Origin of the sequence: Sphaerospermopsis sp. LEGE 00249, assembly GCF_014299995.1 — a bacterium.
GTDB lineage: Bacteria > Cyanobacteriota > Cyanobacteriia > Cyanobacteriales > Nostocaceae > Sphaerospermopsis > Sphaerospermopsis kisseleviana.
The window spans coordinates 1-91,594 of record NZ_JACJUZ010000011.1 but is presented as its reverse complement, the minus strand read 5'-3'; the positions used below and the strand labels follow the sequence as shown (position 1 = coordinate 91,594).

General features: G+C 38.3%; 95 protein-coding genes. 42 read left to right on the top strand and 53 right to left on the bottom strand.

From position 1 onward, the window contains the following. A partial coding sequence (locus H5968_RS06280; protein WP_187039227.1) for a helix-turn-helix domain-containing protein occupies positions 1–105 on the bottom strand: 105 nt, incomplete at its 3' end. A 151-nt stretch (positions 106–256) separates the two neighbouring features. Between H5968_RS06280 and H5968_RS06275 the strand changes: the two genes are divergently transcribed. From H5968_RS06275 to moaA, 3 genes are all read left to right on the top strand, one after another. After that, positions 257–460 (top strand): BrnT family toxin, encoded by a 204-nt coding sequence (locus H5968_RS06275; protein WP_187039233.1) that lies wholly within the window; start codon positions 257–259, stop codon positions 458–460. Next, positions 426–680 (top strand): CopG family antitoxin, encoded by a 255-nt coding sequence (locus tag H5968_RS06270; RefSeq protein ID WP_096567279.1) that lies wholly within the window; start codon positions 426–428, stop codon positions 678–680. The genes H5968_RS06275 and H5968_RS06270 overlap by 35 nt, the downstream gene beginning before the upstream one ends. A gap of 197 nt (positions 681–877) precedes the next feature. Then, positions 878–1,864: a GTP 3',8-cyclase MoaA gene (gene moaA / locus H5968_RS06265; RefSeq protein WP_187039226.1), complete on the top strand. Its 987-nt coding sequence runs from the start codon at positions 878–880 to the stop codon at positions 1,862–1,864. A gap of 90 nt (positions 1,865–1,954) precedes the next feature. Here moaA and rpsD read toward each other — a convergent pair whose 3' ends face one another. Beyond that, complete coding sequence (gene rpsD, locus H5968_RS06260; protein ID WP_096567275.1) at positions 1,955–2,563, bottom strand: 30S ribosomal protein S4; 609 nt, start codon at positions 2,561–2,563, stop codon at positions 1,955–1,957. 293 nt (positions 2,564–2,856) lie between these two features. Here rpsD and H5968_RS06255 point away from each other — a divergent pair, with 293 nt between their 5' ends. Further along, positions 2,857–3,468 carry a hypothetical protein gene (locus H5968_RS06255; protein ID WP_187039225.1) on the top strand — a complete coding sequence of 204 codons (612 nt, stop codon included), beginning with the start codon at positions 2,857–2,859 and terminating at the stop codon, positions 3,466–3,468. A gap of 150 nt (positions 3,469–3,618) precedes the next feature. Here H5968_RS06255 and hetR read toward each other — a convergent pair whose 3' ends face one another. The 6 genes from hetR to H5968_RS06225 form a co-directional block, all read right to left on the bottom strand. Next, positions 3,619–4,518: a heterocyst differentiation master regulator HetR gene (gene hetR, locus H5968_RS06250; protein ID WP_187039224.1), complete on the bottom strand. Its 900-nt coding sequence runs from the start codon at positions 4,516–4,518 to the stop codon at positions 3,619–3,621. Between the two features lie 567 nt (positions 4,519–5,085). Then, positions 5,086–7,341, bottom strand: a complete 2,256-nt coding sequence (locus H5968_RS06245; RefSeq protein WP_187039223.1) for an EamA family transporter — start codon at positions 7,339–7,341, stop codon at positions 5,086–5,088. 490 nt (positions 7,342–7,831) lie between these two features. Continuing rightward, the gene (locus H5968_RS06240; RefSeq protein WP_187039222.1) at positions 7,832–9,076 is read right to left on the bottom strand and encodes an inorganic phosphate transporter; all 1,245 of its coding nucleotides are present in this window, start codon (positions 9,074–9,076) and stop codon (positions 7,832–7,834) included. Between the two features lie 213 nt (positions 9,077–9,289). Continuing rightward, positions 9,290–9,463: a hypothetical protein gene (locus H5968_RS06235; RefSeq protein WP_255427062.1), complete on the bottom strand. Its 174-nt coding sequence runs from the start codon at positions 9,461–9,463 to the stop codon at positions 9,290–9,292. 199 nt (positions 9,464–9,662) lie between these two features. Continuing rightward, entirely contained in the window at positions 9,663–10,508 is an 846-nt protein-coding gene (locus tag H5968_RS06230; RefSeq protein WP_187039221.1) for a DUF2887 domain-containing protein, read from the bottom strand. 18 nt (positions 10,509–10,526) lie between these two features. After that, the gene (locus tag H5968_RS06225; RefSeq protein WP_187039234.1) at positions 10,527–10,817 is read right to left on the bottom strand and encodes a hypothetical protein; all 291 of its coding nucleotides are present in this window, start codon (positions 10,815–10,817) and stop codon (positions 10,527–10,529) included. 163 nt (positions 10,818–10,980) lie between these two features. Here H5968_RS06225 and H5968_RS06220 point away from each other — a divergent pair, with 163 nt between their 5' ends. Next, positions 10,981–12,729 carry an FAD-dependent oxidoreductase gene (locus tag H5968_RS06220; protein ID WP_187039220.1) on the top strand — a complete coding sequence of 583 codons (1,749 nt, stop codon included), beginning with the start codon at positions 10,981–10,983 and terminating at the stop codon, positions 12,727–12,729. A 101-nt stretch (positions 12,730–12,830) separates the two neighbouring features. Further along, positions 12,831–13,067 (top strand): heterocyst-inhibiting protein PatX, encoded by a 237-nt coding sequence (gene patX / locus H5968_RS06215; protein ID WP_137668657.1) that lies wholly within the window; start codon positions 12,831–12,833, stop codon positions 13,065–13,067. Between the two features lie 707 nt (positions 13,068–13,774). On the opposite strand, the gene H5968_RS06210 is transcribed toward patX, so the two are convergent. Continuing rightward, on the bottom strand, positions 13,775–14,830 hold the full coding sequence (locus H5968_RS06210; RefSeq protein ID WP_187039219.1) for a class I SAM-dependent methyltransferase: 1,056 nt from the start codon (positions 14,828–14,830) through the stop codon (positions 13,775–13,777). Between the two features lie 734 nt (positions 14,831–15,564). Between H5968_RS06210 and H5968_RS06205 the strand changes: the two genes are divergently transcribed. Continuing rightward, positions 15,565–15,765: a hypothetical protein gene (locus H5968_RS06205; protein ID WP_187039218.1), complete on the top strand. Its 201-nt coding sequence runs from the start codon at positions 15,565–15,567 to the stop codon at positions 15,763–15,765. Between the two features lie 491 nt (positions 15,766–16,256). Here the strand turns inward: H5968_RS06205 and glnA are convergent, their stop codons facing one another. Then, on the bottom strand, positions 16,257–17,690 hold the full coding sequence (glnA, locus tag H5968_RS06200) for a type I glutamate--ammonia ligase (protein ID WP_187039217.1): 1,434 nt from the start codon (positions 17,688–17,690) through the stop codon (positions 16,257–16,259). A gap of 622 nt (positions 17,691–18,312) precedes the next feature. Between glnA and apcB the strand changes: the two genes are divergently transcribed. From apcB to H5968_RS26075, 4 genes are all read left to right on the top strand, one after another. Beyond that, positions 18,313–18,822 (top strand): allophycocyanin subunit beta, encoded by a 510-nt coding sequence (apcB, locus tag H5968_RS06195; protein ID WP_096567250.1) that lies wholly within the window; start codon positions 18,313–18,315, stop codon positions 18,820–18,822. Positions 18,823–19,119: 297 nt separating this feature from the next. Then, positions 19,120–19,953 carry an Rpn family recombination-promoting nuclease/putative transposase gene (locus tag H5968_RS06190; protein WP_187039216.1) on the top strand — a complete coding sequence of 278 codons (834 nt, stop codon included), beginning with the start codon at positions 19,120–19,122 and terminating at the stop codon, positions 19,951–19,953. 265 nt (positions 19,954–20,218) lie between these two features. Further along, complete coding sequence (locus tag H5968_RS26080) at positions 20,219–20,452, top strand: hypothetical protein (RefSeq protein WP_370569752.1); 234 nt, start codon at positions 20,219–20,221, stop codon at positions 20,450–20,452. A 27-nt stretch (positions 20,453–20,479) separates the two neighbouring features. Then, a complete protein-coding gene (locus tag H5968_RS26075; protein WP_370569751.1) occupies positions 20,480–20,860 on the top strand; it encodes a Uma2 family endonuclease in 381 nt (126 codons plus the stop codon). Between the two features lie 269 nt (positions 20,861–21,129). Here H5968_RS26075 and H5968_RS06180 read toward each other — a convergent pair whose 3' ends face one another. Next, positions 21,130–21,651, bottom strand: coding sequence for a cupredoxin domain-containing protein (locus tag H5968_RS06180; protein ID WP_187039215.1), 522 nt, complete (start codon positions 21,649–21,651; stop codon positions 21,130–21,132). Between the two features lie 80 nt (positions 21,652–21,731). After that, complete coding sequence (locus H5968_RS06175; protein WP_187039214.1) at positions 21,732–24,548, bottom strand: pitrilysin family protein; 2,817 nt, start codon at positions 24,546–24,548, stop codon at positions 21,732–21,734. Positions 24,549–24,623: 75 nt separating this feature from the next. Between H5968_RS06175 and H5968_RS06170 the strand changes: the two genes are divergently transcribed. Further along, on the top strand, positions 24,624–24,776 hold the full coding sequence (locus H5968_RS06170; RefSeq protein WP_187039213.1) for a hypothetical protein: 153 nt from the start codon (positions 24,624–24,626) through the stop codon (positions 24,774–24,776). On the opposite strand, the gene H5968_RS06165 is transcribed toward H5968_RS06170, so the two are convergent. Next, the gene (locus H5968_RS06165; RefSeq protein ID WP_187039212.1) at positions 24,738–25,163 is read right to left on the bottom strand and encodes a VOC family protein; all 426 of its coding nucleotides are present in this window, start codon (positions 25,161–25,163) and stop codon (positions 24,738–24,740) included. The two genes, H5968_RS06170 and H5968_RS06165, sit on opposite strands and share 39 nt — an antisense overlap. A gap of 176 nt (positions 25,164–25,339) precedes the next feature. Further along, a complete protein-coding gene (locus H5968_RS06160) occupies positions 25,340–25,852 on the bottom strand; it encodes a TIGR02652 family protein (RefSeq protein WP_096572284.1) in 513 nt (170 codons plus the stop codon). A 214-nt stretch (positions 25,853–26,066) separates the two neighbouring features. Between H5968_RS06160 and H5968_RS06155 the strand changes: the two genes are divergently transcribed. The 3 genes from H5968_RS06155 to H5968_RS06145 all read left to right on the top strand — a co-directional run bounded on the left by H5968_RS06155 (position 26,067) and on the right by H5968_RS06145 (position 28,258). Further along, a complete protein-coding gene (locus H5968_RS06155; RefSeq protein ID WP_187039211.1) occupies positions 26,067–26,588 on the top strand; it encodes a gamma carbonic anhydrase family protein in 522 nt (173 codons plus the stop codon). A gap of 157 nt (positions 26,589–26,745) precedes the next feature. Then, entirely contained in the window at positions 26,746–26,871 is a 126-nt protein-coding gene (locus H5968_RS06150) for a photosystem II protein Y (protein ID WP_096572282.1), read from the top strand. 94 nt (positions 26,872–26,965) lie between these two features. Then, positions 26,966–28,258 carry a folylpolyglutamate synthase/dihydrofolate synthase family protein gene (locus tag H5968_RS06145; RefSeq protein ID WP_187039210.1) on the top strand — a complete coding sequence of 431 codons (1,293 nt, stop codon included), beginning with the start codon at positions 26,966–26,968 and terminating at the stop codon, positions 28,256–28,258. A gap of 28 nt (positions 28,259–28,286) precedes the next feature. Here the strand turns inward: H5968_RS06145 and H5968_RS06140 are convergent, their stop codons facing one another. Further along, positions 28,287–29,585: a sugar ABC transporter substrate-binding protein gene (locus H5968_RS06140; protein ID WP_187039209.1), complete on the bottom strand. Its 1,299-nt coding sequence runs from the start codon at positions 29,583–29,585 to the stop codon at positions 28,287–28,289. 211 nt (positions 29,586–29,796) lie between these two features. Here H5968_RS06140 and H5968_RS25525 point away from each other — a divergent pair, with 211 nt between their 5' ends. The 5 genes from H5968_RS25525 to H5968_RS06120 all read left to right on the top strand — a co-directional run bounded on the left by H5968_RS25525 (position 29,797) and on the right by H5968_RS06120 (position 35,245). Beyond that, positions 29,797–29,922: a hypothetical protein gene (locus tag H5968_RS25525; protein WP_255427061.1), complete on the top strand. Its 126-nt coding sequence runs from the start codon at positions 29,797–29,799 to the stop codon at positions 29,920–29,922. A gap of 28 nt (positions 29,923–29,950) precedes the next feature. Further along, a complete protein-coding gene (gene pilM / locus H5968_RS06135; protein ID WP_187039232.1) occupies positions 29,951–31,057 on the top strand; it encodes a type IV pilus biogenesis protein PilM in 1,107 nt (368 codons plus the stop codon). Between the two features lie 4 nt (positions 31,058–31,061). Further along, on the top strand, positions 31,062–31,838 hold the full coding sequence (locus H5968_RS06130) for a PilN domain-containing protein (protein ID WP_187039208.1): 777 nt from the start codon (positions 31,062–31,064) through the stop codon (positions 31,836–31,838). Further along, positions 31,835–32,611, top strand: a complete 777-nt coding sequence (locus H5968_RS06125) for a pilus assembly protein PilO (protein WP_187039207.1) — start codon at positions 31,835–31,837, stop codon at positions 32,609–32,611. The genes H5968_RS06130 and H5968_RS06125 overlap by 4 nt, the downstream gene beginning before the upstream one ends. 126 nt (positions 32,612–32,737) lie before the next feature. Beyond that, positions 32,738–35,245 carry a type IV pilus secretin family protein gene (locus tag H5968_RS06120; protein ID WP_187039206.1) on the top strand — a complete coding sequence of 836 codons (2,508 nt, stop codon included), beginning with the start codon at positions 32,738–32,740 and terminating at the stop codon, positions 35,243–35,245. A gap of 49 nt (positions 35,246–35,294) precedes the next feature. On the opposite strand, the gene H5968_RS06115 is transcribed toward H5968_RS06120, so the two are convergent. The 3 genes from H5968_RS06115 to H5968_RS06105 are packed head-to-tail and all read right to left on the bottom strand — an operon-like array spanning position 35,295 to position 35,978. Beyond that, on the bottom strand, positions 35,295–35,627 hold the full coding sequence (locus tag H5968_RS06115; protein ID WP_187039205.1) for a XisI protein: 333 nt from the start codon (positions 35,625–35,627) through the stop codon (positions 35,295–35,297). Beyond that, the gene (locus H5968_RS26070) at positions 35,618–35,779 is read right to left on the bottom strand and encodes an element excision factor XisH family protein (RefSeq protein ID WP_187039204.1); all 162 of its coding nucleotides are present in this window, start codon (positions 35,777–35,779) and stop codon (positions 35,618–35,620) included. The genes H5968_RS06115 and H5968_RS26070 overlap by 10 nt, the downstream gene beginning before the upstream one ends. Next, the gene (locus tag H5968_RS06105; protein WP_187039231.1) at positions 35,721–35,978 is read right to left on the bottom strand and encodes a DUF2281 domain-containing protein; all 258 of its coding nucleotides are present in this window, start codon (positions 35,976–35,978) and stop codon (positions 35,721–35,723) included. The genes H5968_RS26070 and H5968_RS06105 overlap by 59 nt, the downstream gene beginning before the upstream one ends. 346 nt (positions 35,979–36,324) lie before the next feature. Here H5968_RS06105 and H5968_RS06100 point away from each other — a divergent pair, with 346 nt between their 5' ends. From H5968_RS06100 to H5968_RS06075, 6 genes are all read left to right on the top strand, one after another. Beyond that, on the top strand, positions 36,325–36,615 hold the full coding sequence (locus tag H5968_RS06100) for a DUF1778 domain-containing protein (protein WP_222620581.1): 291 nt from the start codon (positions 36,325–36,327) through the stop codon (positions 36,613–36,615). A 2-nt stretch (positions 36,616–36,617) separates the two neighbouring features. Further along, the gene (locus H5968_RS06095; protein ID WP_187039203.1) at positions 36,618–37,118 is read left to right on the top strand and encodes a GNAT family N-acetyltransferase; all 501 of its coding nucleotides are present in this window, start codon (positions 36,618–36,620) and stop codon (positions 37,116–37,118) included. Between the two features lie 542 nt (positions 37,119–37,660). Next, the gene (locus tag H5968_RS06090; protein ID WP_096572272.1) at positions 37,661–37,945 is read left to right on the top strand and encodes an HU family DNA-binding protein; all 285 of its coding nucleotides are present in this window, start codon (positions 37,661–37,663) and stop codon (positions 37,943–37,945) included. 26 nt (positions 37,946–37,971) lie between these two features. After that, entirely contained in the window at positions 37,972–39,087 is a 1,116-nt protein-coding gene (cobD, locus tag H5968_RS06085; protein WP_187039202.1) for a threonine-phosphate decarboxylase CobD, read from the top strand. 139 nt (positions 39,088–39,226) lie between these two features. Continuing rightward, on the top strand, positions 39,227–40,747 hold the full coding sequence (locus H5968_RS06080; protein ID WP_187039201.1) for an NAD(P)/FAD-dependent oxidoreductase: 1,521 nt from the start codon (positions 39,227–39,229) through the stop codon (positions 40,745–40,747). A gap of 276 nt (positions 40,748–41,023) precedes the next feature. Then, a complete protein-coding gene (locus tag H5968_RS06075) occupies positions 41,024–41,599 on the top strand; it encodes a Uma2 family endonuclease (RefSeq protein WP_187039200.1) in 576 nt (191 codons plus the stop codon). A gap of 231 nt (positions 41,600–41,830) precedes the next feature. Here H5968_RS06075 and H5968_RS06070 read toward each other — a convergent pair whose 3' ends face one another. From H5968_RS06070 to H5968_RS06045, 6 genes are all read right to left on the bottom strand, one after another. Next, positions 41,831–44,044 carry a glycoside hydrolase gene (locus H5968_RS06070; RefSeq protein WP_187039199.1) on the bottom strand — a complete coding sequence of 738 codons (2,214 nt, stop codon included), beginning with the start codon at positions 44,042–44,044 and terminating at the stop codon, positions 41,831–41,833. A 200-nt stretch (positions 44,045–44,244) separates the two neighbouring features. Further along, positions 44,245–44,475, bottom strand: coding sequence for a NifU family protein (locus tag H5968_RS06065; protein WP_187039198.1), 231 nt, complete (start codon positions 44,473–44,475; stop codon positions 44,245–44,247). Positions 44,476–44,525: 50 nt separating this feature from the next. Beyond that, positions 44,526–44,810: a hypothetical protein gene (locus H5968_RS06060; protein WP_187039197.1), complete on the bottom strand. Its 285-nt coding sequence runs from the start codon at positions 44,808–44,810 to the stop codon at positions 44,526–44,528. 198 nt (positions 44,811–45,008) lie between these two features. Next, positions 45,009–46,790 carry a cell wall metabolism sensor histidine kinase WalK gene (locus tag H5968_RS06055; protein ID WP_187039196.1) on the bottom strand — a complete coding sequence of 594 codons (1,782 nt, stop codon included), beginning with the start codon at positions 46,788–46,790 and terminating at the stop codon, positions 45,009–45,011. Positions 46,791–46,917: 127 nt separating this feature from the next. After that, on the bottom strand, positions 46,918–47,055 hold the full coding sequence (locus H5968_RS06050) for a hypothetical protein (RefSeq protein WP_187039195.1): 138 nt from the start codon (positions 47,053–47,055) through the stop codon (positions 46,918–46,920). Next, the gene (locus tag H5968_RS06045; RefSeq protein ID WP_096572265.1) at positions 47,048–47,284 is read right to left on the bottom strand and encodes a hypothetical protein; all 237 of its coding nucleotides are present in this window, start codon (positions 47,282–47,284) and stop codon (positions 47,048–47,050) included. The genes H5968_RS06050 and H5968_RS06045 overlap by 8 nt, the downstream gene beginning before the upstream one ends. Before the next feature lie 271 nt (positions 47,285–47,555). On the opposite strand from H5968_RS06045, the gene lepA reads away from it, so the two are divergent. From lepA to H5968_RS06030, 3 genes are all read left to right on the top strand, one after another. Next, the gene (lepA, locus tag H5968_RS06040) at positions 47,556–49,367 is read left to right on the top strand and encodes a translation elongation factor 4 (RefSeq protein ID WP_187039194.1); all 1,812 of its coding nucleotides are present in this window, start codon (positions 47,556–47,558) and stop codon (positions 49,365–49,367) included. 354 nt (positions 49,368–49,721) lie between these two features. Further along, complete coding sequence (locus tag H5968_RS06035; protein WP_187039193.1) at positions 49,722–50,909, top strand: glycosyltransferase family 4 protein; 1,188 nt, start codon at positions 49,722–49,724, stop codon at positions 50,907–50,909. A 164-nt stretch (positions 50,910–51,073) separates the two neighbouring features. Beyond that, the gene (locus H5968_RS06030; protein WP_187039229.1) at positions 51,074–52,132 is read left to right on the top strand and encodes a cyanophycinase; all 1,059 of its coding nucleotides are present in this window, start codon (positions 51,074–51,076) and stop codon (positions 52,130–52,132) included. Positions 52,133–52,319: 187 nt separating this feature from the next. On the opposite strand, the gene H5968_RS06025 is transcribed toward H5968_RS06030, so the two are convergent. The 4 genes from H5968_RS06025 to H5968_RS06010 form a co-directional block, all read right to left on the bottom strand. After that, positions 52,320–53,483, bottom strand: a complete 1,164-nt coding sequence (locus tag H5968_RS06025; RefSeq protein ID WP_187039192.1) for an IscS subfamily cysteine desulfurase — start codon at positions 53,481–53,483, stop codon at positions 52,320–52,322. A gap of 15 nt (positions 53,484–53,498) precedes the next feature. Then, positions 53,499–54,125, bottom strand: a complete 627-nt coding sequence (locus H5968_RS06020; protein ID WP_187039191.1) for a restriction endonuclease subunit R — start codon at positions 54,123–54,125, stop codon at positions 53,499–53,501. An 88-nt stretch (positions 54,126–54,213) separates the two neighbouring features. After that, entirely contained in the window at positions 54,214–54,690 is a 477-nt protein-coding gene (gene bcp / locus H5968_RS06015) for a thioredoxin-dependent thiol peroxidase (RefSeq protein ID WP_187039190.1), read from the bottom strand. Between the two features lie 74 nt (positions 54,691–54,764). After that, on the bottom strand, positions 54,765–56,687 hold the full coding sequence (locus tag H5968_RS06010; RefSeq protein WP_187039189.1) for a lipoxygenase family protein: 1,923 nt from the start codon (positions 56,685–56,687) through the stop codon (positions 54,765–54,767). Between the two features lie 103 nt (positions 56,688–56,790). On the opposite strand from H5968_RS06010, the gene H5968_RS06005 reads away from it, so the two are divergent. From H5968_RS06005 to H5968_RS05990, 4 genes are all read left to right on the top strand, one after another. Beyond that, positions 56,791–57,630 (top strand): FAD-binding domain-containing protein, encoded by an 840-nt coding sequence (locus tag H5968_RS06005; RefSeq protein WP_187039188.1) that lies wholly within the window; start codon positions 56,791–56,793, stop codon positions 57,628–57,630. A gap of 319 nt (positions 57,631–57,949) precedes the next feature. After that, a complete protein-coding gene (locus tag H5968_RS06000; RefSeq protein ID WP_187039187.1) occupies positions 57,950–58,213 on the top strand; it encodes a hypothetical protein in 264 nt (87 codons plus the stop codon). A gap of 238 nt (positions 58,214–58,451) precedes the next feature. After that, positions 58,452–58,868 carry a hypothetical protein gene (locus tag H5968_RS05995; RefSeq protein WP_187039186.1) on the top strand — a complete coding sequence of 139 codons (417 nt, stop codon included), beginning with the start codon at positions 58,452–58,454 and terminating at the stop codon, positions 58,866–58,868. A gap of 95 nt (positions 58,869–58,963) precedes the next feature. Then, a complete protein-coding gene (locus H5968_RS05990; RefSeq protein WP_187039185.1) occupies positions 58,964–60,358 on the top strand; it encodes a TldD/PmbA family protein in 1,395 nt (464 codons plus the stop codon). 153 nt (positions 60,359–60,511) lie between these two features. On the opposite strand, the gene coaE is transcribed toward H5968_RS05990, so the two are convergent. The 6 genes from coaE to H5968_RS05960 all read right to left on the bottom strand — a co-directional run bounded on the left by coaE (position 60,512) and on the right by H5968_RS05960 (position 65,324). After that, entirely contained in the window at positions 60,512–61,099 is a 588-nt protein-coding gene (gene coaE / locus H5968_RS05985) for a dephospho-CoA kinase (RefSeq protein ID WP_187039184.1), read from the bottom strand. A 171-nt stretch (positions 61,100–61,270) separates the two neighbouring features. Then, positions 61,271–62,131 (bottom strand): uroporphyrinogen-III synthase, encoded by an 861-nt coding sequence (locus H5968_RS26065; RefSeq protein ID WP_222620578.1) that lies wholly within the window; start codon positions 62,129–62,131, stop codon positions 61,271–61,273. A gap of 40 nt (positions 62,132–62,171) precedes the next feature. Then, entirely contained in the window at positions 62,172–62,885 is a 714-nt protein-coding gene (gene cobA, locus H5968_RS26060; protein WP_187039182.1) for a uroporphyrinogen-III C-methyltransferase, read from the bottom strand. Between the two features lie 62 nt (positions 62,886–62,947). Further along, positions 62,948–63,409, bottom strand: a complete 462-nt coding sequence (locus H5968_RS05970; RefSeq protein ID WP_187039228.1) for a M48 family metallopeptidase — start codon at positions 63,407–63,409, stop codon at positions 62,948–62,950. Positions 63,410–63,440: 31 nt separating this feature from the next. After that, on the bottom strand, positions 63,441–64,382 hold the full coding sequence (locus tag H5968_RS05965; RefSeq protein WP_096572251.1) for a homogentisate phytyltransferase: 942 nt from the start codon (positions 64,380–64,382) through the stop codon (positions 63,441–63,443). 99 nt (positions 64,383–64,481) lie between these two features. After that, positions 64,482–65,324, bottom strand: coding sequence for a methyltransferase domain-containing protein (locus H5968_RS05960; RefSeq protein ID WP_187039181.1), 843 nt, complete (start codon positions 65,322–65,324; stop codon positions 64,482–64,484). Between the two features lie 265 nt (positions 65,325–65,589). Here H5968_RS05960 and H5968_RS05955 point away from each other — a divergent pair, with 265 nt between their 5' ends. Continuing rightward, positions 65,590–66,924: a TrkH family potassium uptake protein gene (locus H5968_RS05955; RefSeq protein WP_096572249.1), complete on the top strand. Its 1,335-nt coding sequence runs from the start codon at positions 65,590–65,592 to the stop codon at positions 66,922–66,924. Positions 66,925–67,019: 95 nt separating this feature from the next. Next, on the top strand, positions 67,020–67,715 hold the full coding sequence (locus H5968_RS05950) for a TrkA family potassium uptake protein (RefSeq protein WP_187039180.1): 696 nt from the start codon (positions 67,020–67,022) through the stop codon (positions 67,713–67,715). A 125-nt stretch (positions 67,716–67,840) separates the two neighbouring features. On the opposite strand, the gene H5968_RS05945 is transcribed toward H5968_RS05950, so the two are convergent. Both H5968_RS05945 and queA read right to left on the bottom strand, forming a co-directional pair. Further along, positions 67,841–68,992 carry a tetratricopeptide repeat protein gene (locus tag H5968_RS05945; protein WP_187039179.1) on the bottom strand — a complete coding sequence of 384 codons (1,152 nt, stop codon included), beginning with the start codon at positions 68,990–68,992 and terminating at the stop codon, positions 67,841–67,843. A 214-nt stretch (positions 68,993–69,206) separates the two neighbouring features. Then, on the bottom strand, positions 69,207–70,331 hold the full coding sequence (gene queA, locus H5968_RS05940) for a tRNA preQ1(34) S-adenosylmethionine ribosyltransferase-isomerase QueA (RefSeq protein ID WP_187039178.1): 1,125 nt from the start codon (positions 70,329–70,331) through the stop codon (positions 69,207–69,209). 50 nt (positions 70,332–70,381) lie between these two features. Here queA and H5968_RS05935 point away from each other — a divergent pair, with 50 nt between their 5' ends. Together H5968_RS05935 and H5968_RS05930 are read left to right on the top strand one after the other, a co-directional pair. Next, positions 70,382–70,654: a hypothetical protein gene (locus tag H5968_RS05935; RefSeq protein ID WP_187039177.1), complete on the top strand. Its 273-nt coding sequence runs from the start codon at positions 70,382–70,384 to the stop codon at positions 70,652–70,654. Further along, positions 70,623–71,012: a hypothetical protein gene (locus H5968_RS05930; RefSeq protein WP_187039176.1), complete on the top strand. Its 390-nt coding sequence runs from the start codon at positions 70,623–70,625 to the stop codon at positions 71,010–71,012. The genes H5968_RS05935 and H5968_RS05930 overlap by 32 nt, the downstream gene beginning before the upstream one ends. Positions 71,013–71,078: 66 nt before the next feature. On the opposite strand, the gene H5968_RS05925 is transcribed toward H5968_RS05930, so the two are convergent. Further along, positions 71,079–71,585, bottom strand: a complete 507-nt coding sequence (locus tag H5968_RS05925; protein ID WP_187039175.1) for a YraN family protein — start codon at positions 71,583–71,585, stop codon at positions 71,079–71,081. 29 nt (positions 71,586–71,614) lie between these two features. On the opposite strand from H5968_RS05925, the gene H5968_RS05920 reads away from it, so the two are divergent. Continuing rightward, positions 71,615–72,118 (top strand): pentapeptide repeat-containing protein, encoded by a 504-nt coding sequence (locus H5968_RS05920; protein WP_187039174.1) that lies wholly within the window; start codon positions 71,615–71,617, stop codon positions 72,116–72,118. A gap of 311 nt (positions 72,119–72,429) precedes the next feature. On the opposite strand, the gene H5968_RS05915 is transcribed toward H5968_RS05920, so the two are convergent. Further along, positions 72,430–73,365 carry a DMT family transporter gene (locus H5968_RS05915; protein ID WP_096565084.1) on the bottom strand — a complete coding sequence of 312 codons (936 nt, stop codon included), beginning with the start codon at positions 73,363–73,365 and terminating at the stop codon, positions 72,430–72,432. Between the two features lie 303 nt (positions 73,366–73,668). On the opposite strand from H5968_RS05915, the gene H5968_RS05910 reads away from it, so the two are divergent. Then, positions 73,669–74,019 carry a hypothetical protein gene (locus H5968_RS05910; protein WP_096565082.1) on the top strand — a complete coding sequence of 117 codons (351 nt, stop codon included), beginning with the start codon at positions 73,669–73,671 and terminating at the stop codon, positions 74,017–74,019. An 87-nt stretch (positions 74,020–74,106) separates the two neighbouring features. Here H5968_RS05910 and H5968_RS05905 read toward each other — a convergent pair whose 3' ends face one another. After that, positions 74,107–75,105, bottom strand: coding sequence for a cyanophycin synthetase (locus tag H5968_RS05905; RefSeq protein ID WP_187039173.1), 999 nt, complete (start codon positions 75,103–75,105; stop codon positions 74,107–74,109). A 394-nt stretch (positions 75,106–75,499) separates the two neighbouring features. Here H5968_RS05905 and H5968_RS05900 point away from each other — a divergent pair, with 394 nt between their 5' ends. Further along, positions 75,500–75,736 carry a hypothetical protein gene (locus H5968_RS05900; protein ID WP_137668380.1) on the top strand — a complete coding sequence of 79 codons (237 nt, stop codon included), beginning with the start codon at positions 75,500–75,502 and terminating at the stop codon, positions 75,734–75,736. Between the two features lie 211 nt (positions 75,737–75,947). Here the strand turns inward: H5968_RS05900 and H5968_RS05895 are convergent, their stop codons facing one another. Further along, positions 75,948–76,628, bottom strand: a complete 681-nt coding sequence (locus tag H5968_RS05895; RefSeq protein WP_187039172.1) for a phosphorylase — start codon at positions 76,626–76,628, stop codon at positions 75,948–75,950. A gap of 77 nt (positions 76,629–76,705) precedes the next feature. Here H5968_RS05895 and H5968_RS05890 point away from each other — a divergent pair, with 77 nt between their 5' ends. Together H5968_RS05890 and H5968_RS05885 are read left to right on the top strand one after the other, a co-directional pair. Further along, entirely contained in the window at positions 76,706–76,843 is a 138-nt protein-coding gene (locus H5968_RS05890; RefSeq protein WP_187039171.1) for a hypothetical protein, read from the top strand. Between the two features lie 64 nt (positions 76,844–76,907). Further along, entirely contained in the window at positions 76,908–78,647 is a 1,740-nt protein-coding gene (locus H5968_RS05885) for an asparagine synthetase B (RefSeq protein ID WP_187039170.1), read from the top strand. Here the strand turns inward: H5968_RS05885 and H5968_RS05880 are convergent. The 13 genes from H5968_RS05880 to H5968_RS05820 form a co-directional block, all read right to left on the bottom strand. Then, a complete protein-coding gene (locus tag H5968_RS05880) occupies positions 78,644–79,942 on the bottom strand; it encodes a hypothetical protein (protein WP_187039169.1) in 1,299 nt (432 codons plus the stop codon). The two genes, H5968_RS05885 and H5968_RS05880, sit on opposite strands and share 4 nt — an antisense overlap. Before the next feature lie 40 nt (positions 79,943–79,982). Continuing rightward, on the bottom strand, positions 79,983–81,218 hold the full coding sequence (locus H5968_RS05875) for a decarboxylase (RefSeq protein WP_187039168.1): 1,236 nt from the start codon (positions 81,216–81,218) through the stop codon (positions 79,983–79,985). Continuing rightward, positions 81,185–82,900 (bottom strand): asparagine synthetase B, encoded by a 1,716-nt coding sequence (locus tag H5968_RS05870; protein WP_187039167.1) that lies wholly within the window; start codon positions 82,898–82,900, stop codon positions 81,185–81,187. Before H5968_RS05870 ends, H5968_RS05875 begins: the two co-directional genes overlap by 34 nt. 2 nt (positions 82,901–82,902) lie before the next feature. After that, on the bottom strand, positions 82,903–83,520 hold the full coding sequence (locus tag H5968_RS05865; RefSeq protein ID WP_187039166.1) for a DUF3859 domain-containing protein: 618 nt from the start codon (positions 83,518–83,520) through the stop codon (positions 82,903–82,905). Positions 83,521–83,984: 464 nt separating this feature from the next. Beyond that, on the bottom strand, positions 83,985–84,746 hold the full coding sequence (locus H5968_RS05860; protein ID WP_096565065.1) for a phycobilisome rod-core linker polypeptide: 762 nt from the start codon (positions 84,744–84,746) through the stop codon (positions 83,985–83,987). 147 nt (positions 84,747–84,893) lie between these two features. Then, on the bottom strand, positions 84,894–85,637 hold the full coding sequence (locus tag H5968_RS05855; protein WP_137666390.1) for a phycobilisome rod-core linker polypeptide: 744 nt from the start codon (positions 85,635–85,637) through the stop codon (positions 84,894–84,896). Between the two features lie 151 nt (positions 85,638–85,788). After that, the gene (locus tag H5968_RS05850; RefSeq protein ID WP_096565061.1) at positions 85,789–86,628 is read right to left on the bottom strand and encodes a phycobilisome rod-core linker polypeptide; all 840 of its coding nucleotides are present in this window, start codon (positions 86,626–86,628) and stop codon (positions 85,789–85,791) included. Between the two features lie 187 nt (positions 86,629–86,815). Then, the gene (locus H5968_RS05845; protein ID WP_096565059.1) at positions 86,816–87,424 is read right to left on the bottom strand and encodes a HEAT repeat domain-containing protein; all 609 of its coding nucleotides are present in this window, start codon (positions 87,422–87,424) and stop codon (positions 86,816–86,818) included. Between the two features lie 109 nt (positions 87,425–87,533). Next, the gene (locus tag H5968_RS05840; protein ID WP_187039165.1) at positions 87,534–88,358 is read right to left on the bottom strand and encodes a HEAT repeat domain-containing protein; all 825 of its coding nucleotides are present in this window, start codon (positions 88,356–88,358) and stop codon (positions 87,534–87,536) included. A 10-nt stretch (positions 88,359–88,368) separates the two neighbouring features. Next, positions 88,369–88,611: a phycobilisome linker polypeptide gene (locus tag H5968_RS05835; protein WP_096565055.1), complete on the bottom strand. Its 243-nt coding sequence runs from the start codon at positions 88,609–88,611 to the stop codon at positions 88,369–88,371. A gap of 50 nt (positions 88,612–88,661) precedes the next feature. Next, positions 88,662–89,522: a phycobilisome linker polypeptide gene (locus H5968_RS05830; protein WP_096565053.1), complete on the bottom strand. Its 861-nt coding sequence runs from the start codon at positions 89,520–89,522 to the stop codon at positions 88,662–88,664. 356 nt (positions 89,523–89,878) lie between these two features. Then, complete coding sequence (gene cpcA / locus H5968_RS05825) at positions 89,879–90,367, bottom strand: phycocyanin subunit alpha (RefSeq protein WP_096565051.1); 489 nt, start codon at positions 90,365–90,367, stop codon at positions 89,879–89,881. A gap of 103 nt (positions 90,368–90,470) precedes the next feature. Next, positions 90,471–90,992 (bottom strand): phycocyanin subunit beta, encoded by a 522-nt coding sequence (locus tag H5968_RS05820; protein WP_096565049.1) that lies wholly within the window; start codon positions 90,990–90,992, stop codon positions 90,471–90,473. Positions 90,993–91,594: the final 602 nt, after the last annotated feature.

The following is a 91,594-nucleotide window of genomic DNA, read 5'->3' as shown; positions in this document are numbered from 1 at the left end:
CCCTAAACCCCAATTATAGGTAAACCTTGCTATACCAGCGTGTTTAGCCATTAACATTTCTTGAGTTTTATTTAACTTGAGTTGTGTTTTGATGGATAAAAGCATTTGCTGATGTCAACACTATACTTTATTATTTAATTCTGACACATTTTGCCTAATTTTTTAGTCAACTTATTCCATGTATACGTCAAATACTTGTAGTTTTGTATGTACTTGTATAGGTTTGTCTAGTAAATTGTCAACTTAGGACAAGCTCATTACTCCAGATATCAAACACTCTGAAAATGAGGACAGGTATCTGGCTGTAGGGATTTCAAGTCAGAAAAGATATATTTTTGTGGCTTTTACATTCCGAAGTAAACAAGACAAAATACTCATTAGACCAATCAGCGCCAGATATATGCACGACAAAGAGGTACGCTCCTATGAAGAAAATTTTCCCAAGAGTAAAAACGGATGAGGAAATCGAAGCATTATTAGAAGGTGATTTATCAGAGTATCTTCATCCTGAAAACTTTAAGCCTGTAACTTTTGAATTTAAACCTAAAGACAAAAGTGTTAGTGTAAGAATGTCTGAAGAGATGTTAGAGGCTGTTAAATCTGTTTCAAAAAAAGAAGGTATTCCTTATCAACGCTACATTAGACGCGCAATAGAAAGGTCGTTAGGTGCAGAATACTAAAATTTACTTAGGAGAGGTTTTCAACAACTCTCCTTATTTAATATCGAAAAACAGTATTTTGGCAATGACTAATCAACTAGATTTTTACCTATACAGCGATCGCATCACTGCTGTTTTGAAACATCTCAGCGCATAAAAAATATATTCTCTATTCCTTTGGGTTTCTACACTAGAAATTAGACTTCAACTTAACAAACATGAACCCAGTAGACTATCTTCGCATTAGTTTAATTGATCGCTGTAATTTCCGTTGTCTGTATTGTATGCCGGAAGGTGCAGAATTAGACTATATCCTCAAACAACAATTATTAACTGATGAGGAACTACTAACGCTAGTTAAAGATGTGTTTATTCCCGTTGGTTTTACTCGCTTTCGCTTGACTGGTGGTGAACCTCTACTCCGTCCTGGTGTGGTGGAGTTGGTAAAAAAAATTGCCCATCTTCCCCAAACTCAAGATTTGGCAATGACTACCAATGGGTTTTTATTAGCTCCTATAGCTAAAAGTCTTTATGATGCAGGTTTAAGAAGAATTAATATTAGTTTAGATTCTCTTGATTCAGATACTTTTGAGCAAATTATCGGTAATCATGGCCGTGGACGTTGGCAGCAAGTCTGGGACGGGATTCAAACTGCTTATTATGTGGGGTTTGATCCGTTAAAGTTAAATGTGGTGGTAATACCTGGCGTTAATGACCATGAAGTTTTGGATTTAGCTGCTTTAACGATTGATAAAAATTGGCACGTCCGATTTATTGAATTTATGCCTATTGGTAATAGTGACTTGTTTGGCGATCGCGGTTGGGTATCTTCTGCTGAGTTACGCGATCGCATTCGTCAACGTTGGGGCTTGACAGAATCTCAAGTTCGTGGTAGTGGTCCAGCCGATGTATTTCAAATTCCCGGAGCAAAGGGAACACTGGGTTTTATTAGTCAAATGTCAGAGTGTTTTTGCGATCGCTGTAACCGAGTGCGTCTTTCTGCTGATGGTTGGTTACGTCCCTGCTTACTCAATGAAACTGGGCAAATTGATTTAAAATCTTCTTTACGTGCTGGTATTAGCACCCAACAATTACAATCACAAGTCAGAGAACTATTAGCAATCAAATCAGAAATTAACTTTAAACAACGCGACTCAGGTACTGTCGGCACTTACACCCGTACCATGTCGCAAATAGGAGGTTAACCTAATTTTAGATTTTAGATTTTGGATTGTGGATTCAAAGAACAACAACTATTCCAATCCAAAATCGTAAATCCAAAATCCAAAATTGAATTATGCTTGACGTGAGTAATATTCCACAACCAGCAGTTCATTAACTTGGAGTGCTACCCATTCTCTTTCAATCACACTATTGACTTTACCAGTCAATTTGTTTTTATCAAATTCCAGGTGATTGGGAAGGTTAGCTAAACCGGGATACTGTAAGTTAGCTTCTACCAATTTTTTGGATGCTTCTTTATCTCTCACACCAATTGCTTCACCGGGACGGCACTGATAGCTGGCGATATTCACTACACGACCATTAACGGTAACGTGACCGTGATTCACCAGTTGACGTGCTGCGGGAATAGTGGGAGCCATACCCATGCGAAAAACTGTATTATCTAAACGCATTTCCAGCAATTGCAGCAATACTTGTCCCGTAGAACCAGTCACTCTTCTGGCTTTACGAACATAGCGGAGCATTTGCTTTTCTGTTAAACCGTAGTTTAAGCGAAGTTTTTGCTTTTCTTCTAGACGGATAGCATACTCAGACCGTTTTTTGCGGTTTTGACCATGTTGACCTGGTGCATAGGCACGTCTAGCACTTTTGCGAGTTAATCCTGGTAATTCGCCCAAGCGGCGGACAATTCTGAGGCGCGGACCTCTATATCGGGACATGAGTTTCCTTATTTAATCCTGTTTAAACTTTACCCAAATATTCTATTATCACATAACTCTTAGCAATTAGCTAGAGTATTTTTGGTTAAATAATAAATACAGCAGATGGCAGATCAATGAGGTACAGAATCAAAATTGAAACCTAGACACCACGAGAGTTTTACTCCTGACTCTTGACTCCTGCTGTATCAGACTGTTGGAAGTATTTGGGTACTGACAATGAAATTCCTTGATAATAGAGGAGTTTCAGCAAATTCTAAGTTAGCATAACTTTGGGTGTTTGGAGAATAGCAATGTTAAAACGCAAAAAAGAAATTAGCAGTTTTCATAACTACAAAAGTAGTCATGTCTGGAAAATGTTCACAATTCCAGTGATGGCGATCGCCGGACTATGGACAAATATCTTGCCAAGTCAAGCTGTGATAAGTTCTTATAGAAATGATTACCGTGCTTGTGCGGCTCAATTATTAAGTGCAGGAGTTACAGCACAAGCAGCATCTCAAGGTTGTGCTACAACTATGCGACCAAGAGAGTTATCTACTTGTGTAGCTAAAATTACCAAACAAACAGAAATTACCCCAACTGATGCCCTTTATTCCTGTAGTCTATCCCGTCGTAGTGAAGATTTTGCTACCTGTGTAGTTGGCATTAGCAAGAGTACCCAACAGGCAATTAACCAAGCTGTTTTAAGCTACTGTGGACGCAGTTTATTACCTGTTACCTTTGCTGAGTGTGTGGTTGGTTTACGCAAAGAAATTAATTTAACCCCGATTGAGTCTTTAGATCGGTGTATTGATGCCAGTTACCGTTCTATTAATATTGGGGCTGGATCTACAACACGGCCGGGATTAATACCACCTTTTCAGACACTGCCTATCCCATCAACTCCTGAAGGTAGCATTTAAGTAGGGTTTGCTGAAAAAGTCCTTTCGTTGAGGCAGGGAACATTTGACTTTTGACTTTTGACTTTTGACTTTTGACTTCCGCGAAGCGGTAATAGTTGGCTCAAGGTAATATCAGCAAAAATTAGAAGATAACTTCTAACTTTTGTTGATTTAGTCATCTTGATTACCAAAAGCCATTTGTAAAATCATGGGTGTACCGCCATCGCAGTGATATTTATCTGCCCAAGCGCGGATAATTTCATCCAATTCTTCCATCGCTTCCTGCATTTTTTCCAGAGGAATATCCAGTTCTTCTACAGCACGCATAGAATTGGCCTTCCTTTCTGCCCAGTCTTTCATCATCCGAAAATAACGAGCAGTATCTTCGACCATTGTATAAGTACGTTCTTGGTCGTCTGCTGGGGCGTAAAATGGACGAGTTAGGGCATAAAAGGGCATTCCCCAAGGTGAATCAATGCGTGTCACAGTGCCTGAGTAGAGTAGACGACGTTTGATATGTTCTGCCAAGGCTTCACTCAGAGGCATTTGATGATGGTGGGGTAACTCTTCTTGCGATCGCTTGTGTAGAAATTCAATTAGCTCTAAAAATTCAAAGGAAGTAACTAACTGAGCATCAGGCAGATTTTTAGGCAGCTTGCGCTCGATTTGTTTTTTCTCCTCACTGGTGAGACTTGTACCAGGAACACGAGACCTTCCTGGTTGCCAAGGATATTTTTCCATCCACACATAAGGCAATTGAATCAAATAGCGAGGTTCTTGGGAACCCAGCATTTTTAGCAATTTACCCTCAGTCAGAGCTTGTCTTACTTCCTCAACAATAATTTTGACTCGCTTCGGCTCCAGGTGGTGCAAATGCCCTGTCATTCGCAGGTTTTGTCCCTGTTCTAGATAGGTCATATAAATTGCACACTTAGCTGCTGTTGCGGCTGCATCTAAAAATGCTCCATGCCTATGGCCACTTGTACGCATGGCACTAAAAGCTAGATAAAGCATGATCTGATCCATCGCACTTGGACCAAGACGTTTGATCAGATCTATGTCGTTAGTCATATTCACAGACAGATGAATGGCACGTTTACGAAAAAATAGTAGTCAAATTTAAACTACCTATTATACACCAAATTGTAATTTTTGTCTTCACTCTCAATGGAGATTTGTTATGGTTTCACCATAAAATAGCTATGGTGCTAAATTACCTTGGGTGTAATCATTAATTTTGAACAGTAAAAGAAAGGCTCACCAATAATAACATCAGGTTAACAAAATTGATGGCGTAGCGTGCTGGAGGCATAGCTTTCAGACATAACATAATGTTTAGGGTTTCAGCGATAGGTTATCACCCAAATGCTTCGCCCCTACAAGGTAAAAACAGATTACCTAGCATTACTGAATCTACGCTCTAGGCTGTTGACTTAATCAAACCAACCCTTAGTCTAGCATCAACTTGATCTAAATTGAAGAATATGCACATTACTGGAGGTTTAACTCATACCAATTCTTAATTTTACATTAAGACATTCAGACTTAATTGGGTATTTCCTGGTTAAATCTGTGGAAATATAAAATTATGGTATAAATTTTCAAGTATTTGTACATAGTTTAATTGTTTTTAATCATTTAATTTTTGGCACTGGAAGATTTAACCTTTTGCATTTTTTCCCAGCTGATAGCAACTGCGCCACCAGTTACCAATAAAACTCCCAGAATTTGCAGAAGATCCAATTTTTCTTGAATCATTAATCCAGCGAAAATTACTGTGAAAACTGGGACAAAAGCACCAATGATAGCGGAGCGTTGTCCTCCTAATTTGCGAATGCCAAAATTGTTGAATAAATAGCCGCAAAGAGTGAGGACACCTAACATAAAAGCACTTAAAATCACTTCCAATAAATTGGATGATCTAATGGCTAAACTCCAATCACTTGGTAAAGGTACTAATAAGCAAACAAAGCTGAATAACAACATGGTTGCGAAATTAATTAAAGCAAAAGAAACTGGATGCAGTTTCGGAGCAGATAACCTAGTAAGAATTACGTATACAGAAAAAGCTATTCCGGACATAATTCCAGAAATAATTCCTAAAGAGGTATTATTAATACCAGTTGAATAACTACCCAAGATTAATAATTGACCACAAAAAATGCTAGAAATCGCACTAAAACTTAATAAGCCAGGACGCTCACGAAAGAGAAACCAAGCCAAGAGTACAGTAATCATGGGATAGATAAAAAACAGAGCGATCGCTACTCCAGTTGTTACTTGACCAATAGCAATGTAAATCAAAACTTGGGACAAAAATAAAAAGCCACCACTCACAACCGACAACAGTAATACCTGTTTTGTGTTTGTTTTCTTAGCAGCATTTCTGCTAACTGAATCAAATAGACTTTGTAAGTCTTGCCAAACTGGAGGGTGCAAAATAGGAGCTAAAAGTAACATTAAAGGTACAACCACCAATAATCTCAGCATCAAGATTAAGAAAATATTTCCCAATGTTGGTGACATTAACTGTTGTGTCTGGAAGTTTCCTAACAGATCAGAACCTTGATAGAACAGCGCCTTGACAACAACGTTGTAAAGGGATGACATCACCATTGACAACACAACCAACAGGAAACCTGTCTGAACTGAAGATGAGTTTGGGGAACTGGGAGGTTTTTGTTGTCGGGGTGTTACTTCCTGCTGTATTTGTTGGGGAGAGTATGGGTTTAATTTTGCTGGGGAAGAGTCAGGAACAAGGACTGAAACTGGTTCTGGTGGATTTTCTGGAGTTGGATTTTCTGATGTTTCCAAAGTTGAAGACTCAGGAACAAGCACAGAAACTGGTTCTGGTGGATGTTCTGGAGTTGGATTTTCTGATGTTTCCAAAGTTGAAGACTCAGGAACAAGCACAGAAACTGGTTCTGGTGGATGTTCTGAAGTTGGATTTTCTGGTGTGTCTGAAGTTAAAGACTCAGGAACAAGCACAGAAACTGGTTCTGGTGGATGTTCTGAAGTTGGGGTTTCTGGTGTGTCTGAAGTTAAAGACTCAGGAACAGGGACAGAAACTGGTTCTGGTGGATGTTCTGAAGTTAGATTTTCTGGAGGTGGTGGTAATACAACCACAGCATCTGAGGATGAATTTTCGCTTTTTGGCAAATCCTGAGTTAGTAAAGAAACTCGTTCAGCAACTATTCTCTCTGAGGATTTTTCCGAGAAACCATTTTTGTAGGGTTCGGACAGTTGCAATACTGTTGGCGCTCCTCCTGTCAAAATTTTCAGAGAATTTGCATCTTTGATGTTCTCTAGTTCCTCTCGTAAACGCTTGACAAATTCTGCTAAGATTTCTTCCCCTTGCTGCTGTTGATCGTACATTCGTAACAACTGCTGGGAAAGATGACTTTGATAATTTGTTAATTCTTTTTGGATGGAGCTAAAAGCAATTGTGACGGTATCATCCAGATTGTTCAACATCTGGCTGACATTTTCACTAATTTCACTAGCTACTGTAGAATTGACTTCAGCCGATCTGAGGGTGGACTGATGGGAAGGTTCTCCGGTTATTGATTGATCAGCTAAACTTTTGAGTGAAGATTGCAGTTGGGAAGATATATGTTTTGCCAAAACTTCCGCCAACTGACGAATCAAAACTTGCTGTTCAGTAATTTGTCGAGCTTGCTGTAATTTTTCTTTTTCTTCTATTAATCGTTGAATGTCATTGGCTAAACGGTTTTTTTCAGTTTCGAGCCGCTTTACATCGTCTTGTAAAGTTCTAATAACATTTTGTTGGAGTTGTTCTAAGTCTTCAACTACATCCCAAAGGGCATTTTCTGCAGCTCTGGATAAGTCGCTTCTGTTTCGTGAGTTTTCTGGTCGCTTTTCAAATCGCCCCATTAGTTTCTAACCTCTAACACCTTGACGATAAATCAGTTATCAGTTATCAGTTATCAGTTGTCAGTCTGTTCACGGTTCACGGTTTACTGTTCACTGATAAATGTTTCACAGCCTTGCAGATTGGTAGGTTGTTAAAAACCAAAATTTGTGCGAAGTGTAAATTGCGTGACAGTTTCCGTTGCTTTGAGAAATTAAAATATTGTTCTGGATTGTTCTGGGAATTGTTCTGAGAAAAGTAGAAGATTTTTTTATCTCCTATTCAATATTTTAATAAATTGCCCACAATTATGCAAAAATATACTATTTATAGATAATTGCATAAGATGGCAGTTTTTAATTGTCGATGATTTGCATTTGCTGTGAGAGTACATCACCTCAAGAAGTTTTTTGCAAAAAAAACAGTAATCTTACTTAATTTTTGCAGTCGAGAATGTATTGCATTCAAATAATAAGCATTAAGCAAGAATCTTCACAAATTTCAGTTGCATTTTCAGATGATCCGGATAATACTGAAGATTATGGCGCTGATTACAGCACTGATGGGGACTGTAATTACCCAGGCTGCGGCGATCCCCTGGATGGTTTGAAATTTAATTGATTTGAGGTTTTGTACAAGTCCAATACCCACTACACCACCAACAAGCGCATGAGAAGTGGATACAGGTAAACCTAACCGAGAAGCTAGTAAGATGGTGGTGGCGGTCGCTAGTTCGGCACAAAATCCGCTACTGGGTTGTAGGGAAATGATATTTTCGCCGATGGTAGCGATGACTTTTTTACCCCAAATTGCTAAACCTGCAACAATTCCCGCACCTCCAAGGATCATAATCCAGATAGGGATAATTATCCCATTGTTGGGGACGGTATTTGTCTGGTTGATGTAGGAAATTACTGCTAAAGGCGCGATCGCATTTCCGACATCGTTTGCACCATGTGCGAAAGCGACGAAGCAAGCACTTAATAGCTGGAAGCGTGCAAATAGTTGTTCAATGGGGTTGGTGATTGGTGATTGGTGATTGGTGATTGGGGAGTTAAGTTTTTTCCAACTATATAATGTAAGTCCTATTACGCCTATTGCACCAGTAAATATGAGGATGTCGTGGGAGGGGATGTTTAAACCGATTTTCTCACTTAAAAAGTTTGTCAGTGGTTGGGTTAAGGTGGGGAGAACTATTACACCAAATATACTTAGTAAAATTGCACTTAACCAGGGAATCCATTCTTGTAGTTGTAAGCGGGAATCAGGTTGGGATAAGATCCATTTTTGAATAAGACTGTAAAAAAAAGCTGCGATTGTGGCGCTGATGACTGGTGTTAATATCCAACCAATGGTAATTAAACCAATAGATGACCAGTCTATAGCGTTTTTTCCTAATGCTACCCAGGTAAAACCAGCGATCGCACCGACGACTGCATGAGATGAGGAAACGGGTAAACTGAGTGAGGTGGCTATTTGTAGCCATACCCCTACTGATATGAGGACTGTTATCATCCCTAATGCTAGGGTTTGGGGTGTGGTGATGAATAAGTCGGGGTTGGCAATTTTTGTCCCTAGTGTTTCTGTTACACCATGTCCGAATAATACTGCACCTGTAAATTCTAAGATGCCGGCGATGATGATGGCTTGTGTCAGGGTGACAGCTTTTGATCCTACGGATGTTCCCATTGCGTTTGCTACGTCGTTTGCACCCAGGTTAAAGGCGACGTATAAGGCTAAAAAAGCGATTATAATCATTAAACTCTTGATTATGGTACTTTATGTATTTTATTCTCATTATTCTCATTATTCTCATGTACCATAAAATCTATACTGATAGCATTATTAAATAAGGCGATCGCTCTTTTTTGTTATTTCGATAAATCAATATTTTTACTATCTTCATTCAACCCTAAATGTAGGGGTTTAGCATTGCTAACCTCCTACATTTTAATTAGATTTTAGATACTTTTATTGACAAACCCGCCAATTCTCTATTTGTAAATTAGGTACTCTTTGAAATTCTCTAACATTGGAAGTGACAACAATATGATGATGACTTAATGCGGTTGCTGCAATGAGTACATCATAAGCACCAATAGGAGAACCTGCTATTTTAAGAATACTTCTAATGTCTTTTGTCATAATGATCACATTAGCTATTTTGGCAGCTTCAAAAATGTCAATATCTTTATTTTACTGTTTTCCTGTCCCCTCTCCTCTTAGGAGATGGTTAGGGAGAGGTCATTTAGATGTAGGTTGGGTTGAGGAACGAAACCCAACATTTTCAACATTATGAAGGTTTTTGTTGGGTTGCGCTGTCGCTTAACCCAACCTACAGTTTTTATTGATTAGGTTGATGTTGTTGCAACCAATTTTCCAAATCTTCTACAACAGAAAAATCTAACAAATCTTCAGCTAATGTTTCTATTTGTTCTCTAGTTAACCCTTCAATTTTTAGTAATAACTCTTGAGGAACTGTACCAAAGCGACGGTTTAATTGTCGCATAACAAGGTTTCTCTCTCCTGTTTCTAATCCTTGCTCTTTCCATTCTCTAACTGCTCTAGGTTCTTCGGTTGGTATTAACATAGCTTCTATTTCCTCTCGACTGAATTTGAATTTGTAAGCAATGATCTTTGTGACTAAATCTATTATCGCTTCTTGCTCAAAAATGTCCACCTCAGTATTTTTTGTCTTTCTGAGTAAAAATTGAGCCGCTTCTATTGCTTTATCTTCAGGAGTCGTAGTTAACAACATTAACCCTATTCCTAAAGGTTGGTTTTCTAAATCTCCTAATTCATCCAAATAGATTCTTTTAACTTTGTAACTGTCTACCAATACATCATGAATCTGGTAATTAGATGGTTCTAAACTCCGGGATGGGAAAATTATCACACCATACCAGTTATCATACCTCACTTGATGACGATAGAGAAATATCATTAGTTCAGTAAAGAACCGATGATACAAATCTTGATCATCTTGAAATTGCACTTCGGCGAAAAATGCTATTTTGGGATTAGCATGATCTGGAGGTAAAAATACTCCATCAATTCTAAATGCTGTTTCTTTGACTTCAATAGAATCAAATTGATATTCTGCTGCTGTGGGTGGTTTCTCGTCTACCAGTTCAAATATTAAACTGGGAAATTGTTTGAATAATTGATAAAAAATTGTATCCCGTCTCATGGTAAATGCTATTTATCCCTATTTATTAAACACCTTGAAAATATCCACAGTACAAGTTAAATTAGCACCTGTTTGTTTTGGTAATGCACAGGAAGAATTTTGATATGCACTGGAAGCATCTGGTAAATGTTCAATTTTCAATTTTTCAGCTGTGGGTTTTTTCAGTTGTTTGATAACTAAAATTCTTTGGTGGGGATGATTTCGATCTCTAACTTCATAGGTAATACCAAATCCGGTTTTAGTAGATAAAATTTCTAGGATTTGATAACGTTCTCGGAGAATAGCACCAATAGGTAAAATGTTATTCATATTGATGTGTAATTTTGTAAATTTTTATGCCAATCTAGAATTTTTAAAACAAGAGCAATTTTACTGTAAAATAAACCTGTCAAATAAATGTTACATCACAAATACTCAGATCCCCGACTTCTTCAAGAAGTCCGGGATCTATATCTCGTAAACACTAAATCCTATGAATGAAATTTATACAACTGATGTCTTAGTAGTCGGTGGGGGAACAGGTGGAACTGCGGCCGCTATTCAAGCAGCACGCAGAGGTGCTAAAACTATTCTTGTCAGTGAGTTTTCCTGGTTAGGTGGAATGTTAACCTCTGCGGGCGTATCTGCTCCTGATGGTAATGAATTAAAATCTTTTAAAACTGGTTTATGGGGATCATTCCTTAAAGAATTACGCAAAAGACAACCCGGAAGTTTAGATAATAGTTGGGTGAGTTTTTTTAGTTATCAACCCCATATAGGTGCAGAAATTTTTGCAGACTGGGTGAGAGAATTACCGAATCTGCAATGGATTTCCGGGAAAGTACCGTTAGAAGTTTTACGCAACGCAGATTGTATTGCAGGTATCCGCTTTGCAGATTTCACAGTTTACGCCCAAGTCATCCTTGATGGTACAGAATTAGGAGATGTATTAGCTTTAGGAGATGTTCCTCACCGTTGGGGATGGGAACTTAAATCAGAGTATGGAGAACCTAGCGCCCCAGAAAATTTTAATGATCTGACTGCAAAATACTCTGTACAATCACCGACATGGATAGTAGTCATGCAAGATTTTGGGGAATGTATCGCCCCGGAAATTCCCAAAGCGCCTAATTATGATCCATCTTTGTTTACAGGTGCTTGGGATGATTATGGATCAGAAAAATTTTTAAACTATGGACGATTGCCCGCCAATTGGTTTATGATCAATTGGCCGATTTGTGGCAATGACTACGGCCAAAAAGCCAACCGTTTGCTAGAGTCAAAGACAGCAAGACGTGAGTTTGATCAAGAATGTTTCTGGCATAGTCAAAACTTTGCCCATTATATTCAAACTCACCTTGGTAGACGCTACGGTTTAGCCGAAGGAGTTTTTCCTAGTCTCTCTCCAGCTTTTGCACTTCATCCCTATTTTCGGGAAAGTCGCCGCTTAGAGGGACTTGTTACTGTCTCTGAGCAAGATATTCTGCCCATTGCAGACGGTCGAGTTACAGCTAAGTTTGATGATGCGGTTGCTATTGGAAACTACGCCAATGATCACCATTATCCGGGTGTTAAGTTCTCACTACAACCTAAATCTATTCGCTGGGGTGGACGTTGGACAGGAACACCTTTTACTATTCCCTACCGTTGTTTAGTTCCCAAATCTACGGATGGTTTGCTGGTGTGTGAGAAGAATATTTCTGTCTCTCACATTGCTAATGGAGCAACTAGACTACAACCTGTAGTTATGGGTATTGGTCAAGCCGCAGGGATGGCCGCTGCTCTCTGTTGTGAGCTAAATTGTCAGCCCAGAAATTTACCAGTAAGGATGCTGCAAACAGCTTTATTGACAGATGAGCGATCGCCAACAGCAATTATTCCCTTGTTCAATTTACCAATCTATCATCCAGAATGGTTAAACTGGCAAATTCATTATTTGAATCACCCAGAAACCTATCCTATCGATGGTAATTGTCCTACCCTATCGGTTGATCAGTGTGATTTCTTAGATCTTGATTGTTTCATAGGAATTTTTAATTGCTTAGGGCAACAAGATTACAGATTTACTATCACAAACCCAACAGAATTATTACCTAAGACTTGGCAGATTGTAACTTTGGAATCATCTGTAGACGAGCAATTGCAAGTCTTGCGCCAAAATCAAAAGCTCAAAGTTTGGGGTCGTGCAAATTCATCTGGAAACTGGCTACTTGTCGAATATATCGACGAAGTATTAAATTGATTTTTTTACAGTTACATACAATACTTTTTTTCAAATTGTCCGGATCTTTAGATCAAAGTTAAGTATCAGTGAAGTAGAGAGTTCTAAAATAGACATCTACTATGCGTGCTGCCATTTCACTTTTAGTATCGAGTCTGGTATTCGGCTCCTTAGCTTTTAATTACGAAGCAAAGTTCACTAGCCTTTCCTGTTTGCTGATTGCTAATTTTGGTTCAGAAAAGCTATTTGCGGACAATTCTAAACCCGGTCCCAACCAACCAGAACAGCCAGCACCCCATCGCGGTAGTGGACGCAAAGAGTCAATGGAATTTTTTAGCAATATCCATTCCTTTGTTTAACCCTCATAGCTTCAGACTGCTTGTAGGAGAATTCGTTATCAGCACAGCAATCAAGTTAGGGAATGACTGGGTGTTTATCGTTCTTGACACAAGTGATAGAACAAAGACATAGACAGTTAAAGCACTACATCGCTCATTCAAAGTTCCAGATTTTATTTTCTTTGACAGAGATATAAACAGTTACAGCACTACATAACTCAGTCATTGTTCCAGATTTTATCTTCTCTGGCAGAGACTTAAACAGTTACAGCACTACACAAATGCACAAATAATCAACAGTTGAGTATTTCCTAAAAACATCCGGTAATTGTCCTAAACCTGGCTTAGATTCGGACTTAGTGCATCATAAGTGCATCATATAGGTACTCATCCGCTTTTCTTCAACCGCTTCTGTGTTCCTTATAGTATCTACAAGTTGAAGAGGCAAGGGAGAAAACCACGGTGAAAATAGGATTGTTCTTGCTGTGATGAACCCGTCAAATTTGGTGTGATACCAAGCCAGTTGGAATATTGAGTATTGTTGGAAATTCATGGAACAGCCGATTAGTTTAGAGGCAGGTTCACACATCTATTAAGAGTAGTGAATAAGATTTGTGACTCTGCCTCTACTATTAATTCAAAATCTCAAATTCCAAATTGGTGTGATGGACTGTTAGCAGTTATTTTCCTAATATTATCCTGAACAAAATGAGTATTTCGGCTTTGCTTTAAGCTGGTTTATAAGCAATAAAATATTTGCTCAAAAAGTGAATTTGTGTCTCTATATTCTCAAAACCGGCTTTCTCTAACCGTTCTACTAAATCATCAGTAGTGTAATGTTTGTAGTATGGTTCATGGAACATTTTTGAAAAACCATTCATCATCTCAGCAAATTCTGGTGAATCACTCATTTGAATTGAATCACAGATAATAAAAACTCCTCCTGGTTTGGTGACTCGAAAGCATTGCTCAATCACTGTTTGACGCACTGCTGCTGGTAACTCATGGCAGAGGAAAACAGACGTTACAGCATGAAAATAATTATCTAGATAAGGTAATTCTTCGGCATTTGCTTGCAAAAGCTGAGGCAATTCGCCGGGATTTTCAGATAAGATTTGATTAGCCTTCCGCAGATAAGCTGGTGATAAATCTGTACCGAATAAAGATGCTTCAGGCATAGCTGATCTCATCAACTTCAGAGTTCGCCCCGTGCCGCAAGCTACATCTAAAATGCGGATTTGTTTTTGAGAAATTCCCTGAAATTTTTGCAGTCCACGTTTCAGGGGTGCTAAAATACGTCGTCTCATCGGATCAGCTGCACCACCAAAAAGAAGCTCTACCTGTAAATCATATAAGTTGGCAGAGGATTCGCTTAAATAACCATCGGTTTGGTGATGGAAGTTTTGCAAATAATAACTAGGGTATCCTTCTTGATCTGTTGTTGAAGAGAAATCTTGATATCTACCTTGTGTGATGCGTTCCCATACCTGGGGTAAATCTAGCCAAAGCAGTGGATAGTTAACAAAAAAGTCTGCCCACTGATGATCAAACAACACACTTTCAGGATATATCCCTTTTTGGCTATCTTGCCAATCTGCTTCTAGTAGCTGGTTTAACCTGTTTTGTAATTTGGCGATCGCCTCTGGAGATGCTGGTTTCACCCGTCCTACTGTGGGGTAAACTACATTTTTTAATTGTGTACTTAGGAGTTTATGACCCAAGCTAAAGTAGTTTTTGCTGTGTTGCAGACTCTCATAAGTTAGCTTTGTCAAGTTTTTATACATAAATAATCCATTAAGTTTTGTGGACTTTAATTATTTTATGTAAAGAAATGTGAAAAATAAAGTCTTTTTTCTCATGGAGGTAGGTTGATGGCAACAAGTAGACAGAATTTAAACAGAACCTAAATTGTCTGTTATTGTCTGTTCTCAATTGCCAGTTTTCCCACTGAACCTAGCATAAATACTCATTTTCTGCTGATCAAAATGTTCAGAGGCATTTATCAAATTAAAGGCTTAAACATCTTGCTAGGGAATGATTACAGCCTTTGGTTTTATTAATTTTCCGCAACAGTGATCGCCTCATTTATAAATTTTTGTAACAAAAACTTGATTCAGTATTGTAAGTTACAGAATTTTTGGTACTATAAATATGTGAGGCAAAAAAAGAGCTAGTCCTAAGCTGACTATTTTATAGACAAAACTATACTTATGTTGACAAGCATTGACATAAGTGAGTTAAAAAAATCGCCCACTTGATACTTGATATATAATCCTGCGATATCAAGTATTGAATTAAGACTATTGCCAATGCGAAAACCAAGCAATGATAGCGGTAGTCTTTCTTGTAAATCTCAACTTGAGAAATATCGCGTCTGGCTAAGGCGTGCAAGTCTACTGAGGGATAACTGCTCCCATGCTCCCGTTGAAGTAGAAAGTAAAGTCTAGCTTTGTCTAGGTTTTATATAGCAGTTAATCATCTAAAACATCTATTACTAAAAACTAGAGAGGACAAAAATATGTCTATTCAAGAGAAATCCCGCGCGTTAATGGTACGTCAACATCAGCAAGTTAAGAACCGTCAACAATCCATGCTGATGCGTGCTACCCAAGAACTCGGTCTTCCTGAAGAACTATGTCATTATTGGAATCCCATTCAAGGGAAGGTAGATCCTACTACACAAACACTTTATAGCCGGAGTAATGCAGCGATGAGCTAGTCCTAAGCTGACTATTTTATAGACAAAACTATACTTATGTTGACAAGCATTGACATAAGTGAGTTAAAAAAACGCCCACTTGATATATAATCCTGCGATATCAAGTATTGAATTAAGACTATTGCCAATGCGAAAACCAAGCAATGATAGCGGTAGTCTTTCTTGTAAATCTTAACTTGAGAAATATCGCGTCTGGCTAAGGCGTGCAAGTCTACTGAGGGATAACTGCTCCCCCGTTGAAGTAGAAAGTAAAGTCTAGCTTTGTCTAGGTTTTATATAGCAGCTAACAGTCTTGATTTGAGTAGATAGGTGTTGAAAATTGTCGTGACGCTGCAATCAATATTTTGGCGAAGGCACTAAAACAGACAGGCTATGAAATTGAAGAATAAAAAAGCCACCCTCAGAGGTGGCTAAAAATTGATAAGGGGTACAAGTAGGTTGTACTCCTTTTGCGTTTGATATCACAACGAAAACCGCTATACGGCTTGCAATTAGCAATCGTAATATAAGAAGAATTCGTAGGGATGAGGACGCAACTGCATTTGCTTAACTTCGTTAGCAAGCTTGTAGTCAATCCAGTTTTGGATGAAGTCTTCTGAGAATACACCAGTTTCAGTTAAGAAAGCGTGGTCATTTTCCAATGCTTCCAAAGCTAATTCCAAAGAACCAGGAGTAGAAGGAATCTTAGCTAGTTCTTCAGGAGACAGTTCATAGATATTTCTGTCTAAAGGTTCACCGGGATGGATTTTGTTCTTAATACCATCAATACCAGCGCAAAGCATAGCTGCAAAAGCTAAGTATGGGTTAGAAGTAGCATCAGGACAGCGGAACTCTAACCGTTTAGCTTTGGGGTTATTACCAGTTAAAGGAATACGTACAGAAGCAGAACGGTTTCCTTGGGAGTAAGCCAAGTTAACAGGTGCTTCATAACCAGGTACAAGACGTTTGTAAGAGTTTGTAGTGGGGTTAGTAATAGCCAATAAAGCAGGAGCGTGCTTGAGGATACCACCGATGTAGTAAAGACCCATTTCGCTCATACCTGCGTACTTGTCACCAGCAAAGAGGGGTTGACCATTATTCCAAATGGACTGGTGACAGTGCATACCAGAACCGTTATCACCAAAAATAGGTTTAGGCATGAAGGTAACGGTTTTACCGTATTTTCTCGCCACGTTTTTGATGACGTATTTGTAAGTCATTAACCAGTCAGCAGCTTCGATCAGCTTACCGAAGCGGAAACCAAGTTCACACTGACCACCAGTAGCTACTTCATGGTGTTGTTTTTCAATGGGTACGCCACATTTAGCCATTGTCAACAACATTTCTGTTCTGATGTCTTGGAAGGTGTCTGTGGGGGGAACTGGGAAATAACCTTCTTTGAAACGGGTTTTGTAACCCAGGTTAGGACCATCTACTTCACCATTTTTACCCTTTCTACCTGTGTTCCAACGACCTTCTACAGAATCTACATGATAGTAGCCTTCGTTAGCGGTTTGGTCATAGCGGACATCATCAAAGATGAAAAATTCCGCTTCTGGACCGAAAAAGGCAGTGTCACCAAGACCTGTAGAAGCAAGATAGTCTACTGCTTTCTGGGCAATCACACGGGGACAACGGTTATACCATTCCCCTGTGCGTGGTTCTTTAATGCTACAAATAATACTTAGAGTTGGTTCTGCCATGAAAGGGTCGATCCAAGCTGTGTTGGGATCTAACACCATTGTCATGTCAGATTCTTCGATACCCTTCCAACCCCGGATACTAGAACCATCGAAAGGTACACCGTCAGTAAATGAACTTTCGTCAATTTGGTTATGGTAAACCGTGAGATGCTGCCAAGTTCCTGGTGTATCAATAAACTTCAGATCGATCATCTGAATGTTTTGGTCCCGAATCATTTTCAAGACTTCTTGTGGCGTTGTCATTGTTACTCCTTCTGTAGCCAATTGTCTAAAATAAAATCAGTTTCTGCCAAAGCATCTTAACTGATATAAAAAAGCTAACTATTACTAACGAAAGCCAGCTTTTTCTTCCTGTTTCATCCTAAAAGTGTTGGAACTATTTAGTCCACAGGTGAACACGGTCAATTTAACCGCTTTTTTCTGAAATTAGTTGTAGCCAGACCATGACAGTCATAATTTTTGCTTACTACAACTAAGTGTATAGACGTTATGTATCACGTCTTTACTGGGATAAAATATATCCATAGTAACCAATTTACTACCATAATTGGCTAGTAGACCGGGTGAATTAACCCAAGTTTTGACACACCACCTTAGATATCGTAAAGAGTAGAGATAAGATAATTATGTATTTTTTGTTACAGATTGTCTAGTTTATAGGTTATGTTAACCTTTCTTGCTAAATCTGCACAAAACAAGAAACTTCATCTTATCGGGGTCAACTTTGGCTTAAAATTCTTATGTAATGGATGAATACTTTTGTGCCACAACTATTTTATGGCTATGGCACAAAATTTTACAGGTACAAGAGTGCAACCAAATTAATATCAAACCATAGCATAGTCACGATTGGGAGAAATACAGAATGCGCGATGCAGTTACAACTTTAATTAAGAATTATGACGTAGCCGGAAAATATTTTGACCGGAATGCGATTGATAGTCTTACGTCTTATTTTGCAACTGGTACAGCTAGAGTACAAGCAGCAGCAGCGATTAATGCTAATGCAGCAGCTATTGTGAAACAAGCTGGTTCTAAGTTGTTTGAGGAATTACCCGAATTAATTCGTCCTGGTGGTAATGCTTATACAACTCGCCGTTATGCTGCTTGTTTGCGTGATATGGATTATTACCTACGTTATGCTACTTACGCGCTGGTGGCTGCTAACATGAATGTGTTGGATGAGCGTGTTTTGCAAGGTTTACGGGAAACTTATAATTCTTTGGGTGTTCCTATTGCTCCCACAGTGCGCGGTGTGCAAATTATGAAGGATATTGTTAAGGAGCAGGTAGCGGCTGCTGGTGTGCCTAATACTGCTTTTGTGGATGAACCTTTTGATCACATCACTCGTGAGTTGAGTGAACAGGATGTGTAATGGCATGAGGCAGGAGGTAGAAGGCAGGAGGCAGGAGGCGTTAATGTCTTTTTCGTCATTTTGTTTTCATTGTCTGTTGATGTCTGCCATTTTGCGTTGATTAATTTTAGATATCAAAAGATTTTTGCGATCGCACTTTGGCTATTTAGGCAAGGTGCGTTTATTTTTTTTGATAATTGTCTGAATCAGGATGTCCAGGATTTAAGGATGTTCACGATGTTTATTCAGTATATTTAATCATGATAAAATAAAAAAAAGGGCGGTAAAATACCGACCAGGAGTATTAATATTAAATTAATGAAAACAGATACTATATTCTACCGCTTATTTCAAGAAATACCAAGTATTTTTTTTGAACTTATAGGTCAATCTCCCGAACTAGCCGAAAGTTATGAGTTTTCATCTATTGAAGTCAAGCAAACAGCTTTTAGAATAGATGGAGTCTTCCTACCTCAAGAAACTACAGCAAATCCCATCTACTTCCTAGAAGTGCAATTTCAGCCAGATGAAGACCTGTACAATAGGTTATTTGCAGAAATATGTTTATATGTACGCCAAAATAAACCTAATTGCGGCTGGAAAGGAGTAGTAATATATCCTAGTCGTGCTATAGATGAAGGTAATATTCAGGACTATGAAGAATTTTTCCTGAGTCAAAGAGTGAGAGTAATTTATTTAGATGAAATAGAAGAAACAACATCATTACCCATTGGGATTGCTACAATTAAACTAATCATTACCAATGAAGAAAAAGCTATCACCCAAGCTAGGGAGTTAATTAACCGTACCAAACAAGAAGTAAAGTCTCAAACACAACAACAACAAATATTAGACATCATCGAGACAATTCTAATCTACAAACTGCCAAGAATGAATAGGGAGGAAATAGAATCAATGTTTGGACTCAGTGATTTAAAACAAACTAGATTTTATCAAGAAGCACGTGAGGAAGGTTTAGAGGAAGGTTTAGAACAAGGTTTAGAACAAGGTTTAGAACAAGGAAAACTCGAAGCTAAATTAGAAGCTGTTCCTGGTTTGGTAGGATTAGGTTTAAGTCAGGAAGAAATTGCTCAGGTTTTGAATTTAAGTATTGATGAAGTGAGGAAAATTGTAGAGAAAATGTCAAGGTGATAGGTGATAGTTGATTGATGGAATTTGTCAGAATCAGGATATCCAGGATTTGAGGATTTTCAGGATTTTGATTTTTCTGGTAATAGCGATCGCACTTTGGCTTTTTTAGCAAGGTGCGTTTTTTATTGTCTGAATCAGGATGTCCAGGATTTGCGGATGTACAGGATGTTGATAAACTATTACAATTACAAGCTTGTTGCTAATATTCTCTAAAATAAAACTATAAAATAAAACTATAATTATTTACTGATGTATAAGTTAAGTTATGTTTGCGCTGATATCACCAGAAAAAACCCAAATTCCTGCCGGTGCTGTGGTGCGGATACCTGGAACATGGGAAGAGTATCAAACTTTATGTCAACAACGGGGCGATCGCACAATTCCACGACTAAAATATCGAAATGGGGAAGTAATAATCATGTCACCTTTGCCAAAACATGGACAAGATGCTCATATTATCACCAGTATAATTACTACTCTACTCGATTATGTTCAGTGAGAATTTGATGCTTTTACCCCCATAACGATGGAACTTCCCGAAGAAAGTGGAATAGAACCAGATTATTGTTTTTATATTGATAACTGGCAGGCTATATCTGGCAAAAATCGGATTATTTGGACAGTTGATCCACCACCTGATTTAGTTCTAGAAATTGACGTTACCAGTTATACTGATATCAACGATTATCTACCTTATCAAGTTCCAGAAATTTGGCTGTATAAACAAAAGCAACTGTTAATTTATCAACTTCAGCAAAACAGCTATTTACTTCAAAGCTACAGCCACTATTTCCCTAATTTTGATATACATGAGATTGTTGAACAGAGTTTACAAACTGCCTATAACCGCAATACAAGTGCAGCTATACGAGAATTGAGGAAATTTCTGAACTCTGCTGAGATGTAAAAAAAATCGTTTTTTGACCCTGAAACGAGACGCAAGCCCCAGGCTTTTAGACATGGGGATAAGTCGATAGGGACTTTAGTCGCATTAAAGCGATTGATTGGCTTTAGCCACATTCAAAATTGTATAGAATAATTCATCCAATATTTTATTAAATGCTGATGCTAGCGGAGCAGCTAATATTTTAGTTAAAGTAGCGATAAAACTAGGTCTAGACCTCAGTGGAATCAGTAGGGTGTCTTTGATAGCACCGTTGAAGGTTCGTTTGTGGACTATTCAAGAATCCCCCGGCTTTTAGCCGTGGGGAGTATCAATATTTCTCCTTTCATACCTGCTTCTAAATGTCCGGGGATGGTACAACGTAAATTATATTTTCCGGTTTTGAGAGGAACAAACACCCATTCTGCTTCTGCACCGGGTTTGAGTTCTAATTCGTGGATGTTACCTTTAATTTCCACATTTCCCGCTTCTACCTTTTGGGTCCAAATAGCATCAGCGAAATCTTTACTTGTAAAATAATGCTTGACGGGGCTAGGGTTAGTTAAAACTAGCTTGTACCGTTTTCCTGATTGAAATTCTAAAAAATTAGGTTCAAATTTCAACTCACCCGCAGCATTTCCCAGGCTGACAGTAATTTCGGACGGTGGTTGTTTGAGTATATCAACAGAGGAATTGTTTAAGTTTTCTGCGATCGCTAAATTTGTATTTGTGAAACTCAGACAAATCAGAAGTGTCAATAAACAAAAGACTGAATATAGACGTTTAGTAATTTGCTTTACAAAATAGGTATACATAATCAAAGTTCCTAGTGAGCGATAAGTCGCTCAAAATCTAAATTAGCATGAGGACTAAAGTCCTGACTACATACGTTTTGTCACTTAATAGAATTATCTGCTATTATTGCAGGTCCAGCAGTAACTACTACCAATTTATCAGGATCGAGTTGCTGACGCGCAAATTGATCAACTTCGTTTTTGGTGACTTTTTGGATTTTTTCTGCAAAACCCTGTAATTCTATCCCATCCAGTCCAAAAACCTCGTTCATTAAAATTCTAGCGGTTAACTGCTCTGGTTTAGACAGTGAAATATTATAGTTACTAATCAAAGTGCGTTTTGCGGTTTCTACTTCTTCTGGGGTGACACCTTGCTGATTTATTTGTTGTAAGATTTTGCGAGTAGTTGCGATCGCCTTATTTGTATCTTCAGGACTTGTTTGCATTTCAATTAAAAATGTTCCAGCATTTTTTCCCCCTTGGAAATTACTATAAATTCCATAAGTCAAACCTAAGCGATCGCGCACTTCTGAACCAAGTCTACCAGATACGCTGTTTCCTGCCAAAATTTCATTCAAAACCAAAGCTGAATAAAATCTCGGATCTTGACGTTTGACACCCAGATCCCCCATATAGGTGATAGTTTGCGACTTTCCGGGTAACACTGAATTAATCTGTAAACCACGTTCCGTTTTTACCACCAGGGGATATTCTACCATCGGTGGTTTTCCCTGAACTCGCCAATTACCAAATTGAGTTTCTAAGAGCGATCGCACTTTTTCAATTTCAAAATCACCCACCAATACTAAAATCATCGTATCTGGGCGATAATGTTTTTGTCGAAACGCCATCACATCTTTCCGGGAAATTTTTTGTATACTTTCTAAAGTTGGGAAAATGTGTAATGGATGATTTTGCGGATATAATGCTTGCATAAATTTCCGGTTTGCTATTTCATAAGCATCATCCAGTTCTAACTTTAAGTCATTTACAGCTTGTTGACGACTAATTTCTAACTCTTTTTCAGGAAAAGTGCTATTTTTAACGACATCAGCTAAAGTCTCCAGCAAAACTGGTAAGTCTTCCTGTAAACTTTTACCCTGAATCCGCACACCTTCCCGCAATGTGGTAAAATCTAAACTCGCTCCCCTACGATCTAAAATATCTGCAATAGTTAATGTATCTTTGGTTTTCGTCCCATTTAACAAATTATCCGCCACTAAAGACGCTAAACCGGCTAGATCAGCTTGTTCAAATTCCTTTCCTGCTTTAATATATCCACCTAACGTCACTGTCGGACTACTCTTGTCTGGTAATAACAACACCCGCAACCCATTGACAAACGTTAAGCGTTGTGGTATGTGTGGAATTGAATGATTAAAATTATCAATCTTTTCATCTGTAGCTGGTAAATACTTCATCACCTCAGATGCAGTTATTTTCACACCAGTAGTTAAATTTTCTGCTGTGGAAAATTCAGAAGTTTGATAATTTTCATCTTGGGCATTTTGCACAGGTACAAAAAAACCAACTGCTGCTGCTTCTGGTTTGAGATACTTATTAATTACAGCTATCACATCCGCTGGTTTGACTTTGCGGACATTTTCTATATATCGTTCTGTATATCTATAATCATTAGCAATAAGCAGATCGTTAGCAAACTGCTTTCCTTGACTGGTGATATCACGTCTGTTTAAAATTACATTTGCTATAAGTTGATTTTTAGCGCGTTCAACTTCCTCTAATGTTACACCAGTTTTGACAAGTTTCGTTATTGCGTTTTTATTAGCTGCATCAATTTTTTGTAAATTTTGGTTAGGTGCAACAGTAACAGATAAATCATACCAGCCAATTGCTCGCAAACTGACAACATGAGCAGAAATATCAGTTGCTAAACCAGATTTTACCAAAGCCTGATACAAATAAGAATTTTTTCCCCCCGTCAAAATATAATCCATTACTCCCAAAACTGGAATATCGGGATCATTTAAATGGGGAAGTGGATAAATTATCTGTAAAAACTTTCCCGCACCAGGTTCTTGTAAAACTATAGGAGAAGTTGGTACTTGGGGAGTTGGGGGTTTAGGGAGTTGGGGAAGTCGTTGACTTTTGGGAATTTTTCCAAATATTTCCTTAACTGTTTCCAAAACCCTTGCAGTTGGGAAATCGCCCACAATTACTAAGATAGCATTATTTGGGTGATAGTATTTATCATAATAATCCCTCACCTGCTCAACTGTCAACCTTTCCACATCAGCCACAGTACCCGCAGGAGGTAAACCATAACCATGATCAGGAAATACAGACTGTATCACAGCACGCTTGAGGCGGTATTTAGGACTATTTTCATCACCTTGTAACTCAGAAATAACAACCCGCTTTTCACTTTCTAGGTGTTGGTTATCAATGAGTAAATTTTCCATTCTGTCTGCTTCCAGTTCCAGCAGTGCTTTCAGCTTATCGCGTTCCGCAGTATGGTAATATGCTGTTTGCTCAAAACTGGTAAAAGCATTAGAGTCACTACCCAAAGCACTAAATAACTGTCCAAACTGCACCGGACGGTTTTTTGTGCCTTTAAACATTATGTGTTCTAACTGGTGAGCAATACCATTGATGCCAGGAGCTTCCTTAGCCGAACCTATATTGTACCACATTTGCACCGTAACAACTGGTGCATTATGAACTTCTTTAGTGAGAACAGTTAAACCATTATCCAGAACAGTCTTTTGAACATTGTTTGTCACTGTCAGATTATTTTTGTTTGCGTCTACGGATATTTGCTGATAATGTTCCCAGTTGAGTTGAATAAAATTGAGATTTCCAGAAAACAAGTATCTCAGCAAAAAGGCTGATATCAAGGATAAAAGGAATAATAGTAGCGGTACACGATAGCGATGGAAGCTAGAAATTACAAGCATAGATTTTTTGAATATAAGTAAATAAGACTACATCTTTTTACCTATACAGTTCGAGTTGAAAGTTTCTGGAAAATTTTGGGAAGGAGTTCAGGAGGCAGGAAAAAGATAAATATTACCTGTTCCCTATTGCCTTCTTACTGTCACCAGTCACCAGTCACCAGTCACCAGTCACCAGTCCCCAGTCCCCAGTCACCTATTCCCCAAAAACCGAATAAACTCCAAAGGTAAACCGTCAGTGTCAGCAATGAAAGTGACTTCTAAAATGAGATCGCCTATTTGCTGCTGAGTTGGTTCTAAAAGAACTTGGAGAGGCGACAACTCAGATACAGCAGAGATTTTCGCTTTTAAGTCTAACAACCAAGTATATAAATCTGGTACGGTTTGGGTTAAATCAAAAGAAAGATGATAATAACCCACATAATGCTCATCTGCAAAAGCATCAGGGGCGGGTTTCGGCTGCGGGATCTGGATCAGTTCAATGCGGCTATCTAATCCTTCCATCCAGCAAGCTAAAGTATAACCGGTAGTAAAGCGATCAGCAACCGTAAATCCTAACTGTTCATAAAATGCGATCGCCCGGTGAATATTCGCAGTTCTAATAGAAGCATGGTGCATGGAATTTTAGATTTTAGATTTTAGATTTTAGATTTTAGATTTTATATAAATATAAATAAATCTGCTGGTAAAAGCTTAGTAGCAAAGCAAAGGGCAAAAGGCAAAAGGCAAGAGATAATAAGAAGATAAATATGCTTACCAATTACCAATTACCAATTACCAATTACCACTAATATCTACTCAAACAACCGGAAATAAGGATAGCGCACAGGTACACCAGGTTCTTTATCCAGATCAAAATTAATCACATCCCAAGATGGATCTTCAGCGGGATCAGGTCCAAACTCCACTGGTAAACCATATAAACGAGCAGTACCAGCTTCCGGTTGTCCAGAACGCCAAGGACTGCTGCGTTCTAAATAACCACTCATTAACTCTTGATAGCGACGGGCAATAATTACCCTTGTAGCCCGATAACCTTGAGTATATAGCTTATCTAAAGCCTCGTGAATTTCAAAGCGAATGCCATCAGGATGAGTATGTTGTCGATACCATTCATTATTCCACCTCCGCCAATGACGACCCGACTGGAGATGTACCAACTCTTCCGTTTTCGGGTTCGCTTCAAAAGCGCCATGACGCGTACATAAATAAGTATCAGTCAACGTCAGCGCCGGAATAGTCTGGCGACAGTGTGGACACTGTATTTCAGGTCCAAATATTGGGTACTGTAAGCCTGGATTCATCATGAAGTGTGTACAAGCATAGTTTTCTTTTTACCAGCACCAATAGGTTGGATTTAACACTTCGGCTCTACTACTTTGAGTGAGTTGCCGCAAAAGCAAATCTCAGCAGTTTTTTCCTTAGCGTACAGACCAAACGGCTGTGGTATCCTGGTTGTGCAACCAGCCTCAAAGGTTGGAGTTTTTCCAGTGTTCCTGGGTACCATATCAATATTCTATCGTGTCTACTGTTTCCTATTGGACATCTCCCGATTTTTCTCAAGCTGCCTTTATCGCAACCAACGCCGTTGTTGTCGGATCAGTCAAGATCGCAGCAGGGGCAAGCATCTGGTATGGTGCAGTAGTGAGGGGGGATGTAGAACGCATTGAAATCGGCGAATGCACAAACATACAGGATGGAGCCATTTTACATGGTGATCCTGGTCTGCCCACCATCTTAGAAGATCATGTTACTATAGGACATCGTGCCGTGGTACATTCTGCCCATATTGAACGGGGGAGTTTAATTGGCATCGGCGCGATAATTTTAAATGGAGTCCGCGTTGGCCATAGTAGCATCATTGGCGCTGGTGCAGTTGTTACCAAAGACATACCCCCATTTTCCCTAGTAGTTGGCATCCCCGCTAAAGTCGTCCGTCAACTCACAGAAACCGAAGCTGCCGAACTCATAGAACACACCCAAAAGTACCACAAATTAGCCCTCGTTCACGCCGGTAAGGGGGATGATATTGGTTTTAGGTAATATTATTCCCAATCACCAGTCCCCAGTCCCCAGTCCCCAGTCACCAACTTCAACATTCTTGACAATGCCCCTTGGAAAAATACCCGACTTCAGATAAAAATAAAAATTGATATCTGTTGACAAAACTTTAATTTCTAGATAACAGAGGTTTCTAAATATGGACATTGATACCCGTGTAGTCATCGTTTTAGCACCATTAGCCATTGCAGCAGGTTGGGCTGCTTTTAATATCGGTGCTGCTGCAATCAGACAAGTGCAAAACTTTTTAAATAAAGAAGCATAATTTAGGTAATGGGTAATGGGTAATAGGTAATGGGTGATAGTTCTCCAATTACCAATTACCAATTACCAATCACCAATTACCAATTACCAATTCTGTGAACATCAACTCCCTACTGCAACCCTTTCAACACTTTGGCGTTAACCTGGGACTCTCCCGCATTGTCAAATTATTGGCAAATCTTGACAATCCCCATCAAAAAGTACCAGTGATTCATGTTGCTGGAACTAATGGTAAAGGTTCTGTTTGCGCTTATCTATCATCTGTTCTCACTGAAGCAGGTTATCGCACAGGAAGATATACTTCACCTCATTTAATAGATTGGCATGAGCGCATTTGTATTAATGAACAACCCATCACTTCAGAAAATCTGTTTCAATTAATACAGCAAGTTCAAGAAGCAATAGATAAAAATGGAGAATCACCGACCCAATTTGAAGTAATTACCGCAGCCGCTTGGTTATATTTTGCACAGCAAAAAGTTGATATAGCCGTGGTAGAAGTGGGATTAGGTGGTCGTTTAGATGCGACTAATGTTTGCGAAAAGCCTTTAGTAACAGTAATAACTTCTATTAGTAGAGAACATTGGCAACAATTAGGACCCACAATATCTGATATTGCCAGAGAGAAAGCGGGGATAATTAAAGCTGGATGTCCTGTAATTATGGGACCTTTACCAGAAGATGCCGAAAAAGTAGTAATATCCCGCAGTTTAGAATTACGAAGTCCGATTTTTACCCCGCAACCAGCAGTAGAAATTAATCCTGGATGGGCAGAATATCAGACAATTGAAAATTCAGGATCAATTAAATATAAATTACCATTAAAAGGGCAAATTCAATTAACAAATTCTGCCTTAGCATTAGCCGCTTTAGAAATATTACAACAACAAGGATGGGAGATTTCTGAACAAGCAATTATTAATGGGATAGAAAAAACCAAATGGCCAGGAAGAATGCAATGGTTTACCTGGAAGAATAAACAGAATAATCACGATTATCAATTATTAATAGATGGCGCACATAACCCAGGATCAGCAGCAGTTTTGAGAAATTATGTAGATAGTCTTACCCCACCCCGCAAGCAGGGAGGGGAGTATAATTCTATAACTTGGGTAATGGGAATGTTAGCGACAAAAGATCATGGTGATATTTTTCAAGAGTTGTTAAAAACAGGAGATAAATTATATTTAGTACCTGTGCCTGATAGTAATTATGCAAATTTAGAAGATTTAAAAAAATTAGCTTTAGAAATTTGTCCAGATTTAGGTTTTTGCAGCATCTATGAAGATGTATTTTTGGCTTTAGATGCTGCTTTCACCTCTTCAGAAAACCTGGTTATTTTATGTGGTTCTCTTTATCTCATCGGCTATTTTCTAGGTAATTCATAATTATCAATTGTCAATTGTCAATTGTCAATTACCTATTATCCCATTGTTGTGCTGCATCTGTGACAGCTTGATCAACTGTTTTTTGTTTTAACATTGCCGCTTGGAGATTTTCATAAATTGCCTTTTGCAACAATTTAAAATCCTTCATTTTGGGAGTTAAAACTTCTGCTTTTTGCATTTGTTCAGCACTGATAATTCTGGCTTTTTCCACAGTAGAAGCATTAGCCGGAACTTCCTGAAAATAACTATCTGATAAAGCTTTGACTGTTGATGGTAAAACATTTGCAGCTTTAGCAAAAGCTAATTGATTTTCGTCATTGGTGACAAATAAAGCAAATTTCACTGCTGCATCAGGATTTTTGGTAGCACGGGGGATGACAATATTCATTACAGCCACATTTTTCTTACCTGTATCACCGGTTATTTGAGGTGCGATCGCCGAAGCTTTAGCAATTTCTGGGGCATTATTAGAAATAGTCTTCAAAAACTCAGGACCAGAAGCTAAAAACGCCGTTTCTCCAGATTGGTATAAATCAATAGCATGACGATGGCCTTGAGTCAATGATTCTTTAGGTAGTAATCCTTTCTGATATAAATCTACCCAATACTGAAAAGCTGCTTTTCCTTGTGGTGTGTTAAAAGCCGCCTTACCCTCAGCATTTACCAAAGTCACACCCATTTGCACAAAAGATTCCAAAACCTCACCAGAATCTTGAGGTACAAAAGTAGCAAAAAAGGCGTATTTACCAGTTTTATCTTTAATTTGTTGCGCCGCTTGTGCTAATTCTGTATAAGTTGCAGGTGGTTTTGTGATACCTGCTTGTTTGAGCAAATCAGTGTTATAAATAGTTAACCTCGTAGTCAGATACCAGGGAATCCCAAAACTTTTACCATTGAGGGTACTAGCTTGCCAAATATTGGGCAAATAGGAAGAACGGACTTCACTAGGGATCTTTGCATCCAAATCTAACCAGGCATTTCTTCCTGCTAGTTGGGAAGCAAAATCTGGGTTAAGGTTAACAACATCTGGGGGCGTTTTTGCGGAGACAGATGTTAAAATCTTGTTCTCCATTGCAGCCCAAGGAACATCCACCCATTTGACTTTGATACTGGGGTTTTGGGATTCAAAAGTCGAAATCAGACTTTGGAAGTAGTTGGTAAATTGGGGTTGGAGTTGCATCGTCCAAAACTCAATGGTGGCGACTCCTGAAGCAGCAGGTTTTGTAGTTGTACTCACATTACCCGTGCTGCAACTGACCACCCAACTAGCTAATAAGCCAAACAAAACCCAAACAGTTAGTTTTTGTAATTTTTGCAATCTGATCATCGTGGTAATATTTTTACGATTAACGAGGGTGATTGGTGATTGGTGATTGGGGACTGGGAAAGAAAATTTTAGATTTTAGATTTTAGATTTTAGATTGGAGTTAACAAAAACAATCCAAAATTCTTGCATCCAAAATCCAAAATAAATAACTCCTGACTCCTGTACGGGCGAAGTAGGGGCGAAGCATTCGGAAAATAACCTGTGATCAAAATTGATAATTTATCGCCCGAATGCTTCGCCCTTACAGGAAAATAGCCTTTTCATAAAATTGATAATTGGTCGCCCGAATGCTTCGCCCCTACGACTCCTGACTCCTTATCATAAATTTTCCATCTAGCAATCTAGCAGGTAAAACTGTGGTTAGCATCTTGAGTAATCTTGGTAATCTCCTTGGTAAATCCAACAAAGGTGTTGGTATTGAACTAGCACCAGATCGAATGAACATAGTTCAAATGCGTAAGCAGCGCCAAGGCTTAAAAATAGAATCTTTGTCAACTTACCCTGTCCCAGAAGGAGTAATTATAGATGGTAAGATTAACGATTCTCCCCGGATGGCGGAAATTATCCAACAGGCAATAGCTGAAAGCAAAATCCAAGCTTCCCGTGTTGCTACTTGTATTCCCGGAAAAGATGCTATTGTGCGTGTGATTCCTGTACCAGCCGAGTTGGATGATAAAGAGTTGCGGGAAATGGTGCTTAACCATGAAGCAGCATTGTATTTACCCTATCCACGAGAAGAAGCTGATGTAGATTATCAAAAATTGGGGTATGTTGTAGACGAGGATGGCATTGAAAAAGTACAAGTGCTTTTGGTTGCCACTCGTAAAGAAGTGACAGATACCTATATTAATACTTTTGCCGAAGCTGGATTAGCAGTTGATGTTTTAGAGATTAACAGTTTTGCTCTGATTAGAACTATTCGGGATCAGTTGCGACTATTCGGACCCCAAGAAGCAGCAGTTTTAGTTGATATTGAATTTGATAGTACAGAAATTGCCATCATTATCAATGGAGTACCACAATTTTCTCGTACTGTGCCTATAGGTACATATCAACTGCAAGCGGCTTTATCTAGGGCAATGAATTTGCCGATATCACGGGAGATGGATATGTTGATGGATATGACTATTCCCGCAAATCCTTTGGATGTAGCTAGAACCGGGCTGACTGGTGCTAATCCTGGTATGAGTCCGATGTTAAAAATACTAGGAGAATTAGCTGATGAATTACGTCGTTCTATAGATTTTTATATCAATCAGAGTGAGGGTTTAGAAGTTGCACAGATTTTACTAGCTGGTATGGGAGGAGGATTGCAACAACTGGATGAATTTTTTACTCAAAGATTAGGTTTTCCTACTACTCAAATAGATCCGATCAGAGATTTATCTTTGGAAGTAGAAGAAGATAAATATCCCCCAGTGCAACGCCCTGGTTTGGGGATAGTTCTTGGTTTAGGAATGCGGGAGGCATAAAAAAATGTACAGCCTAGATATTAATTTTCTCAAAGATCGCTCACCTGCTGAGTTGGATAATAATAAACCTGTTAGACCAAAAGCTGATATCACCGAATATACACCAGCTTTATTGGGAGTCGGTGTGGGTTTGTCTATTCCAGCTTTGGTGTTTGGTGTTTTGTTGTTTTTACAAGCCCAAAATGCAGGATTAGGACAACAAATTGTCAAACTAGAGGAGGAAAGCAAAAACCTAGATGTAAAATTAGCCGATATTCAGAAAATTAAGGAGGAAACAAAAGGCATACAAGAACAAACACAAGCTTTAGTCACAGTATTTGATCAGATTCGTCCTTGGTCAGCAATGTTACAGGATTTACGCGATCGCATTCCCGCCAATGTACAGTTGGAAACCATTAAACAAATTCCACCTGTGATCAAAGCCAAGAACAGTGAAGACGACAGTAACAATGCCGGAGAATTAGAAATTACAGGTTATGCCCGTTCTTTTGCTGATGTCAATGACTTTCTGTTAATTATGGGCAAATCCAAGTTATTTAACCCCGAAGAAAGCAAAATTAGTACAGCGGAATTAGTTGATGCACCTGAGATCACTGGTGCTGTTCCACCTGAGACGAAAACCGAAACGAAATTTAAACCTCCTCAAGTAGTTAAATACACTATTAAAGCTAGTTTAAGTGCTGTACCTGCATCACAATTAATCCGTGATTTAGAACAAAAAGGTACAGTCGGATTAGTTGAAAGAATCCGTAACTTGCAAAAAACAGGAGCCATTAAATGACAGTCAGTGATGATTTAAATTTTTCTAAAAACGCCAATTTTGATGAGGCTGGATCTTCCTATCCTGTTGCCTTTGGTGTTACTTTTACACCCAAAGTAACTGGTGGGGTAGTTGGTGCTATGGGCTTGCTAGGCGCTGTTTATATGATACTAAACATGGTTATGCCAGAGTTTACCAACTTCCAAGACTTGCAAACCAAAAGTAAGGACTTACAAGGACAAGTTGAGCAAAAAAATCTCCAAGCTAAACAAGCAGATAAGTTACTAGGAGAATTAGCTCAGTCTAAGCAACAACAAACCCAAGTTTTAGCTTTATTTGCTAATGAAAAGAGTTTGGATACATTACTTTTGGATACCAGTCGTTTGGTAGATTCCAGTAATGCTACAGCTATGGGCAGTAATGCCATTAAAGCCCAACTCAAAAAGTTTGCACCAGCAGGAGAAAAACCAGAAATAATTATTGATAACAGTTTGGGAGAAAAAGTTAACAACAAACTCAAACGGCAAATTATCAAAGTAGAAATAGAAGGCAATTTTGAACAAACTCAGGCAATCATTCGTAATATTGAGCGATTACAGCCTTTATTACTCGTGCAAAATTATGATTCTAAATTAGTACCACCAGAAAAAGAAGATACAGATGATAAGCAAAAAGGAGTGCGAACAGGAGTCGGCAAAATTTCTACTTCCTTTGACTTAGTGGTATTAATGCCATTAACTGCTGAAGAACAGGCAAAAGCAGCAGCAAAAGCCGCACCACCACCCCAGAAGTAACCCGCAAAAGTCCTGAGTGCTGAGTTGTAACTTGAATGCCAATTCAATGTACAATGGGTTACTTTAAGATAGCCGATTAACAAGTAGATATACAGACTGGTTTTTATTTAAGGTGAGGAATGAACTGTGAAACAAGTTCATAGTAATGTTTTAATTTCTAGCGCGGCTGCTTGTGTGGTTTTAGCAGCACAACCTGTTTTGGCACAGACCACTCAAATTACAGAAGTGAAACTCAATCCCGTTGATGGGGGAATTAGTGTCATTTTAAAGACTTCTTCTGGAAATAAACCCCAGATTTTCACCACTAAAAGAGATAAAGCCTTAGTTGCAGATATTATTAATACGCAACTGCGTTTACCGCAAGGCAAGAGTTTCCGTCAAGAAAACCCAGCACCGGGAATAGCATCTGTAGAAGTTAATCAGTTAGATGCTAATAGTGTCCGTGTTACCGTCATGGGTATTAATAATGCTCCTGCTGGTAAACCAGTAGTCCGTGAAAATAACAATCTAACTCTTGGTTTTACTACCACAGGAGACGCGACAGCAGCAGCACCCACACCAAACACAACCCCAACCACACCGAATACAAACACCACAGCATCAGCACCTCCAACTCCCCCTGGTGGTGCTGTAGAGTTTAGTAAACAGCCTGATGTGTTAGTACCTAACCCAGAAATAACAATTGATGGTAAAAAGGCACAACCAGCAGGACCAAATCAACCTTATAACCTAGCACCTCCCTTTTTACCTAGAGCCGTTGCCCCACCAGTAGGTGATATTACAGTATCTAATATTGATACATCTCCTACTGTGATTGATTTAGGAACACAGGAACGAGTACCGCGTTTGGTGTTGCGAGATGCACCAGTGAGGGAAGTTTTATCACTATTGGCTCGTGCTGCTGGACTTAACCTGGCTTATGTGGGAGCAGAAGGATCAGCACCCACCGAAGGCCAAACCATTAGCCAAACAATTTCTTTAGATATAGAAAATGAACCGGTGCAGGATGTATTTAATTACGTTTTGCGCTTGAGTGGTTTAGAAGCTAATCGCAGTGGGAGGACAATTTTTGTCGGGGCTAAATTGCCTAATTCTACCCGTGATACAGTGATGCGGAGTTTGCGACTCAATCAGGTAACTGTGGGTGTGGCTTTAAACTTTTTGGTAGCTTTGGGTGCGGAAAGTGCTGTAAGCCGTGAAAGATTGGTAACCAGCGTGAATGCTGTACCTGTAGGTGGTGCTGCTAATGCCGACGCAATTACCCAAACTCAGACCACTACAGAAACAAAAATTGAAACTCAACGAGTTGAGTATAAAGATTCAACACCTTTACTGAGAGGTTTACAGGCTTCAGGAGACGAACGGACAAATTCTGTCACTTTAATTGGTTCTCCCAAGTTAGTTGATATGGCAGTGTCTCAATTAACCAAGCTTGATATCCGTCGTCGGCAGGTTGTGGTTAATGTCAAAATTATTGATGTTAACCTTTTGGGTATTCAGGACTATAACAGCAGCTTTTCCTTTGGGATTGGTAATAACTACTTTGCTAGTGACGGTGGTGCGGCAACTTTTAATTTTGGTGGTTCTCGACCTGCTACCAGTAGTGAAGTTGCAAATAGCATCCGTGAAACGCCTGTGATTCAGAACCCTTTTAGAGGTGCTAATACTTTTCTTGATTTAAATAACAGCACTACTATTCCGGGTACTGGGATAGGCAATAGAAGAATTGTGGACGGTGCACTCAACTCTAATATTGAAGGAGGGGCAGCATCATTCTTTAACCGCCGAGCAGGCGTTTCACAAGATCCATTCCAAGCTGGTTTGACAGACTTTACTAGAGGAACACCAGATATAACTACTATTACAAATATTCCTGCCGTTCCTGGTACTCCTGCTGTTTATGATAACCAGGGTAATCTGATTGTTCCTGCTGTTCCTGGTACTCCGGCCAGAACAGTTACCACCTACACACCAGGAAATCCAGGAACAGCAACATCTGCTTTACCTTCTCTGTATCAGTTTCCTAAACGTTTCCTAGCCAGCTTGCAAGCTCAAGTGCAAAGTGGTAATGCCAAGATTTTGACAGATCCCACCTTAATTGTCCAAGAAGGACAGGATGCGGTAGTTAAGTTAACTCAGGAGGTATACGGCGGTATTAGAGTCACCGACACACTGAGAGAACCGATCATCAAGGAAGCAGGGTTAACTCTGGCAGTAAGAGTTGAAAGAATTGATGATAATGGTTTTGTGTCCTTGTCTGTAGCACCTACTGTATCTGCGCCTGGTGGTTCAGCAAGTACGGTTGATGGTACTATCGGCTTGATTACAGGAAGAAGTCTTCAATCTGGTTTATTACGCTTGCGAGATGGTCAAACTCTGATTTTATCAGGTATCATTCAAGACTCAGATCGGACAACTGTAACCAAGCTGCCTATTTTGGGTGATATTCCCCTTCTTGGTTCATTGTTTAGAAGAACAAATAGAGAGAATGAACGTAGAGAGGTAATTGTATTACTCACACCACAGGTAATGGATGACTCGGAGCGTTCTAGCTATGGTTATAACTACAATCCTAGTCCCCAGGTGCGGGAGATGCTTGAGCGTCGGGGGTTGAGAGTTCCTGGTAATCGGTAGACTGTGCAAATACCCGGATTGTTGGATGATTCGGGTATTTCAGGTGTCTTTAATGGATAGCAAATTCTGTAAATTCGCGCATTTCTGGAGAATGAAAACCCAGGACTATATCTTCTTTGGGTACGCCTTGTTCAAGTAGAAGTGTAGCAATTCCTACTTCAGTTCCATCATGCTGTATCCAGATTTTACCGTTTTTAATGTCAATATGGATACTACAACCATGAGTGCGATTATTACCACGCCAACCAGTATGTAACAGAAGATAGTGGTCGTTTTGGGTATCTATAACCGCTTGGACTTCTATTTCTTCCGGTGTAAATCGTCTTTGAGCTTTTTCTAAAATTAGATTCTTAACTATTTGACGATACTCTTCTACTGCCATTTGACAATTATCTCCTGTTTTGGCTCATAAATGAGTAAGTTGATTTGGTTTCTAGCAATTACAGAACGGGTAAAACGTCGCTGAAAAAATGATTTATATTTGCAACGGCATACGGGTATTATGGACAAGTTGCAAGCATTCTCGAATATCATCTCCTGACCAAGAACCCGCAAACTCAAGTAAATCTTCGGCTGTTGAACCCTTCAATGTATCTTCGCTTAAATTTGTTTCCTTGTTCAACTGCTTTTGTGAATGACTGGCTTTTATAAAGCGAATAAAATCTAATGCTTCAGTTAGCAATTCTGGTGGTAAGGACTCTATTTCTTGCACTAATAATTCTTTAGTCATAATTTAGTATTGGGTTTGAATAACTAATATATAGCAGAATCAATGAGAGAAGCAGCGTTGCTAAGATCAAACTTTATCCAGTCCCAATACTTTTCGGTTAAGCCCAAAACAACGAAATAACGTAGGTTGGGTTGAGGAACGAAACCCAACATTTACAAGGGTTTGTTGGGTTTCACTTCGTTCCACCCAACCTACAAAAATCCTTAACCGAACAGTATTGTATCCAGTCTTACGCAAAAATCAGGTCTTTAGTCTAATCTTGCGTAAGTCCTAATAACAATGTATTGACATTGTGTACACGATTATTTATAGTAGACGTAATGGAGTTATTAAAATTCAGGAAACGAAAATGGTAGCTTCCTTTGAAATGGATAATCCTGGACGCAATCAGGTTATTAATATTAGAGTTCAAGAAAAACAGCGTAATTTAATTGATTATGCTGCATCAATTCTTGGTAAAACTCGTTCTGATTTCATGCTAGATGTCGCTTGTAGAGAAGCAGAAAAAGTAATTTGTGATCAAACTTTTTTTGCTTTAGATGAAAAAAAATATCAAGAATTTATTGATATTTTAGATGCACCACCTCAAGCAGACGAGGAACTACGTAAGTTTTTAGCTGCTAAATCACCTTGGGATTAAGAATGGATCAGAGGAAAATAATAGAAGCTCCTCAACCAATTAATTCTAGCCATGATATATCACAATTCAAATCAAAGTCAGAAACTTTAAATAATTGGTTGAAGGAAAAAGCATTTAAAAATGAGGGTGATACTGCTAGAACTTATGTAGTAATTTGTGAAAACAAAGTAATCGGTTATTACTGTTTGGCAAGTGCTGGTGTATATCACTCAGTGGCTATTAGAAAAGTCAAGCAAAATGCACCAGATCCAGTTCCTTGTATGATCGTTGGTAGGTTAGCTGCTGATGAACAATGGGAAGGGCAGGGTATCGGATCTGGTTTATTAAGAGATGCAATTTTTCGGGTTTTACAAGCATCCAAAATTGTCGGCATACGATGTATTTTAGTTCATGCGAAAGATGAAGCAGCTAAACAATTTTATCTAAAACATAAGTTTAAGCCCTCACCGATAGAACCTTTAACATTAATGTTGCCTTTAAAAGATATTGTGACGAACCTTTAATAAGCATAAATGGTTCATGCAACGTCTCTATAAGGCTTTTAAACTTTGTTTTGTGTTTTATTTACCTGACAATTGGGGAGCATCCCAAATGTGTAATTTGATTTTTTGGGAATCTTTGAATTGCTACAAAGTCCTAATATGAATGAACCGCAAAGAACGCAAAGGACACAAAGTTAAGAGGGTTTAAGAGGGTTTTTGGTATTGCTGAGTTGATTTTTTCAAAATTTGGATGCTCTCGAAAATTGCTGTACCCAGTCCCCAGTAAGCATTTATTCCTAAAAATTCGGTGTTTCCAGGGCAACTATGCAGCAAAAAACACAATAAATTCTGAAATCTATATAAATTAATGCTTTCACCTATGCACTTCTGGCTACAACACCTTAGAATGATTCATTGAAAAGTCGAGCCAATCTGATTTACAGGGGTTTTGAGTGTAAATACTCTCAAGGGACGATTTTTGTAATGCTGCCAACAGAGATTTCCGTAAAGATCCGACAAAGTACATCTTGACTAAATCTCAATTAAACCTCAAGGAGTTTGATATGAACAAAGGCGAATTAGTTGATGCAGTGGCGGAAAAAGCCAGTGTGACAAAGAAACAAGCGGATGCGGTGTTAACTGCTGCTATTGAGACAATTATTGAGGCTGTGGCTTCAGGCGATAAAGTCACCCTGGTGGGATTTGGTTCTTTTGAATCACGGGAACGGAAAGCTCGTGAAGGCCGCAACCCCAAAACCAATGAAAAAATGGAAATTCCAGCTACCAAAGTTCCTGCTTTCTCGGCTGGGAAACTCTTTAGAGAAAGAGTAGCACCCCCAAAAGAGTAGGTTCTGTTCTAGGAAGTCTATTTTTGATGCGACAACAGGCACACGGGGGAAATTTAGCTTGGGCAGCGGCGTTAGCTGGCTGTTCCCCGGATGCTATTGTCGATTTTTCTGCCAGTATCAGCCCGTTGGGACCACCAAACAGCGTTATTGCTGCGATCGCTTCCCAATTTGGTAATCTTAAACACTATCCTGACCCAGATTACAGCGAACTCAAACTAGCTCTGGGTCACTTTCATCAATTACCACCTGAGTGGATTCTGCCGGGAAATGGTTCAGCAGAATTACTGACTTTACTAGGTAGGGAATTAGGACAATTAGCGGCAACAATGTTAATGACTCCAGCCTTTGGCGATTATTACCGCACCCTAGCGGCTTATAATGCTAAAGTGCTGGAGTTTCCTATTGATTTGGAGGCAGAAGGCAGGAGGCAGGAGGCAGGAGGCAGAAGGCAGGAGGCAAAAGTTAATATTCTCCCCCTACCTCCCCATCTCCCTATCTCCCCATCTCAGGAGTATGGGTTGCTGCTAAATAATCCACATAACCCAACGGGTAAGCTATTTTTACGGGATGATATTTTGCCTTACCTGAAAGATTTTGCTTTGGTGGTGGTGGATGAGGCGTTTATGGATTTTCTGCCTCCTGATCAGGAACAAAGTTTGATCGGATTGGTACAGGAATATGAGAATTTGGTGATATTGCGATCGCTCACCAAGTTTTACAGTCTACCTGGGTTAAGGTTAGGATATGCGATCGCTCACCCGGACTTGCTCAGAAAATGGCAATCATGGCGAGATCCCTGGCCTGTCAATACCTTAGCTGCTGCTGCTGCGATCGCCGCACTCCAAGATACAGACTTTCAACAACAGACCTGGAAATGGCTGCCACAGGCACGAAATCAATTATTTCAGGGTTTATCGGCAATTAACGGATTAAGACCTCTAGAAGGCGCTGTTAACTACCTCTTGGTAGAGTCTCAACATTCAACTTCTCAGTTACAAGAAAAATTACTTCAGCAATACCAAATTTTAATTCGTGATTGTCGCAGTTTTAAAGAGTTGGGCGATCGCTTTTTCCGTGTCGCTGTCCGTTCCCAATCTGATAACCAACGCCTACTAACAGCCCTTAAATCAGTTATCAGGTGACTGGTGACTGGTGACTGGTGACTGGTGACTGGTGACTGGTGACTGGGAGGATGAATAACCCAATTCCCAATTCCCAATTCCCAATTCCCAATTCCCAATTCCCAATTCCCAATTCCCAATTCCCAATTCCCAATTCCCAATGAAAATTGACTACGATATTGTAATTATTGGTGGTAGTATTACTGGATACCAAGCGGCTTTAGCTGCAACCCAACTACAAGCCAAAGTTGCCTTGGTACAGCCTCAAATACACTATGAATTAAATTATCATTACCCACTCAGCGAACTAAGTAAAATCTCTCAGCAGTGCGTTGATATGAAAACTCTTGGCATTATGACCGAGAGTAAAAACATCAAATCAGATTTTCACCCAAACAAGCCAATTAGCAATACTGGAGTACCAGAAAAATCGCAAATTCCGATCCCTCAACCGACTTGCAGCTATTCTTACCAGCAAGGGATGTTGTATTCTCAAAGTATTGCAGCAAATATTAACCAACTTAATTCTCTTGCTAATTTGTCTGCCCAAGGTGTTGATGTAATTATTGGTAATGGGAAATTTCAAACTTCTCCCAAGCTGAGTTTTGCAGTGAATGACAGAATTTTAAGCGCCCGTACCTATTTACTCGCTTGCGGTTCACGTCCAAAAATTCCCGATATTGAAGGTTTAAACACTATAGGTTATCTCACCTTAGCGAATATTTGGCAATATTTAGAAACACCAAACCCTCCAAAAAATTGGGTAATTATTGGTGGTTTACCCCAAAGTATTGAAATTGCCCAAACTTTAGCTCGTTGGGGTTGCAACATCAATTTAATATTAAATCATCCTAGTGTTTTTTCTTATCTTGACCCAGAAATAAGACAATTATTGATAGCACAATTAGAAGCTGATGGTGTGCGTATTTTTAACCAAACAAGAGTCACCCAAATACGAAAAATTGAAGATCAAAAATGGGTGCAAGCTGGAGATAAAGCTATAGAAACTGAAGAAATTTTAATTGCAACTGGACAACAACCAAACATAGATAATTTAAATTTAGCAGCAGCAGGAGTAAAATGGTATCCAAGGCGTTTAGTTGTGAATAAAAAACTCCAAACCACAAATCATCGCATTTACGCTTGTGGTGATATTCTAGGTGGTTATGATATTGCCAACATTGCCAATTATGAAGCTAAAATTGCTGTGAAAAATGCTCTATTTTTTCCCAGACTTGAAGTTAATTATCGTTGTATTCCTTGGATAATATCTTCTCAACCAATGGTAGCGCAAATAGGGTTAACAGAATTACAAGCAAAAAGAAGATATGGTAAAAATCAAGTTTTAGTTTTTACCAACTATTTCAAAACCTTAACAGCAGCACAAATTAAAAATGAAATTACAGGTATTTGTAAATTAATTATTTTAGAAAATGGTCAAATATTAGGATGTTCTATATTTGGTGTAGAAGCGGGAGAATTAGTAAACTTAGTAGCTTTAGCAATGTCAAAAAATCTGAAAATTGAGAACTTAGAAAATTTAGCTGTTGTTGATCCTAGCTTTTCAGAAATATTACAGCAAACCGCAAGAGAATGGAATAAACAAAAATTAAATAAAAACCACATTGTGCAAGAGTTTTTGCAAAGTTTATTGCATTTTCGCAGAGATTGGAATTTCTAATATTCAACAAAATATTCAACAATAGAAAATTTAAAATTCCCTCTCAAAAGGTTTTATTTGGAATTTACAACCCATTTTGCAAACGCAAAGTTCGTAGTAAGGAATTTATTCCTTACTTGAGGACTGAAGTCCTCACTACGGAACTTAATCTACTTTTGAATTATTTTCTTCCTCTGCGTTCTCTGCGTCTCTGTGTGAGATATAAAAGATGTTGGGTTTCCTCCCGTCAACCCAACGTACTGAGATATAATATCTAATATTCAACAGGTAAGAATCATGACTTCTGTAACCTTACAAATCCCAAAATCATTAAAATTCACAGATGATGAATTTGTAGAAATAGTTGCAGCTAACAAAGATTTACGCTTAGAATTATCACATCAAGGGGAATTAATAGTTATGTCACCAACCGGAGGAGAAACAGGAGAAAGAAACTTAGAATTAACTGGACAAGTTTGGTTTTGGAACAGAACACATAAATTAGGAAAAGCATTTGATTCTTCCACAGGTTTTAAATTACCTCTTGGTGGTACTCGTTCCCCTGATGTATCTTGGATAAAAATAGAAAGATGGAATGCACTGACACCAGAACAAAGAAAAAAGTTTTTACCTTTATGTCCTGATTTTGTGATTGAATTAGTTTCTGAAAGTGACGATTTAGCTGATACCCAAGCCAAAATGCGGGAATATATTAATAATGGATTGCGTTTAGGTTGGTTGTTAAATCCTAAAGATAAACAAGTAGAAATATATCGTCAAAATCAAGCAGTAGAAATATTAGAAAATCCTCAAAGTTTATCTGGGGAAGATGTGTTACCAGGTTTTATTTTAGATTTACAACCCATTTTTTAAACGCAGATGCACACAGATAAACGCGGATGATTTTATCAATTGATAATTGATAATTGTTTTATACAAAAATTAAACGCAGAAGCAAACAGATAAATGCAGATGATCTGATTGTTGGGTTTCCTCACGTCAACCCAACCTACTCCTTGAACTCCTGACTCCTTGATCTCCTTTCTTGCGTCTCTGCGTGAGATAAAAAAATGTTGGGTTTCCTCCCGTCAACCCAACCTACTATTAAGGTACTTCAATGGGAATTAAAGAATTTTCTGGTAAATAACTGTGATAACAACCATCATCAGCTAAAACCAAAACCAACCTTACAGGATAGTCAGGAGGAACTTGCAAATCTGCCCAAGGTACTGCTATCTCTAAACAAGAGTTTAACGCAACTTGGGCGCGAGTTGCGCGGGGATGCCATTGATAATGTTCTGCTGCTTCTCGAAAATAAATTGTTTGGGAAATTAGGTTAATTTCTAAATGATGGTGAAAGAAATAATTAACCGGTGCAAGATCAGGAACTTCTGCTAAAGGTGCAGGACTATTGATCATTGGTCTATCGGGATAATACCACAATAAATTTAATTCTTTGGGTAGTTCTTTTCCTGGTGTGACACCGCTTTTAAAGTCTACTCGCACATAGAAATTTAGGTGATCAACACCGTAAAAAATGCGTTGTACTAAACTACTTTGGTGCATTGTTCCCCGTGAACCACCTACTTCTATTCTGCCGGCTTTATCCCAATCTTGTTCATCTCCTTTACCGTCAATTATGGGATGAATAAAACTTTCTGGACGATGATCTAATTTGGCTTCGTGGACTTCTAAAGGTTGGGTTAAATAGGCTGGTATGGGTTCATTTAATGCTTTATAAATGCCATATAAATGTTCTCTAAATAGTTGATCAAATATGGCATCTTGATTTGATGAATGTCCTTCTCCAAACCACCAAAACCAATCAGAACCTTCAGCAGCATATAACGCTTCCCACGCTGCGGGGTTATTTTCTTCGGTTGCTTCGGGATGTTTTGCTAAGGTTTCTCTTGCATGGGTTAAATAGTCCCAAGCGCGGTTTTTTACAGGATCGCCGATCCAAGTTGTAAAACTGCCATCTACCCATGAACCGCTATGTAATTTTTCACCGGGAATAGTTGCTGTAGCGGGGTATTTTTCTAGAAATTCGGAAACAGTAACCAGTTTGATATTTTCTTGATTACTCAGGTTTTCATACAATGTTTCTAGGAAAAGTTTACCGTCTTGGGGATAAAATTCCCAGCAATTTTCCCCATCCAAAGCAATGGTAACTAACCAAGGTTGTGAAGTTGGGTTTTCTCTTTGTTTTCTAGCGATCGCCTGTAAATGTCCTACTAAGTCTGCAACCGCCTGTTTTGGCTGCATTGCACCATAAGTAAAACCCACTAAATCTGATAATCTATGATCCCGGAATACAATGGAAACCTCACCTGCGGGAGTTTGCAAACGATAGGGACGGTATAATAATTCTGGTTGTTGTACATTTCCCGCCCCATCCCGATGAAAGAAATGTTGCAATGTCCAACCTAAAGCCGCTTCATCTGAGCAAATCCACTTAAACCCTTGTTTAATAATATACGGTAAAATTTCTGGGCTGACGGACTGTTCTGAAGGCCATAAACCTCTGGGTGCTTGTTCAAACCTATCTTTATATAAATCCCAGGCTTTTTGTAAATGGCGGGGAATATCTTCCGCCCACTGGAAACGCTGGTTAGGTAATGTCATTTGTGGCACTGCCACCCGTCCAGAGTTGGTATCAGCTAACAGGGGTAAAATGGGGTGAGTGTAGGGGGTGGTGGTAACTTCTAGCTGGCCAGTTTCCTGCATTTTCCGGTGTTGGGGAATAATGCGACTGAGGATTTGTTTTTGTTTAGAATAGATTCGTTGGCGATCGCCTAAAGTAAAATTACGTCCTTGTTTTAACCAAGCTGCAATTTCTGGATCATCCCAAAATAAAGGATCAATCCACGCTAAATTATGCCAAGCTAATAAATCACTATAATCTACAGCTTGCCAATTTGCTAAACACCAACCTTGACCCTTTTCCTGTCTTTGATAATACAATTGGGCATAACGGGGATGGGGGTCAATTAAAGTATGATGGTTAGCATCAAAAAAATGTTGAACAATAAACTCTTTTTGTTCTGTGGTTAACTGTTCCACAGGTGTTAAACTGGCAGTTAAATAAGGGTCAAAAGCATTTCCCGCAATATAATCTTCTAACTGTAAAATCAAAGACGGTACTAAATTCACCGTTTGATGTAATTTCGGGTATTTTTCCAGCAATAATATTAAATCTAGATAATCCTTAGTACCATGTAACCTCACCCAAGGTAAGCGATACTGCTGACTGACAGGAGACTTGTACAATGGTTGATGTTGGTGCCAAATAAACGCGACGTAAAGGGGATGAGACATGATCAATAATATGCTTTTCAGGATTTACTAATAATTTTCAATTATCAATAATGGTAATGGGTAATGGGTAATTGGTGATAGTTGATAGTTGATAGTTGATAGGGAAACATAAAGATTGATTACCCACTCACCAATCACCAGTCACCAATCACCAATCACCAGTCACCAATCACCAATCACCAACCACCAGTCATCTATTCCTAGATGACTTGTTCAATTTCTGCAATTTCGGGAATCATTTCTTTGAGACGGCGTTCAATACCCATTCTCAAAGTCATTTGTGAACTAGGACAAGAACCGCAAGCACCTTGTAAACGCAGTTTCACTACTGGTCCATCGAGTTCTACCAGTTCCACATTACCCCCATCAGACATTAGATAAGGGCGCATTTCATCTAAGACAGTTTCAACGTTTTTAAGTGTCAATTCCATAGTTTTAGACCTGTTCAGTTAAGGACGGCTTTGAAAGTGGGATTTGCAGATTATCCACCCATTTCCCAAAATATAACAGGAGGCAGGAGGCAGGAGATCAAGGAGTCAGGAGTTCGAGGAGTCAGGAGTCGTAGGGGCGAAGCATTCGGGCGACAAATTATCAATTTTCTGAACAGGCTATTTTCCTGTAAGGGCGAAGCATTCGGGCGATAAATTATCAATTTTCTGAAAAGGTTATTTTCCTGTAAGGGCGAAGCATTCGGGCGATAAATTATCAATTTTCTGAAAAGGTTATTTTCCTGTAAGGGCGAAGCATTCGGGCGATAAATTATCAATTTTCTGAAAAGGTTATTTTCCGAATGCTTCGCCCCTACTTCGCCCCTACTTCGCCCCTACTTCGCCCGTACAGGAGTCAGGAGTTTTTTATTTTGGATTTTGGATGCAAGGATTTTGGATTGTTTTTGTTAACTCCAATCTAAAATCTAAAATCTAAAATCTAAAATTTTCTTCCCCAATCACCAGTCCCCAATCAATTATTGAGATTCAATCTCGCACTCGCTAGGGGAACACAAGACCGGTTGTTGATAAAGTGGGACTGTGAAGGTGACAGTTGAACCAAGGCCTTCGCCTAAGCTATAAAAATGTACCTCACCACCCATTGCTTCTACAAGCTTTTGGGATATGGTTAAACCTAAACCAGTACCTCCGTAGTGACGAGTACGAGAACCATCCACCTGGGAGAATAATTGAAACAGTTTATCTTGTTTGTCTAAGGAAACACCAATACCAGTATCTGCAACTTTAACTTTCACCATGCCGGGATTCTGTGGTTTGCTGGATTTTCCTTTTCCTTTTTTGATAACCCAGTCGGCGCTGATGGTGATTCCACCTTCATGGGTGAATTTAATAGCATTGCCTACCAAATTTAGCATAACTTGTAACAACCTTTGGTAATTACCTTGAACGATAATTTCATCAGAGGTGACAGGCATTTGCATTTGGAAACTGAGGTTTCTCATCTCCGCTTGGGGACGGGTAAAGTTTTCTACATCACTAAATAGCTCTTGAAGTTTGACAGGTGAGCAGTCTAACTCCATTTTCCCGGCTTCGATTTTGGCAATATCCAAAATATCATTGAGAAGATTTAGCAGATGGAGTGATAATTTAAGAGCTTCATCCACAAATTCCATTTGTTCTTCGGGATCATCTGCTATCCCTTCTAAAATCAGCTTTAAAAAGCCAATCATGCCATTTAAAGGTGTATGAATTTCGTGGGATACATTAGCGAGAAATTCGCTTTTTAACCGGGATGCTTCCTCAGCGTTTTGTCTTGCGTATTCTAGTTCTTTGTATAGGGTAGCATGAGCGATCGCTGTACCCAGTTGATCTGCCAACTCCTTAATTAATTCTATTTCCGTTTCTGTTATTAATATTTCTTCACTGCTTAAACTTAACCCAACTAAACCATTTGCTTGGTCTTGATAGTTAGTAGCAAAAAGTAAAAATCTGTGCTGCTGAGAATTTGTTTGAATCGGCATCTCTATGACCATCGGTTCTAGAGTTGCCAAAGCTTGAGCAAAAGCAGGTTCAGAAGATATCTCTATTTCTGAGCCTAAAATGGGCTTGAATGCTGGTTGGTGATATTCTGCGATTACCCTAACTTTTGAATCTCCTGGCTGATAAGGAAAGAAAATACAACGCTCCAGTTTGAGAGTTTGTCCTAAACTGTCAACTGTTTGCTGCCAAATAACATCTATATCCAGTGTCCACCAGATATTTCTGGTGATTTGGGTTAATAGTTTTTGGTATTGCACCAATAACTGTGGCACTTTCCGAGAATGCAAAAATAACTCAAGCTGTGAAGGCGTTTTTGCTGCCTGATTCACTTCTTTACCATTGACTGGAGATGGTAATAGCCTACCCATAACCAAAACTGTGGTTGCGGCTTCACCCAGTTGCGGCATAATTGGAGTAATTGTCAACTCCAACTCTAATAAATATTGACTGCATTTAAACCAACATTGAACTCTCTCTGGGACTAAAGTTGTTAAAATCCTTTGCAAGCCTTCCAAATAGGCAACTTTATCTACTGGGGTAAAGATTTCATTTTCATTAAGCGCATCAACTATTCTCTCAGTCATTAAATCCAGGAGTTCGCTGTACTGCCAATCAAATGTCAGATAACGCCCAGTACCATCTTGGATATATACCAACTCAGATGCAAGAGTTAGTAATAAGCCATCTGTACTGCGGTTAGTAGATTCCAGGTTCTGAGAAAATAGCTTTGGCAATGGGTTATTCGCAGTAATAGTCATTTATCGAGTTGGATAGACAATTTGCTTTCCACCGTGGTTGTACTAAAGCTGCTTAAATTTTGGCATAAAGTTTTACAGCTTTCATACTTTTGACTGTATATTTTTGACTTTTCTGGAATCTGGAGCGTTAAATTTTACATTTTGTATCATTGGTGACTGGTGACTGGTGATTGGTGACTGGTGATTGGGAAAAATACAAATAACTTCCCCCTGCTCCCTGCTCCCCTGCTTCTTCCCCAGTCCCCAGTCCCCAAATTTCAATCATTCCATTCTCCTCTAGGGGGAATAGGTGTGCGTATTGGTGTGCGAGTTAGTTCATCATCTCTCGGTATGTCGCCGCGTAACCATTGGCGGATGGCGACTTCTATCACCTTACTGGGGTCATTGGTAAGATGCTGAATTTGGGCTATTAATTCAGAGTCTAGGCGAACAGCAATTTCTACCTTGTCTGTATGGATTTTTTCCCCGTTGGTGGGGTTTTCTTGCGTATTCATAGGTTTACGGTTTCCCAAAAAATTACCAAACTTAGATGATTCAGTTTTTAGGTGGCAGTTTTAATATACAGTGTCATCATATCTTGAAAATTAATTCACCTGCCTGGGGAATGGAGACCATTGACTGGTGACTGAGTTATTAACTTCCTCTGACTGCTAGAACTCCTGACTTCTTGAACTCCTGCCTCCTGTTCCCTTTACCCAATAAAGCATTAAAATACATGAAGTAAATAGATTTAACTTTTGATTGCTGCTAAAGCAAAGATGGTATATGACTGACGTTCCCGCAGTTCGCATTCGCAATTTCTGTATTATTGCTCATATTGATCACGGTAAATCTACTTTAGCCGATCGCTTACTCCAAGCTACTGGCACTGTAGAAGACCGACAAATGAAGGAGCAGTTTCTCGATAACATGGATCTGGAACGGGAGCGCGGCATTACAATTAAGCTGCAAGCTGCCCGGATGAATTACACAGCTAAGGATGGTCAGCAGTACGTTTTAAACTTAATTGATACTCCTGGTCACGTTGACTTTTCCTATGAGGTTTCCCGTTCTCTGGCTGCTTGTGAGGGTGCTTTATTGGTTGTGGATGCTTCCCAAGGGGTAGAAGCCCAAACTTTAGCAAATGTGTATTTAGCACTAGAGCATAATTTGGAAATTATTCCAGTTTTAAATAAAATTGATTTACCAGGAGCAGAACCAGATAGAGTAGTTAGTGAAATTGAAGAAATTATTGGTTTAGATTGCAGTGGGGCAATTTTAGCTTCTGCTAAAGAGGGAATCGGTATTCCTGAGATTTTAGAAACGATTGTAGAACGTGTACCCCCAGCAGCTAATACGGTTGATCAACCTTTAAGGGCGCTGATTTTTGATAGTTACTACGATAGCTACCGGGGAGTAATTGTTTATTTCCGGGTGATGGATGGGACAGTGAAGAAGGGCGATCGCATCTATTTGATGGCATCGGGTAAGGAATATGAAATTGATGAGTTAGGTGTCCTTTCTCCCACCCAAAAACAAGTTGAAGAACTCCATGCAGGAGAAGTAGGTTATTTAGCCGCCTCTATTAAAGCTGTTGCTGATGCACGGGTAGGTGACACTATCACCTTATCTAAGGCTAAAGCCACAGAACCTTTACCCGGTTACACAGAGGCTAACCCAATGGTATTTTGTGGGATGTTTCCCATAGATGCAGATCAATTTGAAGATTTGCGGGAAGCTTTGGAAAAGTTGCGGTTGAATGATGCAGCTTTGCAATATGAACCGGAAACTTCTAGCGCAATGGGGTTTGGTTTCCGTTGTGGGTTCTTGGGTTTGCTACACATGGAAATTGTCCAAGAACGGTTAGAGCGAGAGTACAACCTGGATTTAATTATTACAGCCCCATCTGTGGTTTATAAGGTGATCACTATCAAGGGTGAGGAACTGTACATTGATAATCCTAGCCATTTACCTGCGCCCAATGACCGGGAAAGAATAGAAGAACCTTATGTGCAGGTAGAAATGATTACTCCCGAAACCTACGTTGGTACTTTGATGGAGTTATCACAAAACCGCCGGGGTATTTTCAAAGATATGAAATATCTTACCCAGGGACGGACTACCCTAACTTATGAAATTCCTTTGGCGGAAGTTGTCACCGACTTTTTTGATCAAATGAAATCCCGTTCTCGTGGTTATGCGAGTATGGAATATCATCTGATTGGCTACCGGGAAAATCCGTTGGTGAAGTTGGATATTATGATCAATGGTGATCCCGTAGATTCTTTAGCGATGATCGTCCACCGGGATAAAGCTTATGGTGTGGGCAGATCAATGGCTGAAAAGCTCAAAGAACTGATCCCACGTCATCAATTCAAAGTTCCCATTCAAGCGTCTATTGGTAGTAAAGTTATTGCCAGTGAACATATTCCGGCTTTGCGGAAAGACGTTTTAGCTAAGTGCTACGGTGGTGACATCAGCCGGAAGAAGAAACTTTTGCAGAAACAAGCCAAGGGTAAAAAACGGATGAAAGCTGTGGGTACGGTGGATGTACCCCAGGAAGCGTTTATGGCTGTGTTGAAGTTAGATCAAAGTTAATGTATGAGGTGACAGGAGGCAGGAGGCAGGGGAGGTAGAATAAATTTTTCTCGCTGTTCCCTGTTCCCTGCCTCCACGAAAAATTCATGAATCAAATCGGATCACTATACCTCCCCAGTCCGCAGTCAACTAGATATTTGCAAATTTAAAGTTAACCTGGTTTTTTGATGAAATCGGGTTTTTTGTAGAGATAAATTGCAAATCAATATGATAAGCTTTATCAAAAAACTATTTATTAAAAAAAAATAACAATTTTACTAGGAATACTCGCAGTAATTGTCACACTTCGTATTTTGAGATCAAGGTAGTTTTTTCTATTCTTTCAAGTTTTGTAAATATCGGGGAGTCGAATCAATGAAGATACTGGTACTAAGTTGGGAATTTCCGCCAAGGTTAGTGGGAGGAATTGCCCGTCATGTAGCAGAATTATACCCGGAATTGGTAAAGTTAGGGCATGAGATTCACTTGATTACGCCAGAAGTAAAACAAGCATCACTGTATGAAGTAGTTGAGGGTATTTATGTACATCGAGTACCAGTAGCCCATAGTCATGATTTTTTTCACTGGGTAGTAAATTTAAATGAGAGTATGGGACATCACGGTGGTAAATTGATGTTAGAGGAAGGACCATTTGATCTTATTCATGCCCATGATTGGTTAGTTGGAGATGCAGCGATCGCTCTCAAGCATACTTTTAAAGTTCCTCTCATTGCTACCATTCACGCCACAGAATACGGACGTTATAACGGTATTTATAATGATACCCAACGCTATATTTGTGGTAAAGAACAGTTACTAGCTTATAACGCTTGGCGTATCATTGTTTGTACTGAATATATGCGGGGGGAAGTAGTCAGAGCATTAAATAGTCATGGTGATAAAATCGACGTGATTTTTAATGGGATTCGCCCAGAGAAAAAGCAACATTACCGAGATTTTCATGCTCAAGATTTTCGTCGCCAATTTGCCGCAGATCATGAAAAAATTATTTATTACTTGGGCAGGATGACTTATGAAAAAGGTATACCTGTATTGCTTAATGCTGCTCCCAAGGTACTTTGGGAAATGGGCGGTTACGTTAAATTTGTGATAGTTGGTGGTGGTAATACTGACCATTTAAAACAGCAAGCTTGGGATTTAGGAATTTGGGATAAATGCTATTTTACTGGTTTTCTTTCTGATGACTACTTGGATAAATTTCAAACCTTAGCTGACTGTGCAGTTTTTCCCAGTCTTTATGAACCTTTTGGTATTGTAGCTTTAGAAAGTTTTGCTTCTAGAGTTCCGGTTGTGGTTTCAGATACGGGTGGTTTTCCGGAAGTAGTACAACATACGAAAACAGGAATCGTAACTAAGGTAAATAATCCAGATTCTTTAGCATGGGGAATTTTAGAAGTTTTGAAAAATCCAGGTTATCGACAATGGTTGATAGATAACGCTTATGAAGATTTAGAACGAAGATTTCGCTGGCCACAATTAGCAAAAGAAACGGAAGCTGTATATGAGAAAGTGGTGAAAGAGCGATCGCAAGTTGATTGGTAATTAAACACAAAGTAAAACTGAGGTTTTCGCAGAGTAGTGGAGATAATATTAATTACTCTGCGTTTTTTACCGTTAAAAAACAGTACAAAGGCTGTACGCTGGGAATTTCCCCCTTGGGAGTGCGAGAGTTAGAAATGATGGCTGTTTGCTTCACATTTTTGAATATGACCAAGGCATTCCCAAATATAGCCAAGTGCTTGAGAAAAGCAAGAACTATGTTGTTGAAGATGGGAACCTTCCTCATATCCCACTTTACAGCAAACCTAAACCGCTACTTTGAAAAGATTAGCCGTGATGTTAGTCCACCGTTACCAAACCCCAATTATAGACCGAATTATAAAGGACCCATCTTAGTTGGACCTGTACATAATTTGGGTGGGGGTGGTCCTGATGTGGATGATGGGATTCAATGGATGATAAATCAAGTCAGGGGAGGTGCTAACTCTAACAAAAAAGTTAATGTTGTTGTCATTCGTGCTGCTGGTAACGATGATTATAATCAGCTAATTTATCACATGAGAGGGGTGAATTATGTAGAAACTTTGATCATCAGAAACAGACAAGAAGCAAATAGAACTGATATTTTTGATAAAGTCAGAAATGCAGGTGTGATTTTCTTTGCTGGTGGTGATCAATGTGAATATATTCGCAACTGGAAAAACACGAAATTAGAAGCTGCTATCAAATCAGTTTATGATAAGGGTGGGGCGATTGGTGGCACAAGTGCAGGGGCAATGATTCAAAGTGAATTTGTTTATGATTCTTGCGCTTGTGAAGATAGTATTGAAACTAATGAAGCACTGGAAGACCCCTATAGAAATATTACATTTACCTATAATTTCTTTCAGTGGAAGTATTTGCGAAGAACGATTATTGATACCCATTTTGATGAACGCAAAAGAATGGGAAGAATTATGGTTTTTATTGCGCGACAAATTCAAGATGGTGTGTCTTCCACTGCATTAGGAATAGCTATTAGTGAAGAAACATCTTTACTTGTAGATAAATATGGAATTGCAAAAGTTATGGGGAGGGGTTCAGTTTATTTTGTTCTTGGAGATCATCCCCCAGAAGTTTGTGAACCGGGTAAACCTCTCACATATTATGATTATAAAATTTGGCGATTTCCTAGAGGTGAAACTTTTGATTTAAATAATTTACCATCTAGAGGTTATTATCTCAGAAGTGTGAAACGGGGAAGATTTGATTCTGATCCTTATTAATGGATGTACAGATCCTTTTGTGTTGCGGGCATCTTGTCCGCTTTATTTTACATCTATAGTTTTTCTTGTTCCCATACTCTGTATGGGAATGAATAAAGCAAGACTCTGGCTTCTGTTTTATTGGAGTCAGAAACTCTATTCAGGCATTCCCAGTCTCTGACTGGGAACGAGAGAACGAGAGAATAATTCACACTTTCGAGAAACTTCTTAAACTTTTCACGGTAGTAATTAAATGTTCGGCAACTTGATCAATTTCCTCAACAGTATTAAATCTGCCAATTCCAAACCTTACGGAAGCATAAGCTAATTTTTCCGAATGTCCTAAAGCTGTTAAAACATAGGAAGGTGCAACATTATTGGAAGAACAAGCAGAACCAGAAGATACTGCTACAATTGGTTGTAAACCTAAAGAAAGTGCAGCACCATCCACACCTTCCACACTAATATTTAAGTTTCCCGCTAACCTTTTTTCAGGATGTCCATTGAGATAAATTCCCTCCAAAGTTGATAACTGTTTCCACAGTCTTTGTCTAAGTTCTTTTAACCGTTGATTTTCTGTTTCTTGTGCTTTTAAAGCAATTTCCACCGCTTTACCAAAACCTACAATTTGCGGTGTGTATAAAGTTCCAGAACGCATCCCTCTTTCATGTCCTCCGCCATGTTGTTGCGTTGCTAATTTCACTCTGGGGTTACGTCTGCGAACATATAAAGCACCAATACCTTTAGGTCCATAGACTTTATGGGCAGTTAAAGACATTAAATCAATATTTAATATTTGCACATCTAAAGGTATTTTACCAATAGCTTGTGCTGCATCTGTATGAAAAATAATTTCCTTTTCTCGGCAAATTTTACCGATTTCTGCTAAAGGTTGTAAAACACCAATTTCATTATTTGCAGCCATCACTGATAATAAAATTGTATCAGGACGCAAGGATTTTTGTAATTGTTCTAAATCAATTAATCCATCTTTTTGGACTGGGAGAATTGTAATTTCAAAACCCATGTTTTGTAAATATTCACAAGGGTCTAAAACTGCTTTGTGTTCCGTAGCGACGGTAACAATATGTTGACCTTTGGAAAAATATGCTTCTGCGACACCTTTAATAGCTAAATTATTCGCTTCTGTTGCACCACTGGTAAAGACAATTTCTTCTGGGTTAGCGTTAATAGCAGTGGCTAAAATTTCCCTGGTTTGTTTAACTGCTGCTTCACCTTCCCAACCGTAAACATGACTATTACTAGCAGGATTACCAAACTTTTCTGTAAAGTAAGGTATCATGGCATTGAGTACCCTTTCATCTACGGGGGTGGTAGCTTGATTATCGAGGTAGATGGGACGATTAGACATAAATAAACTCAACAATTAAGTTAATATTTTACCTATTTTTTTGAGGATTTTTAAAACTTGATAAAGTTCGTTTTCACGTTTAGATAAAGTGAATTTATCAGACAAATCGTAAGTAGGTATGTCTTGTTTAATGAGTTTGATAAATTGAAAATCTTCTCCACTTGTAACACATCCAAATATTGGCTTTTCTGGATGAGGACTAGCAAGCATATAAGTCAATGCTTGAGGGATAGCTTCTAACAAAGAAAAACTAGCCCTTTTAGATTCAATTATCAGTAACCAAAATTGTTCTTGAATTACTAACGCATCAATTCTACCTCTAATAATTTCTCCTTCATCTTCTATAGCTAGTTCTATAGATTCTTCAGTAGCAAATAAAAATGGCTCTTGATAAAATCCTGCTAAATCTAGTAGAGGAGATAACACTACCATTTTTACAGCATTTTCCAAGATTGGTGGACGCTTAATCAATCTGAGGAAATTCTCCCTGATTCTGTCTAGATATTGCTTTTCTAAAGTGGTAATTTCTGGCAAGGTTTCCCACCATTCAGTAAAGAAGTTTTCATCATTGACTCTTTGTAAACTGAATCTTTTCTCTAAATAGGCAATACTTACATTTTGTGCTTGTATAAATTGTACCATATTTATGCTTCAAGACAATAGAGTTGATATTTATATTATATATCTTTTAGTAATAAGGAGGGAGCGATAAATCGCTCACTACAAACTGTTATTTGGTGGTTAATTCTTGGAGTTTTTTCAAGACTGCTTGTGCATGACCTTTTGTTTTGACGTTTGCCCAAGAATGGCCGATAATTTTATCAGGTGAAATCAAGAATGTTGAACGCGCAACACCCATATATTCTTTACCCATGAATTTCTTTAAACGCCATCCACCGTAAGTTTCAATTAATTGATGTTCGGGGTCACTTAATAGGGTAATTTCTAAGTTATGTTTGGCGATAAATTTGCAATGGGATTTACTGGAATCTGGACTTACACCAATTATTTTAGCACCTAAAGCGGTAAATTCTGCGGCTAAATCTGTAAAATCTTTGGCTTCTGTGGTACATCCAGGGGTGTCATCTTTGGGGTAGAAATAAAGGACTATCCACTCGTTGAAGTCAGCGAGGTTCACGAGTTGATCGTTTTGATCTGGGGTGGAAAAATCGGGTGCAGTTTGTCCAATTTCGGGAATGTTGGTCATGATGAAATTTTTAGGTTAATCTGAAATGTAGAGACGTTTCATGAAACGTCTCTACAAGGATTTTACAATGATAATTATATATTAATACTATTGGGTATCCGAGAAGGTAAAAGATAGGGATATTCTACACCTGTTTCTAGGGAACGTTGTTGATTTCGAGATTTAATTTTACTTTCAATCTCTAACAAATCACTTTGAAAATGGGCGAGAATTTGCCGATCAATTTTATCTGCAAACTGAATAAAATCAGAACTTCCTAATTTACTCCAGTTAATTCCACTTAATGCAAAGGTTAATTGCATTTGCTCTAAATCTCTTGCTGTTGAGGGTAAAATTTCCTCTAAACTGGCTGGTGTATCAGGACGAATATAATTTGCTAAGGGTGCGTTAGGAACGTAACCAAAATAATCGTATTGACTAAAATTCAAAGCTGCGTGTTGGGGTCCACAGGTAAAGATGACGATAGTTGCAATGTCTATTAATTGTTGCAAACTACCAATTTTTGTAAACCCTGGTACGCGGGGATAGGAAGGTATTTCTTGGGGTTCTATTCCTGATGCTGCTACTAATTCTTTGGGAAACCATGCGGGTGCTTGGGGAAAGTCTGATTTGGGACGGGTGTTTAAAGGTGCGCCTAGTTCTTCCGCCCAATTTTGTAGATAAATATCTTGTTGTACTGCTTTATCATCTGGGTAGTAGCGTTGTAAATAACGAGTTGTGTATTTGGCGATCGCCTCCCATAATAACAACGCATCATCCCGATAAGGAAAGTCTGGTAATAATTTCGGTTCTATTCCCCGCACTTCAATATCATTCAACAGGGAATAATACCAAAAAGACTTTTCTCGATAGGCTTTATTCATCAAGTTACCAGAAGTTTTGATAGTAGGAGCCATTAAATTATCAATTGCTGCTCCTTCTGCTAACAATATACTATTTCCCCGGTTATTAATGGCAATTAAAAATTTAAAATGGGGAGATAATAATTGATAAACTGGGTGATTAGTTGGTATTTGTCTAGAAGTAGCAATAGACAAAGATTCCATTGCTAAATGAGTATAAGCTAAATGGGCAATTAATTCATGATGGGTAGCATCCGCAGTTTGAAAATATAACTTTGCTCTCATCCAATCATCTGCTGGTTCTCCTGTAATTCCTGGTGTGACTACTCGACCTTTTTCTAATTGAATTAGTACAGGTTCTAAACCTTTTTCTGTATTGTGAAATAAAGCTACTGGACTACCTACATATTTACCAGTTTGTAAGTCTGTAATTTTCAAATCTTTAAAAATTGGATAGTCAGCAATAAACAACTGATTTTCACTGGCAGCTTTAATTAAATCAACAGCACCGTTATTAGCTAATTTGTAAGGTTGAGTAGCTAAAGTTTGAATCAAACTTTGATCATTTGTTTGCACTCTGCGGATAATTGTCGGGTTAGCACCAGCTAAACGTTGACGGACAAATTCTCTATCACTCAAACCTCCATCTCGTTCATGAATTATACTCATAACAGGAGGTTTAACATCTGCTTTTTTCGCTAATGCTTGGTAAAATAAATTTCTTTGTTCTGCGTTTTTTGTGAGGGGAGGTAAATTTTTATCTACATTTTCGACGGCTTTTTTAACAGCAGAAATTGTTTGAATTAATTTTTTTCTTTGTTGGATATAGCTACTATTAAATTGTTCATTGGGCGGTAAATCCAAATTAAACCATCCCGATTGAAAAACTTTACAATCTACCAACAAAGTCGATATATTTAACCAATTTTCCTGTAATTCTTCCGCTTTTTTATCTAACTGACTCAGTAATAAAGTCCAAGGTTGGGAAAGTTTCCCCTGTTCTACCAAATTTTCGCTGAGTTTGGTTAAAATATAACGGATAACGCCATCTTCCCCAGTGTAAGGAAATAACCTTGCATATCCTTTTTGATCTAAGTTACTGGGATCATAGCGATAGTAACCTTGTTTTTCTTGTAAAGATGGGTGTTTGGTCATGGCTTTTTCTGGTAACACTTGATATACTGTAGAGGATAATATAGTTATATTTAAATTGCCACTATTTCTAATTTTGATTACATAATTCTCAACTAAGAATACTATGTTACGTGATTTCACTAATCGAGATGAGTTAATAGCTTACCTGCGCGAACAATTTCCCCAGGCCGCAGAACAAGATGATCACATCAGCGAAACTGTGGGTGGAAGGAAAGCAGCAAAAGCGAAGCTAAAACAAGTAGATCCTGTTGCCTACGCAAAAACACGCAATTCTTTAACTGGTGCTGTTACTAGGTTATCACCTTATATTCGTTATGGTGTATTGAGTTTGCGAGAAATTAGAGATGATAGTTTAGAACGGGTGGAAAATCCAGATGATGCGAGTAAATTAATTAATGAATTAGGATGGCGCGATTATTGGCAAAGGCTGTATGTTAAGTTAGGAAAAGGTATTTGGGAAAATCAAGAAGAATACAAAACCGGTTATAAAGTAGCAGATTACGCAAAAAATTTACCGGAAGATATTATTGAAGGAAAAACCGGACTGGTTTGTATTGATAATTTTAGTCAAGAATTAAGAAAAACTGGCTATTTACATAACCATATTAGAATGTGGTTAGCAGCTTATATTATCCATTGGCGACGTATTCAATGGCAAGCAGGCGCAAAATGGTTTTTACAACATTTGTTGGATGGCGATCCAGCAAGTAATAATATGTCATGGCAATGGGTAGCGAGTACCTTTAGTCATAAACCTTATTTTTTCAATCGGGAAAATTTAGAACGTTACACAAAAGGGGTTTATTGTCGTCAATGTCTGCTTTATGGTAAGTGTGATTTTGAGGGGAGTTATGAGGAGTTGGAAGCGCGACTTTTTCCCAAAGGTGAGTTTAGTAAAAAGCCTAATAGTCAAAGTTGGCAGAAGGGGAAAAAAGGAAGGTGAAATTTAATTTGTCTGAATCAGGATAACCAGGATTAAAGGATTTACAGTATGGTAATTTTTAGATGGTTTGTTGGTGATGAAAGTTGCATTTGTCTGAATCAGGATAACCAGGATTAAAGGATTTACAGGATAGTAGTTTATAGATGGTTTAAATTATGCAAAAACAATCATTCAACAACATCCTAAAAAATCCCCAACTTCCAAAAAACAATCATGCAATAATATCCTGTACATCCTCAAATCCTGGCAATATTTACAAATAAAAGCCGATAGCCATATAATTAAAGAAGATTGTGTTTTACAAATGATGAGGATTTTCATGATGACTACAGCACAGGAAAATAAAAAATCTATTTTAGAAAAACTAGATAATTTAACACCTGCACAACAAGAAAAAGTATTAATTTTTATTGAGTCATTATATCTGCAATCACAACCAAATGATATAGAACAAAAACAACGTCGAAAATGGCAAGAAATCAGAGGTAAAGCACCTTATCCTTTAGTTAGTGAAGATGCTCAAAATTGGGTTTCCAGAAATAGAAACGAGGAAAGTAAAAATAGGGAATTAAATTCAATGTGATATTTTCTTAACTAATGATATTCAGTTGAAACGAGTTACAGAATTAATGATTTTAGGTTTGAGTGATTTTTTACTTTAACTTGTTTGAATTAAGACACAAAACTCTTTAATTTTGACTTTTGACTTCCCGAAAGGTGTCCTGATTCTGACAATTAAACTCAGATTAACACAGAAAAACCGCAAATTTACTTTCAAACTGCGATAGAATTTAAAGAAGCTTTGTTAAAATCTATCTGATATGAATAAACCAATTATCTGGATCAATGGAGACTGTTTAAGTCCCGAAAACCCCGCTTTACAAGAATATCCCAACACACCTGCAATTTGGGTTTGGGATGATGCTTTAATCAGAGAATGGCAATTAAGTTTAAAAAGGATAACTTTTATATATGAATGTTTGCTAGAATTACCTGTAGAAATTCGTCGGGGAAATGTCGCAGAGGAAATTATTAAATTTGCTCAGGAACATGATGCTAAATTAGTAGTGACTACAGATAGTCCCAGTCCCAAATTTGATGATATTTGTAATCAAATTGAAAAGAAATTGAAATTAGAAATATTGGAAGTTGAACCATTTTTTGATTATGATGGATTTATTGATTTAAAGAGGTTTTCTCGTTATTGGAAAGTAGCAGAAAAATATGTTTTTGATTAAGTATTCAACTACCTGCTGAATCTGATCTTGAAGATATAGAGAATAAACATAAATAGTTAGAAAATAACTAAAGTTCTTAATCATCCCTAAGCAAAATGCCTAAACTCCTTGCTGACATCCAAAATTTACTCTCTGATTTAATCGCTCGCTATTCCTCCCGTGTCGATTATCTCATGATTCGTTTAGAAGAAGCTGAAGGAACAGATATTTTATTGCGTGGTGACAAAGTAGAAACCCTCAGTGAAGGTATTTCTATCGGTGGCCATGTTCGTGCTTGTCATAAAGGTGGCTGGGGTTTAAGTAGTTTCAACCAGTTAGCAACTATCGAACAAAGAATAGAAGAAGCGATCGCTGCTGCTAGGATAGTGGGAGATGAAGAAACCATCCTCGCACCCATTGATCCCATCCAAACAGTATGTAATTTACACCTCACAGGTATTGATCCCCGTACCGTTTCCCTCAAACAAAAAAAAGAATTGTGCGATCGCTACACCGAATTATTAAAAAGTGTTGATTCTCGCATTACCACTACCTCAGTCCGTTATGGTGACAGTTGCCAAAGAGTAATTATTGCTACTTCAGAAGGAACATTAATAGAGCAATCTTGGGTAGATATGGAAATGCGTTTTGCAGCTACAGCAAGAAACGGCGACACTGTACAAACAGGTAGAGAAACCGTAGGTTCACGCAAAGCATACGAAAATTTAGTCAATTTAGATACTCAAGTTAAAAGTGCAGCAGAAAGGGCAGTAACAGCTTTATCCTTACCATCAGTTAAAGGTAACACTTATACCGTCGTCATTGACCCCATACTTGCAGGTTTATTTGTTCATGAAGCTTTTGGACATCTTTCCGAAGCAGACATGGCCTATGAAAACCCTGATTTATTGGAGGTTATGACTCTGGGAAGGCGTTTTGGTTCAGAAGAACTGCAAATTTTTGATGGTGCTGCACCCCAAGGTCACAGAGGTAGTTATTTTTACGATGATGAAGGTACACCTGCGACAACTACGCAATTAATCAAAGATGGGGTTTTAGTGGGACGTTTACATTCTCGTGAAACTGCGGGTAAATTAGGCGAAGCACCCACAGGTAACGCTCGTTGTTTAGATTATCACTACTCACCCATTGTAAGGATGACAAATACCTGGATAGAAAGAGGTAAAACCCCAGTAGCAGATTTATTCACAGATATCAAAGAAGGAGTATATGCACGTAACTGGTTAGGTGGGATGACAAACGGGGAAATGTTCACCTTTAGCGCGGGTGAAGCGTGGATGATTAGAAATGGCAAAATAGCTGAACCTGTGAAAGATGTTACACTTTCCGGTAATGTTTTTCAAACCCTAGCAGATATTGAAGCTATAGGTGATGATTTTTACTGGGATGAATCCGGTGGATGTGGTAAAGGTGGACAAAACGGTTTACCTGTGGGTTGTGGTGGTCCTTCTTTGCGTATTCGGGATGTAGTGGTAGGGGGAGAAAGTTAACTAATTGATAATTGACAATTGAAAATTGATAATTGTTTAATTCCATGTTTAAAATCTCCCCTTTCCAGGGGAGAAAAGCCAAAAATCCCGCTTTTTCAAGACTCTGACTTTCAAAGAGAGGTAATTGTCCATTATTGAATCATATTCATGATATTATATTTTCATCACTTTATCTATCTGTTGTAAAAGCGATTCTAAAGTAGAAGAATTATCTAAAACCACATCCGCACGGGCAATTTTTTCTGATAATGGTAATTGACTATTAATTCTTGCTGCTGCTTGTTCATTTGTTAAATTATTCCTTTGAATTAATCTTTGTTTTTGCTGTGCTTCTGAACAAGAAACAACCCAAATTTCACTCACTAAATTTTCTAAACCAGCTTCAAATAATAGGGGAATAACTAATACTAAAGTAGTTGCAGATGATTCATGAATAGTTTTTAAAAACCAATTTCTCACATAGGGATGAATAACATTTTCTACCCAAATACGTTCTTCTGGTTGATGAAAAATAATTTCTCCCAATTTAGCACGATTTAAGTTACCATCTGCTAATAAAATTTCTGATTTACCGTAACGTTGGGTAATTTGTGAGAGTATGGGAGAACCTACAGATACAGCATTTCTAGCATAAACATCGGCATCTAAAATCGGTAAATTATAAGTATTAGCTAAATAATTAGCCACTGTACTTTTACCCGTAGCAATACCACCAGTTAAACCAATTAGTCTTTTAGTCATTAGATATTAAGCTGTTACACAGCTAAATTGTATAATCCTAATATTCTGAACTCTTGTTTAACAGGCAAGATGCCTGTTCCACTTATACAAATTAAATGTACAACAGCTTATTAGTCATTAGTTAGTTATTAATTTATTATATTTACCCAATCACCAATCACCAATCACCAATCACTTATGCGCCCATTGAATAATTGCCTTGAGTAAACCTTCAGCAGTGTATTCTTCTGCTTCTATATCAACTCTACCAAATAAATCAAAACAAGTTTTGGTTGTTTGGGGACCGATAGAAGCTATGCAAGTTTTGTCTAGATAATGTGTAATTCCTTCTGGAAATTTCGTTGCTGTTAATAGACAGAAAAATTGTACAGTTTTGGAACTAGCAAAGGTAATTACATCTAAAGAGTGGTTTTGCAAAGCTTTTTCTGCTGCTGGGGGAATAGTTTGAGGACAGAAAGATTGATAAGCGGGAACTTCTCTGACTTCTGCACCCTGAGAAGTTAATTCTTGGACTAAAACTTGTCTTCCACCGCTTTCCACTCTGGGAAATAAAATCTTTTTACCTGCTAAAGTTTCAGGAAAGTTAATAACTAAAGAGTCAGCGATAAAGTGAGGAGGAATAAAATCTGGTTGAATATCGTGTTTTGCCAGACTTTGGGCGGTTTTTTGACCCACAACAGCAATTTTTACCTTAGCTAAGGCGCTTTTATCTTTACCTTTAGCTTGAAGTCTCTCAAAAAAGTAATCTACGCCGTTAGTGGAGGTGAAAATTAACCAGTTGAAAGTTGATAACTGAGATATTGCCTCATCTAAAGCTCTCCAACTGCTAGGAGGTCCAATTTCCAAAGCTGGTAGTTCAATTACTGTAGCACCTTCGGCAGTCAGGCGATCGCTAAATTGGCTAGACTGTCCCACAGAACGGGTAACGAGAATGGTTTTCCCTGCGAGGGGAAAAGTAGGAGGATGGGGGGATGGGGAGATAGGTATATTACTATGCACGATTTTATAGTTGTAAGAGGAGCAGTTTAGCAATTTATGTTTAGCAATTTATAATATTCTATATTTTTTCATATTACAGGAACTTCCGTAATCCTACAACTTCACCAATAACAATTACAGATGGGGATAAATATAAACCCGTAGTTTTTGTCAAAATATTACCTAGTTCACCCGTCCAGACTTCTTGACTGGGAGTTCCTGCCCAACGGATGATAGCAATGGGTGTGGATTGCGACTTTCCATATCTTAGCAGTTGATGGACAATCTCCGCCAGATTTTTTCCCCCCATCAAAATTACTAAAGTTTCTAATCTTGATAATGCTTCCCAGTCTAAAACCTCTGGTTCGTGTGCTGTTAACACTGCAAAACAGCGACTGATTACGGTATCTGTGAGGGGTATTCCTGCTAATAAAGGTGCTGCTAAAGCTGAAGAAATTCCTGGTATGACTTCATACTCACAACCCGCAGATTTTAACGCTTCTATTTCTGAAATACAACGTCCAAAAATAAACGGATCACCTGATTTGAGTCTAACAACTTGTTGACCTTCTCGGCAATACTTCACCAATAAACTGTTAATTTCTCCTTGGGGTGTGCTGGGTTTACCTCCGCGTTTACCTACATCTAATTTTAAACAATTTGGTGGTACACATTCTAATAATTCCCTATCTACTAAAGCATCATAAATTAAAACTTCAGCAGATGCCAAGATGCGATAAGCTTTAACTGTTAAATATGCCACGTCTCCAGGTCCAGCACCAACGATGTAAACTTTCTTTTTGGTCATTGATAATTGATAATTGATAATTGATAATTGATAATTGATTATTTACTGTTACCTGTCACCTGTCACCTATTACCTATATCTTTAATAATTTTCTCGATAGTTGCTGCTTTTTGCGGTTGACGTTGTTTCTGAAATAGTGCTTTTGATGTTTGTAAATTTTGGAGTGCTTCTGCTTTTCCGTCTTGCAATAATTGAATATTTGCTAACCTTAAATAAGCATCGGGATTTTTGGGACTGCGAGTAATTACATCATTAAATACTTCCTTAGCTTCTTCAATTTTTCCTTGGTGGTTTAACAAATCACCTAATAACAACCTCACTACATCATTAGTAGAATTTATTGCTATTACTTGGCGAAAAGCTGCTTCTGCACCTGCATAGTCTTTTGCTTGAAAAAGATTAACTCCTTTTTGAAATAAATTTGAGGTTATTAATGTTTTAACGGCAAAATAAATCAGAAAGCTGATACTAACAGTGACTGAAGAAATGGCAATTATATTACTCAGTTGTGAATTTTCTAACATCATTGTAAATCCCTGTAAATTCCTGGTCTAACTAAGCTAAAATAGCAGCAATAGGAAAAATGAGATATTCTATAAAAAACAGTTTCCAGATAAACTGATAAAATTGAGCAATTTCGCTTTTGTTTTGTAAGTCCACTTTTTGACTTTTTCTCCAGATTAAAACTAAGGGTATAAGATGACTAATAAAGAGAAAGATAGGATTCACTTCAGCTAATCTGAATATACCCACAAACATCATCCCTAGATAACAAACTGTTAGTACCCAAAGGGCGAGTTTAAATACTTTTCTTTGTCCTAATTGTATAGTAAAAGTGGTAATATTATAAAGTTTGTCTCCTTCCAGATCGGGAATATCTTTAAAGATGGCGATCGCAAATGTAAACACCAAGATAAACGCTGTCAAAACCCACACCGCACTGGGTATACCTTGGCTTCTTTGGAATAACCAACTAAAATGTAAAAACAGTCCTAAATTAACAATAGTTCCCCGCACGGAAAAAATACACAAAGCTGCCCAAAAAGGAAACTGTTTTAAACGAATAGGTGGTAAAGAATAAGCAGTACCAATTAATAAACTTATCCCCACCATTCCCAACAAATATGGTCCATTTAGCCAAGCTACAACCAAAGCTAAAATACCAGTAATAACAACTATTAAAGTTCCTTGTTCTCTAGAAAATTCTCCTGAAGCTAAAGGTAAATGAGGTTTATTAATTTTGTCAATATCTACATCTTGTAATTGATTCAAACCAACAATATAGATATTACCAGCAATACAAGCTAACCAAGTTCCGAAAATCTGCCCTAAATGAACTACAGAAAAACTTGTAGAAGTGACACCAAGGGTCAGTAAATATAAACCGAAAACACTTAAACTTGTGCCAATAATAGTATGTGGACGGGAAAACTTCCAAAAAGCATAAAGCCAACTTCCTGGAAAAATAGGTGAATTTTGTTGAAAAAATTGATTCATTACTCGATTTTAGATTTTGGATTTTAGATTTTGGATTGAACCTACGGATAAATCCATAGGCTTGTAACAAATTATCAATTATCAATTATCAATTATCAATTATTTTTTCCCACACAACAACCCAAACCGAATCAAACCCCGTTCATAACCCCGACTCATCAACCCCAAAGAAAGCGCCCCTTGAATTGTACTCCAACCCGAAAAAAGTAACCCAAAAAATGCTTGAGGAGTAAAAGCAGAATCAATCACAAAATTCCAAAAAGGTGCAACAGCAGTGGACCAATCAGCGGTACGAATGTTGTTTAATGGTAATTGATGAGCGATCGCCTCATACTCTGGCAAGGAAATCACATAGGGTAAACAATATACCCGATAGATATCCTGTAAATGCTTTTGCTCATCAGCAGTTAAAGGTGAAACATCCGTAGGACGATGACACCATGTCACCATAATCAAAGTACCACCAGGCTTTAACACCCGATAACACTCTTGCAGAAACTTGGTTTTATCTGGCATATGTTCGCCACTTTCTAAAGACCACACCAGGTCAAAAGAAGCATCAGCAAAAGGCATTTCTTGGGCATTGGCAACCAGGAAATTACTCCTAGAACCCAAATTAGCCTCCAAGGCTCTTTCCTTTGCTCTAGCGGCTTGTACAGGGCTAAGTGTGATTCCTGTGGACTTAGCATTAAACTTTTGCGCTAAGTATAAAGAACTGCCACCAATCCCACAACCCACATCGAGGATATTCTCTGCATCCTTGACACCTGACCAGTTCAGCAGTTCTTCGATTAAATCAATTTGTGCCTGACGACGGTCTTTTTGCTGCTTACCATCTGCACCATAATAGCCGTGGTGCATATGTTCTCCCCAAATTTGTTCCCACAAACCAGAGGAAGCATCATAAAATTCTTGAATTTGCTGATAAAGTGTTGTACTCATGAATTCACAGATAAAGACCAAGCCGAAGTTAAAAAAATAGTCAGCATTCAGCTATCAGTGGTCAGCAGTCAGTTTGTTAGCTTTTTAAAGGTTACGCCAAAAATCACGCTAGTGATATTCTACGGTTTCATTAAAAATGATGACTTCTGATTCCTTACAACTCCTGACTCCTGACTGCTTACAAAAAAATATATTTTTAGGCTACCATCTGTGTATTTAATTAGATCAGGCGATTTTGCTTTTATAGGAAAATTTGGAATTACTTATGACTGTTGCTCGTACAATCTGCTTAGGATTTCTGACTGTTATCCTGGCAGGAACTATCCTATTAATGATGCCTTTTTCCACTAGCAATGGTACCTGGAATGACCCCATTGTAGCACTATTCACCTCAACCTCCGCAGTTTGTGTTACAGGTTTAGCTGTAGTTGATACTGGTACTGGTTTTTCCTTTTGGGGTCAATTGTTTATTGTCATGCTAGTACAAATTGGTGGTTTAGGATACATGACAACTACCACCTTTTTGATTTTATTAATTGGCAAAAGATTTGATCTGAGGCAAAAATTAGCGATTCAACAAGCTTTAGACCGCCCAGGAATGAGTGGTAGTACCCAAATTATTCGCTCTATCATTGCTACAACTCTGATTTTTGAAATTACGGGAATATTTTTGTTATTGCCAGCTTTTGTTAAAGATTTTGGTTGGGATCAAGGACTTTGGTTATCAATATTTCACAGTATCAATTCTTTTAATAATGCAGGTTTTAGCCTATTCAAAGACAATTTAATAGGCTATCAAACCTCTATCTTAGTAGTTTTCACTGTTACAGGCTTAATTATTTTTGGAGGCATTGGTTATCAGGTTATTTTAGATATGTATTTTTGGTTTCGTGATAGATGCTTAAAGAAACCTCATGCCATAGTATTCTCTCTTGACTTTAAAGTAGCAACCAGTACGACTCTACTGCTTTTAGTTGTAGGAACAATTGCTTTTTTGTTCATAGAAATGAGAAATCCTGAAACCTTTGGTAATTTTAGTTTTCCTGAGCAATTATTATTAGCTTGGTTTCAATCTGTTACCCCTAGAACCGCTGGATTTAACACTGTTGATATTGGTAAAATGACTGATGCCGGGTTATTTATTACCATTGCTTTAATGTTTATTGGTGCCAGTCCTGGTGGTACAGGAGGAGGTATAAAAACCACGACTTTAAGAGTTCTCACTAGTTGTACAAGGGCAATCCTCCAAGGGAAAGAGGAAGTTTTACTGTATGAGCGTAAGATAGCAATATCACTGATTTTAAAAGCTGTAGGTGTAGTTTTTGGTTCTCTAGCTACAGTGATTGGCGCAACGATTTTAATTAGTATTACAGATCCGAAATTAGAGTTTATTCAAATTCTTTTTGAGGTGGTATCAGCATTTGGTACAGTGGGTTTATCCACAGGAATAACAGCAGGTGTTTCCACTGGAGCAAAAATAATTTTAATTGTCACTATGTACATTGGTAGAGTCGGTGTTTTATTATTAATGTCAGCTATATTAGGTGATCCTCGTCTGAGTAGAGTTCACTATCCTGAAGAAAATTTACTTGTTGGTTAATAGGTAATTTTTAACTGGTAATTGGTAAATACTCTGATATATTCCCCATTCCGAGTTCTCAATTCCCAATTCCCCATTCCCCATTCCCAATATTTATGAATCTTTCATCATTAAAATTTTTTCGCAGTTTACGGCACGATAATCAGCAATTTGCTGTAATTGGGTTAGGTCGTTTTGGTCGTTCTGTTTGTGCAACATTGCACAGTTTTGGTTATCAAGTTCTAGCGACAGATGTGGATGAAAAGCGAGTTTCTGAAGCTTTAACTGATGAAATAGTCAGTCATGCAGTACAACTAGACTCTACTGAACCTGCTGCACTCAAAGAAGCTGGTATTTTTGAATTTGATACAGTAATTGTGGCTATTGGTAATTACATTCAAGAAAGTATTATCACCACTCTTAATGTTAAAGAAGCTGGTGTACCTCATGTAGTTGCAAAAGCTTCTAGTGAAGTTCACCGCAAGCTATTAAAACGAGTGGGAGCAGATCATGTAGTTTTCCCAGAATATGAAGCTGGTTGTGCTTTAGCAAGAACTCTCACTAGACCATCTATTTTAGATCGCTTTGACCTCGATCCAGATCATAGCATTGTTGAAGTAATTGTCCCTGATGAATTTCACGGTAAAACTGTTGCAGAAATTCAACTGAGAAACCGTTATGGTTTAAATTTGTTAGCAGTAAGTCAGGATGGTAAATTTAAGATTAATCCTGACCCCACTAAGCGTTTAGAACGTGGTTCAGCTATGGTGGTAATTGGTTGCAATAGAGATATTAATCGTTTACCAATTTAGGTGACTGGGGACTGGGGAAGAAAATTTTAGATTTTAGATTTTAGATTTTAGATTGGAATTGACAAAAACAATCCAAAATCCAAAATCCAAAATCCTTTCATTGAATTACCAATTCCCAATTACTTCTAATTTGATTGAGAATTTGTTGGCAATTGTTCTGGCGGTGGTAACTGTAGTTCAAAGATGTTAGGTTGATCTGTGGGATTAACTGGTACAACTTGCTCAGGTGGTGGCAATATAATATCAGCGTTATTATCACTTTCAGGAGTGGGTGTTGTAGTTGTGGTTTGATTAACTTCTGGTTTTTTGGGTGTTAAATATGCGGTAAGTTTCTGTGTCATCTCGTCAATTTTTGCAGCTTGTTCAGTATTACCCTGTTCTACATATTCTTTACGGGCGCGTTTTAATGCTTGATTAGCTGCTTTGAGATTGCCCTGATTATATAAAGTTACTCCTAAGTTATAGTAAGCTACAGCATTTTTGGAATTTTGACGAATAGCTTGTTGGTAAACAGCAATAGCTTCTAAAGGTTGACCTTGAATCACTAACAAAGCACCCAAATTATTGTATGCTATGTTGTTTTGAGGATCTAACTTTAAAATTTGACGATAATTAGAAATTGCTTGTTCTATCTGACCTTCTTGTTGAAGAGCGATCGCTAAATTTAAATAAGCATCCACTTTACTGCTATCTAAATTAATAGTTTGTTCGTAAGCTGCGATCGCTTCCTGGCGCAGTTCTTGTTCATACAAAACCAAGCCTAGATTATAATAAGCATTGACCATTGTGGGACTAACTATCAACGCTTGACGATAAGCAGTGATCGCCGCTTCGTTTTGTCCTTGTCTTTGCAAAGCTAACCCCAAATTGTAATAAGCATCGCCAAAATTAGGAATCAGTCTTACCGCTTCCCCATATTCTTGTACCGCCAACTCTAGGCGATTTTGCTGCATGAAAATATTGCCTAAATAATTCCGCGCTAACCCAATATTAGGATCTCGCTGCAAAGCTTGACGAAAAGCTGATTCTGCACCCTGAAAATCTTTGCGGTTATAGCGTGTCACTCCCATTTGGTACAACATAGCTGCATCCAAATCTTGAGAAACCACATTCTGCGCCAATAGTTTACTACCTGGTAAATCTATAATTGTCGGTAAACCCACCACTAAAAATGCTGAGGAAGCAAACAGCAGTCCCCATCCTTTGACAGAAATTTTGTCAAATGTTCCTTTAAATTGCCTGTGTAAGCATTGATTAAATTGCATTATTTTAGACATATTACCCGCCTGGTATTTGTAGTTGATATCCTCACACAATCAGAGTACCCATAACTACATCAAAAATTCACAATTTAATTCTTAAAGAGGTAATTGGTAATTGGTAATTCAATTTTGGATTTTGGATTTTGGATTTTGGATTGTTTTTGTCAATTCCAATCTAAAATCTAAAATTTTCTTCCCCAGTCACCAATCACCAGTCACCAATCACCAATCACCAATCACCAGCATTAATAGTTGCTTGAGGTAAGATCAGCATGGCATCACCAAAGGAATAAAAACGATATCGAGATGCGATCGCTTGTTCATAAATTTTTAATAATCTTTCTCTACCAATCAAGGCACTTACCAGCATCAATAAACTAGAACGGGGTAAGTGAAAATTCGTAATCAAACCTTGTACCACTCGCCATTGATAACCAGGATAGATAAATAAATTTACCTTGCCCACATAAGGTTGTAAATCCCCTGATTGTGCCGCACCTTCTAATGCCCGGACTACTGTAGTACCAACGGCAATAATTCGCCCTCCAGCAGCCTTAGTAGCCTTAATTTTTTCTACTGTAGCATTACTAACTTCAATCCATTCTTCGTGCATTTGGTGAGTTGTTACATCTTCTACTTCCACTGGACGGAAAGTACCCACACCGACGTGCAAAGTTAAAAAAGCTTGATTAATGCCAATATCGCGTAATTTTTGTAAAAGTTCTGGTGTAAAGTGTAACCCGGCTGTGGGTGCAGCGATCGCCCCCTGTTCCTGGGCATAGACAGTTTGATATTGTTCATCAGCAGCAGAGGAAGCATTAATATAAGGAGGTAAAGGTATTTCCCCGAACTTCTCCAATACTTGCACCAAAGGCACATTTTCCGGTAAATCAAACTGCAATAACCGCCCCCCAGTGGCTTCATCTCTTTCTACAACTGTCGCTGTTAGTTCATTACCCGCAGCTAATTTTTGCCCATCAAAAATAATCTGAGTTCCTGGTTTAAAGTATTTTCCCGGCTTCACCAAAGCCAACCAACAGTTATGCTGTCGTTCTTCCAACAGTAAAACCTCTACCTCTGCACCCGTAGATTTGCGGCCATATAACCTGGCTGGAATAACTTTCGTATTATTCATCACTAACAAATCCCCAGGTTTGAGTATTTCCACTAAATCTCGGAAAATGTAATCAAGTGCTGGTTTTTCTACTCCCGTACTCAGGGAATCTATCACCAACAAACGAGAACTATCTCTAGGAACAGCCGGGTTTTGGGCAATTAATTCCGTCGGTAGTTCATAATCATAGCCAGATAAAGAACGGTCTAAATCCACACCTTGATTTTCTAAGTTAGACATTTTTCTCAAAGGTAAATAGGTAATGGGTAATGGGTAATGGGTAATGGGTAATGGGTAATGGGCATTGGGTTATTCATCCTCCCAGTCACCAGTCACCAGTCACCAGTCACCAGTCACCAATCCCCAATCACCAGTCACCAGTCACCAATCCCCAATCACCAGTCACCAATCCCCAATCATCAAAATTGGGTAAATCTCCCCATATAAAAACGGGGACTTTTACCCTAGCAGGAACTATCCTTGATCCAGGAAGATATAGATGTAGGATTGGATTTGATCCCAAATACCATCATGGAATATTTATATTACCTGGCAAATGCTAGTCTAACTCTCAGGGTAGTTCAACACCTGCACAACAGACCCCAAACTCCTGTTTCTTTTATCACCGTAATTCATCAAATTGATGGTTGGGTAGTGAGGATTAAACTTAGAGAACCGATCTCAGCCCAAGAAGATGGTGATTTTCGGGCTTTCTTCAATGAATTAGGAATTAGTTATGATCCACCTATGAGGATACAAATGGCACTTTGGAGCTTGGAGGCGGGACAGTATCCCGTGGACGTAATGCGTCGCTACCAAGTAGCTATTGTATCTCATGGTAGTCCAGAAAAAGAAGAAATCGAAGCATTCAGACAACAGTTTGTCCAAGGTTTGGGCTATTGTCCAGAAACTTTGGCTTGAAAATAGGTGACAGGTGACAGGTGACAGGTGACAGAAGGAAGTTTACCAATTACCAATTACCAATTATCAATTTATGGTTGATGGATCAAAAGCTGCTGGAATGTATTCGAGCAGCTTAAAGTTATATCCTGGTATTGATAAATTAGCTAGGGTTTCCGGGGTAAATCTTGCCCTCTGAAGATTTTGCGACAAGGGTTGACAAAAGACAATAGCGACATCAAAACGACAAGAATAATCAGCTTTTTCAGGACACTGAGCTAAAAATATTCCTGCTGTGTGACAGAGTTTTGCTTGTTTTTTTGGGGTGATAGCGTTTCTACCTCCAGCATCCCAACTACCAGCACTGCGGGTTTTTACCTCTACAAATGCCAGTATTGAGTTTTGATGATTGGTGGTTTGCTTGTTTGCTGTTTCTTTTGTATCGTGGTACTGGGCAATAATATCAATTTCTCCCCAGCGACAAGAAAAGCGACGGTGCAGAATTTCCCAACCTGTAGATTTTAACCACTGTGCTACTAGGTCTTCTCCTATGTTACCAATATCAGCATAATTAGATGGAGGAGGTTTAGACATGAATTAATAAACCCAATACAAAAAATACCATGAATATTAAGTATCGTTTTTGGTCACTTATCCTCAGTTTACTGCTTTGGGCGCTCATTCCCATAACGGCATTAATAGGTTTAGCATCACCAGCTTTAGCACTAGAATACAACAAAGAAATTTTGATAGAAGCAGATTTTTCTGGACGTGATTTAACAGACTCTAGCTTTACTAAGGCTAACCTTCGTCAGAGTAATTTTAGTGGTGCTAACTTGCGTGGTGTGAGCTTTTTTGCTGCAAATCTAGAATCAGCAAATTTAACGGGGGCTGATTTAACTAATGCTACCTTGGATTCTGCACGTTTGATTAAAGCCAATTTAACTAATGCTGTTTTGGAAGGTGCATTTGCGGCTAGTGCCAAATTTGATGGTGCTATAATTGACGGAGCAGATTTTACTGATGTGTTGCTGCGTTCAGATGAGCAAAAAAAATTATGCAAGTTGGCTAAAGGTACTAATCCTGTCACGGGTAGGGATACAAGAGATACTTTATTCTGTCCGTAGTTACGACTATTCGGCTATCAGCAGTCAGGAGTTAATGGTCAGCTTGATCAAACATTGTGACTCCTGTGTAGGGGTTTAGCAATGCTCATTGGTGTCAACTCAGACCACAAATAGCTTTTTTGTTTAGCTTCCAAACCCGCCCGGAACTTAAGTTCCGGTCTAAGCTAGAACGTCGATTCAGTAATGCTAGGTAATCTGTTTTTACTGTTTTTACCTTGTAGGGGCGAAGCATTCGGGTGATAACCTATCGCTGAAAGCAGTTCATATTCTGTCCGAATGCTATACGCCCTTACGATTAATAAATCGGTGTTCTAGAGAATGTTTCTAACTGAGATGGGTGAAGTGATGGAAGCTAATAAACTAATTCCGAAAATTGCAATTATTACCCCTATAATAGCTCTCAAACTGACTTTTTCACCCATAAAGATAGCAATGGGAATTACAAGTATAGGGCTGGTTTGCATGAGGGTTGAGGCAATACCCACGTTAGTTAATTTAATGGCTGTTTGTTGTAACCAAATTCCTAAATAAGTGCCTAAAAAAGCAGCTAAAAAACTGGCTAATATAACTCGTTTTGACTGCCAATAAGGATATACAAAGACGTTATTTCTCTGATTGGGCAAAAATGCCCAAATTAAAATTATTAATACTCCGGCAATTAATCTGAATAATGCTGCCCACAAAGGGGAAATATTCGTACCTGTAAATGCTGCACGGGAAAAAACAGCACCGATGGCGTTAGCTACTGCTGCTAACAAACCTAACCCTATTCCTGGCCATAGTTGTGTGGTTGCACCTTCACCATTATTACTGACTCTTTCGGTAACAACCCAAGCAACACCCAAAATAGTGAGTAAAATACCACACCAAGCATTGATGTTCAGACTTTCTTGGAGAAAAATTGTAGCAGCGATCGCACTCATGGGAGGGGCTAAAGTTCCCAACAGCAAAACTCGACGTGCGCCTAGTCTGTTAATAGCTGCTAAAAAAGCTGTATCTCCTAAACCTATACCCGCTGCACCACTGAGGAGTAGAAATAATAAGTTTAAGGGTGCAAGGGTGGGTAAAAAATCACCGCTGATGACGATTGTAATTAGCAACAGGGCGATCGCTATTATGCCTTTGATTAAATTTAGCTGTAAGGGCGGAATGCGTTGCCCTAATACTCCATATACCACGGAAGCGATCGCCCATAAACAGGCAGCAGACAAGGCTGCTAATTCACCTCTACCATTAGTTAAGCCAATAACTAAGAAACTATTAAAAATGATCTTAACTCCCCAAATAAGCCTGGAAACTATTTTTATAATATATCAAATATATATTAAATAATGGCACTCAAAATTAGCACTCTCAGTTCACAAGTGCTAATTTTTAAAAAAATTTTAAAAAATTTTAAAATCAGTAGATTGAACTTGTAATTTCTGTTTTTTGCCGTTATATTTGACTATATAGCAATCACATTTGATGCTGAAATCACTCATAAAAAATTAAATAGGTTACAGATTCCAGTCAATAGACTAACAACTCAACAGATTTGGAGGATGGGCATGAACTATACTTTTGACATTGTAGGAGTATCTCCAATTTTATACTTTTTCAATCACCAACAACAAAGTTTAGAAAAACCTCTACACCAAAAAGTTGAATATTTGGGAACTCAAACTTGTACATTAGATGCTTTTCTAGAATCTGTAGAATCAGTTCCAACTGCTGGTAGTTGGAATTTAGATCAAGTGGTAGATACAGTGATTGAATTTTGGTTGAATAATGCAGAGACTATTCAATATTGGAAAGCTAGATTACAAGATGCTGGTAAAGATAATTTGCTGGTGGCTAGAGTTGGGGAAATTACAGCTTTACAAGCAGAATTTGAATCTCTGTTAGGTAAAAATTGGTGAGTAATTCGATTTTGGATTTTAGATTTTGGATTTTGGATTGAATCTACTCCTGACTCCTGACTCCTGACTCCTAACTCCTTACCACATTTATTCGTTTTCTAATGCTTGCAAAATTTTCCGATATAAATCTTCTACTTTCTGTATTTGTTGCTCTCCCAGTAAGGCATAATGAGCTAAACCAGGGGCGCTATTAATTTCCAACAGAGTATAATCTACAGTATAATCTACTATGGGTTGAGTAATATCATCGGTGAGAATATCTACACCTGCTAATCTCAAACCCATATCTTTAGTGATATTAATCGCCAATTTTTGAAAATCAGGATGAATATTTTCCGTGAAGTCTATTGCATCACCACCTGTAGATAGATTTGCGTTGTCTAAAAGATAAATTAAAGTATCTTCAGCAAGTACACTATCAAAGCTCAGATTTTGTTTGTTTAATTTCTTGATAATGCGGAAATCTTCGACATCAATTAATATTTTTTCCCCTGTTTTGATTAACTGTTGACGTTTTTTTTGTAGTAATTCTAAAATAGTAGATTTACCATCACCCGTGACAGATAAAGGTATTCTTTGATAAGCCGCTATAACTTCATTATCTAAAACTAAAATCCTAAAGTCATTACCTTGATAAAATCTTTCTACAATTAAGACAGACTGAGTAGCAAGTATTTTTTCTGCTACTTGATAATATTCCTGTTTATTATATACTTTAGTAACTAAAATTCCTAAACTGAGATTTAAAGGTTTAACAATTACAGGGAATCCTAATTCTTGGGCATAGTTCCAACCATCATGGATATTTCTGGGGTTGGCGACTTTTGCACACATTTTATCATTAAAAAATGTTTTTCCTTCCGTAACTTGATAACCAAGTTTACCCAAAAAATAATTAGAAAAGGCTTTATCTTGTGCTAAATTTGCCGAACCAAAACCATTAATATTGAATCTCGTGTTATCAAAAACGGTTATTTTCCCATTTTTAAACGTAATATGTCCAATTAGTTCATATTCAGGTTCTATTAAAATAGAAGCGCCCATTTCTGTAGCAACTTTTTTTAAAATTGATGCAGTGAATTTCATACAACATTCCTGTTTAATGTATCAGATGATTTCCCAGATTAGTAGGGGGCAATACGCAATATATATTCTCACAAATTGTAGATTCATGCTACAATGATTTATAAATTGATATGTAATTTTCTCTAAGTAAGAGGTAAATTTTTAATGAAAAATGTTGTTTTATTTACCAAGCATTCAGCACTGTTAATATTAACTTTATTTGTGTATCGTGAAAATTCTGGAAATAATATTTTCTAGGTTTTATTGCCTAGTAAAAACAAATTGTTGCACTAAGTATTGACAATCCAAGAATTATGTAATAACAAAGTGGCATCATCAATTAAAGGCGCTAGTGTTATTCCCCCTAAGAGACACACTAACGCCAATCACTCAAATTCATACGGATAATATAATCATGCCACAAAACACAGATGATAAAGATACGAAATCCAAAAATCCAGCAATTTCTTATAGAAATCGGCTGAATAGTTGGGCTATAGCTCGTGTGGTTGCGAATCAAGAGCGTATAATTATTGCCAGATTCCGTAGTCGTTCAGATGCAGATGGTTATATTCAGCACTTGCGTCAACTCATACCTGATGGTTCTTTCGAGATTTTCTTTGATTCTCAACGGGAAGCAGCAGCGATTTAAGCTTTGAGTTATCAATTGATAATTGACAATTGACAATTGACAATTTTTTCATTCAAGGTTTAAAACTTCCGTTTACAGGGTAAAAAAGCCAAAAATTCAGCTTTTTCAATCTTCTCCTTTCAACCAGAGAGGTAATTGTCAATTGTTCATTGTTAATTGTCCATTATTGAAGTGATCCTCAGATTCCCGACTTCGCAAAGAAATCGGGGATCTATATCCGAGTTGAGGAACTGGCTAAACAGTAAGCTACGGTTTCTAATATTTTGAGTGCTTGTAAGGAACTACGAATCAAGCGGGTAGCAGCTAGGGGTTTACGGATGAATGTTAAGGCCAGGGGTAGAGGTTGAAGTGAACCATCGGCACTAATGGCTGTTGTCAGGTCAGGTATATCATAGAGAGTATCATCACTAACGACTCGTAATATTGCGGTTGATATCCCCAGTGGCTGGAAAAATTCTAAGAATGTGAATCCTTCCATATCAACAACATCAGCGCCAGATTGTAGATGTAAATTTTGTTTTTCTGCTGCTAGGGATATGACGCGATCGCTCGTTAATCCCTGAACAAAAGCTACTGTATCCCCAAGTTGGTTATATATCTCTGTGATCAAGGTGCGATCGCACTTTTGCAGATTTCTTTGATACATACAATCTCGATAGAGAACTATATCACCAACCTTGTAATGCTCATTTAAACTGCCACATAAACCCATCAGCAGCACCCGTTGATTGAGTTGATTTAAATGTTGACAATTTTTTTCCAAAAACTGGTACAGTGATTTCATTCCCAGGGGTATTGCTATCACCTGTGGTTGCAAACCTTTAACACGACTTAAACCACGACAAACGGCTTGGTTTTCTGCTCCTTGGGGTACTAAAATTGTGTTAATCATTCCTGTTATTTTTAATAAGCTGTTACACAGCTAAATTGTATAATCCTAATATTCTGAACTCTTGTTTAACAGGCAAGATGCCTGTTCCACTTATACAAATTAAATGCACAACAGCTTACTCTTTGGTAATACCAATTCTGTATGAAGATGCGCTAAATTATATAACGAACCGCAAAGGACGCAAAGAACACAAAGAAAGAGGTCAGAAAATTTAGCGCAGCCTCGTAAAGAAACTGTATAAACTGCTTTGTGTCTAAGTGCCTTCATAGTTAATTTAATATGTTTTTTAATCTTTTTCAAAATCCTCAATCAATAAATTCTAATTTGGAAGTAATACCTACTTGGTATGTAGCTTATGGAAAATTAGATAATAATGTAGATGCTTTAAAAGCAGATGTTACCTGGCAAGATCAACAATTTGCTGTTATTTCCGCTTCCGAAAATTTTGCCATTAGTCTTAACGAAAGATTTGTATTAGTTGGTGATATATGGTTAAGTAATCGTTTAGAACTCCTCCAAAGGATAAATATTGATTCTCCCCAAAAAATCAGTAATCAACAAATAATTGTACAACTTTGGGAAAAGTATAATTTTCCATGTTTAACCCTATTATTAGGGATGTTTAACTTAGTAGTTTGGGATCGAGAAAAGCAAGAATTATATTTAGTCAGAGATGCCATAGGTAGCCGAACTTTATATTATACAACTAAAGGTTCAACTTGCTGGATTGCTCCCAAATTAACCACCCTTGCACCTCATAGAAACAATGACTTAGATTTAATAGCATTAAGAGATTATCTTTATTGTGCATTTGTTCCAGGAGAAAGAACACTTTGGCAAAATGTTAAAGAAATGCGTCCTGGCACAGTTATGGAAATGCCTTCAAATCAAGTTTATCATTATTGGCAACTCCAAGAAAAAGTAATAGATGTTAATCAACCTTTAGAATGGTATAGCGAGAAATTAAATGCTTTACTAGAACAAGTTATCAAAGAATATTTACCAGAAAATCAACCTTTAGGAGTATTTCTTTCTGGTGGTTTAGACTCTAGCAGTATTACCGCATTAGCAGCAAAATTACATAACGCACCAGTGCATACTTATTCCATTCATTTTGGTACAGAAACACCCAATGAATTAGAATTTTCTAGCTTAGTTGCACAACATTGTCAAACACAACATCACATTTTAGAAATTACCTTTCGGGAAATGTGGGAACGTTTACCAGAAACAATGTTATATTTAGATGATCCTATCGGTGATCCTTTAACAGTACCAAATTTATTAATAGGTAAACTAGCGAGAGAAAATGTAGAGATTACATTAAATGGAGAAGGAGGAGATCCTTGTTTTGGCGGTCCCAAAAATCAACCGATGTTGATTAATAGTTTATATGGTACAATTAATAATCAAGATGCTTTAACAGCTTATTTAATATCTTTCCAAAAATGTGCTTTAGACTTACCACAACTATTAAAACCGGAAATTTGGCAAAGTGTAAAAAACGAATCTTCTGTATTTTACCATGATTTAAATGGCGATATTAATTATTTAAATAGATTAATGAAATTGAATATTAAATTTAAAGGAGCAGATCATATTCTCACCAAGGTAAATAACTTAACCCAAGCAGCAAATTTACAAGGTTTATCACCATTATTTGATCAGCGAGTAGTTGACTTGAGTATGCAAATTCCCCCAGAATATAAACTTTCAGGAGTGGAAGAAAAAGCAGTTTTGAAAAAAGCAGTCAGTGATATTTTACCAGATACAATTATTCAGCGTCCTAAAAGTGGAATGATGGTTCCTGTACAATTAGGATTTAGGAAATATTGGCAAAAACAAGCGCGGAAATTGTTGTTAAATAGAAATAGTGAGATTTCCGCTTATATTAATCAGGATATTTTGCGAAACTGGTTAGATTTTAAAGGTGATATTTGGGGGCGTTATGGTGTTAAACTATGGTTATTGGTAAGTTTGGAAATTTGGTTGCAGGTAAATAAACAAGTAAAAAATTAACCAAAACTTTCCACCATATAAATATCATTCCCCCCATCACCAACCACTATAAAACTACTATCATCATTTGTTAAATTCAAACTTCCAGAAATACCACTTCTGAGAACTTTAATCAACATTTGTGGGGAAAAAGATTCTAATTCTACAAAATTACCCGCATCCAACCAAGTTAACTCTTCCGCAGTTAAACTCTGACGAATTTCTAACGGTAATTCTTTGGATTTTTTAGCTAAATACTCTGCATTTTGAATAAACATACCTCGCTTATTAGCAAGAATTTGACGCGGTAATAAACCCACATCAATAATAGTCACCTCACTATTTAAAAACCAATTTTCACTGGTGCGGAGATGATAGACCAAACTCACACCTTTAGGACTACAATCATGGAATGCAAAAACTTGTAAATTGGGGTTACGTCGTAGCATTTCCATTGTTGTATCGAAAATGCTTTGGGGATAACCATTAACACTAAGAATTGCACAGTTATTTTCAAAATGGAAATTATTAGCAATTAATAATTGTGCAATGTTAGCACTATCACAAACAACCAATCTATCAAAACTATAAGCAGTAACATCGGGGTTAATAGATGCAGGTGAAATTTGATTTTGTGGTTCATGTAAAACCTTATTAATTCTACCATTAATAGCTTGCCAATTTTCTAACCACCCATCTACATAAGATTGAGTAACTAAAAATTCCTGTGGTAAATTTCCCACTCTTCCTAACTGTCTAGTTCCTAAAAATATTGACAACATTCCTAAAATGACCAATATACAAAAAATAGGAAACGAGTTTACGGTTAAACTTACCAATATTCCCAATACTAGAATTAATATTCCCACAATGCGTAAAGTTTTAGCACTTGCTTTGCGACTTGCAGTAGTTAATTTACTTGATTTGGTGTTATTAAATAAGTAGAAAATAGTCGCTGCTTGATAAACTAAATTAGCAACCAGAAAAGAATTAGGTAAAAAAGCACTTGTTATTCCTCCGACAAAGAGAGTAACCCAAATATTGAAAAAGAAATATAAAAACACAAAACTACGGGTTTGAAATGCTTTGTTTCGGATGCGATTATCTAAAAAATATAAAAGCTGCTTAGGTGTAAAATATAAAGTATCATTAGCAGAAATATCTGCCAATATTTTACCAAACATGGGATCTGTAATTTTCAAAGTCCCCATTGTTGTGGGTTCAAAAACAAAAGGATGATGACATTGTTTACATCTTCCGTTGTTTGCTGTTCTATCTTTTAAAGTGTTGTCAGTTCCGCAGTTAATACATTTCATAGGTTTTTTGGTAATGGGTAATTGGTAATTGGTAAGATATTTAAACTATTTGATTATTCAGTAAAACACTGTAATCTTCTCGTTTTCTAATTAACCGATGAGTACCATTTTCTAATAACACCTCCGCAGGTTTGGGACGATGTAAAAAATGAGAAGACATAGCATAACCATAAGCACCCACATCTAAAATAGCGATTATATCACCAATTTCTAAAGCGGGAAGTTGGCAGTTTTTAGCTAAATAATCCCGTGAATAAGTCGTATTTCCACAAACATCCGTGATATAATTTGTGATATACTTTTCATAAGTTTGATTTTTCCAACTTACAATTTCTCGATAACCTCCATGAACAGCAGGAACAGAAAGATTAGCTACTGTAGAATCTACACCTAAAATTTGTTTATTACCTTGCCATTTTACAGATAGAACTTGAGCTAACAAAGTTCCAGAACCAGCTATAGCAGCGCGTCCTGGTTCAATAATCAAATTAATATTTTTACCTAAATTGCCAATTCTTTTACTTAAATCATCTCCAAAAAATCCCCAATTAAAAGCAATTCTATCATGATGATAGGGATAACCAAAACCACCACCAAAATCTAAATATTGCCAATCTGGTAAATTTTTTGCTATGGATATTACCTCATCAATAACATTAGTAAAAGCAGAAGTCGCATTAGTTCCCGTACCCCGATAAAAATGCAATCCTGTAATTTTTAAACCAGCATCTCTAGCAATAGCAACAGCCTGATCAAAATCTGCTATACTAACACCAATGCGACTATCTTCAGAAACATTCAACCTTAATCCAATCTTTAAATCTTCCTTCTCTTTGCGTCTTTGCGTCTTTGCGTGAGATAATAAAACCTCACACAACAAACGCAACTGAGAAATACTATCCAAATTTAAAGTATTTACACCCCAATTTAAAACCTGTTCAATTTCCTCCCGACTTAAATTACTACCGCTATAGACAATTTCCGAAGGTGTAAAACTAGCATTTAAACCCAAATAAATATCACCTGGTGTATTAGCATGAAGTCCCCAACCAGCATTTTTAAATATCTTCAATAACGCAATATTCCCATTAGTGACACTAGCAAAATAAAACCGAGTTTGAGGATAATGGAAAGAGTTAGTAATATGGGAAATAGTTTGATTTAAAATATTGCCATCATAAACATATAAAGGAGAACCGTAAATATTTAATAATTCCTCAGCAAGTTCTTGAGAAAATGGAGTTAATAATTTTGCAGTTTCTTGTAATGTTTCCATAAACCACGAGGTAATAAAAACGGATGCTTCCAAGACTTTGACCCTAGTTTTACACCAAAAACGTGAAAATACCAAAGTTCCCACATAATAAGTAACCAAAGTATCTCACCTATGCGTCGTCCTTGAATATGTCCTCCCAGTTCTCCGGTAATAATTTTTGTTGCTATATCAGGGTAAAAAATATTTTGTGCTTTTATTATACCTGGATTTAACCAATTGCCAAGATCATGCCAAAAATTATTTACACACCAAGAGGTTAGGGGAACACCCATACCCCGCTTTTGTCTCCAAACTATTTCCGAGGGTAGCAAATTTTCTACAGCGCGTTTCAAGATATACTTTTCACAAGCACCTTGTAAACAGAGTTCACCAGATAGCTGAAAAGTCCATTTTGCTAAATTTAAATCACAAAAAGGCGATCGCACATTTAAACCATGCACAAAACTTAACGCAGTTGCACGGGGATGAATATTTTGCGCTCCCTTTAACATCAAACTAGCACGACGCAGACGATGTAACAACGAAGGACAAAAACGACTATCTAACCCATCCAACAGCCATTCCTGAGCATTTAAACCTTGAATCTGAGCATAAATATCTGGTTGATACACCCTAGATTCATAACCCCAGAGACGGTGAAAAGTTCCCAGATATTGTGAGATAAAATCCTGATTTTTATGGGGATGTAAACCTTGATAAATACCCGCAGCAATTAAAGGTTTATTAGTCCAACCTGCAAATAATTGATCACCACCTTCACCATTAAAAATCACTTTAGTTTCTTGAGAAGCAACTTTATTTAAAAGATATAAAGGAACAGTAACACCATCACCAAAAGGTAAATCTAAAGCTTTAACAGTAGGAACAATTGCATTTTTAATATTTTTCGGACTTGCATCAACCTTAATAATAGGAATATTCAAAAACTCTGCCACCTGTTTCCCATAACAATACTCAGAAACTCCAAATTCACCAAAATCTAAACTATAAGCGCGAACCTTCACCCCCAATTGTACCAACAAAGCAGCAACAATAGAAGAATCCAAACCCCCAGAAAGAAAAACCCCCACAGGTTCATCTTTTACATCAGCAACTTGTCTTTCTACCGCATTTTTTAATAAACTTTGTAATTGAGAAACTGCGGTATTTTCATCTGTAATTTGTTCCTGAGATTCATACCATTGATAATTGTAATTATTTATTACCTGATAATTACCAACGTTATCAATATTAAAAATCACCTCAGTTCCCGCACCGACAGAAAACACCCCACTAACAGAAGTTACAGGAGTAGGAACATAAGAAAAACAAGAATAACCATATAAACCAGAAATACAAACTTCCGGTTTATCCATTATTTCCAAAAGCAAATCTAACCGAGAAGCAAACCAAACAGTATTATTTTGACAACTCCAAAATAAAGGAACTTTACCAAAAACCTCCCTACCCAAAATCAAACTATCATCTTCCACCCTAACCCAAACATCAGCATCAGAAAACCCCGAAGCAGAAACAGCAGCAATAGTATTTCCTTCTATCTCCGGTACAGACTCACAACCCACATAAACCACATTCCAAACAAACCTTTCTCCCTCCCCTCCTCTCTCTGCGTCTCTGCGTCTCTGCGTGAGTTTTTCTTCATTCTTCTCACCCCAATAACCGATAAAATGATAGGATAACATAACTATTGCACAACAAAAATTTCTTCACTAATTTTTCTCCCATCCAGCAACATTTCCACCTGCCAATTACCCACAGGTGCAGTAGAATTAATCGTATACTTACAATGAGTATTCCAAATAGAAGTAGTTATATCTTTAGTATCATAAGCATTTTGTTTCACAATTTTTCCACTAGGATCAATCCAATTACAACTAAGAGATAACTTTTTACCTATCGGTGCATCTTTCAAAGTTACACGATAAAAAACTTCACCATTAGCTTGACGAGAAACAGTTTTTATATCAACTTCATCAGCCAAAGTGATTTTATCTTGTTGAGCAGAAACATTAGCTAATAAGGAAGCTTGTTGTTGATTAAAAAATACTAAACTTCCAACAGTAATCATAATTGCCCCAACCACCCCAAAAGCTATCAACTTATTACGACGTTGTTGCACCTCTAAAGCTTGACGACGACGCAACTGAATCAAAGCTTCATCTAACAACTCTGGAGGTAAATTTAACTCTTGTAAAATTTGCTGAATTTGCTGTTGGTCAAATTCAGCTTCTTGACGTAATTGTAAACCTTGAACTTCAGCAATAATTTGATTTAACTGTTCCTGCGTTATTCGCTGGTTCATATTGCAATCGACTTACTTTTTTACTGGTGGATAAAAGATAATAGGATTTAAGTGTGATTTATGTCAGCAGTCAGGAGTCGTAGGAGCGAAGCATTCGGAAAATAACCTGTGATCAAAATTGATAAGCTGTTACACAGCTAAATTGTATAATCCTAATGTTCTGAACTCTTGTTTAACAGGCAAGATGCCTGTTCCACTTATACAAATTAAATGCACAACAGCTTAATTTATCGCCTGAATGCTTCGCCCTTAACAGAGCTATTTTTTTATTTTTTTCATTTTCAGCAAGCATTATCTTTGTTTTTCCAACTTTCTGCCTTCTGCCCCTAAAACCAAGGGTCCAGTTTTCACCTAACACCATAACTAGCTAACATAGAAACCGCCAACTCGTTATCATATCAAAGTAAAAACCAGACCCAGTAGAAAGTTTAGGTAATCAATAGGTAATTAGAGAATTACCGATTTTAGCGTCTACCACGATAAGGAACTTCATTCAAGTAATCAATGTCAAAAGAAGAGATTCTTTGAGCATAGTTACCCTTACCAGACAGAGAAGCGGCCATATCTGCAAACTTGCCAGGATCGCCTTCTCTGAGACGTTTTGTTTTCGCCTTTGCAGTGTAGAAGTTTTCCAACACAAAGCGCCAGTCGGTTCTGACTGTACCTGCTGTTTCTTGGAAGTCCACACCGTAACGAGGAGTAACCAAGTTATAGGGACGACCTTCCATGCGTTTACGTTGGTAAGGTACGGTGTTATCACCAAAGTTTTGGTTATATTCTTCGCTGTCTACCAAAGCATCAACAAAGCCATCAAAACCCTTAGTACCAATAACAATTGACCAAGCAATTTCTTCTTCTTTGTTGTAAGCAGAACGACCCAAAATCCGCTTGAGGGTGATATCTACTAAACGGTAGTTGTTGTTAACAGAAACAACTAAACGATAGAAAGCTTCGGATTTAGCTAAACCACGAATGAAGTCTTTAACAGACAAAGAACCATTTTTCAGTTGAGATTCTAAAGTAATTTGGCGGTTAAACTTCAAAATTTCATGTTCGCTGAAAACTTGGCGATAGGAAGCCCAAATGATGCTTTGAATGTCAGTGTAAGAACTAACATCTTCTAAACGGTAGATATAAGGAGTATCTTCGTTTTTATCAGCAACACCGAAACTGCTAACGCGGTGGTTTTGGGTAGATGGTTTGTATTGAAGTAATGGCAGTGCCATGCTGCGTCTTTCCTCTTGTTGATAAATTCGTTTCGTTTAAAAACAGAATTGGGTTTGTTTCAAAACAGAATTAGGTTTGATCACTAAAATTCCCAATTCGCACTTTAACTATTTTCTCTCATTAGGTTACATACCTAATTAAGAGATTTAACGAACTGGGAAACTAGCACTAGGACTGATAGACACAGGAACACCTGCGGGTACTGTTTCCCTAGTAGTATCGGGAATTGCAATGTTAGCTGTGCTAACTGGTGTATAAGTAACAATCCTGATATTAACAGCAGCAGCCATTTTCATGAAGTCACTGATACTACCGGGTTTGTAGCGTTCAGCTTCTAGCTTATCCCGCCAATAGTCAGCATAGCGGGGTGTGACTAAATTAAAGGGTCTATCTTTATAACGTCGGCGTTGGTAAGGAACAATATTTTCCCCAAAGCAGCTTTGATACTCTTGAGAATCTATCAAAGCATCCACAAAACCATCCCAGCCATCGGTAGCAATTTTGATAGACCAAGCGATTTCTTCATCTTTGTTATAAGGCGCACGACCTAACAACCGTTTGAGTCCAATTTCTACTAAGCGATAATTAGAATTGGTTTTAATTACCAAATCCTGGAAAGCGTCAGATTTAGCTAAACCCCGGATGAAATCACGGACAGTAATAGCTTTATTTTTTACCTGAGATTCTAAATTACTTTGGCGGTAGAATTTGAGGATGACGTGTTCGCTAAAAAGTTGGCGATAAGCAGCCCAAATCAATTCTTCAACTTCACCACCAAAAGCATAATCTTCAATGCGGTAAACTCTGGGAGTATCTTCGTTGGGTACTTCGTAACCAGCAACCCGTTGGTTTTGTGAACTGGGTTTATATTCTAGTAAAGGTATTGCCATATTTTATGTTGTTTGTAAGTGGTAATGGGTAATGGGTAATGGGTAATTGGTAATTGGGAAGAATAAACTCTTGCCTCTTGCCTGGTTGGTGAGCGAAGTCGAACTATTGCTTCTTGCCTTCTTACTGTTCCCTGTTCCCTATTCCCTTTGATTAATTTTTCGCGATCGCCGGGATATAGCTGTAAGGTAGAGAAACTGCTACTGGTTTAATGGTTACTTCTTCTGTGGTGACATCCCGTGAAGTGTCGGGAATTTCCAAAGTTTTCACTTGAGAAGTCACAGCAGCAATTGTTCTTTGGTAGTTGCGTTCAGGAGTAATGATGTTTCCAGCCATTGCCAAGAAGTTAGCTGGAATAGCTTTGCGGATATCTTCAGTAGTGAGAGTTCCCGAAGTGCGGATGCTGTAGAAGGAACGATAACCAAAAGAACGCATACTTTGGGTATCGCGCCAATTGGCATTGTAACGGGGGTTAACTAAGTTAAAAGGACGTGAACCAAAGCGACGACGTTGATAAGGTACGATATCATCACCAAAGTTGTTGAGGTACTCGTCAGAGTCTAACAACGCATCAATAAAGCCATGTACGCCTTTGGTAGCAATAACAATAGACCAAGCAATTTCTTCATCTTTGTTGTAAGCTGCCCGTCCCACAAACCGCTTGAGGATAATATCAACTAAGCGATAGTTAGAGTTAACCTCTGCTACTTGGCTGCGGAAAACATCTGATTTACCCAAACCCCGGATAAAATCACGAACAGTAATAGCCCGGTTTCGCAGTTGAGATTCTAAAAATTTTTGACGATAACTGCTTAAAATCAGATGTTCGCTAAAAATCTGCCGATATCCTGCCCAAATAATTGCATCAACATCTTGATCTGATGTGGCGTAGTTCAGTTTATAAACGGTTGGGGTGTCTTCGTTGGGAACTTCGTAACCTTCGACACGCTGATTTTGTGAAGAAGGAGAATATTCTAAAAGTGGTATTGACATCTTGACTTTTACCTTGTTTTATGGTGATGCTGAAATTTAAAATCCTAAACTGGTAGAAGCTAATTGGCTAGAGTGTCGATTCAGTAATGCTAGGTAATCTGTTTTTACCTTGTAGGGGCGAAGCATTCGGACAGAATATGAACTGGTTTCAGCGATAGGTTATTACCCAAATGCTTCGCCCTGACGATTAATGAATCGGTGTTCTAGAAGCCAATTGAATGCGAGCGCAAACAGCTTTTTCACTATCATGAGCCAGCATTTCTTGGAATCGAGTTAAGATGATTTCTCGAACCTCTGCTATTTTTGCCAAAGACTGTAAACCAACAATGGCAGCATAACGAATTGACCAGTCTGTATCTTGACAAATTAACAGCAATGTTTCTAAAGCGCGATTGATAGCTGTTTGACGTTCAGCAATGCCTAATTGAGACCAGTTTAAATTTCCTAATCCTTTAGCAGCAGCACGGCGCACACTAGGCGCGAAGTCTGTAGCAGCAGCGGTGATTAACACATCTAAAGCACGGGGATCAGCGATCGCAGCCAAGGTGCGAATCGAATAAGCCCGTGCGCCATAGTTATAATCATCAATTTGTTCTAGCAATTGGGGTACTGCTATTTCTCCCAATTCTGTGAGTCCTGCTACTGCCACCACCGCTGCTGCTGGGTTATTGTAACCAAAAACAGCGATTAAGGTAGAAATGGCCTCTGGATCTTTAGCTGCTGCTAGGTTCTTCACGGCTGTCACCATTTGCGCTGATGTTTCCGCTTGGTTGACAGCATTAATTAGTTCATTCATGTCTCAGTGGTCAGTAGTTGGAAGGTGACAGTAAGAAGGCAAGAGGCAAGAGGCAAAAGTTTATTCTTCCCAATCACCAATCACCAATCACCAATCACCAATCACCAACTTATAAAAGTGAATCCATCAGGTGCATGACTCGGACTGCCTGATCAGAAACGCAATCTAATCCATCCGCAAGTTGATGTTCTAACAATCCTTTAAGCGCCATGAGTTTAAAACTATTTTCTGCCTGAGCTTGGGCGATCGCATCAGCAGCAGCCATATACCCAATCGCTCCCAAATCCCCCAAAATAGAGCGCCGCAATTTCAGATCACTGCTTTGCATCATTGTCACCAAAAATTCCCCATACTGAGAATCTTGGGTGAGTTGATACATAGCCCTAGCTGCGGAGCATTGCACCCTTGTGACTGGATGCTCTAAAAAAGGCTGAATTAGGGAAATAGCCTCAGTTGCACCAATAGCTCCCAAGGCTTCTAACACTGCCTGATATGGTTGGGTAAGATGGGGGCGGCCTGGTACTTGCACGGCCTTGGCAACACCCCCATCTAGCATTTTGATCAGTGCTGGTAATGCTGCTTTAGCGTTCAGCATTGCTAAAGATTGGGCTGCTGCTTCCCGCACATAAAAATCTGAGCATTCCAAACACTGAATCAAGCCCGGTATAGCTTTAGGACTGCCCAATTTTCCTAATGCTCTGGCTGCATTTCTTCGGAGTGGATAACCTCCTAGTTCTGTTTTGTCAGCTTCATCCTCTAACGCTGTCATCAGTGCGTCTACGGCTTCTGGCTGACTGACTCGAAATTTACCCAACCACCAAGCGGCATAATAGCGGAGACTTAAATCTGATGATTGCAGGTTGGCGATCGCTTGCTCTGGTGTCAACTGCGCCCCATTTTCGGCAGAATATTCTGACGTACTGGGTTCTATCATGACCAGGGCTTTATGATTCTGCTACAGTCAAAGGTTCAATTTTGACAATTCTGCCACCTAAGCGGCTGATCCGCTGCATTTCTTCAGTCATCCGGCTGTAGGGTACGGTCATAAATACGCTACCGCTACGACGAATGCTGAAATTATTTTTGTCGGTTTCTTGGTTTTGCTTTAAGCCCACAACTTCATAACGAAATACACGGCTTGCAGATGAAGAAACGCTACTAGCACCAAGTGTAGTTTGACCGAACATTACTTCTAAATCTCCTCTTGATGGGGTATACCAACAAACAGCACTCTACCTTATGTGGATATAACGCTGACAATTTTGCCACCGGATCGGTGAATTTGCTGCATTTTGTCTAAAAGGCGCTCATAAGGTACAATGAAAGTTGTGCTGCTGCGGCGCACGCTGGGGAATCCTGGATTGCGTATGCCCGCTACTTCAATTCGGTAAACGCGATCCGATTGCCCTACAGCATTACCTAAGTTTTGTTTGGGAGCGTTATCCGCAGTGGGACGGAATGCCCAATTATTATTGCTACCGGATGGACCGACAACGGAGGAAGCTTTGTTACTTGCTAATTCCCTCGCCAAACGTGATTTGCTACCTTCTACCTGAGCAGTATCACTATTGGCATATCCACGGTACAAACGGAACATCCGGGTAAAACCAGCAGATGTTTGTCCTGGTTGAAAATCAAACCCGCGATAATATGGAACAACATTGTCGCCAAAGTTGTTTTGATACTCCATCGAATCTATATAAGAGTCGATTTCTGCATCGTAACCCTCGTTAATATATAAGTCTAAGTGGTATGTCACCTCAGACTCATTCAGAGGAGCGCGACCCAACAAATGTTTATAGTTGAGTTCAATCAACCGAGTTTGGAAACTGTTATAGAAGAATTTGGATTTGTAGAGTTCTGACTTAGCTATACTCCGCACAAACTCACGCACGCTCAAATTGCCATCACGCAAAAGTGACTCTGCACTCTTCAAGCGATCTGAAGCCAGAATATAGTCGTTTCCTAAAACTTGGCGATAAACGGCTTTGATCACCATTTCCACTTCTTCGCGGCTGGCTTTGGGGCGTAGTTCAACTCGACGTGAATCACTAAAAGGCTCAGTTCCCAGCCTAGACGCTGCTGCTGTAATTGCCATTGTTTTTCCCCTTTGATTAGCAATTTTGATTAGCAATACTGCTCTTTCTAACCAATTGCTGGTTGCATCAAGTTGGTTATTTGTTAGCTATAGCCACAGATAAGGTAATCAGGACATTAATTAACTGGTGATACAAACTTTAGTGATCAGAAAACTATTATCGCTGTCACCTGTCACTTGTCACCTGTCACCTGTAACCTGTCACCTAACATACATAAAACTATGCCCGGAGCGAGATCCAACTGCTAGGTGATTCAGTCTAGTCGAGTGAAAAGAGATTCCCCACGAAAACTGATTTAACCCCAAAGGGATAAACTTCATCCAGCACTTGTACCCTTCTCCGGGCAAGAAGCTATCTAGCTGAGAGCGTTGATAGCGTAGTCAATGTAGGTGTTAGCTTCGTTAGCAGCTTGACCGCTCAAACCGTGGTTGCCTTTGATATATTTCAAAGCTTCAACATACCAGCTAGGAGACAAATCAAATGCGCTGTTGATTTCAGCCAAACCAGCAATTAGGAACTCATCCAAAGGACCTGTGCCACCAGCAACCAAGCTGTAAGTGATGATGCGGAGGTAGTGACCAACGTCACGAGCGCACTTAGACTTACCACGAGCATCAGCAGCAAATTGAGCGCCTGGTGTAGAGGTGGTGTAGGGAAATTTGCTGTATACGGCGTTAGTAGCACCATCAATCAGCTTTTGAGCGTTAGCTGTCAAACCACGAGCAGCTTCCATGCTGGCAGCAGCACGTACAAAACGACCGTTAACAGCTTGTAATTCTGTGTTGCTCAGGAAACGTCCTTGGGTATCAGCAGATGCGATAGCTTCGGTAATTGGGGTTTTCATGGTCTAATTTCTCCTTGATTGGTTTCGTATCTTGTTGGAATAGCTAGATTTTTAGCTGTGGACTACTTGTACTTGTTTGTACTTGTTGATTAAACAACGTTGATTAAACAACAGCAGCAGCAGCACGATCAAAGTAGCTTGCCAATTCAGAAACTAAAGAACTGCAATCACCTTTGGTGATACCGTTGGGATCGTTAACGATATTGATAGCAGCTTCTTTCATTTTTTGAACACCAACAGCTACGGAAGCACCAGGAGTACCCAAAGCTTGGTAAGTTTCACGTAAGCCATTTAAGCAACGGTCATCGAGAACACTAGCGTCACCAGCCAATGCAGCGTAGGTAACATAGCGTAAGATGATTTCCATGTCGCGCAGACAAGCAGCCATGCGACGGTTGGTGTAAGCGTTACCGCCAGGAGCGATCAATTGGGGCTGTTCTTCAAATAAAGCACGAGCAGCGTTGGTAACGATATCTTTAGCGTTGCTGGTGATGCGGTTAACAACGTCCAAACGCTTGCTACCAGCAGCTACAACTGCTGTCAAAGCATCTAGTTGTTCGGTGCTTAAGAATTCGCCTCTAGCGTCAGCTTGAGTAACAACCTTGGAAAATACATCTAATGTCATGGACTCTAATCTCCTAATTACTTAGTTGAGAGTTGTGTTGATTGAAACAGGTGCTGTTTTATCAATCAGGAATGGATGCTCAAAAACAATGAGTTAATCAAAGCTAAGTTGTTGTCTACTTCTTTTCTCATTTTCTCGTCTATCTTCCTGAAGGCAGAAATATGAGAATCAGAGGTAATTTTATGAGAAACCAGCCAACGAGATTGGATTGGTTGCCTCGTTTAACTTTGCTCTGTTTTTGAACCCCTCCAGATTAGTTTATACACTGCTATAGAGACTTTATTTGTTACAATTTATGAATAAATAAGATCAGGTAATAAGAAAAGCCTCAAGTCCTTTACATATAAGGGGTGTATACCCGAAAAGTTACTAATTTTCGTTACAAAACTTCATTAAGTTTGTAGATAAGAAGAAATTTTATACATTTTATATTAATTTAATGATTCTGAAACCATATACCAATACTCAACTACAGGTATTTTGGGATCATATCTAGACCCAGTAGTTTATATTAAAGAATGTAAAATTTACATTTCTAAATATTGTTGAGAACCTGTTAAATTAACCTCCCAGGGGGGATTTCAGGGAGGTGGGGACTGGGG

Coding starts and splice junctions, on each gene's coding strand:
- H5968_RS06270 (WP_096567279.1), top strand. CDS start 426: ATGAAGAAAATTTTCCCAAGAGTAAAAACGGATGAGGAAATCGAAGCA.
- moaA (WP_187039226.1), top strand. CDS start 878: ATGAACCCAGTAGACTATCTTCGCATTAGTTTAATTGATCGCTGTAAT.
- rpsD (WP_096567275.1), bottom strand. CDS start 2,563: ATGTCCCGATATAGAGGTCCGCGCCTCAGAATTGTCCGCCGCTTGGGC.
- H5968_RS06255 (WP_187039225.1), top strand. CDS start 2,857: ATGTTAAAACGCAAAAAAGAAATTAGCAGTTTTCATAACTACAAAAGT.
- hetR (WP_187039224.1), bottom strand. CDS start 4,518: ATGACTAACGACATAGATCTGATCAAACGTCTTGGTCCAAGTGCGATG.
- H5968_RS06245 (WP_187039223.1), bottom strand. CDS start 7,341: ATGGGGCGATTTGAAAAGCGACCAGAAAACTCACGAAACAGAAGCGAC.
- H5968_RS06240 (WP_187039222.1), bottom strand. CDS start 9,076: ATGATTATAATCGCTTTTTTAGCCTTATACGTCGCCTTTAACCTGGGT.
- H5968_RS06235 (WP_255427062.1), bottom strand. CDS start 9,463: ATGACAAAAGACATTAGAAGTATTCTTAAAATAGCAGGTTCTCCTATT.
- H5968_RS06230 (WP_187039221.1), bottom strand. CDS start 10,508: ATGAGACGGGATACAATTTTTTATCAATTATTCAAACAATTTCCCAGT.
- H5968_RS06225 (WP_187039234.1), bottom strand. CDS start 10,817: ATGAATAACATTTTACCTATTGGTGCTATTCTCCGAGAACGTTATCAA.
- H5968_RS06220 (WP_187039220.1), top strand. CDS start 10,981: ATGAATGAAATTTATACAACTGATGTCTTAGTAGTCGGTGGGGGAACA.
- patX (WP_137668657.1), top strand. CDS start 12,831: ATGCGTGCTGCCATTTCACTTTTAGTATCGAGTCTGGTATTCGGCTCC.
- H5968_RS06210 (WP_187039219.1), bottom strand. CDS start 14,830: ATGTATAAAAACTTGACAAAGCTAACTTATGAGAGTCTGCAACACAGC.
- H5968_RS06205 (WP_187039218.1), top strand. CDS start 15,565: ATGTCTATTCAAGAGAAATCCCGCGCGTTAATGGTACGTCAACATCAG.
- glnA (WP_187039217.1), bottom strand. CDS start 17,690: ATGACAACGCCACAAGAAGTCTTGAAAATGATTCGGGACCAAAACATT.
- apcB (WP_096567250.1), top strand. CDS start 18,313: ATGCGCGATGCAGTTACAACTTTAATTAAGAATTATGACGTAGCCGGA.
- H5968_RS06190 (WP_187039216.1), top strand. CDS start 19,120: ATGAAAACAGATACTATATTCTACCGCTTATTTCAAGAAATACCAAGT.
- H5968_RS26080 (WP_370569752.1), top strand. CDS start 20,219: ATGTTTGCGCTGATATCACCAGAAAAAACCCAAATTCCTGCCGGTGCT.
- H5968_RS26075 (WP_370569751.1), top strand. CDS start 20,480: ATGGAACTTCCCGAAGAAAGTGGAATAGAACCAGATTATTGTTTTTAT.
- H5968_RS06180 (WP_187039215.1), bottom strand. CDS start 21,651: ATGTATACCTATTTTGTAAAGCAAATTACTAAACGTCTATATTCAGTC.
- H5968_RS06175 (WP_187039214.1), bottom strand. CDS start 24,548: ATGCTTGTAATTTCTAGCTTCCATCGCTATCGTGTACCGCTACTATTA.
- H5968_RS06165 (WP_187039212.1), bottom strand. CDS start 25,163: ATGCACCATGCTTCTATTAGAACTGCGAATATTCACCGGGCGATCGCA.
- H5968_RS06160 (WP_096572284.1), bottom strand. CDS start 25,852: ATGATGAATCCAGGCTTACAGTACCCAATATTTGGACCTGAAATACAG.
- H5968_RS06150 (WP_096572282.1), top strand. CDS start 26,746: ATGGACATTGATACCCGTGTAGTCATCGTTTTAGCACCATTAGCCATT.
- H5968_RS06140 (WP_187039209.1), bottom strand. CDS start 29,585: ATGATCAGATTGCAAAAATTACAAAAACTAACTGTTTGGGTTTTGTTT.
- H5968_RS06130 (WP_187039208.1), top strand. CDS start 31,062: ATGTACAGCCTAGATATTAATTTTCTCAAAGATCGCTCACCTGCTGAG.
- H5968_RS06125 (WP_187039207.1), top strand. CDS start 31,835: ATGACAGTCAGTGATGATTTAAATTTTTCTAAAAACGCCAATTTTGAT.
- H5968_RS06115 (WP_187039205.1), bottom strand. CDS start 35,627: ATGGCAGTAGAAGAGTATCGTCAAATAGTTAAGAATCTAATTTTAGAA.
- H5968_RS26070 (WP_187039204.1), bottom strand. CDS start 35,779: ATGATATTCGAGAATGCTTGCAACTTGTCCATAATACCCGTATGCCGT.
- H5968_RS06100 (WP_222620581.1), top strand. CDS start 36,325: ATGGTAGCTTCCTTTGAAATGGATAATCCTGGACGCAATCAGGTTATT.
- H5968_RS06095 (WP_187039203.1), top strand. CDS start 36,618: ATGGATCAGAGGAAAATAATAGAAGCTCCTCAACCAATTAATTCTAGC.
- H5968_RS06090 (WP_096572272.1), top strand. CDS start 37,661: ATGAACAAAGGCGAATTAGTTGATGCAGTGGCGGAAAAAGCCAGTGTG.
- cobD (WP_187039202.1), top strand. CDS start 37,972: ATGCGACAACAGGCACACGGGGGAAATTTAGCTTGGGCAGCGGCGTTA.
- H5968_RS06080 (WP_187039201.1), top strand. CDS start 39,227: ATGAAAATTGACTACGATATTGTAATTATTGGTGGTAGTATTACTGGA.
- H5968_RS06075 (WP_187039200.1), top strand. CDS start 41,024: ATGACTTCTGTAACCTTACAAATCCCAAAATCATTAAAATTCACAGAT.
- H5968_RS06070 (WP_187039199.1), bottom strand. CDS start 44,044: ATGTCTCATCCCCTTTACGTCGCGTTTATTTGGCACCAACATCAACCA.
- H5968_RS06065 (WP_187039198.1), bottom strand. CDS start 44,475: ATGGAATTGACACTTAAAAACGTTGAAACTGTCTTAGATGAAATGCGC.
- H5968_RS06055 (WP_187039196.1), bottom strand. CDS start 46,790: ATGACTATTACTGCGAATAACCCATTGCCAAAGCTATTTTCTCAGAAC.
- H5968_RS06050 (WP_187039195.1), bottom strand. CDS start 47,055: ATGATTGAAATTTGGGGACTGGGGACTGGGGAAGAAGCAGGGGAGCAG.
- H5968_RS06045 (WP_096572265.1), bottom strand. CDS start 47,284: ATGAATACGCAAGAAAACCCCACCAACGGGGAAAAAATCCATACAGAC.
- lepA (WP_187039194.1), top strand. CDS start 47,556: ATGACTGACGTTCCCGCAGTTCGCATTCGCAATTTCTGTATTATTGCT.
- H5968_RS06035 (WP_187039193.1), top strand. CDS start 49,722: ATGAAGATACTGGTACTAAGTTGGGAATTTCCGCCAAGGTTAGTGGGA.
- H5968_RS06030 (WP_187039229.1), top strand. CDS start 51,074: ATGACCAAGGCATTCCCAAATATAGCCAAGTGCTTGAGAAAAGCAAGA.
- H5968_RS06025 (WP_187039192.1), bottom strand. CDS start 53,483: ATGTCTAATCGTCCCATCTACCTCGATAATCAAGCTACCACCCCCGTA.
- H5968_RS06020 (WP_187039191.1), bottom strand. CDS start 54,125: ATGGTACAATTTATACAAGCACAAAATGTAAGTATTGCCTATTTAGAG.
- bcp (WP_187039190.1), bottom strand. CDS start 54,690: ATGACCAACATTCCCGAAATTGGACAAACTGCACCCGATTTTTCCACC.
- H5968_RS06010 (WP_187039189.1), bottom strand. CDS start 56,687: ATGACCAAACACCCATCTTTACAAGAAAAACAAGGTTACTATCGCTAT.
- H5968_RS06005 (WP_187039188.1), top strand. CDS start 56,791: ATGTTACGTGATTTCACTAATCGAGATGAGTTAATAGCTTACCTGCGC.
- H5968_RS06000 (WP_187039187.1), top strand. CDS start 57,950: ATGATGACTACAGCACAGGAAAATAAAAAATCTATTTTAGAAAAACTA.
- H5968_RS05995 (WP_187039186.1), top strand. CDS start 58,452: ATGAATAAACCAATTATCTGGATCAATGGAGACTGTTTAAGTCCCGAA.
- H5968_RS05990 (WP_187039185.1), top strand. CDS start 58,964: ATGCCTAAACTCCTTGCTGACATCCAAAATTTACTCTCTGATTTAATC.
- coaE (WP_187039184.1), bottom strand. CDS start 61,099: ATGACTAAAAGACTAATTGGTTTAACTGGTGGTATTGCTACGGGTAAA.
- cobA (WP_187039182.1), bottom strand. CDS start 62,885: ATGACCAAAAAGAAAGTTTACATCGTTGGTGCTGGACCTGGAGACGTG.
- H5968_RS05970 (WP_187039228.1), bottom strand. CDS start 63,409: ATGTTAGAAAATTCACAACTGAGTAATATAATTGCCATTTCTTCAGTC.
- H5968_RS05965 (WP_096572251.1), bottom strand. CDS start 64,382: ATGAATCAATTTTTTCAACAAAATTCACCTATTTTTCCAGGAAGTTGG.
- H5968_RS05960 (WP_187039181.1), bottom strand. CDS start 65,324: ATGAGTACAACACTTTATCAGCAAATTCAAGAATTTTATGATGCTTCC.
- H5968_RS05955 (WP_096572249.1), top strand. CDS start 65,590: ATGACTGTTGCTCGTACAATCTGCTTAGGATTTCTGACTGTTATCCTG.
- H5968_RS05950 (WP_187039180.1), top strand. CDS start 67,020: ATGAATCTTTCATCATTAAAATTTTTTCGCAGTTTACGGCACGATAAT.
- H5968_RS05945 (WP_187039179.1), bottom strand. CDS start 68,992: ATGTCTAAAATAATGCAATTTAATCAATGCTTACACAGGCAATTTAAA.
- queA (WP_187039178.1), bottom strand. CDS start 70,331: ATGTCTAACTTAGAAAATCAAGGTGTGGATTTAGACCGTTCTTTATCT.
- H5968_RS05935 (WP_187039177.1), top strand. CDS start 70,382: ATGGGTAATGGGCATTGGGTTATTCATCCTCCCAGTCACCAGTCACCA.
- H5968_RS05930 (WP_187039176.1), top strand. CDS start 70,623: ATGGAATATTTATATTACCTGGCAAATGCTAGTCTAACTCTCAGGGTA.
- H5968_RS05925 (WP_187039175.1), bottom strand. CDS start 71,585: ATGTCTAAACCTCCTCCATCTAATTATGCTGATATTGGTAACATAGGA.
- H5968_RS05920 (WP_187039174.1), top strand. CDS start 71,615: ATGAATATTAAGTATCGTTTTTGGTCACTTATCCTCAGTTTACTGCTT.
- H5968_RS05910 (WP_096565082.1), top strand. CDS start 73,669: ATGAACTATACTTTTGACATTGTAGGAGTATCTCCAATTTTATACTTT.
- H5968_RS05905 (WP_187039173.1), bottom strand. CDS start 75,105: ATGAAATTCACTGCATCAATTTTAAAAAAAGTTGCTACAGAAATGGGC.
- H5968_RS05900 (WP_137668380.1), top strand. CDS start 75,500: ATGCCACAAAACACAGATGATAAAGATACGAAATCCAAAAATCCAGCA.
- H5968_RS05895 (WP_187039172.1), bottom strand. CDS start 76,628: ATGATTAACACAATTTTAGTACCCCAAGGAGCAGAAAACCAAGCCGTT.
- H5968_RS05890 (WP_187039171.1), top strand. CDS start 76,706: ATGCCTGTTCCACTTATACAAATTAAATGCACAACAGCTTACTCTTTG.
- H5968_RS05885 (WP_187039170.1), top strand. CDS start 76,908: ATGTTTTTTAATCTTTTTCAAAATCCTCAATCAATAAATTCTAATTTG.
- H5968_RS05880 (WP_187039169.1), bottom strand. CDS start 79,942: ATGAAATGTATTAACTGCGGAACTGACAACACTTTAAAAGATAGAACA.
- H5968_RS05875 (WP_187039168.1), bottom strand. CDS start 81,218: ATGGAAACATTACAAGAAACTGCAAAATTATTAACTCCATTTTCTCAA.
- H5968_RS05870 (WP_187039167.1), bottom strand. CDS start 82,900: ATGTTATCCTATCATTTTATCGGTTATTGGGGTGAGAAGAATGAAGAA.
- H5968_RS05865 (WP_187039166.1), bottom strand. CDS start 83,520: ATGAACCAGCGAATAACGCAGGAACAGTTAAATCAAATTATTGCTGAA.
- H5968_RS05860 (WP_096565065.1), bottom strand. CDS start 84,746: ATGGCACTGCCATTACTTCAATACAAACCATCTACCCAAAACCACCGC.
- H5968_RS05855 (WP_137666390.1), bottom strand. CDS start 85,637: ATGGCAATACCTTTACTAGAATATAAACCCAGTTCACAAAACCAACGG.
- H5968_RS05850 (WP_096565061.1), bottom strand. CDS start 86,628: ATGTCAATACCACTTTTAGAATATTCTCCTTCTTCACAAAATCAGCGT.
- H5968_RS05845 (WP_096565059.1), bottom strand. CDS start 87,424: ATGAATGAACTAATTAATGCTGTCAACCAAGCGGAAACATCAGCGCAA.
- H5968_RS05840 (WP_187039165.1), bottom strand. CDS start 88,358: ATGATAGAACCCAGTACGTCAGAATATTCTGCCGAAAATGGGGCGCAG.
- H5968_RS05835 (WP_096565055.1), bottom strand. CDS start 88,611: ATGTTCGGTCAAACTACACTTGGTGCTAGTAGCGTTTCTTCATCTGCA.
- H5968_RS05830 (WP_096565053.1), bottom strand. CDS start 89,522: ATGGCAATTACAGCAGCAGCGTCTAGGCTGGGAACTGAGCCTTTTAGT.
- cpcA (WP_096565051.1), bottom strand. CDS start 90,367: ATGAAAACCCCAATTACCGAAGCTATCGCATCTGCTGATACCCAAGGA.
- H5968_RS05820 (WP_096565049.1), bottom strand. CDS start 90,992: ATGACATTAGATGTATTTTCCAAGGTTGTTACTCAAGCTGACGCTAGA.